Genomic DNA, 114003 nt, shown 5'->3' with positions numbered 1-114003 from the left:
CATGGCGGCGGGCGCGGTGCTGCTGGGTTTTGCCTCCGCCACGCAAGACATCTGCATCGATGCCTACCGCATCGAAATCGCCCCCGACGATTCCGCCATGCAAACGGTGATGTCGTCCACCTATGTGATGGGCTACCGCTTGGGCATGGTGGCTTCGGGCATGGGCGTGTTGTTTTTGGCGGCGAAGCTGGGTTCTGCCAAAGGACAATATCTGTATCAGGCATGGCAATACAGCTATCTGGCAATGGCACTGCTGATGGCGGTGGGCATCGCCACCACACTGCTGATGCGCGAACCGCCGCACAGCCGCGAACACCAACCGGCAGCAGCAGGCGAAAACCTGCGCTTGGTTCTGACCTTCGTGTTGGCGGTCAGCGCCTTCGTGCTGGCGTTCCGCTTGGCGGGCGCGGCACTGCCCGACATCAACAATGCGCCGCTTACGGCTTTCGCGCTGGAAACCCTGCGTTTGGCGGGCGCATTGGCGGCGGCATTGGCAACGGGCGTGTTGGCGGTCAAAGCGGGTTTGGTGTCGGCGGCAACGGCACAACGCACATGGATTACCCCCGTTACCGACTTTTTCAAACGCTACGGCGCACGCGCCGCCCTGCTGCTGGCACTGATTGGGCTGTACCGCATTTCCGACATCGTGGCGGGCGTGATTTCCAATGTGTTTTATGCCGATTTGGGCTTCAGCAAAGAAGACGTGGCGTTGGCAGTGAAAACCTTCGGCGTGGTGATGATGGTGGTCGGCGGTTTGGCGGGAGGCATACTGGCACAACGCTTCGCCATCATGAAAATGATGATGCTCGGCGCGGTGGCGGCATCGGTAACCAACCTGCTGTTTATCCTGCTGGCGCAACACGGCGGCAACACCCACTTGCTCTACTGGGTGGTGGGCTTCGACAACTTCGCCGCAGGATTGGCATCAACCGTTTTCGTTGCCTTCCTGTCTGCCCTGACCAACATCCGTTTCAGCGCGGTGCAATACGCCCTGTTCAGCTCGCTGATGACCCTGTTTCCCAAAGTATTGGGCGGCTACTCGGGCGCGATGGTGGACGCAATGGGCTACGAAGGCTTTTTCGGCTTCACCGCCGCGCTGACCTTGCCCGTTTTGCTGCTGATTTGGCTGGCGGACAAAAAAATCTTCTCGCCGCAGCACGCCAATCACTCCAACCTTTGAGCAGGCGTTCCGAACGCCCCTGCCCGCCCAGCCGTGCGGCAGGGGCGTTTTTCCGCCGCCGCAAGAGTAATAAATCAAATTAAAAATCAACTTTCTATAAAAATTTATCCCGCGCCGTACGGCACATTTGATTTACATCAATAAGCCGTTTTGCCAAGCGCCTATAATGGCATAAAAATAAAAGCACAAAAGAAACGCAAACCGCAGAATGCCCGTCATTCTGTTTCCTTAAAAAAACCATTCAATCGTTTAACATTTTTCCTCTTGATGTGTGTGTGTTTGGGTGTGGCTCGTGCCACACCTTCTTTTTTTGCCGTTTTCGCGCATCATCACACCCCCCAAAAAACCTCTGTACCGTCATGCCCGCGCAGACGGGAATCCATTTCCTGATGTTTGGCAGTTGAACTTCGACTTGGATTCCCTCATTCGCGGGAATGACGGCGCGGTGTTTTTTCGGTCAATTGATGACGCGCCCTACCCCGCTTTGCCCGCCAAACGGGCGACAATCTGCGCCGCCGTTCCCGCTTGTGCCAAAGGTGCGTTTTGTCCTGCCCAAAACGGCGAAAACCCCCATTCGTTCCGCGCTTCGGCAGCACGGCGCAGGGGCGCGAGGGCGGCGGCGGCATGGGGAAACGGCGGGGCGTGTTCGTGCCACACGCCCAGTTCGCGCATCAGCCGTCCGACCACGCCCCGCGCGCCGCCGCCACTGAACAGATTGGTAACGGCGGTGTGTCCGGCGGCGGGGCTTTGCAACACGGCACGGTGGGCGGGCGCGGTGTCGGCTTCGTCTGCCAACAAAAACGCCGTTCCCGCCTGCACCGCCGCCGCCCCCAGCGACAAGGCGGCGCGGGCAGTGGCGGCATCGGCAATGCCGCCCGCCGCAATCACGGGCAGCGACACGGCACGGACGATGTTCGGCAACAGGGCAAACGTGCCGCTTTGACCGTGCGGATTGGCGTCCAAAAACCAGCCGCGATGTCCGCCCGCTTCCCAGCCCTGCGCGATGACCGCGTCTGCGCCGCGCTGCTGCAAAAACCGCGCTTCGGCAACGGTGGTCGCGCTCGCCAGAATCCGTGCGCCTGTGGCGCGTACCGCCGCCAACAAATCGGGCGCGGGCAAGCCGAAATGAAAGCTCACCACCGGCGGGCGGAATTGTTGCAGCACCGCCAGCATTTCCGCATCAAACGGACGGCGGACGGCGGCGGGCGCGGCATCGTCTGCGGCGGCAAATTCGTCATAATACGGCTGCAACCGCGCCCGCCACGCCGCCAACACGTCTGCATGGGCAACAACGGGCGCATGGGCAAAAAAATTGACGTTGTACGGACGGCTGCCGACTGCGGCACGCACCGCTTGCAGCGATTGCGCCAATTGCGCCGGCGACAACATCGCCGCCGGCAGCGAACCGAGCGCACCCGCACGACACACGGCAACCGTCAGCCGTTGCGACTGCACCCCCGCCATCGGCGCTTGAATCACCGGATAAAGCAATTGCCCCAACAAAGAACGCATGGTTTTACCTTTTTCGATGTGCTGTTGATGCCAAAATTATAGACGGTTTCGCGGCGGCTGTTGTAAACACACACACCCGCCGCACCCGCCGTCCGCGCCGATTTTTCCCAAACAAAGCAAACTGATAATCATCTTTTCGTGCCGCGCAACGGCAAAATCTGTTAAAATCACGCCGTTATCCGTCAAAATTTTTCCGCCATGACCGCTCCCCTGCCCCCAAGCCTTGCCGAACGCGCCGCCCGCATCAAACTGCTGATTGTGGACGTGGACGGCGTACTCACGGACGGACGGCTCTACATCAACGCGCACGGCGAAGTGTCCAAAGCCTTTCACACGCTGGACGGACACGGCATCAAAATGCTCCAGCAAAGCGGCACCCCCACCGCCGTCATCACCGCCCGCAACGACCCCGCCGTCCGCGCCCGCGTGGAACAACTCGGCATCGCCCATTATCTGTGCGGCGAACACGACAAAAAAGCCGCTTACGCACGTTTGCGCGGACAAATCGGGCTGCATGAAAGCGCGTGCGCCTTTGTCGGCGACGATGTGATTGATTTGCCGGTGATGGTGCGTTGCGGACTGCCCGTTGCCGTGTCCAACGCCCACGACTTCGTCAAACGCCACGCCGCGTACACCACCCGCGCAAGCGGCGGCGCGGGCGCGGTGCGCGAAGTGTGCGAACTGATTTTGCAGGCGCAAGGGCATTTGGACGCGCTGCTGGCGGAATATGTGCGATGATGTTGCGCGGCAACTGGCTGTTTCCCACCGCTTTGGCGGTGATTTTGGGCGGCTTGTCGGCGTGGCTGGAACGGGTCAGCACCGTGCCGCTCGAGCCAACGCACCTTGACCCCGCCTTGCCCCAATACGAAATTTACGGCATGGCGGGACGGCGTTTTGACGGACACGGGCGTTTGCGCGAACAGTTGGACGCGCAACGCGCATGGCAGTTGCCCGACCGCGAAGACGTGTATTTGCAGGGCGCGGAACTGCGCGTGTCGGAAAACGGGCAGCCGCGTTACGCCGTTTCAGGCAGCCGCGCCCGCTACGGCATCAAAACGCATCTGCTGGATTTTGACGAAGGCGTGGTGCTGCGCCAATTTTCCGACCGCCAACGCCCCGAAGCCGAAGTGCAAACCGCCGCGCTGACGGTGGACACGCAGGCGCAAACCGCCCGCACCGATGCGCCCGTGTCCTTCCGTTTCGGGCAGTCGCACGGCACGGCGCAAGGACTGCATTACGACCACAAAACCGGCAAACTGGATTTGCCCGCCCAAGTGAAAGCCTTGATTTATGACTGGAAAAATCATCAATAATACCTTAACCGCGCTGCTGTGCGCCGTCTGCCTGCACGCGCACGCGCTGGAAAGCGACCGCCGCCAGCCCATCGCCATTGAAGCCGACCAAGGCTCGCTCGACCAAAAAAACCAAGTAACCGTGTTTAGCGGCAACGTCGTCATCAAACAAGGCAGCCTGAATATCCGTGCCGAGCGCGTGCGCGTGGCGCAGGACAAAAACGGCAACCAAACCATGCAGGCGGAAGGCAGTCCCGTGCGTTTCGGGCAACAGCTTGAAAACAAAGGACAGGTGGAAGGTCAGGGCAATAAAGTGGAATACGCTTCGGCAACGGGCATCGTGCGCTTGAGCGGCAACGCCAAAGTGCGGCGCGGCGGCGATGTGGCGCAGGGCGAAACCATTACCTACAATATGCGCAGCGAAGTGTATACCGTACTCGGCGGCAAAGCGGCGGGGCTGAAAAACGGCGGGCGCGTGAGCGTGATTATCCAGCCGAGCGGCAGCAAAGAATTGAAACCAAAAGATTTGAAAAAACCGAAATAAACGTTTTCAGGCAGCCTGAAAACCGCACATCATGACTTCACATTTACACGTTGCCGGTTTGCAAACAACCTTTAAAAAACGCCAAGTGGTCAAAAACTTCTCGCTGGACATTCATAGCGGCGAAGTCATCGGGCTGCTCGGCCCCAACGGTGCGGGCAAAACCACCAGCTTTTACATGATAGTGGGGCTGATTGCCGCCGATGCCGGCACGATTACGCTGGACGGCACGGAACTGCGCCACCGCCCCATTCACCAACGCGCCCGCGCCGGCATCGGCTACCTGCCGCAGGAAGCCTCGATTTTCCGCAAAATGACGGTGGAACAAAACATCCGCGCCATTTTGGAAATCCGCCTGACCAGCCGTTCGGAAATCGAACGGCAATTGGAACAACTGCTCGCCGACCTCAACATCGCCCGCCTGCGCCACAGTCCCGCGCCTGCCCTGTCGGGCGGCGAGCGGCGGCGGGTGGAAATCGCCCGCGTGTTGGCGATGCAGCCGCGTTTTATCCTGCTGGACGAACCGTTTGCGGGCGTGGACCCGATTGCCGTGATAGACATTCAAAAAATCATTGTTTTTTTGAAACAACGCGGCATCGGCGTCCTCATCACCGACCACAACGTCCGCGAAACCCTGCGTATTTGCGACCGCGCCTACATCATCAGCGACGGCACCGTGCTGGCATCGGGCAAACCGGACGACTTGGTTGCCGACCCACAGGTTAAAGCCGTGTATTTGGGCGAAAACTTCAACTACTGACACCATTATGAGCCAAAACCACCTTCACCTCAAACTCAGGCAAACCCAGCAACTGAGCCAAAACCTTCAGCACTCACTGCGCGTACTGCAGATGTCGGGGCAGGAATTGGAACGCGAAGTGGAAGACTGGCTTGCCGACAACCCCCTGCTCGAACGCGCCGCCGAGCCGGAAACCCCGCTCGAACCCACCCGCCTGTCTGCCGCCATCGGACAACGCGCACAAGGCATCGGCGGCGACGATGCCGAAAACGTTTGGGAAAACATCGCCAAAGAAGACAATCTGTACACCTACCTGCACGCCCAAGTGTGCGAACACCCGCTTGACGAACAAGAAGCGGCACACGTCCACATTCTCATCGACTTTTTGGACGAACACGGCTACCTCACCGACAGCCTCGAAGAAATCGTGGAACACACCCCGCTCGAGTGGATGCTCAGCGAAAGCGACTTGGAAACCGCCCTCGCCCACCTGCAAAACTTCGACCCGCCCGGCATCGCCACTGCCAATCTCGGCGAATCGCTGCTGCACCAGCTCTCGCGCCTGCCCGCCTCGCCCGAACGCCGTTGCGCCGCCCAAATCGTCAGCCGCCACCTCGACCGTCTCAAACACGGCGTCCACCAAAACTGTACCCACCTTGCCAAGCACCTGCCCGATTTCGATGCCGACACCATCAAAACCGCCTTGGAAATGATTGGCACACTCAACCCCTTTCCCGCCTACGGCTTCGCCGCCGACACCCCCACCGCCTACATCCAGCCCGAAGTCGTCATCAAAGAACATCAGGGCGTTTGGCATGCCGTCAGCAACGAAACCACCTGGCCGCGCGTCAAAATCAACAGCGAGCTGATGCAGGCACTGAACGAAGCGGGCAGCACCGACCCCGTTTGGAAAGAAAAAGCCGCCGAAGCACGGCAAAAAGTGGACATGCTGTGCCAACGCAAATCCACCGTCATGCGCATTGCCGAATACATCGTCGATAAGCAGCAGGATTTTTTTCATTTTGGCGAAATCGGACTCGTGCCCATGCTGCTCAAAGACTGCGCCCAATATCTGGAGCTTGCCGAAAGCACCATCTCCCGCGCCGTCAATCAAAAATATTTGTCTTGCCCGCGCGGCGTATTTCCCTTACGATACTTCTTTACGCAAACGGCGGTAACCGGCGAAGACGAAGAAGGCATCAGCCAAAGCGTCATCAAAGCACTGATGGTGCAAATCATCGACAGCGAGAACAAGCACAAGCCCTACAGCGACAGCCAATTGATGAAACTGCTGCAACAGCAGGGCATCAATATTTCCCGCCGCACCGTTGCCAAATACCGCGATTTGCTCAACATTCCCGCCGCAGGCAAACGGCGCGTGTAACTGTTTTTCCGTCCAATGTTCAAGGAGTTGAACCATGAATCTGCACATTACCGGTTTGAATGTCGATGTCGGCGACGCTTTGCGCCAGCGCATTGCCGCCAAAATGGAACGGGTAAACCGCCACAGTAGCGGCATCATCAGCGTCCAATTTACGCTTTCCGCCGACAAACACCAGCACAAAGCCGCCGCACAAATCCACTTGGCGGGCAAAGACCTGCATGTGGAAGCGGTGGAAAACGAAATGCAGGCGGCGATTGACGTCTTGATGGACAAAATCGACCGCGCCGTGTTGCAGCACAAAGAAAAAAGCCAAAACGTGCGCTAGGGCGTGTCATCAATTGCTTTGCGAAGCAGCTTTTCAAGCAAAAATTCGCAGATGCAAGGCGAAAATCCGCACAAGGTTGGGCACCTTGTAAGGATTTTTAACGCGGCAGGTGCGGATTTTAGCTGAAAATACCGCCGCATAAGTAAATGATGACACGCCCTGACCGCCCCGACAAACCCAAAACAAACAGCACCTTTTTCAAGGTGCTGTTTTTATGAACACAATCGTGGCGCAATTTAAACTTTTGACCGGGGCGTGCCATCAATTGACCGAAAAAACACCGCACCGTCATTCCCGCGAATGCGGGAATCCAAATCGAAACACAACAAACCTTAGATAAAACATTGCCCGCAAGTTATCGTACAGTGGATTCCCGCCTGCGCGGGAATGACGATGATTTTCATATTGAACTGATTTTCAGTAGGAAAATTTAGTTGATGGCACGCCCTAATCTTTCTGCGACACCATCACCGGCAAACCGCGCACGGCAGCCAGCGTTTCATCGGTTTTTTTCTGATATTTTTTCAGTGCCGCCAAATCGGGGGCATTGAGCTTGGGCGTGGGCAGTGCCGCCGTTGCCGGATTGACGTGCTGTCCGCCGATACGCACTTCATAGTGCAGATGCGGGCCGGTGGAACGCCCCGTGCTGCCCACCAAACCAATCACATCGCCCGCCCGCACCCGCGTGCCTTCGTCCACACCACTGACAAACGCACTCATGTGGGCATACAGCGTTTCCATACCGTTGCCGTGCGACACCATCACCGTATTGCCGTAGCCGCCCTTCCAGCCGCGAAACGTTACCACCCCGTCGCTGGGCGCAAGGATTTTCGTGCCTGTCGGCGCGGCGTAGTCAATGCCCGTGTGCATTTTGATGGTTTTCAATACGGGGTGCAGACGAATTCCGTAGGGTGAAGAAATGCGGCTGAAAAACTCAATCGGCTGACCGGCAAAACCTTTTTTCAAAGCATTGCCCTTTTCGTCATAAAAATTGCCGCCCGTGTCGCCGTGCTCGAAATAATAGCCGTGATAAGTGCGCCCGCCCGTGCTGACTTCCGCCGCCAACACATTGCCCGTGGCGATTTCCTGCCCGCGAAAATACAGGCTTTCATACAGCACGCGGATGCTGTCGCCCGCTTTAAGCTCGTTCAAATCAAATTTGTCGCTGAACATCTCGCGCAAAGACGTGCGGATTTCCACCGGCACGCCCGCCCGCGACAATGCGCCCGTTGCCGATGTGCTGACCACCACCGAACGCAGCGAAGGCATGGTTTCGGTATCGACCTCGCCCACATGAAGCTGCCATTTGCCGTTGATTTTTTCAATGGCAACCAAATTGCGCTCGCCGTTGTCGTCATCATTAAAAAACTGCACGTCGGTAACGTCGCCCGCCGAGTCCACCCGCGCCGAGATAATCTGCCCTGCGCGAAGCTGGAGCATTTTGGTATCGACAGGGCTGTTTTTCAGGAAATTTTGAATGCTGTTTTCGCTCACGCCCAAGCGGGTGAGAATCAGGCTCAAGTTGTCGCCCGTTTGCACTTCTTCGTCATACCAATAGCTTGTGCCTTTGCTGCCGTTGGCAGCCACAGCAGGCATGGGCAATTCCTGCACCACGCGTTCGACTTTGTACTGTTCTGCGGGCGCGGCAGTTTGGGGCTTGCCCACAGTCGCCCACGCCATGCCCGACACCGTCAGTGCCGCGATTACGGAAAAACTTCGGGAAAAATTCGGTTTTTGCATCGCCATAGATTGGTCAGTTAAACAAAAATGATGAAAACAGCCGCGTATCTTATCAGCATTCGGGCTTGTTTTGCTTTGGTTTTTACAGAAAAATACATTTTTTGCGCCGCACAAAACGCTTTTTAGCCAAATCAAGCATTTGTTTTGCAAAAATTATTGTGAAAAACGGCTTGGCTTGTGTAAATTTTTGCAAACGCGGGCAATGCTATATTATACCAATTGTTCGCCCCAGTGCAGTTTTTGGCGCAGGGTGCGATAGTATTGGTAATGCACGGGGTTGAGTACTTTCACGGCGTGGTGGTAGCGGCGCAGGGCGATTCTGTCCATGCTTTGAATGTCGGTAAAGGATTGTCCGTCATAGTGGACGCGGGCATCGCTGGCTTTGGTAACGAGTATGTCGATTTCGGCGGTGTCGGAGATGACAATCGGGCGGTTGGTCAAAGACTGCGGGCAGACGGGAACAAGGGTGAAGGCGTTCAGCCCTGCCTGCAATATCGCGCCGCCCGCCGCCAGTGCGTAAGCGGTCGAGCCTGTGGGGGTGGACACAATCAAGCCGTCCGAACGCTGGGTGTAGACGAATTGTTCGTTGATGAATACTTCAAACTCTATCATTTTCCCCGCCAATCCCCGCGACAGCACCACGTCGTTCAGGGCAAGGTTGCGGTAAACGGCTTCGTTGTTGCGGTACACTTCGGCTTGCAGCAAGATGCAGTTTTCGGTGAGGTATTGTCCGGACATGATGCGGGCGAGTTCGGCGGTCATGTTTTCGCGCGGCACTTGGGCGAGAAAGCCGAGTGTGCCGAGATTGACGCCGACAACGGGCACGCGGTAGGGGGCGACTTGGCGGGCGGCGGAAAGAAATGTGCCGTCTCCGCCCAATACGATGATGAGGTTGCACAAACGCCCCCAGTCTTCGTGGTCGGCATGAACGCTGCACGGGGCAAGCGCGGCGGAAGGCAGGTATTCGGCACAATCGCGACCGATGTGGATTTCCGCGCCGCGCCGGTGCAAAAACGCCACCAAATTGTGCAAATCGGGGGTGATGTCGGGGGTGTCGGGGCGGGTAACGATGCCGATGCGGGTGAAAACGGTCATGATGCGCTGCTCCGGTTCAGGGCTTGACCCGCGCCAAATACACGGTTGCCGCCAGCAGCAGCCAGCACAGGGCATATGCACTGTTGGCGCGGGTGCTGCGCGGCGTTTGTTTCATGCAGAAGATGCCCGCAGCGATGTAGGCGCACACCAGCACCAGTTTTCCCCCCAGCCATGCCGCCGCGCCAAAGGGCTGCCATTTGCCCAGATGCAGCAGTGCCGCGCCCGTACACAGCAGCAGGGTGTCGTTGGCATGGGGTATGATGTCCAGCCAACGCGGCACGGGGCGGTGCACACGGGCAAAGCGCAGCCAGAATTTCAGATTAAACAAAATAATGCTGATGCACACCAATAAAATATGGCTGTGTTTGAGCGGCAGGTACATGGGTGTTTCCTAGATTGGGCTGATGCTTTGTGCCGCGCCTGTCGGATTTTTTTCGATTGCCAGTAAAAACGGCGGGTAGGCGGCGCGGTTGGTGAAGCCGTAATACAGGACGTTGAAGGCGGGAAACGGCAGGGTTTTGGCATAGCGGTTGAGCAGGTCGGCTTCGGTTTTGCCCGCGTCGTGTCCGGGATAGAGTACGGCAACAAGCAATCCGCCGTCTGCCAGCAGCGACAATGCCGCGCCGACCGCCGCCAAGCTGGTGTCGGCGCGGGTGGTGATGTTTTTGTCGCCGCCGGGCAGGTAGCCGAAGTTGAATATGGCGGCGCGGATGCCCAAAGGCACGTGGCGGGTCATGTGTTCGTGTCCGGTTTGAATCAGCTCGGCGCGGTGGCGCAAACCCGCCTGATGCAGACGGTCGGCGGTGGCGGTGAGTGCGGCGCTTTGAATGTCGAAGGCAAACACGCGCCCCGCATCGCCCACGCAATGCGCCAGCATCAGGGTGTCGTGGCCGTTGCCCATGGTGCCATCCACCGCGTAATCGCCCGCGTGCAGGTGCTGCTGCACCAAGGCATGGGCAAAAGGAATTACATTTTGTAAAGTCATGTTTGTTCAGTATGTTTCAACGCACAGGGCTGCACATAAAGCACAGCCTTGTGCCTTGCCCCGATTCGGACGGGCCGATGCGCCGCCCGAACAATCAAGCTGCTTATTTTACCGCCGTAAACGGCGGGGTTTCAAAGTGGCAAACCGAATCCGCCAAACGCCGCAGTGCGTCTTGGTTGGAGGGCGATGAGGCGCGTTGTGCCGCCGCCGCCGCGTCCAGCCACGCAAACGCCGTGTGTTCGCTCAACACAAGCGGGGTATCCCGCGCCACCACTGCCGAAAACCAATGTTCGGTGTTGCGGCAGACGCCTGCGGGATAGCGGTGCCGCCAGTGCGGGTAGATTTCGTATTCCACGCTGTGCTGCCAGTCGTGCAGGCGGTGCGGCGGCAGGACGATGCCGGTTTCTTCGGCGGTTTCGCGCAAGGCGGCGGCAAACGGGGTTTCGCCCGCTTCCAAGCTGCCGGTTACCGATTGCCAAAAGCCGGCACGGTCGGCACGCTCGAGCAGCAGTGCCTGTCCTGCGCCGTCGTGCAGCACCACCAGTACCGATACGGGGCGTTTTTTTGTTTCCATCTGCATTTTTCCGCACCAAACGGCGGATTATAACGCTTTGTTCTGCGATGACAAGCGTTGCCGTGTGCAAAAGGGCGGGCAAAGCGTCCGCACCTGCCGGAAACCGTGCCGCCGCCGCGCATCATGCCGCGCCGTCTGCCGCCAACGCCCGCACCGCTTGTGCCACATCGGCGGCGGCGGCAATGGCGGAAATCACGGCGATGCCGTCCGCGCCCGCCGCACGCAGCAGGGGCGCGGTGCCGGCTGTGATGCCGCCGATTGCCACCAAAGGCGCGGCAATGCCCGCCGCGCGTACCTGCCGCACCAAGTCCACGCCCACAGGGGCTTTGGCATCGGGCTTGGATTGGGTCGGGAAAATCGGGCCTGCCGCCAGATAATCGGCGCATGCCGCCGCCGCGCTGGTTTGGGCATTGGCAAGGGAATTATTGGAAATGCCCAAGAAGATTTTGCCGCGACACAGGTTCGCCGCTTCGCGCAGGGGCATGTCTTGCTGACCGATATGCACGCCGTCCGCGCCCCATGCCAGTGCCGAACGCACGTCGTTGTTCAGCACGAACGGCACGCCGTAGCGGCGGCACAGGGCGCGGCATTCGCCTGCCAAACGGCGGATGCGGGCTTCGTCTTGCAGGGCGTGTGCGCCTTTTTCGCGCAGTTGGTAGCAGGTGATGCCGTTTTGCAGGGCGGTTTCCAATACGCCCAGCAGGTTTTGTTCGGGCGTGTGCGGCAGGTGGCGGCAGTCTTGCGTGCCGGCAACAAAGTACAGTTTTAAGGTTTCGCGGGAAAAGTTCGTCATGATGTGGTTACCAAGCGCATGGGTAAGACGGCGGTTCGGCAAACGCCCAATGATTGACCGGCCCGCAGCCCGCGCCGATGTTCGGGCTGGCGGCAATGGCGCGGTGCAACAGGGCTTTGGCGGTGCAAACGGCATCGGCAACGCTGTGTCCTTTTGCCAATTCGGCGGCGATGCAGGCGGAAAAGGTGCAGCCCGTGCCGTGTGTGTGCGCGGTGGCGATGCGCGGACGACTCAGCTCCAAGCAGCGTCCGTCTGCCAAAAATACGCGGTCGCAACACACGTCCGCACCGGCATGCCCGCCCTTTATCACCACATTTGCCGCGCCCTGCCGCATGAACAGGCGGGCGGCGCGTTCGGCATCGGCACGGGTTTGCACGCAAATTCCGCTCAAACGTTCCGTTTCGGGCAGATTGGGGGTGAACACGGTGGTGCGCGGCAGCAGTTTGGCAGTCAAGGCAAACAGGGCATCATCGGCAAGCAGCGATGCGCCGTCTTTCGCCCGCATCACGGGGTCGAGTACCAAGGGCGCACCGTGGGGCAGGTGTGCCGCCACGCAATCAATGATTTGCGCCGAACCGAGCATGCCGATTTTCACCGCGCCGATGGCAAAATCGTCCGTTACCGCACGCAGTTGCGCCGCCACCATTGCGGGGGGAACGGGGTGGACGGCATGCACGCCCAAAGTGTTTTGCGCGGTCAGGGCGGTGATGACGCTCACGCCGTACACGCCGCGCATTTGGAAGGTTTTCAAATCCGCCTGAATGCCCGCGCCGCCGCCACTGTCCGAGCCGGCAACGGTCAAAGCCTGTGCGGTCAGCCCAGCCATGCCGTCAGCCACACAATCAGAATCATCAGCAGCACCAGCCATTGCGCTGCCGAGCCGACATCTTTAGCACGCTTGGCAAGCGGGTGTTTTTCCAAAGAAATATAGTCCACCACCGTTTCGATGCCCGTGTTGAGCAGCTCCACCGCCAACGATAAAAACGATACGGCAATCAAGATGATGCGCGTGGATGTGTCAAAATCGAAACACCACACGGCAAGCAGCAGCACGCCGTGCAGGGCGAGCAGTTGGCGGAAGCCCGCTTCGTGGCGGTAGGCAGCCCGTATGCCGTCTGCCGAATAGCCGATGGCGGCAAACAGGCGTTTGCAGCCGCTTTTGCTTTTCATGTCGTTGAACCGCGCTTCGGGCGGAATTTCGCACACCACCGCAGTGGGACGCGCTTCGGGCTTGGCAAGCACATAGCCTGCGCCCAATACGGCGGTTTCCGCCGCACCGGTGGCACGGCGCAAGTCCACCGCCACACCGTGCCGCCAACACGCCGCCAACCACGCAAACGCCGCCGCCTCCACCTGCTGCGGGTGCAGATTCAAGGCATCGGTACGGCGCAAATCCGTGTTTTGGCGTGCCAAGGCTTCGCGCAGCAGGCGCATCAGTTCGGCATTTTCCACGCCGCCGCCGCAGGCATACACGCATTCGGCATCGGGCGCGTAACGGCGTATCGCCGCCACCGCCGTTTCCACCGTAAAATGCAGCAGCGTGTGCAACACGTCTTCGGGCGCTTCGCCACCGCGCAGATGGCTTTGCAGCCACGCCAGCGAAAACAATTCGCGCCCCGTGCTTTTCGGTGCGGGCTGGTCAAAATAGGGGTGGGCGCACAAACGCGCCAGCAAATCGGGCAGCAATTTGCCTTGCGCGGCTTTTTCGCCGTTCCGGTCAAACGGCTGCTGCCAAACGTGCCGCGTCCACGCATCGGCAAGCATGTTGCCCGCGCCCGTGTCGAAACCGAAGGGCGCATCATCGGGCGCAAGCACGCTGATGTTGGCGATGCCGCCGAGATTCAACACCACGCGGACGTGTTCGGCGGAAGCAAACAGGGCGTGGTGGAAGGCGGGAACGAGCGGCGCACCCTGCCCGCCCGCCGCCAAATCCGCACTGCGGAAGTCCCCCACCGTATCGATGCCGCTCAAACGCGCCAGCCATGCCCAATCCGCCAACTGCACGCTGTAGCCGTGTTCGGGGGCGTGGCGCACCGTTTGCCCGTGGCAGCCCAGCGCGGTGATGTCTTGCGGGCGCAAACCGTTTTCGCGCAGCAGTTTTTCCACCACCAGCGCATACAGCTCCGCCAATTCCCGCGCCAGCAGGCGGCTGCGGTGCAGTTCGTCTGTGCCGCGCTGTTGCAAATCCAGCAAACGCGTTTTCAAATCATCGGGATAAGGCAAAAAAGCATGGGCGCGCACGCCGCGCCATTGTGTGCCGTCCAAGCACGCCAGCACGGCATCTGCGCCGTCCATGCTGGTGCCGGACATGATGCCGATATAATATTCGCTCATGATTGGGGTTTTCCTGAAAACAGTCGGGCGACTGTGCCATCGGGGGAACAGCCGCCGTGATTTTACTTGCTTTCTGCAGAAGCCGCCGCTTTGTCGCGCCGTTGTTGGCGGCGCAAACGGCGTTTTTCCAACAATGCCTGCTTACGCGCCAGCAAACGGCTGCGTTTGCGCCACCAAAACCACACGCCGCCCGCCACCGCCAAGCCCAGCAGCACAAACAAGATGTTTTGAAAACGGTGTACCTGCATCAGCAGCCATTCGCGCTCGTTTTCGTCTGCACCCGCATAGCCCAAATACACCCAAAGCGGCACGGAAACCAGCGCCGCCAAGCCGTCCATCAGCAGCCAGCGCCAAAACGACACTTTGCCGCTCATGCCCGCCGTCATGAAAATCGGGCTGCGCAAGCCCGGCAAAAAACGGGCGACAAACAACACATAATTGCCGTATTGGTCAAATTTTTTCTGCACCTGCGCGTAACGCTTGGGCGGCATCAGCTTGCGTACCAAACGAAACTGCAAAATCCGCTCGCCGTAAAAACGGCCGAGCAAAAACATGATGCCGTCGCCGACCAGCACGCCGAGCATGCCCACGGCAAACATCAAATGCACATTGGCATAACCCAAGCCCGAAATGATGCCGCCGGCCACCAGCGTGATGTCTTCGGGAATCGGCACGCCGAAACCGCACACCACCAGCACGAAAAACACGGCGGCATAGCCGAAATTCTGAAAAAACGTTTCCAATAAAGCAAGCATACCAATTCACTGCGTTTGGCCGCGCCGCCGCCGCGACCGTTTCTGATTCAAACAACCCGTTATTGAAAACGGGCAGACAAAGCATCGGCGATTTTCCGCGCCGCGCACGCTGCCAAAGCCACATCGTCCGCTTCCGCCATCACCCGCACCACAGGCTCGGTGCCGGAAGGACGCAGCACCACGCGCCCGCGCCCCGCCAATTCGGCTTCGGCTTCCGCCACAAACGGCGCGGCCACCGCTTCCCAATCGCTGTTTTTGTCGATGTGTACATTAATCAGCGTTTGCGGATAGGGCTGCCAATCCACCGCCGCCGCCAAATCCTGTCCCAAAATTTTCAGCGCGGCAAACACCTGCAGCGCGGCAATCGTGCCGTCGCCGGTATTGTGCCGGTCCATGCACAAAATATGCCCCGAAGCCTCGCCGCCCAGCAGCCAACCGCGCTGCTGAAGCTGCTCCAGCACATAGCGGTCGCCCACCGGTGCGCGGGCAAAGGCAATGCCCTGCGCCGTCAAAGCGTGTTCCATCGCAAAATTGCTCATCACCGTGCCGACCACGCCGCCAAACGGCACGCCCTGCTTGGCGCGGGCTTTTGCCAACACATACACCAGCTTGTCGCCGTCATAGGAAATACCGTTTCTGTCCACCATCATCAGGCGGTCGCCGTCGCCGTCCAGCGCAACGCCGTAATCGGCTTTTTCTTCACACACACGTTTTTCTAAAGCCTTGACATCGGTTGCACCCACTTTTTCGTTGATATTGAAACCGTTGGGTTCATCACCCATTCTCACCACTTCCGCGCCCAGCTCGCGGAACACTTCGGGCGAGCTGTGGTAGCCCGCGCCGTTGGCAGTGTCCACCACCAGCTTGATGCCGTACAAATCCATATCGGCGGGAAAAGTGGATTTGCAAAATTCGATGTAGCGGTCTGCCGCGCCGTCAATGCGCTTGGCGCGTCCGAGCAGGTCGGACGCAACGGTGCACATGGGTTTGTCCATTTCCGCTTCAATCGCCAATTCCATTTCATCGTTGAGCTTCACCCCGCCTTCGGCGAAGAATTTGATGCCGTTGTCGTGGTAGGGATTGTGCGAAGCGGACAGCATCACGCCGCCGTCCAAGCGGAAGGCGCGGGTAAGGTAGGCGATGGCGGGCGTGGGCAAGGGGCCGGTTTGCACCACGTCCACCCCTGCGGCGGAAAAGCCCGACACCAGCGCGGTTTCCAGCATATAACCCGACACGCGCGTGTCTTTGCCGATGATGACTTTGGGTTTGTGGTTTTGGTTGGGGCGGAACAGGGTGCGCCCGAACGCGCACGCCAGCTTCATCACCACATCGGGGGTAATCGGAAATTGACCGACCGTGCCGCGCACACCGTCCGTGCCGAAATATTTTTTGGACATGGCAAGCGCCTCCAAGCAGATTGAAACAGCGCGTATTATACGGAAAACGGCGCACCCGCACGAGTGCGCCCGACACAAATTTACACAAACACAACACTTGCGCCGCCACGCAAAAACGGCACGCCGTCCGTGCGGGAGCGTGCCGTTTCCATCGGGCAAACGGTTAGTGGTCGGACGCTTCCGCCGCGCCGATACCCGTCATCGAACGCACATATTGCGCGTCAAAGCCGGCTTTGTCCAACTTCGCCTGCTCGGAATTGTCCAGCAGCGACACAATCCACGACACGACAAACGCCAAAGGAATGGTGAAAATCGCGGGGTTTTTGTAGGGGAACACCGCTTCGGCATTGTGCAGCACTTCCACCCACACGGTCGGGCCCAACACAATCAGCACCAAAGCGCCAATCAGTCCGGCAAACCCGCCCGCCACCGCGCCGCGCGTGGTCAAACCTTTCCAGAACATGCTGAGCATCAGCACGGGGAAATTGGCGGAAGCGGCAACGGCAAACGCCAAGCCCACCATAAACGCCACGTTTTGGTTTTCAAACGCCAAGCCCAACACAATCGCCAACACGCCCAAGCCCAAAGTTGCGGCTTTGGACACGCGCATTTCTTCTTCCTGCGAAGCCTGACCTTTGCGAATCACAGACGAATAAATGTCGTGGCTGACGGCAGACGCGCCCGACAGGGTCAAGCCCGCCACCACCGCCAAGATGGTCGCAAACGCCACTGCCGAAATAAAGCCCAGCAGCAAATCGCCGCCCACCGCTTTGGACAAATGCACCGCCGCCATATTCGTACCGCCCACCATCGCGGTCGAGCCGTCTTTCAAGGTTTCAAAAAACTCGGGGTTTTTGGTCAGGAAAATAATCGCACCAAAGCCGATGATGAAGGTGAGCAGGTAGAAATAGCCGATAAAGCCCGTTGCCACCACCACCGATTTACGCGCTTCGCGGGCATCGGGTACGGTGAAAAAGCGCATCAGAATGTGCGGCAAACCCGCCGTGCCGAACATCAGTGCCAAACCCAGCGACAGTGCGTCAATCGGGTTTTTCACCAAGCCTCCGGGTGCCATAATCGCTTCGCCCTTGTCGTGGACTTCCACCGCTTTTTGGAACATGGCTTCAAAGCTGAAACCGAAGTCTTTCAAAATCATGAACGACATAAATGTCGCGCCGCCCAGCAGCAGCACGGCTTTAATCATCTGCACCCAAGTGGTTGCCAGCATGCCGCCGAACAGCACATACGCCACCATCAGCGCACCGACAATCACCACCGCCGAAAAATAGCTCATGCCAAACAAAAGCTGAATCAGCTTGCCCGCGCCCACCACCTGTGCAATCAGGTAGAGCATCACCACCAGCAGCGAACCTGTGGCGGCAAACAGGCGCACGGGGGTTTGCTTCAAACGGTAGGCTGCCACGTCCGAAAAGGTGAATTTTCCCAAATTGCGCAGGCGTTCCGCCACCAAAAACAGCACAATCGGCCAGCCCACCAAAAAGCCGGTGGAATAAATCAAGCCGTCGTAGCCACTGGTAAACACCATCGCGGAAATGCCCAAAAACGAAGCGGCAGACATAAAATCACCCGCAATCGCCAAGCCGTTTTGAAAGCCGGAAATGCCCCCGCCCGCCGTGTAAAAATCTTTGGTGGATTTGTTTTGCGAAGCCGCCCACTTGGTAATCCACAGCGTTGCGCCCACAAAAATGAAAAACATGATAATCGCCGTCCAATTGGTCGGCTGCTTTTCCACCTCGCCGCTAAAAGCGTCCGCATACGCGCCGCCCGCCGCCAATGCCGACAGCGCGGCAAACATCAGCTTATTGACCATGCTGTGTCTCCTTATTTCCGTTTTTCATCACTTCATCAACCACTTGTCGGGTTGCTTGCTCAAATTTGCCGTTGGCGACCGCCACATACACCAGCGTAATCACAAACGAAAACAAAATCACAAACACCCCGGCGTAAATGCCCAGCGTGGTCACGCCGTTTTCCGCCATTTTGGCGGCGAAAAACTGCGGGTCGGTGCCGATAATCCAAATATAGCCGACATAAACGGCGAAAATCACCGCCGAAAACGTCCAGCCGACCAGCGCCTTCTGTTTTGCCATATTTTGAAACTTCGGGTGCGCCAATACCTGCGCCGCCACCCGCGCTTCTTCGCCCGCAGACGGGCTTTGGGCTTGCTCTGCCATAAAAAACCTCCTGTAGAATCGTTTTTCTGATTTTGCCGCACAAGTGGGCAAGCGCGGGAATGTACAAACAGACGACTACAGTTGCCCAATCTTATTTTTCAATGACCATTATCCAAAAATCTGATTACACGACCGAGCATTATTGATTTTTATGATGTTCGCCATCAAAAAACCGTTCCAAAAACCATCAAAATATGTTAAAAACCACCCCAAATTTCTTTACAAAAACCTGCTGCGGCCGCCCAAGCCCCCGCCCGCGCCGCAGCCGAATCACGGATTGTTCATGGACATCAACCAATTGCGTGCCTTTATCACCGTAGCGCACACCAAAAACCTCACCCAAGCCGCCGAAAAACTGTTTTTGTCGCAACCTGCCGTGTCGGCGCAAATCAAGGCCATCGAAAACGACGTCGGCACACCCCTGTTCAAACGGGTCAGCAACGGCATGTGCCTCACCCGCGCCGGCGAAGTTTTGCTGCCCGAAGCCGAAGCGCTGATGCAGCACAAACACAAACTGGAAATGTTTGTGCGCACCCTTTCCGAAGACTACGTGCAAAACGCCCAACTGGGGCTGATTCACCCCATCGACCCGCACAAAGTAACCGAACTGACCCGGCTGGTGATGCACCAGCACCCCAATGTCCAGCTTCACATCCAATACGGCATGAGCGGCGAAATCCTCACCCGCATTCTCGCCAAAAAACTGCACGGCGGCTTTTTCTTGGGCAGCATCAACCAGCGCAGCCTGCAAAGCATTTTTTTGGAAAACATCGCCTACTCGCTGATTTGCCCCAAACAGGACGCGCCGCGCCTGCTGGCGGGCTTGCCCAAAAGCCTCAACAACTTCACTTGGGTGGAAATGTCGCCCGTTTCCGGCAGCCACAAAAACCTGCAACAATTTTGGCACCGCCACAAGCTCGCCCCGAAAAAGCAAATCATCTGCGACTATCCGCAAACCATCATCGACTTGGTGGCGGCGGGAACGGGCTTGGCGATGGTGCCCAAACACAAGGCGGAAACGGCGGTGGCACAAAACCGCGCCATTGCCGTTATCGATGAATTTGAACAGCTTTTGCCTTTAAACTTTATTTACTTGGACGAATTTGAGCAAGACCCCGCGCTGATGCTGATGCGCGAAGGCGTGGAACGGCTCTGGGGCATTTGACGGGCGTGTCCCGAACATCTGCCGTCATTGTATAATCGGCACTTCTGCCACAATTTTAGGAGCGAATCATGACCGAAATCACCCGCGACAAACGCATGAACGTGGAAAGTTTCAATCTCGACCACACCAAAGTCAAAGCCCCCTATGTGCGCTTGGCATGCGTTACCGATGGCGAGCACGGTGACAAAATCTACAAATACGACCTGCGCGTGTGCCAGCCCAATCAAGAACACATGAAAATGCCCGCGCTGCATTCGCTGGAACATCTGATGGCGGAATTGTCGCGCAACCACTCGGACAAGGTGGTGGACATCAGCCCGATGGGTTGCCAAACGGGGTTTTACATCGCCCTGCTGAATCTGCCCGAATATCAGGACGCTTTGGATTTGATTGAGAAAACGCTGAATGATGTGGTGGCGGCAACCGAAGTGCCTGCCTGCAATGAGGTTCAATGCGGTTGGGCGGCGAGCCACAGCTTGGAAGGGGCGCAGGAAATCGCCCGCATGCTGCTTGCCAAGCGGGCGGAATGGACGGAGATTTTTGCATGACCGCGCCGTTTTCGCCGCAAAGTTTCGGCATCATCGGCGCGATGGAGCCGGAAATCCGTCTGCTGCATCAGGCGATGCGGCAGGTTCACACCCACAATATCGGCAAGATGACAATTTATCAGGGGGTTTTGGACGGTAAGAATGTGGCTTTGTGTTTGAGCGGCATCGGCAAGGTCAATGCGTCCATCGCCACGACTTTGCTGTGCGAGCATTTTTCGCCCGACTGCATCATCAATACCGGCAGCGCGGGGGCGGTTGGCGCGGGCTTGAAAATCGGCGACATCATCATCGGCACGGAAGTGGCGCATCATGATGTGGACGTTACCGCTTTCGGCTACGCGCACGGGCAAGTGCCGCACCTGCCCGCACGTTATGCTGGCGAACACGCGCTGATTTACGCCGCCGAAGAAGCCGCCCGCCGCCAAAAAAGCATTCATTGCCATCACGGGCTGATTGTGAGCGGCGACCAGTTCATTCACAGCAACGACACGTTGCGGCACATCCGCAGCCGTTTTCCGGGCGCGGCGGCATTGGAGATGGAAGCCGCCGCCATCGCGCAGACGTGCTGGCGTTTCGACAAACCGTTTGTGGTGATTCGCTCGATTTCCGACAGCGCCGACAACGGCTCGGAAATCAGTTTTGAAGCATTTTTGGAAACGGCAGCGGCGCATTCGGCGCAGTTGGTGCGCCACCTTTTATCGCTGTTTTAACAGGAATTTCGCCGCAACACCCATTTGATGTCCGCACCGAGCGGCGACACCGATACGGTGTGCCAAGCGGCATCGCCTGTGAGTGCGGCGGGGTTTTGCGGCAAGGCAAACGCGCCGCGTGCCGCCGCGCCCAGCAGCTTGGGCGATTGGTACAATACGATTTCGTCTGCCAAATCTGCCTGTAAAAACGCGCTGTTGAGTGTCGCGCCCGCTTCCACCATCAATTCGCCGATGCCGCGTCCTGCCAACTCCGCCAGCAGCGCGGCAAGGTCGGTTCTGCCGCTTTTCTCGGGAACAAATACAACGGCAACATGGGGATAATCGGCAAAACGCCGCGCATCGCCGCCCACTGCCGCAATCAGGGTCGGTACGCCGTCTTGCAGCAAACGGCTGTGTGCGGGCAGGCGCAAACGGCTGTCCGAAACCACGCGCAAAGGTTGGCGCAACACGGGAAAATCGCGCACGTTCAGGCGCGGATTGTCTGCCAGCACCGTGCCGATGCCGGTTAAAACAGCGCAGCTTTCCGCCCGCAAAACCTGCACGTCCGCACGCGCCGCCGCACCGGTAATCCATTGGCTGCGCCCGTCTGCCAGCGCCGTTTTGCCGTCCAAACTTGCTGCGATTTTCAGACGCACAAACGGACGCCCGCGCTCGATGCGCGACAAAAAACCGCGATTGAGTGCGCGTGCTTCCTGTTCCAAACACCCCGACACCGCATCGATGCCCGCCGCCCGCAACATCGCCAAGCCTTTGCCCGCCACCAAAGGATTGGGGTCTTCCATCGCCGCCACCACCCGCGCCACCCCCGCATCAATCAAGGCTTGGGCGCACGGCGGCGTACGCCCGTAGTGGGCGCACGGCTCCAAGCTGACATAAGCAGTCGCACCCCGCGCCGCTTCGCCCGCCTGACGCAAAGCATACACTTCCGCATGCGGCGCACCCGCCCGCACATGAAAACCCTGCCCGACCACCTGCCCGCCGCGCACCACCACACAGCCCACACGCGGATTGGGCGATGTGGAAAAACGTCCGTGCCATGCCAAATCAATGGCTTGGCGCATATATTTTTTATCTTCGTCATCAAATACCACTGTCATGCCCCACATGCCCTCACAAAAAAATCAGGCAATCCGCCCAATCGGATTGCCTTGATGTCCTGACTGACAAACTGTTTTAATTGGCAGCAGAAACTGCGCCCGAAGCAGACGCTTCAGATGCTGCGGCAGCCGAAGCCGCTTCCGCGCCCTCTTCGGCAAGCACGCGCACATTGATGTCGTTCAACACCGCCGCCAAAGCATCGGTGGAAATTTCCGGACTGGAAGCGCACACGCCGTACACCTGACCACCCGCCACCAATGCCGCACAGCTTTCGTTCAGCGCAAAATCGCCGTTGGCATCGTTTTGGCTGAAGCGGTAATCCATACGCGCTTCGGAGAGCGTTTCCACACGCAAGTCTTTCAAATCTTTATTGCTTTCCAACGCTTTTTTCAGCTTGGCAAAATAATCCGCCGCTTCGTGCTTCGCCTTGCCGAAATCGGCGGCATACACGGTAATGTTGTCGGATTCGTTGTGTTGCAGCAAAATCAACTGTTCGGGCTTGATGCCTTCGGGGCGCAAGGCTTCATCGTCTGCCTTGTCGGCAAACGCCCCTGCGGTTTTGATGGTCAAAACCCCGTCGCGGCTTTTGAGTTCCACCGTTTGCGGCTCTGCTGCGGCAGCTTGTGATGCGACTGTCTGCGAAGCGGCTTCAGACGTTTGTGCGCCCTGCCCTTCGCCGCCCGATACCGGATTATCGCATGCCGCCACCGCCAACACGCCCGCCAACAGCCAAACCGTTTTGTTTATCTTCATCGCAAAATTCCAACTTAAAAAAACATCATTGCCCGATTATAACAAATCCGCGCCGACGACACAGCTTTTCACTGCCGTTACCGTTGCGGCACAACGGAAAAGCCACAATCAAGGCTTGCGCAGCGACACCACAATCGCCGCACTCCGCGCTTTCCAAGTAATCGGAATCACAAACGAACGGTCTTTGCGCGGCAGCAGAATTTCATCGGGCGCACCGCGCAGCACAATCGGCACGGAAATTTCAAACTCCTCGCCAAATTCACTGCGGGCATTGCCGGCAATGGTGTTCGCCACTTCGCCCACCAAATCAATCATAAACGCTTCGCTGACGTCTTTTTCGCCCATCAGCACCAGCAAACGCTCCAACAGCTCTTTGGGTGCGGTGAAATACACGATGCCCTTGTTTTTGCCCGAAACGGCAATCACACCGGTAAAATCTTTGGCGGAAGGCACGCTGTTTTCCACCAAATACGGCGTACCGACAATCAGCTCCTCCGGATCCATCATCTGATGGAAGTACTTTTGCACACCATCAAGAAAAACCTGTAATTTTTCCTCTTTCATAATCAACCTTCCATCATTTCGAGTAATGCCTGTATCAGCTCCTCATCGGAAAACGGTTTGCAGATAAAGCCGCGCGCGCCAAATTCCAGTGCCTTGATGCCCGTTGCCTTGTCCGACAAAGCGGAAATCACCAAGATATTGGCTTCCTCGTCTGCCGCACAAATCTGACGGATGCACTCCAAGCCGTCCATTTTCGGCATGGTCAAATCCATCGTTACCAAATCGGGATGATGACGGCGGTACAGCTCTACCGCCTCCATGCCGTTATTGGCGGTTGCCACCACCTCAAATTCGACTTCTTTGGAACTGCGGCTGATGCGGTTGCGAATCACATTGGAATCGTCAACAATCATAATGGTTCTAACCATTGCTCATACTCCCAAGCTTTCAAACGGCTTTTTTGGGGAACGTAAAGGTAAAGCGCGTATAGGCACCCGCAGAAGTAGACACGTTGATTTTTCCGCCCAGTGCGTTCACACGGTCTTTAATCACGTCCAAGCCCACACCGCGCCCCGCATCGCCGATGGCTTTTGCCACAGTGGAAAAGCCCGAGCTGAACATCAGCATCAGCAATTCTTTGGTACTCAGGGAAGCGGCGCGTTCGGCAGAATATTTGCCCATTTCCACCGCTTTGTTGCGGATGGCATCGTAATCGATGCCGTTGCCGTCGTCTTCCAAGCGCAAAACATAGCTGTTTTCCGTTTCGCGCAGCTCCATGCGCACATGCCCTGCTTCCAGTTTGCGTTTGGATTGGCGCACGGCGGGTGCTTCGATGCCGTGCACCACCGCATTGCGCAACAGTTGCACCGCGATTTCGTGAATGGTGGTGCGCAAACCTTCGTCAGGCACTTCGCCGACGCCCGAATAGCTGAAGTCCACCACTTTGTTGTTGCGTTCGGCAACATCCGACACCAAACGCGCATAATAATCCGTCATGCGTGCTTTGCCGGCGGCAGGTGTTTGGGGCGTGCCAATCGGTTCGCCGTGTCCCAAGCGGCTGACCAAATCCTCAATGGTTTGGGTGAGGTTCATCAATTCTTCCAGATGCACCGCCAAGCCCAAGAAGTTTTCACCCGAAAGGCTGCTTTGCGCCTGCAGTTTTTTCAATTCGTTTTCGATGTTTTCGGCAATCACGGTAAAGCCGTGCAGGTTCAGCGCGTAGGCTTCGCCCTTCAGGCTGTGCGCTTCGCGGAAAATATGCTCGATTTTGCTGCGCAATTCCACCTGACGCTCGCCCGGCGTTTTCAGGGTGTTGTTGATGCTGATGTTGTGTTTGTGGGTGTTGCGGATGAAGTCGTCAATCATTTGGCGGTCGGCACGCAAAATGGTGCTGAGCATTTCCAATTGCAAATCGTTTTGCTCGCGCTCTTCTTCGATTTTGCGCTCCAGCAGCACCGCATCGGTAACGTCCGACACGTTCACCAGAATCCGCGAGATGTCGTTATCCTGATAGACGCGGTTGAATTTGAAGTCCAAATAACGCTCGACCGGATTGCCGTTGCGGTCGGTGATGTTCATGGCTTGGCGGGTGAGCGGGTTCAGGCTGCCAATCAGGCGTTCTTTCACGCGGGGATTGTACAGTTGTCCGATAAAGCCGTGGGTGGTGTTCAGGTCTTCTTGGGAAATCATGTTGCCCAGCACTTCCATCAGGTTGCGCCCCGCCAGCTCGTTTTGACCAATCAGGCTTTCGAGCTCTTTAGAATATTGCGAACCGATGTTCAGGTCTTTGTCGAGCAGGAACAAGCCCGTGCTGACGGTGTTCATGATTTCGTCCGTTTCTTTGCGGGCGGCTTCCACGCGCACGTCCGAATCGCGCAAACGGCTCAAGAAGTAGAATACGAACACCAAGAAATACGCCAGCGCAATCACCACGCCGATGGTTTGAATCCAGCCCAGCCATGCGGTGCGGGCGGTGATTTTGCCGTTGATTACGCTCAAAACGCCATTGACGTTGGCTTGCAGTTTTTCGTTGATGTTTTGCGCCCCCATTACCGACAAATCCAAGCTGGACGAATCCGCCAACGGTGAGGTGGCTTCGGCAAGGTAGGTGTCGATTTGGCGCGACAGGGGTTCCCAGTCGTTTTTAAACTGTTGCAGGCGTTGGGCATTGCCGTCTTGGGTCAGGGCGGAAATTTTGAATTTGCTGCCTTCTTGGGTTTCCACCGTGCCGCCTTCGGTCAGGGCGACAAGATTGGCGTTCAGGTGGTCTTTGCTTTGCTTGACCACGTCCAAGGCGTGGCGGATGTGGGGGCTGTTTGGGTCTTCACCGTAGCTGAGTTTGAGATTGAACAGGTTTTGGGTGATGACCTGCGTGGCACTGTTTACCTGCTCGACCGCGAGCTGCTCCATGGTGTTGTTGCGGATTTTGGCAGACAGCCAAATCGAGCTGACCATCAGCAGCGCAATCAATGTCAAAAACACTGCCACCGACCAAATCAGGCCGCGATAGCGCGAGGATATGCTTTTTTGAAACACGTGTACCGTTTTTGCAGAAGCCATCAGTCAAGTTTCCTTCGGTTCGACCAACAATCAATAAATACCGGCCACCTTTGCCGCGCAGCCCGCCATGCAGAAAATCCGGCGCAAACCGTGTGAATTTCTGCCAAATTTCGCAATGGCGAATCTTAATCCGAAACGCCGTGCTTGTAAATGTTTTCCATGCGCCCCGGCGCGGGGCGGTGCTGCAAAACGGCATGTGCGGGCATGCCGTTTTGCGCGTGTCGCGATGCATTGCTCCAAGGCGTGTCATTATTTGGATTTTTATACTCAAAAAATCAGTGCAATATAAAAACTGCCGTCATTCCCGCGCAAGCAGAAATCCACCGCCCGATTTTGGGCAAGCCATGTTTTATCAAGGTTTGCCGTGCTTCGATTTGGATTCCCGCCTGCGCGGGAATGACGGTGCAAAGGTTTTTCGGTCAGTTGATGACCCACCCTAAGCCGAAAATCCTGTTTCGGCAATGATTTGCTTCACCGCTTCGGCATCGTTGCCGATGTGGCGGACGTTTTGCGGGCGCGATTCCAAATCCGCCAGCGCCGCCGGACGCGGCACGGGCACGTTTTCCCCCACCGCTTGGGCAATGGTTTCGCCGAACTTGGCGGCCAGCGCGGTTTCCAAGCACACGACCGTTTCGCCCGCTTCGCGCAAATCCCGCGCCACTTTCACGCCGTCTGCGGTGTGCGGGTCGAGCAATTCGCCGTCGCTTGCATACACGGCGCGAATGGTGTCCAAACGGTCTTGGTGCAGGCTTTTGCCCGACACGAAGCCGTATTGTCCGCGAATTTGCGCCAATTGCGCCGACAAGTCAAAACCGCCCGTTTGCGCCAGCCCCGCCCACAAACCGCGCACCGCTTCGGCATCGCGCCCCGTCAAATCAAACACGAAGCGTTCGAAATTGGAGGCTTTGGAAATGTCCATCGACGGGCTGGAGGTAACAAAGGTTTGCGCCGTGCCGCGCGGACGGTATTCGCCCGTGCGGAAAAACTGGTCCAGCACGTCGTTTTCATTGGTGGCAACCATCAAACGATTGATGGGCAAGCCCATTTGTTTGGCAACGTGTCCGGCGCAGACATTGCCGAAGTTGCCGCTCGGCACGCAGAAGCTGACGCTTTCGCCGTTGTGTGCGGTGGCGCGGAAATAGCCGTAGAAATAATACACGACTTGGGCGACAATCCGCCCCCAATTGATGCTGTTTACCGTGCTGATAGCGTATTTTTGTTTGAATCCGGCATCGTTTTGCACGGCTTTGACGATGTCTTGGCAGTCGTCAAACGTGCCGTCCACCGCCAAATTGATGATGTTGCCGTCTTGCAGGCTGTACATCTGTGCCCGTTGGAACGCGCTCATGCGCCCTGCGGGCGAGAGCATGAACACGTTGATGCCGCGTTTGCCGCGCAAGGCGTATTCGGCAGCCGAACCCGTGTCGCCGCTCGTTGCGCCCAGAATGTTGATTTTCTGACTTTTTTTGGCAAGGACGTATTCAAAGGCATTGCCGAGAAACTGCATTGCCATGTCTTTGAACGCCAAAGTCGGGCCGTTGGAAACGGCTTGGATTTTGATGCCGTCTTGCAGGGTGCGTACGGGGGCGATGTCGGGCGTGCCGAAGGTTTCGGCACGGTAGGTGCGTTTGAGCAGGTCGTGCAAATCTTGCGCGGGAATATCGTCGGCAAACAGGCTGATGATTTCAAATGCCAAGTTGTGATAGCTTAAGTTGCGCCAATTGGCAAGCTCGCGCGCGCCGATTTGCGGGTAGTGTTCGGGCATCATCAAGCCGCCATCGGGGGCCAGCCCCATCAACAGCACTTCGCTGAAGGTTTTACGGCCGGTGTTGCCGCGCGTGCTGATGTAGTGCATAAGTCGTTCCTTTGCGCCAACAGGCAAGGCGTGCGCCCGCCCTGCCCGAACAGTCAGGCAAGGCGGTGCGCCGTATGGTTGCGGAAAAATCAGGATTTATTTTTGATACAAACGTTTGAAGCAGGCGGTAACGGTTTTGACGGTTACTTCGGCGGCCACTTTGTTGCGCCCTTCCTGCGTGAGCATTTGTCCGATGTCGGCGGCGGAAATCTGCTTGGGCGCTTCTTCGGAAGCGCAGCCGCAAATGCGGTCTTCCCATTCTTGCTGTTTTTCCGCCGACATTGCCAGTGCAATCAAGCGCCATTCGTTGCGCTTTTGCAGCTCGCCGACACACTGGTTTTGCACCCACATTTTGACCAAGCCCGAGCCGGCTGCTCCGATGTCCGCGCCGCCGACGTTGCCGAAACCCGCGCTGCCGTTGGGTGCGGCGCAGGCGGTCAGTGCCAAAGCGGTGAGTGCCGTCAATGCGATTTTGTTCATGTTATGGCGTCCTTTGTTTGGTGGTGAAACGGTTCGGCGCATTATACGGCAAGCGCCGCCCCATTGGAAAACGCTTCCACGTTGTCAATCAGGCGGGTTTGCCCCAAGCGGGCGGCGGCCAGCACCACCAGACGCGCCATGCCGACACGGGCAATGTTGAGCGTGTCTGCTTCGCGGATTTCCACATAATCCACCGTCCAGCCGTGTGCCGACAATTCGGCTGCCGCCTGCCGCTCCAACGCGGCATAGTCGCACGCGCCGCCGCGCAGGGCATCGGCAACGCGGCGCAATACGCGGTACAGGCGCGGCGCTTCGGCGCGTTCGTCAGGGGAAAGGTAGCGGTTGCGGCTGGACAATGCCAAACCGTCCGTATCCCGCCCCGTGTCCACCGGCACAATCCGCACCGCCATGTCCAAATCGCGCACCATGCCCTGCACAATCATCAATTGCTGATAATCTTTTTTGCCGAAACACGCCACATCGGGGCGCACGATGTTGAACAGCTTTGCCACCACCGTTGCCACGCCGCGAAAATGTCCGGGGCGGAACGCGCCGCACAATTCGTTTTGCAGATGGGGCGGCTCGACCTGATAATGCTGCGCCACACGCGGATAAAGCTCGGCTTCATCGGGCGCGAACAGCACCGCCACGCCCGCATCGCGCAATTTGGCGGCGTCTTCGTCCAAAGTGCGCGGATAACGGTCGAAATCCTCGCCCTGCCCGAATTGCAAACGGTTCACAAAAATGCTCGCCGCCACATCGGGCGCGTGTTGCGCCGCCGTCCGCACCAACGCCAAATGCCCCGCGTGCAGATTGCCCATGGTCGGCACAAACGCCACCGCACCCGCCGTTTCGCGCCAACGGCGAAATTCGGCAACGGTATGAATGATTTGCATGGCTTACTCGCTTTCAGAAACGCGCTCGATGCCGTTTTGGGTTTTGATTTTGCCGCTCAACGACGCGACAAACGCCTGCAAACGCGCTTCCGTTTGAAGCTGCGCCATACTGCCGCGCACCAGTACCGCAATCTGCTTGTCGGGATTGACCGCCGCAATTTTCTGCACCTGCACAATTTCCGGCACGCCCATGCGCTCAATCAGCACATAAGCGGGCTTGTCGCCGCGCGGAACGGCCTGAATCAAAGCCTGATACGCCTGCGGCGGCAACTGCACCCGCAATTCGGCGGGATTGACCGTTTGCACGGGCGACCATGCCACTTCGGGCGACTTGCCCGCCTGCAATTGCGCCAGCAGCTTTTTGCCTTCTTCGTTTGCCAAGCGCACCGATTCGGAACGCAGCCAATCTTCTTTAACCTGCTCTTTTACCTTGTCAAAGCTTTGCGCGGTTTCGGCACGGGTTTCCGACACGCGCACCACCCACGCATCGCCGTTTACATTCACCACTTCGGAATTGAGTTTTTTCTCAAACACATCGGCGGAAAACAGCGCGTCCGCCACTTGCGGGGCGATGTTTAATTCGTTGGCATTGGCGCGGGTCAGCCATTGTTCCTGCACCTGCACGGTCAAGCCGAGCTTGTCGGCAGCCGCTTTGAGTTCTTTGGGGTGGGCAAACGCCAATTCGCTCAATTCTTCGCGCAATTTGGCAAAGGCTTGTTGGGCTTTTTTCTCTTTCAGCGATTTTTCCGCCGCCGCCCGCGCCGCATCGCCGCCGTCTTCGCCGATGTCGGCAACGTGGACGATGTGGTAGCCGAAGCTGCTTTCCACCACACCGCTCACCCCGCCTTTTTCCAAGGCAAACGCCGCATCTTCAACGGCTTTGCTCTGCTCGCCCATGCCGTTACGCGCAAATTCGCCCAAATCGCCGCCCTTGTCCGCCGTGCCTTCGTCCTGCGAATATTGTTTTGCCAATTCGCCGAATTTTTTCGGGTCTTTTTTGGCTTCGGCGGCGATTTTTTCTGCCTGTTCTTTGGCTTTGGCTTTGCTTGCCGCATCGGGCGCAGCAATCAGAATGTGGGCGATGCGCCGTTTGGCTTGGTTTTGGCTTGCTGCCTGCGCCTGTGCCTGCTTCAATTCGTCTGCATCAAGTTTCTGCTTTTCCGCCAAGTCTTTGGGCGACAACACAAGGTATTGGAATTTCACCGCTTGCGGCAGCACGTAGTTTTTCTTGTTGGCATCGTAAAACTTTTTCAACGAAGCCTCATCGGTTTTCACTTTGGTGGCAAAGGCGGCAGGATTCAGCCCCGCACTGCGTAAGGTGCGTTCTGCCATTTGCGAATCAATCAGTTGGCGCACCTGCGGGTCGGCAACGGGATAATTGCCCAGCAATGTCAGCATGTTCAGCACGGTCAGGTCTTCGCGCTGGCGTGCCATGAAGATTTCTTCGTTGATGTGGTTTTGTTTCAGGTATTCTTGAAATTTGGCGGGGTCGAATTTGTTGTTGGCATCATGAAAATCGGGGGTATTGACAATCATGTGTTTGATTTGTTCGTCAGAAACGGTCAAGCCCAGCAGTTTGGCGCCTTCGAGCAGATAGGCGCGGGAGAGCAGTGTTTGGAAGCCTTGTTCGCGTGAAGGGGCTTGCCCGCCCTGCCGTTCGCTGTTTTGCAGGTGGTTGTCCAAATCGTGGCGGGTGATGACTTGGTCGCCGACACGGACGATGTATTGGTTGTTGCGGGTGGTTTCGTAGCCGTACAGCCCGAAGCCGACAAACGAAATACCGATGGCGCCGAGCAGGATTTGCGCGGGCAAGCGGTATTTGTCCATTGCTTTAAACATGATTTTGTCCGAAAAATTGGGAAAAACGGGGTATTTTAACCTGATTTTCCGCCCGCCAACAGCAAAAACCGTTGCCGCAGGGGCAACGGTTCGGGCAAACTGATTGCGCCCGTAAAGCCCCGTCCTTCAGGGCGGAGAATATAAGGCGCGGACTGCGAAGCAGTTCTAAATCAGTGTTAAAATACTACTTCGCTACCGTATTGAATACATCATGCAAATCCGTAAAGCCTTTAAATTCGAACTGATGCCGAACGGCGCACAAATCCGCAAAATGAAACAGTTTTGCGGCTGTTCCCGTTTCGTATTCAATCGGGCTTTGGCGCATCAGAACGAGCAACACGAAGCAGACAAATTGTTTAAATTCAGCTATACCAAAATGACGGCACTGCTGCCCGAATGGAAAAAGGAACTGATTTGGCTGAAAGACTGCCACAGCCAAGTTTTGCAGCAAAGTTTAAAAGATTTGGAAAGTGCGTTCAAAAACTTCTTTGCCAAACGTGCGGATTTTCCTAAATTCAAAAAGAAAGGCGAAAAAGACCGTTTCCGTTTTCCGCAGGGTTGTAAGCTGGAGCAGGGCAACGCACGCATTTGGCTGCCGAAAATCGGTTGGGTGCGCTACCGCAACAGCCGTCAGGTTATGGGTGCAGTCAAAAACGTAACCGTATCGCAGAAATGCGGAAAATGGTTTGTTTCTGTCCAAACCGAATTTGAACAAGAAATCCCACAGCCTAAAGGTGGTGAAATCGGGATTGATATGGGCATTGCCAAATTCGCCACGCTTTCCAACGGTCAGTTTTTTGCGCCGATTAACGTATTTAAAACCTTAAAAGGCAAATTGGCAAAACTGCAAAAGCAGTTCAAGCACAAAACCAAGTTTTCAAACAATTGGCAAAAATTAAAATTTAAAGTCAGCAAACTGCACCACAAAATTGCCAATGTCCGCAAAAACTTCCTGCATCAAACCACCAACACCATCAGCCAAAACCACGCGATTGTGTATGTTGAAGATTTGCAGGTGGCGAATATGGCTAAATCCGCCAAAGGCAATGCGGAACAGCACGGCAAAAATGTGAAGCAAAAATCAGGTTTAAACCGTGTGATTTTAGACCAGTCTTGGTATGAATTTAGGCGGCAATTGGATTATAAATTGTTGTGGCGCGGCGGGTATTTGCTTGCCGTTCCGCCGCAGAATACCAGCCGTTGTTGTCCTGCTTGTAACCACACGGCAAAGGAAAACCGCATCACGCAGGAAAAGTTTGAATGTGTGCAATGCGGTTACTCAAATAATGCCGATGTTGTCGGCGCAATCAATGTATTGAAGCGCGGTCAAGCGATTTTGGCAGCGCAACAGTAGTTAAAAATCAGGGCAGGACGTGTCCGCAGCGCGTGTGAAGTGAACAATGCAGTAAGGTTGTCAGCAGCACGAACCCGCCGAAGTGATTTGCGAGCAGCTTGATGCTGCCCGCAAACGCCGTAGGAATCCCCTTGCTTTGGCAAGGGGAGGATGTCACAAAAACATCAGATTGATGTACACCAGTTGCAGGATAAACACCAAAAATGCCACCATGGTCGCCACCACCCAGTTCAGCTCGGTGGCGGCGGATTGGACGGGCATTTGCACGGGCATTTGCGGCGGGGCGGCGGCGTTGTCGGGCGCGGCAAGGGTGGTGCTGCTGTTTTGTCCGTCGCCCACCAGTGTGAACACCAAGCTGCCGGTGTGGATGGTGATGTTGTTTTGCTGCTGTTCGCTGCCGTTGTTCGGGCGCAGGGCGGGCGGCGATGCGGTGCTGCCGTCTGCGGGCGGATTGACCGACACTTGCGGAATCTGCATGTTCGCGCTTTGCGGGTCGAGCAGGTTGAATGCAAAAGGCTGTTGCCCGACGTCGGCAAAATCACGCGGCGGTTTGGTTTGTGCTTTGGGCACGCGGTATTGCGGGCGTTGCGGGGCTTTTTTGCGCTTGGGCTGGGGTGCGGCGGCTTCGCGCGTGCCTTCGGGCCAGCCGTCTGTGGGCCATACGGGTTCGGCACCCGCGCCGCCGGTGCTGCCCACTTCTTCAAATACGGGGCGCGGCGGGGTTTGGGCGCGTTGTTGTTTGGCGGTTTGGTTTTTGTTTTTTTTCACCAAGCGGAAAATATGCTGGCACTCGCGGCAGACCACCCGCCCTTGCGTTTCGCGCAATTTCGGTTCGGGTATTTGCAAAGGCGATTTGCAACTGGGACAATTGACTTTGATAATGCTCATAATTTGTGTTCGCTCCTAATCGTCAGGCACGTTTGGTGCCGCTCAGGCAGACCCAGCCTTGTTCGTAAACGGGTTCGTCCATGTCGAACCAACGGGCATACAGTGCGTTCAATTCTTCGGTTTGTTCCGCCAAAATGCCCGACAGCACCACGCGCCCGCCGGTGCGGGTACGCGCTGCCAGCACGTGCGCCAATACGCGCAGCGTGTTTGCCAAGATGTTGGCAACGACGATGTCGTATCGGGCGTGGTCGGGCAGGCTGCCGCCATCGCAAAAATCGGCACAAACGTGGTTTTGGGCGGCATTGGCGCGCGCCGCTTCCACCGCTTGCGGGTCGATGTCCACACCAGTGGCGGCAGACGCGCCGAATTTCAGCGCGGCAATCGCCAAAATTCCCGAGCCGCAACCGTAATCCAACACAGTTTCGCCGCCGCGCACACGGGCATCGAGCCAGCGCAGGCACAATTGCGTAGTGGGGTGGCTGCCCGTACCGAACGCCACGCCGGGGTCGAGGCGCAAATGCACGGTACCGTCACCGGCGGGCGCGTCGTGCCAAGTCGGGGTAATCCACAGGCGTTCGCAAATGCGAATCGGCGCAAACTGCGATTGCGTCAGCCGCACCCAATCTTGGTCGGCAAGCGTCTCGACCCGCACGGCGCCGCCCGCTTCGCAGCCGGTTTCGGCACAGGCTGCCGCCACCGCCGCCGCCACATCGGCGTCTTCGGCAAACAGCGCGTTCAACACACAGTGCCGCCACACGCGCCGCGCCATGCCCGGCTCGCCGAAAATCGGCTGTTCGGCATCCGTACCCGCCCCCGCATCTTCAATTGCCACCGACAGCGCCCCCTGCGCCATCAGCGCATCCGACAAAGCGTCCGCCCAATGCTCGGCAACGGGAATGCCCGCTTGCAGATAGCCCATAAATCCTCTAAAAACGGCATAATTACAAACCTGAACAGTTTAACATTTTTCCGCGCAAGATTAAAACGGATTCTGAACGGACGGCGCAGATTGTGGCGAATACGGCGTGTTCGGGCTGAAAAAACTTGCCATTCGCCACAGTCGTGATTAAAATGGCGCGTTTTCGTCAAATTTGATTTCCCGATTAGGAGTTTGTTTTATGGCCAACAGCGCACAGGCGCGCAAACGCGCCCGCCAATCCGTTAAAAACCGTGCCCACAACGCCAGCCAGCGCACCGCTTTCCGCACAGCCGTGAAAAAAGTGCTCAAAGCCGTAGAAGCGGGCGACAAAAACGCCGCGCAGGAAGTGTACCGCCAATCGGTCAAAGTGCTTGACCGCATCGCCGACAAAGGCGTGTTCCACAAAAACAAAGCGGCGCGGCACAAAAGCCGTTTGGCTGCCAAAATCAAAGCCATGGCTTAATGTTTTTCGGATAAACAAGTGCTTGAAAGCCTGCTGTTCCCATAGAACGACAGGCTTTTCTTTATCCCTTACTCGGTCGCCCAACTGACCCAGCCGAACCAATACGTCAGCAAAATCAAGCCGCCAAAAGCAATGCGGTAATACGCGAACGGCACATAATTGTTGCCCGACACAAAGCGCAGCAAAGCACGCACCGCCAGCAAACCCGCCGCAAACGCCGCCACAAAGCCCACCGCAATCAAGCCCACGTCCGACCAAGTAAACAACTGATAATTTTTATAAATATCATAAAACGTTGCCGCCACCATCATCGGCACCGCCAAGAAAAAGGAAAACTCGGTGGCAACTTTGCGCTCCAAGCCCCACCACATGCCGCCCATAATGGTGCTGCCCGAACGCGACGTTCCCGGAATCAAGGCGCAAACCTGCGCCACCCCCACCGCCAAAGCGTCTTTTACCGTCATCGCATCGACATCGCGCACGCGCGGGGTGATGTTTTGCGCCCGTTTCTCCACCCACAGGATAATCAGCCCGCCCACCACCAGCGCCACCGCCACGCTAATCGGATTAAACAAAAACTGCTTGATTTCCTTGCGGAACAGCAAGCCCATCACCGCCGCAGGCACAAACGCCACCGCCAAGTTCAGCACAAAACGGTTTACCGCCGCATCGCGCCCGATGTGGCGCACCACATGCGAAAAACGGCTGCGGTATTCAAACACCACCGCCAGCACCGCGCCCAATTGAATCGCGATTTCAAACACTTTGCCTTTGCTGTGGAAGCCGATTAAATCGCCCGCCACAATCAGATGCCCCGTGCTGGAAATGGGCAGAAATTCGGTCAGCCCTTCAATCACGCCCATCAACAGGGCTTTGAAAATCAATGCAATATCCATATTGTTCTTTCCGATGTGCCAACACGCGGGGCTGCACATCACGCACAGCCCCATGCTTTGCCCCAAGGCGTGTCATCATTTAATTTTTTATACTGAAAATTCAGTGCAATATAAAAATCCGCCATTCCCGCGCAGACGGGAATCCACTGAGCGATGCTTGGCAAGCAATGTTTTATCAAGGTTTGTCGTGCTTCGATGTGGATTCCCGCATTCGCGGGAATGACGGTGCAGGGTTTTCTCGGTCAATTTTGGATTGTCCTACTGAAAATCAGTGCAACATAAAAGACAACGCGCCCCGAAGCATCAACGGTTTACCGAGCCGGCAATCGCCGCGCCCTTGCTTTTCGGGGCGGCGGCGCGGGGTTTGGCGGCGGGTTTTTTCATGCCGCGCTCATCGCGCACTTTTTGCACCAGTTCGTCAATGGTTTTCATGCCTTCGACAAAGTTGGACGAAAACAGCACTTTGTATTTGCCGCCGACAATCACGGTGGGGGTGCTGTTGATGCCGTATTCGGCGGTGCGCGCCGCCATTTGTTTGGCTTGCGCCTGATTGCTGAAGGAGTTGTACGCGGTCAGCAATTTGTTGCCGTCAAAGGATTTTTGCGCTTTCATCCAACGGATGGTTTCGCCGGGGTCGTTGAAATTGACTTTTTCGCTGAAGATGGCATCGTAAATGGCGGGGTTGGCTTTGTCTTTCAAACCCGCTTGATTGACAGCCGCCGCCAAGCGGGCAAAGCCCAAGTGTCCGCTTTCGTCCCAAACGACGTGGTCTGCCTGAAAATAGGTGTCGGCGGCGAAGGTTTTGACGTGTTTGCGGATGACGGGGTCGAGGTTTTTGCAGTGGATGCAGAAGTAGCCGAAAAATTCCAATACTTCGATTTTGTCTTTTTGGGTTTGCGGCATGGGCTTGGACAGGACTTCGTAGTCTTTGCCTTCGGTGAGTGCGGCGGCGTTGCCCGCCAAACCGATGCCCAGCAATACGCCAATCAGGGCTTTTTTCAACAGATTCATGTTGTTCCTTTCTCTCATAGGGTGGTGGTACGGTATTGCCGATGCGGCAATGATTCGGCAAGGCGTTTGCCCTGCCGAATCATTATACTGCCCGCACGGGCGGGATTTCAAACGGCATACGCACAATTATTGTTGTGCGGAACGTTCGTATACGTCGTTCACGCCGTTTTTGTTCAGCCTGTTTTTGGTGTTGCCGGCGCGTTCGCTGTTCATCGGGGCGGTGTGGACGCGGTAAACCGATTTGCCGTCTACTTTGGCTTCGGAGATTTTGGTTTGCACGCCCATCATCGCCAAGCGGGCGCGTTGGGCATCGGCAGCGCGGGCGCTGGAAAACGAGCCTGCCTGCAGGACGACGTTGCCGCCTTTGCTGCCGCTTGCGGCGGGTTTGCTTTCGGTTTTGGCAACGGGTTTGGCGGGTGCGGGTTTGCCTGCAGCTTGGCGTTTGGCGGCTTCACGCGCTTTGTCGATGTTGCCGGTTTCCAAAATCATTTGCGGGGTGGGTTTGGGGTCTTTTGCGGGCGCTTTGGCGGTGGCGGCGGGTTTCGGTTTGGGTGCTTCCGCCAGTTTGGGCGCGGGCTTGGGACGGTTGGCCGCCACGTTGCGTTCGGGGGCGGGGCGGGACGGGGCGGGCTGGGCGCGGCGGACGGGCTGTTCGTTGGGGCGGAACACCGATGTGCCGCGTACCGTGCTTTCGGGTCTGCGCGGTTTGACGGCAGCTTGCGGGGCGGGACGGCTGTCGCGCACTGCCGGTGCGGTTTGCGCTTTGGGCGCGGGTTTGGTTTCGGCAGGTGCGGTTTGCGCTTTGGGCGCGGGTTTGGTTTCGGCAGGTGCGGTTGGCTTGTCTTTGTTTTGCAGGGCGTTGGCTGTGGCGGCGGCGCCGGCTGCCGCGCCGGCTGCGGCGGCGGTTTGGGCGGGCGTTACCGCAGGACGGGTTTCGGAAGCGGCGGCAAGGGCGGGCGCGTCAGCCGTGCCGTGTTCGGGCGCGGGCTGGGAAACGGCGGTTTGCAAGCCGTCTTGCTGCAGGGGCGGGGCAAGCGCCGATGCGTCTGCTTGTGCGGGGGTGCTGCCGCCCAGTGTCGGGTCGTTTTTGAAATCGCGTTTGCTGTTGCCGTTGAGCATCAGCAGCACGGCGATGATAATCATGGTTGCCAAGACCAAGCCTGCCAAGAAGCCGACCAAGCCTTTGCCTTTTTGGGAAGAAGGTGTTTTTTGGGAAGACATGCTGCTTATCCAGTTCGGAAAAATAAAATTGGAAAAAAGATTAGGCGCATTCTAACACGATTTGCCCCGCCGCATTCCAGCACGGCGGGGCAAACGGGGGGTTTGGGGCGGGTGGGGGTGTAACAAATTGTCCACAAAAACATTCACAAGCCGCGCCGCAAGCCCACGGCTTTGAGTATGTGGGCGCGTGTTACCGTGTCGTCGCCCGCCAAGTCCGCCACCGTCCGCGCCACGCGCAAAATGCGGTGGTAGCTGCGTGCCGACAGCGACAGTCGTTCCAATACGGCTGCCAGTGTTTGCCGCGCTTCGCTGCCGATGCCCGCCGCTTCGCCATCCAGCTCGGCGGGCGACAGGGCGGCATTAGTTTTGCCCTGCCGTGCGTTTTGGCGTTGCCGCGCCGCCGCTACCCGTGCCGCCACCGCCGCGCTGCTTTCGCCGGCTCGGGTATGGGTCAGCTCGGCGGCGGAAAGGGCGGGGACTTCGATGGTCAGGTCGATGCGGTCGAGCAAGGGGCCGGAAATTTTGTCGCGGTAACGGCGCACGCTCTCGGGGCTGCAACGGCAGGGCTTGGACGGATGTCCCAAATAACCGCAAGGGCAGGGATTCATCGCGGCAACCAGTTGGAAGGCGGCGGGAAACACGGCGCGGCGGTTGGCACGGGCAATATGCACCACGCCGCTTTCCAAAGGCTCGCGCAGCATTTCCAACACGCGCCGTTCAAACTCGGGCAATTCGTCCAAAAACAACACGCCGCAATGCGCCAGTGAAATTTCGCCCGGACGCGGGTCGGAACCGCCGCCGACCAGCGCCGCCGCGCTGGCACTGTGGTGCGGGCTGCGGAACGGGCGTTGTTGCAGCAAGGCTTCTTCCTGCTGCTGCGTTTGCGGCAGCAGCGAACGTAAAGTCCACACCGCCACGCGCTCTTCCTCGCTCAAGGGCGGCAGAATGCCCGGCAAACGTTGCGCCAGCATCGATTTGCCCGTGCCGGGCGGCCCCACCATCAGCAGACTGTGCGCCCCCGCCGCCGCAATTTCCAATGCCAAACGCGCCGTGTGCTGCCCTTTGACATCGCCCAAATCGGGCAAAGGCACAGACGGCAACGACACCGGCGCACCGGCACGCACGCGCGGCAGCAACGCTGCTCCCGACAAATGCGCCGCCACCGCCCGCAAATCCGCCGCACCGTAAACTTCCGCACCGTCCGACACCGCCGCCTGTGCCGCATTGTCGGCGGGCAGCACGAACGCCCGCCCTGCCAACCGCCCCTGCCGCACCATCGCCAACGCCCCGCGCACCGCCCGCAACCTGCCCGACAACGCCAACTCCCCCGCAAACTCATAACGCGCCAAACCATCGGCGGCAAGCTGCCCCGAAGCCGCCAAAATTCCCAACGCCACCGGCAAATCAAACCGCCCCGACTCCTTCGGCAAATCCGCAGGTGCCAGATTCACCGTGATTTTCTTGGCGGGAAATTCAAAACCGCTCTGCACGATGGCAGCACGGACACGGTCGCGGCTTTCCTTCACCTCCGTATCGGGCAAGCCCACCAAATGAAACTGCGGCAAACCGTTGCCCAAATGCGCCTCCACCTCCACCAAAGGCGCGTCCGTACCGCACAGAGCGCGGCTGTACACCAAAGCAAACGACATCTTTTACACGCCGCCGTCCGCCCCGTTGCTGCTGCGAACCCCGTCGTGCAAAGCCTCCGGCTGCGCCACCGCCTCGGCAGACGGCGCTTCGGGCAAAGCGGCAAGCGCACCGGCTGCGGGCGTTTGCGCCGCTTCCAACGCCGCCAAACGCGCTTCCAATTCGCCCAACTTGGTACGGGTTTTAATCAGCACCTGCTGCTGGATGTCAAACTCCTCGCGGGTAACCACGTCCATTTTTGCCAACGCCCCGCCGAGCATGGCTTTGGCATTTTTTTCCAAATCCTTGGCGGGGCTGTTGGCAATCGTCTCACCCAATTTCGCGGCAAGGTCTTCAAAAAGCTGTTTGGCAATCATTGTTTATTCCAATCGGTAAAAAGATTGGCTATTGTAGCGGCAATCGCCGCAACGGTACAGCACCGCGCTCAATGACACCATTGCCGTTCGCAGGGAATGCCGTCGCCGTTACCGTCCATTTTCACATTCGGACAATTTTGCAGAAAAAATTTGGCTTCTTCGCAAGAAGTCATGTGCGAACAATGGGTTCGTCCATCACAACGAAATGGCTGCCGGAGAGCGGGCGGCGGCGTGCTCGACACATGCCGCGTTGCCACCGCGTGCATCTGCCCGTCTCCCGCCCGCTCCCCCTCCTGCCCGCGCCCGAAAACATACCAAATCAAGCCCAACGCAATCAGCACCGTCATTGTCCACTTATTCATGTCCGACCTTTCTGTTTTCCCGTTCTACGGGGAAACTTCGTTTTGAAAATCGTATTATAAAGCCTAATTTCTCTGCTTAAAACCCAAAATTCGTATTTTAAATACCTTAAACAAAGCGTGCTTCTCAACGACCATGCGCCCATTCGCACCGCAGGAATCCCGTGCATGACGCCGATTTTGGAAAACCCCGATGCCGTCAGCCGCCGCATCGGTCAAGCCATCGCCCGCCGCCGCCGCGCAAGCGGACACACGCAAGAACACATTGCCGAAATGCTCAATATCGGCAGCGAAACCGTTTCACGCATCGAACGCGGCTTGATTGTGCCGAATATTTTACGGCTGCTGGAATTTGCACAACTGTTTGATTGCACGGTATACGATTTTTTGTCGGACAGCATGCCCGCGCCACTGCCCGCGTCCGCAAACCCCGCCGCACACCGGTTGGCGCAATTGTTGGACGGCTTGGACGCAAACGATTGCGAATTGCTGTTGGACTTCGCCGCCGCCTTTGCCACACGCCTGAAACGGGCGCAAACATAAAAAAACCGCCCGCCGTTTTCGGCACGGCGGGCAGGGCGTTGGCAAACGGATTTTATTTCTGGTTGGCTTGAATCAACTGTGCCAACTGCGGCATGGGCGCGTAACCGCTTTGCACCTTGCCGTTGGGGAACACCATGGTGGGCGTGCCGTTGAAGCCGTATTCCAAGCCCAAATTCATCACGTCTTCAATCGGATTTTTACAATCGGCGACTTTCGGCGGGTTTTTGCCTTTACGCATCCAGTCCGTCCACGCTTGGGTGCGGTCGGGCTGGCACCAAATCTGCACCGATTTTTGATAGGCGCGCGGGTGCAGCGTGGGAATCGGCATCAGAAAGCTGTAAATGGTAACGTCCGTCATTTTGGCAAATTCGCCTTCCAAACGTTTGCAGAACGGGCAATCGGGGTCGGAAAACACCACCACTTTGTCTTTGCCGTTGCCGCGCACTTCTTTTACCGCTTTGTTCAAAGGCAGTTTGGAAAAATCAATCGCGCTCAATTCGGCACGGCGTTCTTCGGTCAGGCTCGTGCCGTCTTTGGTGCGAATCAAATCGCCGACAATCATGTATTCGCCCGCAGCATCGGTATAAACCACCTGACGGCTGTCGGTAACGACTTCGTACACGTCTTTCATCGGCGTGGCATGGACGCTTTTGATTTTCAAGCCTTGTTCGGCATAATTTTTTTCCAGCGTGCGGACGATGGTTTGCGCGGTGGCGGCGGCAACGCCTTCGCCTGCGGCGGCGGGCGCGCTTTTGGCGGCGGAAGCGGCTTTGGGTGCGGCCGGCACGTCGCCGCACGCCGCCATCGCCAACACGAGGGCGGGAATCAGAACACGCAGGGACGGGGTGGTTTTCAACATCGACATTCCTTTCGGTTTACGGGCATTGCCGGCATGCCCGATTTGCCGTTCACGGCAACCGCAACGCGCCGGCAAGGGCTTTTCGGATTCAAACCGCGCATTATGCCCGAAAGCGGCACGCCATTTGCCAAATTTAACACAATTTTTTATCCGCGCCTTTTCAGCGCCGCCGCCGCGTGCCACAATCGCCTTTTTGCCAACCCGCCCCCCCAAACCATGACCCCGATTCTCGCTTTCGACATCGAAACCGTTCCCGACACCCGCGCCGTGCGCCTGCTCAACGGCTTGCCCGGGCATCTGAACGACACGGAAACCGCCGAATACGCCCTACAGCAGTGCCGCGCCCGCACCGGCAAAGATTTCCTGCCCCTGCACCTGCACCGCATCGTTGCCGTTGCCTGCTGTTTGCGCTGGAACGGCAAAATCCACATCGCCGCCATCGGCAGCCCCGAAGACGATGAAGCCCAAATCATCGGCAAATTTTTCAGCCTGTTCGACAAATACACGCCGCAACTGGTCAGTTGGAACGGCGGCGGCTTCGACCTGCCCGTTTTGCACTACCGCGCCCTGATGCACGGCATCAACGCCGCCCGCTACTGGGACACCGGCGAAGGGCGCTTTGCCGACAGCCGCGATTTCAAATGGAACAACTACATCAGCCGCTACCACCACCGCCATTGCGACCTGATGGACGTGCTTTCCCTGTACAACGGACGCGCCGCCGTGCCTTTGGACGACATTGCCAAACTGTGCGGCTTTCCGGGCAAGCTGGGCATGGACGGCAGCCAAGTGCGCCAAGCCCACCAAGACGGCAAAATCCACGAAATCCGCGACTACTGCGAAACCGATGCCGCCAATACCTATCTGATGTACCTGCGTTTTTGCCTGATAAGCGGACGCTTGGACGAAACCGCCTACCACGCCGAAGTGCAGATGTTCAAACAGCACATCGGCGAACTGGCGGCAAGCAAAGCCCATTGGGCGGAATTTGCCGCCGCGTGGGACGGACAGGCATAAAACGGCAACGGCGGCGGTTCTGCCATTCGGTCAAGTACCGCCGCACAACGCCCGCCAAACTTTGAGCGCGTCTGCCGTTTCGCGCACATCGTGCACGCGCAGTACCGCCGCACCGCGTTCCGCCGCAAACAGCGCCGCCGCCACACTGCCCGAAACCCGTTCCGCCGGCACGCCGCGCCCCGTGATTTCGCCAATCATGCGTTTGCGCGACACCCCCGCCAGCACCGGCAAACCGCCGCACGCCGCCGCCAGCTCGGGCAGCGAGCGCAGCAAATCCACGTTGTGCGCCAAAGTTTTGCCGAAACCGAAACCCACGTCCAACATCAGGCGCGGCGCGGCGATGCCCGCTTCGCTACACGCCCGCACGCGGTCGTGCAAATAGCCCGCCACTTCGCCGACCACATCGTGGTAATGCGGATTGTGCTGCATGGTTTGCGGCTGCCCGCGCATGTGCATCAGGCACACGCCCGCCGCGTGCCGCGCCAGCAGGGGCAACGCGCCTTCGTCTTCCAAAGCCTGAACATCGTTGATGATGTCGGCAAAACCCGCGTCCAACGCCTGCCGCATTACCGCCGTGCGCCGCGTGTCCACGCTCACCGGCACGTTCCAGCGCGACACTTCCGCCAGCACGGGGGCGATGCGCCGCCATTCTTCATCGGGCGGCACGGGCAGCGCATCGGGGCGGGTGGATTCGCCGCCGATGTCCAGAATGTCCGCGCCGTCCTGCAGCAGTTGCTCGGCGTGGCGCAGCGCGGCGGCGGGGTCGGCGGAATACCTTCCGCCATCGGAAAACGAGTCGGGGGTGAGATTGACGATGCCCATGATTTTGGGCGCGGACAGGTCAATTTGAAAACGGGTGGTTTGCCAAAACATCATTATTTTTCGGAAAAGCTAAAAAAACGATGGTAGCGCGTTTTCTGCAGAATGAACAATCAGAACGCACTATCCGCACACCAAACAAAAACGGAACAAGCCCGAGCTCATTCCGTTTCAACATTCAAACCACCTGTAATTTAAGGTGCTTTGCTGCTCTTGCGCACACCCACATTGTAAATGCAACCGCCATTCCGAGGGTCGATGCCATCATAGGGCAGCCAACCTGTGCTTCGTACTTGACCATTGCGAACGAAAACAATATTGTATTTAACTGCACGCAATGGCAAATCCTTTTTAAATACAAAACGTGCAGGTCTGTTCTGCATTAAAGTTGCTTGGCTGTGGTAGCCTGCACTCAATCCGCCATACTGCGCATTAACATTACCGCCAGATGTATTGGTTTCTTGAGATGGGTTTTCGTAATTCATCGCATATGATTTGCGTGTTCTCAAACATTTTCCATGAAAAATCCCTGTAATGTGAATCACCGCCGAATGCACAGCACGGTCGAATTGAATACTAAATGTCCGTGCACCTGAAAACTTATTATCAAGAGAATAAGATGTAGTGTAAAAAACGTCATCAATATCATTTGCTACTGCTGGCGCCACCGTTACCGCACCCAACACGACCACTGCCAATGCTTTTGAAAAAAACTTGCGCATCATCATTTCCTTTGTTAAGATGGATTAGAGTTTGACGACAACAGATATCTCTGTTGCTGTTATCAATCATATAGATAAAATACCATGTTGAACAGGAAACGAACCACCAAAATCAAACCATTCACCCACCCGATTAAGATGTGTTTGTATCGATTCCCGCTCAACTCACTTGGAACATTATTGCCATGTTTCAACTCACAGGGCTGCACATAAAACACAGCTCTATGCCTTACCCTAATTCGGACGGGGTTACGCCCCGACCGAATAAAAAATCCATTTTACCGCCGTAAACTGCGGGGTTTCAAACCAAAAAAGGAATTTTGATGAATATTTTGGAACAAATCCGCACTGTGCGCGAATGCAAGAACCTTTCTCAAGAACAAATGGCGAAAAAATTAAACATGACAACGGGTAATTACAGCAAATTGGAGCGCGGTGAAAGCGGAATGAATGTGGATAAATTGGCAGAAATTGCCAAAGTTTTCGGTATGGATTTAAAAACTTTGTTGTCGGTGGAAGGCAAAATGCCCGTTTATCAAATCCCTGATAATCAGTCGCCCATCAGCCAATCGCCGCCGATGTTTCATTCCAGTTATTATTATGTGGCGGGCGATGCGGAAGTGGAAAAGCTGATGTCGCAAATCAAGCATCAAAATGAGCTGTTGGCAGAAAAACAAGCACAAATCCACCAACAAAACGAGCAAATTCAAACCTTGAAAAATCAAGTGGCAATGGCGCAAGAGATGATTGCACTGCTCAAATTGTCCCAAGCCAAATAGTGCGCTGTATTTTGACCGTTCTGCTCTTGCCGGCAGAACGGTTTTGTTATGCCGTTTTGCCGCGCACGATGTCGCCAATGATAAGGCGGTTGGGGTGCAGGGCGTGGCGCAGCCGTGCCGACAATACGTGCGGCAAGCCGAGTATTTGCGCGGCTGTTTCGGCGGCACACACGGGCGCGGTAATCAGTCCGCGACTGCCGTGTGCGGTGTTTGTCCACACATTCGGCACGTAGGGACAAGGGGTATGTTGGGACAGATTTTTGTCTTTTGCCAGCGCGGCATAGCTTTGGCGCATGGCAGCAGCATCGCCCACCGCGCCGACAACGGGCAGATGGTCGCGGCTGTCGCAGCGCACGGCAGCGTGTCCGCCCGTGTCGGTTGCGCCCAATTGCCGTGCCAAAAACGGATTCAATTGCGCCAACAAACGGCGGTTGTGGGCGTGTTCGCTGTCGCGCCACGCGGTATCGGCATCGTTGGGGACGAAGCTTGCGCCGTAGGTATGGGCATCGCGCCATGCGGGGGCGATGTAGCCCGCACCCGACAAAGCGGCTTTCAGTGTGCGGCTGGCGGGGGTGGCGCGTGCCGATGCGCTTTGTCCGCGTATCAGGCGCAAGGGCAAATCGCCGACAAAAGGCAGACGCACGCTGTCCGCACCGCCGCACAAAACCAGATGCGATGCCTGAAAGCTGCCGCGCGTGGTGTGCAGATGCCACATGCCGCCGACACGTTCCGCTTGGCACAAGCGCGTTTGCGTATGCGTTTCAATGCCCTTTTGCGCCAACAGCGCCGACACCAGCGCGGCGGGGTTCAGCCACACGCCCTGTTGCCAATACAGGGCATTGTGGGCAACAGGTACGCCCGCAATCTGCGCGGCTTCCGCCGCCGACACCGCACGGTACAGATGGGCATGATGAACGTGCGCCGCCAATTGGCGGTGGCGGCGGGCTTCCCGGTCGTCAAAATCCAAATGCAACACCCCTGCCCCGCCCCATGCTTCGCCATCGGGCAACAGCGTTTCCAGCAGATAACGGCTGTAACCGTAGCCCGCCAACAACAATTCCGTTTGGCAAGTGGCGTGGGCGGAAATTTTGGCATACAACAAGCCCTGACGGTTGCCCGACGCCGCCGATGCGGGCGCATTTGCCGCTTCCAACACCGTTACCGCCACGCCGTGCCGTGCCAGCTCATACGCCGTTGCCGCCCCCGCAATCCCCGCCCCGACCACCGCCACCCCTTGCACGGGCGCAACCGGCGGCACGCTCAGCCACACCTTTTCCCGCACGGGCGCGGTTTGCGCGACAGGCTCGTCCGCCCAATGCACCGGCGCACCGGCGTATTCTTGCCAACGTTCGGCACAACGGCGCGGCATCAGCCGCAGCCACACACCGTCCGCCAGCTCTGCCGGCACGGAAGCCGCCACATTTTGGGCGCAACGCGTCAGCGCGTGCAAACGCCCTTGCCACACCGGCGCACCTGCGCCCGCTTCGGAATAACGCGGCGGCGCACCGTCAAAACACAGCAGCAAATGCAGGGGACGCTGCCGCACCCGCGCCAACACCGCCGCAATCCCGTCCACAGACGGCGGCGCTGCCCAAGCCCACACAAACATCATGGCATCCTTTAAAAAAACGGCGTAAAATCATCATTGCCCATACATTGCCCCGAAGCGGACAGAATTGGGGCGCATCATCGTGTGCATTTTCATGCGGAAAATCAATATAAAACCACCGTGCCAGTTGATGACACGTCCCGCCCCGTCCGCACACAAGCCGATTTTCCCCCCGCAAACAGCAAAATTTTAAACCGAAAAGGAATTTTGATGAAAAACATCGCCATCATCAACGGCCCGAATCTCAACCTGCTCGGCACACGCGAACCGCACCTGTACGGCTCGGCAACGCTGGCAGACATTTCCGCCCGCTTGGACGGCATCGCCGGCAAACACAACGTTGCCCTGTCGCACCACCAGCACAACGGCGAAGGCGCACTCATCGACACCGTCCACGCCCTGCGCGGCAATACCGACATGATTATCTTGAACGCGGGCGCATATACCCACAGCAGCATCGCCCTGCGCGATGCCCTCGCTGCCGTGTGCATTCCCTTTGTGGAAGTGCATGTATCCAACGTTTATGCCCGCGAACCGTTCCGCCACCACTCCTATTTGTCCGACCAAGCCGTTGGCGTGATTGCCGGACTGGGCACTTTCGGCTACGAAGCGGCATTGCTGTTTTGCATCGACTATCTGCACCATTAGGGCGTGTCATCAATTGACCGAAAAAACGCTGCGCCGTCATTCCCGCGCATGCGGGAATCCAAATCGAAGCACGACAAGCCTTGATAAAACATCGCTTGCCGAGCATTGCACAGTGGATTCCCGCATGCGCGGGCATGATGGATTTTTTATATTGCACTGAATTTTCAGTATAAAAAATTAATTGATGACACGCCTTAGCCCAACCTTAAAAATCAACGGAACGAAAACCTGTCAATTTTTCACCGCAAACACCTGCCGCAAATACGCCAAAAACGTATCGTTGTCGGTAACGGTTTTGCCCGGCGTGTCGGAAATCTTCGCCACCGACTGCCCGTTGCACTCCACCAGCTTCAACACGATGTTCAGCGTTTCGTGTCCCAAATCGTTGGTGAAATTGGTGCCGATGCCGAAGCTGGTTTTGAAACGCCCTTTGAAATACTGGTGCAAATCCCACGCCTTTTCCAAAGTCAAACCGTCTGAAAAGGTGAGCATTTTGGTGCGGCTGTCGATTTTGAGCTTGCGGTAGTGCGCGTACGCCTTGTCGCCCCAAGCGTAGGGGTCGCCGCTATCGTGGCGCAAGCCGTCAAACAGTTTGGCGAAATACAGGTCAAAATCGCGCAAAAACGCGTCAATCCCCACCACATCGGTGAGCGCGATGCCCAAATCGCCGCGATACTCGCGCACCCACGCTTCCAACGCCGCTTTTTGGAAATTGCGCAAACGCACGTCCAATGCCTGAAACGCCTGCAAAAATTCGTGCGCCATCGTGCCGATGGGGGTCAAACCCAATGTTTTGGCAAGGTAAACGTTGCTGGTGCCGCGAAACAGTTCGGGGGCTGCCTGAAACAGGGTTTGCACCACATGTTGCTGCCACGCAAAGGTGTAGCGGCGGCGCGTGCCGAAGTCGGAAATCAAAAACGGCGGGTCGTCCGGATTTTGTTTGGCGGCGTAGGCGCGTAACAGTGCGGCTTTCGCCTGCAAACGCCGTTCGCCTTCTTCCAGCACTTCGGGCGTTTCCAAACGGCGGAAATACAGTTCGTTCACCATCGCCAAGATGTAGATTTCAAAAAACATCGCCTGAATCATCGGGCCTTCCACGCGGATATTCAGGCGACCGTCCGCGCCCGCCGACACTTGGACAAAACGGCGTTTGAGCTGGAACAACTCCAAATAATCGACAAAATCGCTTTTGATAAAACGCAGCGAGCGCAGATACGCCAATTCATCGGGCGCAAGACGCAGTTCGCACAGGTGGTCGAGTTCGCGTTCCAAATCGGCGCGGATGTCGGCAAGCGGATAGACGGTTTGCGCGTTGCGGCAACGGAATTCGTAAACGCTGTGGGTTTCGGGAAATTGGTGCAACACCACTTGCAGCATGGTGAATTTGTACAAATCGGTGTCGAGCAGGGAACGGATAATCGGCATGGCTGGCTGAATGGCAGGTGGAAAACGCCCATTATATAACGGATTGCGCCGCGATAATGCTTGTGTGCGCCCCCGACATCGGCAAAAAGTGAATTTGTGTTAAAATCCGCTTTCTTTTTTTGCCGCGTGCCGCAATCTGCGAAAGGAAGCGATGATGAAAGCCCCGTCCGTTTTTGCCAAACTGTTGCATCCCGATGTCTTGGCGCGTTTTGCGGTGTATGGCCGCCTGATGCGGCTCGACCGTCCCATCGGCACGCTGCTGTTGTTGTGGCCGACTTTGTGGGCGGTGTGGATTGCGGCAGACGGACGACCCGATTTTACCGTATTGGCGGCATTTGCCATCGGCACGTTTCTGATGCGCAGCGCGGGCTGCGTGGTAAACGACTGGGCAGACCGCGACATCGACCGCCACGTCGCCCGCACCGCCGACCGCCCCGCCGCACAAGACCTGGTCAGCAAAAAAGAAGTGGTGAAGCTGGTGGGCGTATTGTGCTTTCTCGCCGCCCTGTGCCTGATTCCCTTCAACGCCAAAACATGGCTGCTCGCCGTACCCGCACTGTTTTTGGCGTTCACCTACCCCTACACCAAACGCTTCTTCCCCGTGCCGCAGCTTTATCTGGGGCTGGCATTTTCCTTCGGCATACCGATGGTGTTTATGGCGACACTGGGCGAAATCCCCAAACTGGCATGGTGGCTGTTTGCCGCCAACGTCTTTTGGACACTCGCCTACGACACCATCTACGCCATCGCCGACAAAGCCGACGATGCCAAACTGCCGATTAAAACCGCCGCACTCACCTTGGGGCGCTACGATGCCGAAGGCGCCATGCTCAGCTACGCCGTATTTGATTTGCTGATGATGCAGGTGGGGCTGATGATTGGCGCCGTGTGGCTGTACTGGCTGATGCTGGTGGTGGTCGTATGCCGCCAATGGCACTTCTACATCCGCATCCAAACCCGCGACCCGAAAGCCTGTTTCGACACCTTTGTCGCCAACAACACCATCGGACTGCTGTGGTTTATCGGCATTTTGATGCACTACGCCTATATTTGACTGTTCACACAACAAGGATTCCACCATGCACCCGCAAGACCTTTGGCTCGCCATCCGCGAAGAAACCGCCCGCGCCGCCGCCGAAGAGCCGATGCTCGCCAGCTTTCTGCACCTGACCGTATTGCGCCACAAAAGTTTGGCAAACGTGCTGGCGTTCCAGCTTTCCAGCAAACTGTGCAACAGCGTGATGGACGCGCGCAGCCTGTTTGAAGTGTTTGCCGAAGTGCTGAACGGCAACGACGACATCACCGCCGCCGTACAAGCCGACATCCGCGCCTGTTACGAACGCGACCCCGCCTGCGACCAATACACGCTGCCTTTGTTGTATTTCAAAGGCTTCCACGCCATTCAGGCGCACCGCATCAACCATTGCCTGTGGCGGGACGGGCGCAAAACGCTGGCGTATTTTCTGCAAAACCGCGCTTCGGAAGTGTTCGGCGTGGACATTCACCCCGGCGCGGTGTTCGGGCGCGGCATCATGATTGACCACGGCACGGGCGTGGTGGTCGGCGAAACGGCGGTGTTGGGCAACGATATTTCGCTGCTGCACGGCGTTACGCTGGGCGGTTCGGGTAAGGAAAGCGGCGACCGCCACCCGAAAGTGGGCGACGGCGTGATGATTGGCGCGAATGCTTCGGTGCTGGGCAACATCCGCATCGGCGAGTGCGCCAAAATCGGCGCGGGCAGCGTGGTGGTGCGCGATGTGGAAGCGCACACCACTGTGGTCGGCGTTCCCGCCAAAGCGGTGGGCGTATCCAAAAACAAACCCGCCGCCGAGATGGACCAAGGCTTTGCGGGTTTGGACGATTTGCATTTTGTCATTTGATTGCGCCCGTGCTTAGGGCGCGTCATCAATTGACCGAGAAAAACACAGCGCCGTCATTCCCGCGAATGCGGAAAGCCACTGCCTGATGTTTGTGAAGCAAGCGTGGCTTGTGTTGAAACGAAGTGAAAACCCAACATTTTTCCAAAAATTTATGGATTTTGTTGGGTTTGCGCTTCGCGCCAACCCAACCTGCACCTGCGCGAGAATCCAACAATAAACTGCAACAAACATTGATAAAACATCGCTTGCCAAGCATCGGGCAGTGGCTTTCCGCATTCGCAGGAATGACGGCGTGTTTTTATATCAAACTGATTTTATGCAGAAAATTTATAGTTGATAAAAATAAAAACGAGACAAGGCGGCAACGCCCGCCGTGTACGGGTCGTACATAAGGGTGTTGGCAACCGTTGTTTTTACGGGAAATCACGATGCGCCGCCCAATTGCTCGGTTACCCGTATCGGCAAACCTTCCGCCAAACGGCGCACGTCTCGGGAAAAATTGAGAAATGCGCGGTAATCGCTGGGCGTGGCGGGAATGGCGATGCGCTGACGGTTGGGCGCAATCAGGATTTTGTGTTTTTTGCCTTTACGAACCTGCCAGCCCGCCCGCACTTTCTCTGTAACCAAATTATTGATTTTATCGTCTTTGCTAAATTGCATGGTCTTTCTCCGTAGGTGTGTGTGTTTTACATTATTGTAGTTGTGCCAGTGCCTCCTGCGCCAATTGTGCCACGGCGCGGTTGCCGCTTTGCGCTGCCGCCCGATACCAATGCCGTGCCTGTTCGGGGTTGGCGGGCGTGCCTTCGCCGTCGTGATACAGGGTGGCAACGATGTATTGCGCTTCGGCAAAGCCTTTTTGCGCCATCGCCAGCACTTGCGGAAAGGCGGAAGCGGCATCGCCCCGCGCCAAAGCCTGACCCGCAGCCGACATGGTTTGACGGTAGGCGTGGACTTCGGCTTCGCTGACGGGGCGTTGCGCTTGTGCCAATGCGGGCAGCAGCAGGCAGATGCCGGCAAGTGATGCGGTGATTTTTTGGATTGCGTACTTCATCAAAATTCCTGTTCGGTTTGAAACCCCGCCGTTCACGGCGGTAAAATCGCTTGATTATTCGGGCGGGGCGTAAGTCCGTCCAAATCACAGGGCTGCCCTTTATGTGCAGCCCTGCGCGTTGAAACATCGGAAACCGTTTTCGTTACATCTGTTACAACCGGCGGCACGTTTCAAGGTACGGAGCGGTACACCGGCACCACTCCGTGTGTTTTGCCCGCCGAAAAGGCATTTTGACAAATCAAACCTTTGTCTTTTGCACTGATTCAAGATTAGCACGCCCTTTGCACAAATGCAAGGGCGCGGCGGTCAGCCCGTGCCGTACAATGCCCGCGCTTCGGCGGCGATGGCAGCGATGCCCCGTGCCAATACGGCTTGGTCTTGGGCGATGCTGATGCGGACGCATTCGCGGGCGTGGCAAAATTGTGCGGTGTCGATGCCGACAAAAAACGGTTCGCTTGGAATGACGAGCGTGCCGCGTGCTTTCAAACGGCGGTAGAGTTCGTCGCTGCCTGCGGGCAAGCCTTCAAACCACAGCCACAGGAAAATCGCGCCTTCGGGAAGGTGGATGCGTACGGGCAAATCCGCCATTTCCTTTTGCAGCAGCGACACCGCCAAATCGGCTTGACGGCGGTAAAACGGGCGGATAACGTTGTCGGCAAGGGTTTTGAGGCGGTCGTCCTGCAAAAGCGGGGCAGCCACTGCCGCACCGAAACGGGTCGGGGCAAGGTTTACCACCGCATTGAGCGCGGTGATGGCGCGTATCACTTCGGGGCGTGCCAGCACGATGCCGCAACGCACGCCGGGCAAGCCGACTTTCGACAGGCTGAAGCACAGGATAATGTTGTCGTGCCACACCAATTCGGCATCGCGGTGGATGATGTTGGGAAAGGGCATGCCGTAGGCGTTGTCGATAATCAGGGGAACGCCGTGCCGCCGCGCCAATGCGTCCAAACGCGCCATTTCGGCATCGGTCAGCACATTGCCCGAAGGGTTGGTCGGGCGCGAGCAGCACACTGCGCCGATTTCGCCCGCCGCCCATTGCGGCAGCTTTTCCAGCGCGTCAAAATCGATGCGGTATTTGAAAAAGCCGTCCCGTCCGCCGTATTGCACGTTTTCAATCTGCGGCGGCACGGACACAAACCGCGACCCGCCCACCTGCACATCGGCATAGCCGACATATTCGGGCGCAAGCGGCAGCAGCACCGATTTTTGCACCGTATTGCCCTGATTGTCGGTAAACGCGCCGCCGAACAGGTTGAACAAATAGAAAAAAGCGTTTTGCGAGCCGTTGGTCAGCGCCAAGTTTTCGGCAGACACGCTCCAGCCGTAATGACGGCGCAAAAAGGCGGCAACGGTGTTCAAAAATGCGCGGTCTCCCTGCGGCTCGGAATAATTGCCGATGTTTTCCACCGCCGCCGCACAATCATCACCGTTGGCGATGTCGCGCAACACTTCGGCAAACAGCGCATTCACGGCGGGAATGCGGGCGGGATTGCCGCCGCCGAGCATATTCACCCCTTCTTGCGCCAAGGCTTTGCCCAAATCGTCCATCAACTGCAAAATCGCGCTTTCGCGGGTAAAATGTTGTCCGAAATCGGAAAACTGCATGGTTGTATCCTTATTGTCCTGATGATTGAAAATGGCTGCGGATTTCGGGCATACGCACCCAGCCCGTGTCACCGGGCGGCGGCGTGGTCAGAATGATGCTGTCCGGCCATGTTTTTGTGTCGCCCGCCCATGAAGAGTGGCGGTTTAAAGGACGGAACGGCTCGCGCGAAAACACAATGGCGTGTCCGGGATAATCGCCCTCGCTGTCGCGTGCCACCAGCACCGCATAATTCGGCGAACAGTAGCCGCGATAATCCGCCGCCGGCCGCCGTTCCCAATCTTTTAAGGGCAGCACGGTTTGTCCCAACCAATCCACCGCGTGCGCAAACGGCGCGGCAGACGGCGCGGGCGGACAATCGGCAAAGGCGGTTTCCTCGCCAACGGGCAGCGCGGACGGTTCGGGCGGCCAATGTTCCGCAAACTGCTTGTCCCAATGCCTGTCGTATTCATCGTTCAGCAGGGAACGAGGTTGATGCGGCACGCGCCACAGCGTTTTGCCCTGCTTGTCCGCCAAAAACCATTCGCCGTTCCGCAAGCCGTATTGATAGTCGGCCACGCTGTTTTCAGGCAGCCGCGACAGCAAGGCGACTTCTTCCAATTTAAAAATCTGCACCCGCCAACCGCGATAATCAAACCGTCCCGGCAGCTCCACCACCGTCCAAGGCTTGATGCTGCCGTCCCAATCGCCGTGCAACGCCAGCGTACTTTGCGGCGGCAGCGCGGGCGGCGGCACATAAGGTTGTCCGGACAAGGGTTTCAAGGTAAACGCCGCCCCCAAACGCAGATACACCCGCCGTTCCAATTCGTTGGCGTGCTGCCATTGCCATGCGTACACCGGCAGAATCGGCAACACCGCCACCGCCGTCATTGTCGTCAAACGCCGCCGCATTTGCTGAGCGGTTACATCATAGCCATACACCGCAAACGTCAGCGCACCAAACGACAAAAACCACAATACCGCACCCCAACCGAAAGTGGTTTGTTCGCGCATCGCAAAAAACACCGTGCCGGGAACGGCCAATATCCATGTTATCCACAACAACGCTTTGACGGAGCGCGTGCCGCCCAGCCGGAACATCAGCAAAGCCGCCCAATAAAACAGATTGGCATACACCGCCCAGCCGATAACCGGAAACATCCAGCCAAACCCCATAAACACCCATATGCCCAAGCCGAACATCATATTCCTGTCCAAGGACAAGGCAGGCAGACACAGCGATGCCAGCATCAGCAGCAAAGAATAACGCGCCGCCGTTACGGACGCTGCCGTCCGCAGCGTTGGCGAAGGTTCGGATTGTCCGTTGTGTTTCATTTTGTTTTTCCCGTGATGTTTTTTCAACGATATAAACGGTTTTCAGGCAGCCTGAAAAATGATTTTTTCCCTCCCCCGTTTACGGGGGAGGGCTGGGGAAGGGGAAACGCCATGCTCCTACCCTACGTCAATCCGCTATTTTTCAGGCAGCCTGAACGTTTGACGGCTTCGCCCGTGCCGAAAAACCACACCACACCGTCATTCCCGCGCAGGCGGGAATCCATGCTTCCGCCATAGTAAATTTTCATTTTCACAAGAACAACTTTGGATTCCCGCATTCGCGGGAATGACGGCGCGGAAAAATATTCGGGCTGCCTGAAAAACTTTTACAACAACACTTTCTCAATCCCCCCGTTTTTGGTGTGCGCCACAAACTCGTCCTGCCAATTCTCGCCGAGAATATGCTTCGCCATTTCCACCACAATGTAGTCGGCGGGCAGATTGTTGTCGTCCGTATAACGGCTCAAACCCTGCAAACACGCGGGGCAGGACGTGAGCATTTTCACATCGCCGCGCTGGTTTTCAGGCAGCATCGCCAAGTTTTTGGCGATTTCCTCCTGCTTGCGGAATTTCACCTGCGTGGCGATGTCGGGGCGTTTCACCGCAAACATGCCGCTTTCGCCGCAGCAACGGTCGCTGTTGATGACAGGCTTGCCCATCAACTCGCCCGCCAGTTTCGCCGCGTCCATCGTTTTCACGGGCGAGTGGCAGGGATTGTGGTAGAGATACTGCCGACCCTGCACGCCGTCCAGTTTCACGCCTTTTTCCAACAAAAATTCATGAATGTCAATGATGCGGCAATCGGGGAAAATGTCTTCAAAACGGTATTCCGCCAGCGAGTCGTAACACGTTCCGCAGCTCACCACCACGGTTTTGATGTCCAAATAATTCAAGGTGTTCGCCATGCGGTGAAACAATACGCGGTTGTCGGTAACGATTTGTTCGGCGCGCGCCTTGTCGCCGCCCGCGTTTTGCGGATAACCGCAACACAGATAGCCCGGAGGCAGCACGGTTTGCACGCCGGTGTGGTAGAGCATCGCCTGCGTTGCCAAACCCACTTGGCTGAACAGCCGTTCCGAGCCGCAGCCGGGGAAGTAAAACACCGCTTCGGCATCTTCAGGCAGCGCGGGATTGCGGATAATCGGCACGGTTTTCGCGTCTTCGATGTCCAGCAGGGCGCGCGCGGTTCTAATCGGCACATGGCGCGGCAGGGGGCGGTTGATAAAGTGGACGACCTGTTCGCGCACGGGGGTTTTGCGGGTGGTGGCTTTGGGGGCTTCTTTCTGCTTGTCCGCGCCGACGGGGAATTTTTGCGCCAATTCGTAGGCGAAGTTTTGCAGTTTGAAACCGCCTTTGGCAACGGCTTGGCGCAACAGCTTGATGGTGCGCGGGTCTTTGGCGTTTAAAAGTGCCATGCCTGCGGCGGCGGCGGGGCTGAACTTCGCCTTGCCCGATTGTTTCAGGAAATGACGGATGTCCACCGTTACATCGCCGAAATCAATTTTCACGGGGCAGGGTTTCACGCAACGGTGGCAGACGGTGCAGTGGTCGCCGATGTTCGCCAGTTCGTCAAAATGCTTCAGCGACACGCCGCGCCGCGTTTGTTCTTCATACAAAAACGCTTCCGCCAGCAAGCCCACGCCGAGAATTTTGTTGCGCGGGCTGTAAAGCAGATTGGCGCGGGGGACGTGGGTGGAACACACGGGTTTGCATTTGCCGCAGCGCAGGCAGTCTTTGACGGCGTGGGTGATGCCGCCCAGCGCGGACTGTTCCATAATCAGCGATTCAAAGCCCATCAGTTCAAAAGACGGGGTGTAGGCGCGGCGCAAATCCGAGCCTTTCATCAGTTTGTGGCGGTTGAAACGCCCGTGCGGGTCCACTTTGGCTTTGTATTCCCAAAACGGCTGCATTTCCGCATCGTTTAAAAATTCCAGCTTGGTGATGCCGATGCCGTGTTCGCCGGAAATCACGCCGTCCAAGCTCCGCGCCAAGTTCATGATGCGGGCAACGGCGCGGTGGGCGGTGTTGAGCATTTCGTAATCATCGGAATTGACGGGAATATTGGTGTGGACATTGCCGTCTCCCGCGTGCATGTGCAGGGCAACGAACACGCGCCCGCGCACGGTGGCGGCGTGGATTTTGCCCAATGCCGCCATAATTTTGGTATCCGCCTGACCGCTCAAAATCTCCGCCAAAGGCTTCATCACGTCTTCTTTCACCGACACGCGCAAACGGAAATCGCGAAAAGCAATAAAGCAGCTTTCTTCCGCTTTGGCGGCAGGGTCGGCAAACACCGCTTCGCCGTAACGCGCCCGATAATCGGCAAGCGGCGCGTCCATATTGTCCAGCAGCCATTGCCAACGTCCGCGCACGGCTTCCACATGCGCCAGCGCGTGTTTGGCGCGGTCGCCCAAAAGTTCGCTGTCGGGCAGCTCCGTGCCCATGCGTTCCACGGGCAGGCTGCCTGAAAGGTATTCCGCCAACGCCGCACACAGTTTCAGCTTGTTTTGAATGGACAATTCAATATTGATGCGCTCGATGCCGTCCGAATACTCGCCCAAACGTTCCAAAGGAATAACCACGTCTTCGTTGATTTTAAAGGCATTGGTGTGGCGGGCGATGGCGGCGGTGCGGCTGCGGTCCAGCCAAAAGGTTTTCCGCGCTTCGGGCGACACGGCGATAAAACCGTCCCCGTCCCGCGCCCGCGCCAGTTGCACGATGTGTTCGGCGGCGGCGGACACGGCGGCTTCGTCATCAGACACGATGTCCGCCAACAGCACCATTTTCGGACGGCCGCGCCCCGCCGCTTTGGTGGCGTAACCGACCGCGCGGACGTAACGCCAATCCAAATGCTCCAAACCCGCCAAGCGCACCGAATCGTGCCCCAACATAAAATCGCGGATTTCCACGATGGACGGCGTGGCATTCGCCACCGTGCCGAAAAATTCCAAGCACACGGTGCGGGTAAACTTCGGCATGGTGTGCAAGACAAACGCCGCACTCGTAATAATCCCGTCCGTGCCTTCTTTCTGCACGCCCGGCAAGCCGCTCAAAAATTTGTCGGTAACGTCCTTGCCCAAGCCTTCTTTGCGGAAGCTGCGGCCGGGAATGTGCAAACGCTCGGTTTTGGCAACGGTTTCGCCGTCATCGCGCAGGGTATGCACGTCAAAAACCACGTCTTCTTGGTCGTGGATTTTGCCGAAATTGTGGTTCACGCGCTCGATTTTCAGCCATTCGCCCTGCGGATTGACCATTTTCCACCACGCCAGATTGTCCAGCGCCGTCCCCCACAACACGGCTTTTTTGCCGCCCGCGTTCATGGCGATGTTGCCGCCCACGCAACTGGCATCGGCGGAAGTGGGGTCCACGGCAAACACCAGCTTGGCGGCGTGGGCGGTTTCTTCCACGCGCCGCGTTACCACGCCCGCGCCGCAACGGATAACGGGGTGCGTGCCGTCCAAGCCCGCCAAAGGCACATATTCCACGCCGTTGTGCTTGTCCAGTTTTTCGGTGTTGATGACCGCGCTCATCGCGTCAAGCGGAATCGCGCCGCCGGTGTAGCCCGTGCCGCCGCCGCGCGGGATAATGGTCAAATCCAGCTCAATCAGGGCGCGTACCAAGGGGGCGATTTCCGCTTCGCTGTCGGGATTGACGACCACAAAGGGATATTCCACGCGCCAGTCCGTGGCATCGGTAACGTGGCTCACCCGCGCCAAGCCGTCAAACATGATGTTGTGTTTGGCGGTAATTTTGCCCAAGCGGGCGAGGATTTGGCGGCGTTTGAGCGCGGTGGCGGCAAAGCCGTCTTCAAAACGGTTCACCGCACTTTCGGCGGCTTGGACGAGTTTCAAAACTTCGCTGTTGTCATCGCGGCGTTTGCGGATTTCGTTGAGGCGGTGGCGCATTTCGCGCACGAGGGCGGCTTGGCGTTTGGGGTGTTCCAGCAAATCGTCAATCAGGTAGGGGTTGCGCTGCACCGCCCAGATGTCGCCCAACACTTCAAACAGCATCCGCGCCGAGCGGCCGGTGCGCCGTTGCGAGCGCAAATTTTGTAAAATGTCCCACGCGGCATCGCCCAGCAGGCGGCAGACGATTTCGCGGTCGGAAAAAGAGGTGTAGTTGTAGGGGATTTCGCGGATGCGGGGGGTGCGGTTCATCAAGATTCCTTTTCGGTTTGAAACCCCGCCGTTTACGGCGGTAAAATCGGTTTTTATGCGGGCGGGGCGCAGGCCCTGCTTGATGTATTGTTTTGTGCCGGTGTTTCTGCCGCCGCGCCCGATGCGGCGCGGTCGCGTTGAGACGGCACGGGGCGTGTATTGTAAAAGATTTTCGCGGCTTTCAGGTTGAAAAATATTGACATCTGCCGCAAACGGTTTTTGCAAACGGCGGCGACGGTTTGCAAGGGGGGCGAAACCCGCTACAATCACACGGTTTTTTATTGGAATCCGTCCATGATGTTCCGTTTTGTCCGCCCCGCCCTGCTGTGGCTGCTCGCGTGCGGCATCGCCCACGCCGCGCCCGCCGCCGATGAAGCCGAAGTCTTCGCCGCCGAAAGCGCAGCCGAAGCCGAAAGCGAAGCCGCCGACACCGACCTGCCCGATGTCCCCGACCCCGAAGGGCGCGGCTGGTTTGAATTGTACGTTGCCCCCACCCATCGCGGCCGCCCCGAAATCCTGCTCGAAAGCATCCGCACCACAAACGGCAACACCATACGCTACATTCTCAACCGCCGCTCCGCCGCCGGCAGCCACAACGTCAGCTTGGAAGGCATGCGCTGCGAAGAAGACCTGTTCGGCTCCGAAGGCGCCCAACACCGCGTGTTTGCCTACGCCGACCTGTACAACCAAACATGGGTTGCCCCGCGCAACAGCCACTGGCAGCCGACCGGCAACAAACTCACCGGCACCGACCCCATACGCCAAGTGCTGTACGATGCCTTCTGCACCGAAGGCAGAGCCAAAAACGACCAAGAACTGCGCCGCCGCATCCGCAACGAAGCCGGACACCTGATTCAAAAAGACTACTCCAAATAATCCGCCCATGTCCGTTCACAGCCACAGCATCGTTGCCCCGCAACTGTTTGCCTTTGAGCAACCCTTTGCCCTGCAAAACGGCGACACCCTGCCCCGCTTTGATTTGGCGGTGGAAACCTACGGCACGCTCAACCCCGCCGCCGACAACGCCGTGCTGATTTGCCACGCTCTTTCCGGCGACCACCACGTTGCCGGACGCCACCACCCCGACGACAAATATCCGGGCTGGTGGGACAACATGGTCGGCGCGGGCAAACCGATTGACACCGACAAATTTTTCGTGGTCGGGCTGAACAATCTGGGCGGCTGCGCGGGCAGCACCGGCCCCTTAAGCCGCAACCCCGCCACCGGCACGCCCTACGGCGCGGATTTCCCCTTCGTTACCGTCCCCGACTGGGTACGCACCCAAGCCCTGCTCGCCGACCGTCTCGGCATCGCCCGATGGGCGGCGGTGGTGGGCGGCAGCTTGGGCGGCATGCAGGCACTGCAATGGACGCTCGCCTTTCCCGAACGCGTCCGCCACGCCCTCGTCATCGCCTCCTCACCGCGCCTGAGCGCCCAAAACATCGCCTTCAACGACGTTGCCCGCCAAGCCATCATCACCGACCCCGACTTCCACGAAGGACACTACACCCGCCGCCACACCCTGCCCCAACGCGGCTTACGCATCGCCCGCATGATGGGACACATCACCTACTTGGCAGAACACGGACTCGGACACAAATTCGGCCGCCAACGCAAACACCCCCACTACCAATACCACTACGGCAGCGAATTTGAAGTAGAAAGCTACCTGCGCCACCAAGGCGACAAATTCTCCGCCCGCTTCGATGCCAACACCTACCTGCTGATGACCAAAGCACTCGACTACTTCGACCCCGCCGCCGAACACGGACACGACCTGCAAAAAGCCCTTGCCCACGTGCGTGCCGACTTTTTCGTTGCCAGCTTCAGCAGCGACTGGCGGTTTGCCCCGTCCCGTTCGCACGAGCTGGTACGCGCACTCATCGGCGCGCGCAAAAACGTACGCTACATCGAAGTACCGTCCCAGCACGGACACGATGCCTTTCTCATGGAAGACGCGCCCTACATCAACGCCGTCCGCGCCTATATGCACAACATTACCGTTTCCCCCGCCGCACCATCATGAAACACACCCTTACCGGCATTTGCGCCCTGATTGCACTGGTGTGGGGCTACACCCTGCTGCCGGTCGAATGGCGCCGCCACAAAGACATCGATTTGGGCAACACCCTGATTGCCCGCATCGATGCCCACCTGCAACAGCACGGACACCTGCCCGAACCCAACGAAACCAATCTGCAACAACTCGGCTTCCGCCACGACAAAGACATCGGCTGGCAACCCAGTTACCGCATCATCAACGGCACGCACTACCGCATCGTCTATCAAAACGGCTACGCCCCGCCTTGGCTGGGCTGGGATTCGCAACAGCGCGTGTGGCAACTACAGGGACAACAGCCCTAACGCGTGCCATCGTTTAAGTTTTTAATTTAAAATCATCACAATAAAAACGCCATCATTCCCGCGCAGGTGCAGGTTGGGTTGGAGCGAAGCGCAAACCCAACACAATCCGTAAATTTTCGGAAAAATGTTGGGTTTTCACTTCGTTTCAACCCAAGCTACGCTTGCTAAATTTTTCCAATGAAAATCAGTGCAATATAAAAACACACCGTCATTCCCGCGCAGGCGGGAATCCACTACGCAATGCTCGGCAAGAGATGTTTTATCAAGGCTTGTCGTGCTTCGATTTGGATTCCCGCCTGCGCGGGAATGACGGCGCAGTGTTTTTTCGGTCAATTGATGACACGCTAACGCGCCGTCAGGCAGGCAAAATCAAAAGAAGAAATTGAAATTGTGGCGGTTCGTTATGTTTCAAACCGAAAAGGAATTTTGACGGACGAATGGATTGGGCGGATAGCAAATAAGAACTTTTATTTCATTTTAAGCAATTTTCCGCCCCTCCCCCCGATTTTTTGTATTTTTATTTTGATTTAAATCATATATAAACAATAAAAAACCAAAAATCAATTTGTGTGCCGAGAGAAAGATGGTATGATGCTTGGCTTTCTTAAGCAGAAAATCTTAAATTTTTAAAAATCAACAACTTAAAAACCAATAGGAGCAACCTTGATTATGGTTAATAAATTACAACGCGTCTTGACTGAAGCAACAAATTCAATCAATGAATGTGTGGCGGCCGGTTATGTGGATATTCAAACGGGCTTATTGTTGGGCGTGAATACTTTAGATTCGCACCCAAGTGCGGTTTTGGAATTGGTGGCAGCAGCAACAGCCGATTTATTTGCCGGACAAAATGTAACCGAAATTGAACGTATGTTCAAACAAGCCCGTCAATCCAGTTCCAATCGGCGTTATTTTCAGGAAATTATTGTGAATAGCGATAATCTGATTCACATTTTTATACGTGGCCAACGCGATGAGAATCATGTTGCGGTATTTGTGTGTCGTAATAAAGCCTTATTGGGCATGGTGTTGTCACAGGCACGCAAAATGATGCCCGCTTTGGAGTCTGCTGCCTAATTTAAGGTGCGTTCGAACGCGCCTTATCAATAAGGTACAAAAGAGCCTCAATGAAAAAACATTGAGGCTTTTTGTACCCTATTTAATCGGGATTTACATGCGCTCAATCATCGCTTTGCCGAAAGCGGAACAGGAAATTTCGTTCGCGCCGTCCATCAGGCGGGCGAAATCGTAAGTTACCTGTTTGTCGCCGATGGCTTTTTCCATTGATTCGATGACCAAATCGGCGGCTTCTTTCCAACCCAAATGGCGCAGCATCATCTCGGCGGACAAAATCAGCGAACCGGGGTTCACTTTGTCCTGACCGGCGTATTTGGGTGCGGTGCCGTGCGTGGCTTCAAAAATCGCGTATTGGTCGGAAATATTCGCGCCCGGCGCGATGCCGATGCCGCCCACTTGCGCCGCCAGCGCATCGGAAATGTAGTCGCCGTTCAGGTTCAGGGTGGCAATCACGCTGTATTCGGCGGGACGCAACAGGATTTGTTGCAGGAAGGCATCGGCAATCGCGTCTTTAACGATGATTTCTTTGCCGGTTTTCGGGTTTTGGAAGCTGCACCACGGGCCGCCGTCAATCGGTTTGGCGCCGAATTCGGTTTGCGCCAGCTCGTAGCCCCAGTCACGGAAACCGCCTTCGGTAAACTTCATGATGTTGCCCTTGTGTACCAGAGTTACGCTGGGCTTGTCGTTGTCAATCGCGTATTGAATCGCCGCGCGGACAAGGCGTTGCGTACCTTGTTTGGACACGGGCTTGATGCCGATGCCGGAGGTCTCGGGGAAACGGATTTTTTTCACGCCCATTTCGTTTTGCAGAAAATCCACGACTTTTTTGCAGTTGTCGCTTTCGGCTTCCCACTCGATGCCGGCATAGATGTCTTCGGTGTTTTCGCGGAAAATCACCATATCGGTTTTGCTCGGGTCTTTCAGGGGCGAGGGCACGCCGTTGAAGTAGCGCACGGGGCGCACGCATTGATACAAATCAAGCTCTTGGCGCAGGGCAACGTTGAGCGAGCGGATACCGCCGCCAACGGGCGTGGTCATCGGGCCTTTGATGGACACGGAGTATTCTTTCAGGGCTGCCAAAGTTTCTTCAGGCAACCAGACGTTGTCGCCGTAAACTTTGGTGGCTTTTTCGCCCGCATACACTTCCATCCAATGAATTTTTTTCGCGCCGCCGTAGGCTTTGGCAACGGCGGCGTCAATCACGTCTTTCATCACGGGGGTGATGTCCGCGCCGATGCCGTCGCCCTCGATGAAGGGAATGATGGGGTTGTTGGGAATGGCTTGACCGGGAACGATTTTTTGACCTTCGGCAGGTACTTTGATGTGGCTCATAGAGGCTCTCCTGAAAAGGGAAAAACAAGGACTTGATTCGGCAGGTGCGCCAAATCAAGAATAAGAACAGGAATTCGGGTGTTTGCCGTTGCGGGCGTTGCCGCCTTTGTCCGATGCACGGAAAACGTTTTGATTGTACGGCAAAACGCCGAAAAAGTGTGAATCTTTTTCCAACTGTTTGGCGGGAAACAAAATGCCCGACAGCCGCACAAGCGGTCGGGCAGGCGTGTTCAGTTTTTCAACAGGGCACGGGCGCGGCGGGCGGCGGTGCTGTTGGGGTAGCTGGAAATCAGTTTGCGCCATGTGTCGCGGGCGATGTCCTGCTGTTGCAGTCCGCGCTGGCATTCGCCGACGGTGTACAGGGCTTCGGGGGCTTCGGGGCTGTTGGCGTAGCGCGATGCCAAGCGTTGTCCGATTTGAATGACGGATTGGCAGTGGTTGAGCCGCAAGTTGGTTTGCAGCAGCAAGTACATGCTGTGCCGCGCCGCCGTGCTGCCGTTGCCGCCGCCGTCAATGCCGCGCAGGGTGTTCAATACGCCGCGATAGTCGCCGCGCTTGAATTGCTGCCGCGCCAGTTTCAGGTTGTCTTCGGTGGGGTCGGGCAGGTTGCTGCGGTAGGCACTCATGTCGGGGGTGATGTTTTCGGCGGGAATGCGTACGGCGGTCTGTTTGCGGGCAGGCGGTGTTTTTTTCTTGGGCGGACGCGGCACGGGGGCGGGCGGGGTGCTGCGGGTATGCTCCATTTGTGCCAAACGTTCGTTCAGGTAATCGACTTGTTGGCGCAATTGGATGTTTTGGGTGGTCAGCAAGTGGATTTGTTTTTGCTGCTCCAAGTACACCGCATCATTGTAGGGTGTCGCCGCCACCGAAGCGGTCAGGGGAACGGGCGGCGGCACGACGGGGCGCACCGCCGGACGCGCCACCGGTTGCAAAACAACCTGTTGTGCGGGAACGGGCGGCACCACCGCCACCACCTGCCCGCTCGGTACGGGCTGCAAACGGTAGGGTGCTTGCGCGGCATACGCCGAAGCGGCCTGCTGGGGCGTTACCGCCACCGGACGCAAAGGACGCTCGTTCAAACGCTCCGCCACAGGATTGCGGATGGGCGCAGGGTAAGACGATACGCCGATGGGGGCAACGCCGACACAGGCGGTCAGCGGCGTGGTGATGGCGCACAAAGTCAGCAGACGGGAAGATTTGTTTATCATGGTCAATCAATTCAAACGGGTTGTTGGTCAATGCAGAAGGCAATCGGTGCGTACGGGCACGTCCGTCTGCGGTGCGGATAAAACGTCCGGCACGGATGGGCAACGCTCGAAAAAACAATACAACATACTTATTGCTTCATCAGCAGGGTCAGCCCGTCGCCCAAAGGCAGTGCCAAAACATGCACGCGCCCGTCCTGCGGCAGCGCCGCGTTGAACGCGTGCAAACGGGCATGCCCCGGCGGCGCATCGGGGCGGTCGGACGACACCACGCGCCCGTGCGACAACACATTGTCGATGGCAATGATGCCGCCCGAACGCACCAAAGGCAGACAGGCTTCGTAATACTGCGGGATAAACGGCTTGTCGGCATCAATCAGCGCCATGTCGTAGCTGCCGCTTTCGCCCGCCTCCGCCAATTCGCGCAAAGTAATCAGAGCCGGTTGAAGATACAGGCTTATTTTATGTTCAACACCCGCTTTTTGCCAATTTTGCCGCGCCATTTGGGCAAAAGTGATGTTGATATCGCAACAACTCAAGCGCCCGTGTTCGGGCAAAGCCAGTGCCATTGCCGTGCTGCTGTAGCCGGCAAACACGCCGATTTCCAAATACCGTTCCGCCCCAATCAGCCGCGCCAGCCATGCCAGCAACGCCGCCTGTTCGGGCGCAACCGCCATATTGCCCGCACGGTGCGCGGCGGTTTGGGCGCGGATTTCCGCCAAAATGGGGGCTTCGGGCGCACTGATGCCGCGCAGATAAGCACGGGTCTGCGCGGAAAAACCGTCCGGGCCGGCACTCACCGCAGCCACCCGCGCAGCAAACGCCCCGCCGCAACGCGCCGGCACTCAATCGGGCTGATACGCATAAGGCTTTTTCGGCAACTTCGCGGCATCGAATCCCGCCTGTTCTTCCGCGTCCAAAGTAACGTCCCACAACAAAGCGCGGTTGTGCAGACGGCGCTCCGCTTCTGCCGGATTTTGCGCCAAATATTCGTTCAAAAACTGCGTGGTTTCAGATTGGTAATGGTACATTTTTGTTTTCCTTAAGGTTTGCTGTCGGGCTTGGGGGTTGCGCCGTCCGGCTCGACCAAATCCAGCACGTCCTCATCGGGCTTCACCTCAAAAGGCTTGCCGTTGAGTGTCGGCTTGCCCTCCTGCAGCACAATCTTGGTTTTCACCGCATTGTCTGCCAGCGTGATGTAGCCGTCATGGTGCAGATTATCCAGCATCGACCCCATAATCAGGCGCACGGTTTCGTCCACGTCCTGCTGCTCTTTGGCGGTCAAATCCGCCTGTTCCCCCGCATCATCGGGGGCATCGGTGGCAAAAAAGCTGCGCGCCTGCGTTACCGCAAACGACTCCAGCACCTTTTTGGACACGTCCAAGTCGATTTCGGCGTGCATTTTGCCCAACATCGCGGCAAAATCATTCAAATCAACGGCTTCCAAGCCGTTGAAACGCAAACCGCCGCGCACTTTAATGTGCCCCGAAGGCAGTGCCAGCTCGAATTTATTGACTTTTAAAACAGGGTCGTTGGTAAACAAACCTGCGCCTTCCTTACGCAGGGAAGCGAGCATTTGCTGCTGCCATTTGTCGGCATCAACGGCTTCCGTACTCATCTGCTGCCAACGGTTTTTCAATGCCGCCAAGCTTTTGGCATCAAGATGCTCCGCCGACACATCGATGTCCAAAGGCCCGTAGCTTTCTTCGCCGTACAGCAGTTTTTCAAACGAAAAACGCCCTTTGGCATCGATAAAGCCTTTGTTTTCGTCTGTTTGGCTTTGGTAGGCGAGGTTGTGGACGGCGAGTTTGGCGGGCGCGACCGTGCCGGTGGGATTAATGAACGCGCCGATTTGCAGGTCGGTTACGGCATTGACCAAGTCGTTCAAACGCAGATTGTAATCGATGTTTTCTTTCCACTCGATTTCAAAACGCCCGAGCTTGGTATCGGAAGCGCCGAGCGACACGCCCTCGCGCCCTTCGCGGGTTTCGCTGTTTACGGTGATGTTTTCAAGGGTGATTTGCCCCATGTCCGCCAACACCGCGCTCAAGCCCGGAATGTCGAAACGGGTGGTGTAGTTTTTAAATCCGTCCTGATAGGCGATGTCGGCACGCATGCCCTGCCAATTGAGCTTGATGCCGGAAAGTTCTTCATAATTGAAGGGGGCGATGCGCACGTCCATTTTGCCGCCGCCGCCCAAATACACGGTGTTGCGGACGGTAAACGGGTCTTGGGCGGGATTGTTGAAAAAGCGGTTCAGGATTTCCTGCACTTTGGGGTCGAAACGAAATTCGGTGCGCACGCTGGCGCGGACGGGGCGGATGCCGTCGGCAAACAGCCCGTGTTTGACGTGGTTTACCAGCGTGATTTCCTTGTCCAAAACGGTTTGAATGTTGGCGGGCAACTGTTTGGACAGGTTGGACAGCAAATTGGGGTGGAAGCGGATGACGGTGGTTTCGGTGGAGCTGAACCAGCCTTGGTCGTAGTCGTGCGACACCACGTCGAAAAAGAAGGTATCTGCCAAAACGCGGTGTTGTTCGGTCAGGGTTTCACGCGCTTTGATGCCCAGATAGTACGGTGTGCCGAGAAAAACCGCCAAAACAAGCGGTACTACTGTTGCCAGCAGGATTTTTTTCATTGTTTGTACCTTTAGTATAATGTGTTTTGCCCACGCCTGCTTGTGGAAAAAACCTGCCGCGCCGTGTGCCTGCGGCAGGCAAAACCCAATCAAAACGGCGATGATACCACAAAAAAGCCGCCCAAAGGCGGCTGCGGGCGAGCAAGTGCCGTTTTGCGGCAGTGGCGGCTCACACCGAAAAAGACGAGCCGCAACCGCAAGTGGTGGTGGCATTCGGGTTGCGGATGACAAATTGCGAACCGTGCAGGCTTTCGGTGTAGTCGATTTCCGCGCCAATCAGGTATTGGTAGCTCATCGGATCGACCAAGAATGTCAAGCCGTTTTTTTCGATTTCAAAATCGTCGTCGTTTTTGATTTCGTCAAAGGTAAAGCCGTATTGGAAGCCGGAGCAGCCGCCGCCGTTCACAAACACCCGCAGCATCAAATCGGGGTTGTTTTCTTCGGCAATCAGGTCTGCCACTTTGGCACAGCAGGCTTCGGTAAAAACAATCGGGGTTTCTTCAGACATGGTACATTCCTCACATTCGGAGCAGAAAATCGGCGTCATTATACCCGATGTGCGCCCGTTCCGCACCCGCCGCCCGAAACGGCAGACAATATGGTATCATAGCGAAATTTTGGGCAGAATTTGTTCGCGCCCGCGCCCATGCCGGAACGGTTGTGTTGCGTGCAACCGCCGCCCCTTCCCACCCACCGCAAAGGAAACGCCACCGATGCCTTATACGACCACACGCGTCTGCCGCCCGTTGGCCGCAGCTTTGTTGCTGGCACTTGCCGGAAGCCTGCACGCCTACGCCCCGCACACCGAAAAAATATTCCGCCCCTCAATCAAAAACCCGCCCGCCAGCGAAAGCGAACGCGCCGCCGACAACCTGCGCCGCCGCACCGTTTTGGAAAACACCCAACACATTTTCGCCCTGCTCGGCGCGGAAATCGCTGCCGCGCGCGGACAATCGCAACTGGCACTGAACACCTATCTGGCGGTATTGCAAAAAACCAAAGACCCCGAAGTTGCCGAACGCGCCATGGAGCTGGCGGTGGGCATCCGCGCCTACGACACCGCCGAACACATCTACGCCCAATGGCGCAAACTCGAACCCAAGCCCGGCCCCGCGCAAAGACGCATCGCGTGGACACGCGCCCTCGCCTTCGGCGACCACGACCAAGTTGCCCGCGATTTGGAAAACGTGGTCAAAGAAGCCAACGAAGAGCAGGCACAACGCATCTTCCTGCTGCTGGCACAAGTCGGCACGGAAAACCACGCCCTTGCCGCCAAAGTCCTCAAACCCCTGCACCGCGCCGCCCAACGCCACCCCGACATGACCGAAGCGTTGATTGCTTCCGCCCTGTTCGACTCCATTGCCGGCAACACCAAACAAGCGGTGCGCGATTTGCAAAAACTCGCCGACAACGACACCCAGCTCACCCCCGCCACCCGCTTGGCACTCGGGCTGATTGTCCGCGACAACCCCAAACTGCTGCCCGAATTTTTCAAACAAACCGACACCGCCAAGCTCTCCCCCATCTGGCAGGAGCTGGAAGTGGAAAGCCTGATTCAGGACAAACAATACGACCAAGCCTACGAACGCCTGCAAAAACTGCTGGCAAACAAAAACGATGCCGACCTGTACATTCAGGCAGCCGTATTGTCCTACCAGCACCAAAAAGACCTGCAAACCACACTGAACCATCTGGAAAAAGCCCATCAGCACGGCACCCAACTGCAAAAATCCCGCGCCGCCGTGCTGGCTGCCATCCGCCTGCTCGCCGACCGCCGTTTTGACGAAGCCGAAAAATGGATTGCCCGCATCCACGCCCCCGAAACCGCCTTCGACAAACTGGTTTTGCAAGTTTCGCTCGCCGCCGAACAGCACCAATGGCAACAAGCCCTGCAACTGGCAGGCAAACGCGGCAAACCCGATTCGCGGCAAGGACGCTTTTTCAACGAAGACGATTTGATTGAGCTGGAACTGTTTGCCCTGACCGAACACCACGCCCCGCCCAAACAAAAACTGGCACAACTCAACCGCCTGATAAACCGCTTCGCCCCCCAGCCCCAACACCGCAGCCATTTGGCGGCCACCCTGTACCAGCGCGGCATCGTTTATGCCGAACAAAACCGCTACCGCGAAGCCGTTGCCGACTTCCGCCACTACCTGCGCCTCAAGCCCGAAGACGCACAAGGACTCAACGCCTTGGGCTATACCCTGCTCGAAGCGGGCAACAGCCACATCGAAGAAGCCTTCGAGCTAATCAAACAGGCATACCGCCAACAGCCCGAAAGCCCCGAAATCAACGACAGCATCGGCTGGGTATACTTTAAAAAAGGCGACCCGAAAACCGCCCTGCCCTATTTGCAATACGCCTACGAAAAAGCCCCGTCCGCCGAAGTGGCGGCGCATTTGGGCGAAGTGTATTGGGCGATGGGCGAACACGCCAAAGCCCGCGACGTGTGGCACGAAAGCTGGCAGCAAAACCGCAACAACCGCTTGCTGCGGCAAACCCTGAACAAATACGGCGTACGCTTTTCCAATACCTCATCGCAAAGCACATCGCATTAGGGCGCGTTATCATTTAAATTTTTATACTGAAAATCAGTGCAATATAAAAATACACCGTCATTCCCGCGAATGCGGGAATCCACTGCCCGATGACCTGCAAGCCATGTTTTATCAAGGTTTTTCGTGATTCGACTTGGATTTCCGTCTGCGCGGGAATGACGGCACTGTGTTTTTTCGGTCAAGTGATGACACGACTTGGAACACATCATCAATTTGCCCGCACGCAAACATCAGGCGTACCGTTGTGTTACGGTACGCCTGTTTTTATGCGTCTGCCACCGCGTCAAGCTGTGCTTTGGTCAGCACGAACACGAAGCCGTCGCCGCCACTGGTTTCCAACCACGCAAAAGGCAGGTGCGGAAACGCTTGTTCCAACACATCGCGGTTGTGTCCGATTTCCACCACCAGCACGCCGTGCGGATTGAGCAAGGCGGGGGCGCGGGTGAGAATTTCGCGCACCGCGTCCAAGCCGTCTTCGCCGCTTCCGAGTGCGATTTCCGGTTCGTGCAGGTATTCGTCCGGCAGGGCGGCGACCGATTCGGCATCGACATAGGGTGGGTTGGACACAATCAGGTCGTATCCGCCTTCCAAGCCTTCAAACATGTCGCTGTGAATCAGGTTGATGCGCGTTTGCAAGCCGTAGTGTTCGACATTGACGGCAGCCACTTCCAAGGCGTCCAAGCTGATGTCCACCGCGTCAATCGAGGCATCGGGATAGTGGTGCGCCATTTGCACCGCCAGTGCCGCGCTGCCGGTACACAAATCCAAGGCGTGATGCACCAGCTCGTCATGTTCAATCCACGCGCGAAGCGGCTCGCCCAACACTTCGGCGATGAATGAGCGCGGCACGATGACGCGTTCGTCCACATAAAATTCAAATTCGCCCTGCCGCGCCCGCGTGGTCAGATAAGCGGCGGGTATGCGTTCTTTGACGCGGCGGGCGATGATGTCGAGCAGGGCGCGTTTTTCGCTGTCGAGCAAACGGGCATCGCAATACGGCTCCCACTCGTCCAAAGGCAGGTTCAGAGTGTGCAGTATCAGGTAAACGGCTTCGTCAAAAGCGTTGTCGCTACCGTGTCCGAAAAACAATTCCGCTTCGTGGAAGCGGCTGACGGCAAAACGGACAAAATCACGCGGGGTGTGCAAAACGGCGGCGGCTTCGGCAAACGGGTCGGCAGGCGGAACGGCGGCAGACGGCGCATCGGCGGCGTTGGAAAACATGATGGTGCGGCTTTCAGACAAAACAGCCATTATACGCGCAAGCACCTTGTGCGGCGACGGCAAAATAACGTTATAATGCCGATTTCATTTTTCAACACGAACACCACGAAAGCATCGACCATGATGAAACCGAACCTCACTTTTCCGCTTGCCGTATTGAGCGCCTGCATTTTGGCTGCCTGCAACCCGCCGCCCGCCGGCGAAGCCGCATCGTCCGCGCCCGCCGCATCGTCTGCGGGCTCTGCCTCCGCCCCCGCAGGCTTGGAAAACGATATCAAACAAATCAGCTATGTTTTGGGTTCGCAATTTGGCAAACAGCTTCAGGAAGTGAAAGACAACGGCGGCGAACTGGACGTGAAAGTGCTCACCGATGCCATTCAAGAACGCTTGGACGGCAAAGAGCCGAAAATCAAAGACGAAGACGTGCCTGCCGTCATGCAGAAATTTGTCAAGCTCATGGAAGAAGCCACCGCCAAAAAAGCCGAAGAAAACTTGGCAAAAGGCGAAAAATTCCTTGAAGAAAACAAAGGCAAGCCCGGCGTGGAAACCACCAAATCCGGTTTGCAGTACAAAGTCGTCAAAGAAGGCACGGGCGACGCCCCCGTGATGGGCGACGGCGTGATGGTCGAATACACCGGCAAACTGATTGACGGCAGCGAATTTGACAGCACCAAAGCACACGGCGGCGAGCCCATGCCCGTGCCCTTGGCAAAAGACAACGGACTGATTGCCGGCTGGACCGAAGCCTTGCAACTGATGAAAGAAGGCGGCGAATACACTATCTACATTCCCGCCAAACTCGCCTACGGCAAAGACTCGCCCACCCCGAAAATCCCCCCCAACTCCGTTTTGGTATTTGACATGAAAATCGTCAAAGTCGAAAAAGGCGCGGCAAAAGCAGCAGCCAAAGACGCCAAAGCCCCCGCCAAAGACGGGAAAAAAGCCGAAGAAGAAAAAGACAAGAAAAAATAAACCCACCACCCACGGCGGCGCGGCACGTCCCGCCGCCGTCTGATTTTTCCAGCAACACAAGGAACACCCGTGAACGTTTTACTTCTGGGCGCACCCGGTGCGGGCAAAGGCACGCAAGCGCAATTCATCACCCAAGCCTTCAACATTCCCCAAATTTCCACCGGCGACATGCTCCGCGCCAACATCAAAGCCGGCACACCTTTGGGCATGGAAGCCAAAGCCATCATGGACGCGGGCGCACTGGTGCGCGACGACCTGATTATCGCCATGGTCAAAGCACGCATCGCCCAAGCCGACTGCGCCAACGGCTTTTTGTTTGACGGCTTTCCGCGCACCCTCGCCCAAGCCCAAGCCCTGCAACAAGCAGGCGTAAACTTGGACGCCGTTGTCGAAATCGCCGTACCCGATGCCGCCATCATCGAACGCATTAGCGGACGGCGCGTGCATTTGGCATCAGGGCGCAGCTACCACATCGTCCACAATCCCCCCAAAGTGGCAGACAAAGACGATGAAACCGGCGAAGATTTGGTGCAGCGCGAAGACGACCGCGCCGAAACCGTACAAAAACGCCTTGCCGTGTATCACGAACAAACCGCCGTTTTGATTGATTTTTACGGCAACTTCCAAGGCGAACGCGCCCCCCGCTACATCAAAGTAAACGGCTTGCAGAGCGTGGACACCGTGAAAAACGAAATTTTAAGCCAATTGCAACAGGCAAACGCTTAAACTGCTTCCCCTCCCGCCCCGCAGCCCAACAAGGTGTAGGGGTGGGAGGTATTGACCATCGCTACACAATAAAGATTAAATCAATGTCTGCCAAAACAATATTCCTTGCCTTTATCACCACATTTTTCTTAAGTGCCTGTGGAACACTAACAGGCATTCCCGCACATGGTGGCGGCAAGCGCTTTGCCGTAGAACAAGAACTGGTTTCTGCATCTGCCCGTGCCGCCGTCAAAGACATGGATTTACACGCACTACAAGGACGTAAAGTTGCATTATATGTTTCTACCATGGGCGACCAAGGCTCAGGCACAATTTCCGGAGGGCGTTATTCTATCGATGCACTGATTCGCGGCGAATATTCAAATAATCCTGTATCTACCACAAACCATGATTATCCCCAATATACCACCAATGCCAATACCACAGCCGACGGCTTGAACAGTACAACCCAATCCACATCTATTTTAAATTCCCCCAGCACCTCCAAAACCCAAACAGGCAAAAAAACCATCCGCCGCACAATGGGTTTAACTAATAATGGTATGGGTGAATACCGAAATGAAACTTTAATGCCCAACCCCAAAGATACATCCTATCTAAACAACTTGGTACAAACTGTTTTTTTCTTACGCGGTATTGATGTCGTACCTGCCCAATATGCAGATACAGACGTATTTGTGAATGTAGATGTATTTGGCACCATCCGCAGCCGTACAGAACTGCATTTATATAATGCAGAAACATTACGGGCACAAACAAAATTAGAATATTTTGCGGTAGATAGAAACAATAAGCAACTGCTGATTAATCCCAAAGTAAATGCCTATGAAGCTGCCTACCGCGAACAATACGCCTTATGGACAGGTCCATATAAAATACATAAAAAATTACAAAAAGCAGATGGATTGATGGTGGATTTTTCAGATATTGAGCCTTACGGCAAAGGAACAAACCAGTGAAATTATCAATTTCATTGAAAAATTTATTGATAAACCTGATAATTTGTATCAGTATTTTATCAGCTACCGCCACATATGCCGCTACAGCACCCGCACCCCCACAGATTGATCAACATGGCAGATTGGTTTTACCTACCCATAATCCCTTCCCCAAACTGCCAACCAACCCTGACAAATATTTTAAAAAACATAAAGCCTATGAATATGAAGCAATATTATCCATAGATGGCGTTGGCATTGCAGATCGCAGTCAAGGCTATACATTATACAGCAACCGCGCCTATAACGAAATAGAAAGTGTACTGGCTCCCGGTCCCGAATGGGGAAACCGATGGGCTAAAAGCATTAAAGAAAGAAAAGATGCCGATGATGGTTATACTTCAATCGTAGGGCAATTAAGCACAATAGGTATTCAAAGTAAAGGAGATTATTCGGGATATGCCCTGTTTGGCGTCATTGGCAAAAACAGCCACTATTTGAGCCAACAAGCCGCTTTCAACGCAATCCTACCCGAAATCAAAGGCTATAACCGTTTTCGTGATGAAGTATCCAAGCAACATGGAACTTCACCACAAGAACGCAGCCGATTACTTGACGAATATGTCCGCCAACAATCACAGGCACAACCTTCATCAGGACGACCGCCTTATATATTTAATCCCGATTACCGCCGCAAAGTACCTGATGGAGAGTTTTGGGGGGAAGAAGCAAATCATACCGAATGCGAAAGCTATGCTTATTCTTTTTTTCCAGGACAAAAAATCTGCAGCAGTAATAAACTGTCTGCTTGGGAACAAACTCAAGGAAACATTGGAAAATATTCCCGTGAACTGGACGACCACTTTAAAGAAGTGGGCGACCAGACCCAAGATAATTTACGCGAAGCCCACAACCGCATTTGGGCAGGGGGTAACGCACCCGATGATTTTAGCCTGGCAGGAAAAATAAGCCATGTAGGCAACGGTGTATTTCAAGCAGCGGGAACCATACCCGATACTTTAATACGCGCAACAGGTATAAATAAAGCAGTAGGCTACGCTTACCAACAATATACACCGGATAATATCAAACAAACTGTTTCCAATATTGGCAATACATATAAAGAATGGGCAAAATCCCATCCCGAAGCCCATGAACACCTTAAACTGGCAGGCAATACTGCTGCCACCATACTGGGGGCGCGTGCTACAGGCGCTATCAACAAAGGTACATCAGGGAAAGCCGCAGCAGGTACAGGCAGAAATACCAGAAGCACGGCAGGTAAAACATCCAATCCACAAACCACCAGCCAAACCACAGCAAGCAGCAAAACCACTACAAATAACAATAAAAACAACAAAGCCCCTGCTAAAAACAATAACAACCAAGCCAATAGAACCACCCCGACAGGCACAGCCAACCATACTGCCAAAAGCAATCCAAGCAATGGCACACGGAGCAGCGCGTCCAATCAGCCATCCCGAACCGACAAACCTGCGGGACGTGTTCCTGTGGGTAACGATTTTGCCGAAGCGGCAGTACACAGGCACAGCAGCCAATCTACCGCAACAAAAGGTAGCAATCATTCAACCGATACCCCAACCCTGCCGCCATATAGAAAGCCCGATACCACCACCCCGCACGGCACAACTGCACACGGCAAAAGCAATACTTCATCTGGTAAAACCCAAACAACAGACAACACCAAACTGAACAAAGAATACTTTGATTCGCGCTATGGCACATCAAATGTACAGCAAGGCGGAGGCAACCGCTTGTCTGTTAATGAACGGGTACGCAACAACACCGCCAACAGCAGCCATGCTTCAAGTAAATCTAATTTTAATCAGCATGTTGATAAAAACCATAGCAATAATGAACACAATCTTGCCACAGAAAACACACCTCCACATTCCAACCAATCCAACCCTCAAGATACCTTATCTGCAAATCGGTTAACCGACCAATCCAAGCGCTTATTTAATGGAGAAACCTTGCATCCAAACTTACCTGCCCCTGCTGCAGGTTGGGACTACAAACCCGAGAAAATTTCGCCCAAAGGAAAATCCACAGAAAAGAATATTGACTCTCATATTCGCGGATATATAGCAGAAATCAAACTGGCAAATTACGTTGCTGAACAAGGTTATATTGTATTAAAATGGGGAGACAAAGTAGGTAGACACGGTAGCGATATTATTTCGATACACCCCGGAACACATGAAGTGGTGTTATGGGACAGTAAATACCGTAGTAATGGTGGGAAATTGAAAATTTCCCCCACTTTTGACAGCGATGCTAAAACCAAATCAGGCAAACAAAGTGGAGCTTTGGAGAATGCCAAGGAAGAAGCAAAAAGAGCCATTAGAGACTCTTCTTTATCAGCCGAAATTCAACGAAAAACACTCGCTAATTTACAACAAGGTAATTTTGAAACTCGAACAGTTGGTAGCGGAGCCTTAAAGGGGCAGGAAGTCATTCAAAAATATCGCAATGATAATAAATTCAATAATTAACCCAATTAGATAGGAAAAAATCGTGCAAATCATTAAAAATGATATTTTAAAAACTCTTTCAACCCATCAAAAAGATGGATTCAGTTACCAATTTAATGTTAATCAAACCAGCACAGAACAAAATATTATGCATGGCTCGCAAGCATATTATTTATTGTTGGATATTTTTTATGCCTACAGTGTCGGACAAAAAGATTTATTTGACCTGTTTCTACCCACTGCTTTGTCGTGGTTAAATACCGCCATTGCCTTAAAACAAGAAGTAGATTGGAAACCACGTCATGTTTATAGAATCTATCAGGCACTTGCGGGCGTAAAATGGTTGCAAAGCGGTCAAGACAGTGCTGAAGTAGTGGAAGCATGGCGCGAATGTTTGGCGCAAAGCAATTTATGGATATTTGAAGACCGTTACCCTAGGCAATATTCTGCTTCAAAGGGTATGACAAAAGATTTATTTTATTCCTATTTGCAGCAATGCCTGTTTGCCCGAGATTATCAGCGCGGTATTGAGGTTTATCAGCACTTTAAAGGCGATAAGCCCGTCCGTTTAACCGCTAAAACAGGATTAGTTGCGTTAATGTATGCGGTTTTACGCCATTATGCCTATGGCGAATACGAAAAAGAAAAACTCAATAAAACCATGCGGCAGGTTCTAGGCAAAGAACTGCGTGAAACCTATACACGCGGACATATGTATCGCGTTGTTCATTGGCTTAAAACCATGTGCACCATGCGCGAACGGATTTACACCCCCGAAGAAACTATTTTAACCTTTTATGAATTTTTGGAAGACGATGAAATTCCTGATGAAATTCATGTTTTATTAAAGGCAAAGAATTTGCTGACAAAAACAGATATCACCAAAGCGAATTGACCAACAGATGGATTTGCTTCGGCAATCTGTTTTTTTATTATGCAAATGTGGCACGACAAACAGGTATTTGAGAGCAGAGAACACCGCCACAAAAAGCTATGCTGTTTTGTGAACTTCTATAATACGGTGAAACCCATGGTGGTTTAAACGGTGATACGCCTTTTGAAGTGTTGCAGGCTTATTTTTCACAACCTGTTTTGCAAACAACTCGGCGATTTTCTACACATTATGAGCAATTTAATTCAAATGCTATTAAGCATTAAAAATCCTAAAAATCAATTTATTGAACGCCCTGAACTCATTCAAGGTTATACCGAAGATGAAATCAGGCAAATTGAACAAAAATATAACTTTCCTATTCATGGTCAATTGAAAGAATTATTAATGACAATGGGCAAGTGTTCTGGTGGACTGTTATTTGGGGAGGATATTTATATATAGAGATACAATAGATGCTTATTATTTTTTTAATATTTCAAACATAGAAATACAAGAAGACCCAGATTGCCAAGAGTTCATTAAAAATATGGGGAATATTAATCTGGTGGAAAAAAAATATTTTGTACTCGCTGGTATAAATGAGTATAGATTTCAATATTTTATGCTTCTTGAAAATAATAATGACATTATTTATGAATGGGATACGGATACCGATGAAGTTAAAGAATTTGGCACATTATTTGACTTTTTAAAATTTTATCGTCAAATTACTATATGTCCTATTACTGGGGAAGAAAACAATGATTTTAAAGAATTAACAACAGGTAGATTATTGTAATTTTTAAAGAAGCTATCCTAGCTAGACTATGACATGCCCCAATTTGCTTATACGGCGGTATTTTTGGCACACATTCGCGTATACAAAACAAACGAGAATACACTCTAATGAGATTACAAGTGATAGATAAATAGGATTTTCAAAATGATTAGTATCAGGAAATGAATTAAGCTATACGAATGTTGTAGCAAGATGGCTAAACTATTCCCAGCCTGTTGAATACGAATTGCACCGTTGGACAATGCTCATTCCCATTGACGAATTTTTACAGAGGTGTGAACAAGAATGTAATGAAATGATTGATGAGATTGCAACCGACACCATTGCTGAAAATCTAAAATACGAACGCGAATTAGCAGAAGTGGCATTGGAATTGGGCTATTATCCTGATATACGCACTGTTTGTCTGTATTATCCTGAAGCACTTGTCATGTTAATTAAAGACTATTTCTATGATGATATTTACGAGGCGTTTTTAAATGCCAAAGACGAAGATTGGCTCTTTATTATCAATAGCCATGATTATGTAGATATTAAAGATGGTGTGATTACCCTGTCGGGGCTGGGCTGGCACTATCCTAAATCATAAAACCATTTCTCTTGCTTATCCAAATCCATATAAACACGGTTTTTATTATATACATGATTGCGTCCACACAGGCAAAGCAGTCTGTATAGGGGAAACGTGCTACAATTCACGCTATTATGTATCATTGATTTTTTGCAACACCATGATTTCCACCAACAACATCACCATGCAGTTCGGCGCAAAGCCCTTGTTTGAAAACGTATCCGTCAAATTCGGCGAAGGCAACCGCTACGGCTTAATCGGCGCCAACGGTTCGGGCAAATCCACCTTTATGAAAATTCTCGGCGGCGATTTGGAGCAAACTTCCGGCGAAGTCGCCATCGAGCACGGCGTGCGTTTGGGCAAGCTGCGCCAAGACCAGTTCGCCTACGAAGACAAGCGCGTGTTGGACGTGGTATTGATGGGGCATACCGAAATGTGGGCGGCGATGACCGAGCGCGATGCCATCTATGCCAATTTGGAAGCCACCGAAGACGACTATATGCATGCCGCCGAATTGGAAGCCAAATTCGCCGAATATGACGGCTACACCGCCGAAGCGCGTGCTGCCGAACTGTTGAGCGGCGTGGGCATCGATGAAGCCCTGCACAACGCAACGATGGCGGAAGTCGCGCCCGGTTTCAAACTGCGCGTGTTGCTGGCGCAAGCCCTGTTTTCCAAGCCCGATGTTCTGCTGCTGGACGAGCCGACCAATAACTTGGACATCAATACCATCCGTTGGCTGGAAGGCGTGTTGAACCAATATGATTCCACCATGATTATCATCTCGCACGACCGCCACTTTTTGAACGAAGTCTGCACCCATATGGCGGATTTGGACTACAACACCATCACCATTTATCCCGGCAATTATGACGATTATATGCTCGCGTCCGCGCAAGCCCGCGAGCGCACGCTGAAAGATAATGCCAAAGCCAAAGAAAAACTGCAAGAATTGCAAGAATTTGTGGCGCGTTTCTCGGCAAACAAATCCAAAGCCCGCCAAGCCACCAGCCGTCTGAAACAGGCGGACAAAATCAAGGCGGAAATGGTGGAAGTGAAACCGTCCACCCGTCAAAATCCCTATATCCGTTTTGAAATGGACGAAAAATCCAAGCTGCACCGTCAGGCGGTGGAAGTGGACGGTTTGGCAAAATCTTTTGAAAACAAATTGTTTGAAAAACTGGGCTTTATTTTGGAAGCGGGCGAGCGTTTGGCGGTCATCGGCCCCAACGGTGCGGGCAAATCCACTTTGTTGAAACTGCTGGCGGGCGCGTTTGACGAAAAATTGTCGGACGTGCAAGCCGATTCAGGCAGCATCAAATGGGCGGAAAAAGCGACCATCGGCTATTATCCGCAAGACCACGAAAACGATTTTGACGTATCCATGGATTTGACCGAATGGATGCGCCAATGGGGGCAGGAAGGCGATGACGAGCAAGTTATTCGCGGCACTTTGGGGCGTTTGCTGTTCGGCAGCAATGATGTGGTGAAGCAGGTAAAAGTGTTGTCGGGCGGCGAAAAAGGGCGCATGCTGTACGGCAAATTATTGTTGTTGAAGCCGAATGTGCTGATTATGGACGAGCCGACCAACCATATGGACATGGAAAGCATCGAGTCGCTGAACATGGCTTTGGAAAAATACAAAGGCACGCTGATTTTTGTGTCGCACGACCGTCAGTTTGTGTCGTCTTTGGCAACGCAGGTGATTGAATTGGACGGAAAAGGCGGTTTTGAACATTATTTGGGCGATTACGAAAGCTATTTGGCGAAAAAAGGTTTGGCGTAATTGGATTAGGGCGTGTCATTATTTAAATTTTTCTATTGAAAATCAGTTCAATAAAAAAATACGCCGTCATTCCCGCGAATGCGGGCATCTACTGCCTGATTTTTGGCAAGCGATGTTTTATCAAGGTTTCTAGGGAACAATATCATGCAATTTATCCGACACAGTTTTGCATTGGCTGCCGCTTTGTTGTTGGCAAGTTGTGGCAATCATTCCTTGCCACCGTCTGCACAGCAAGCCAATCACAGCCCTGCCGCACAGGGCGCGGACGCTTTCGCCCCCGAACGCGGCACGGGCTTGACCGAACAAAAAGCCTTTTATGCACAAAAATTTATGGCGGCTTCCGCCAACCCGCTCGCCACCGAAGCGGGCTACGAAGTGCTCAAACGCGGCGGCAGCGCGGTGGACGCGATGATTGCCGTGCAAACCACGCTGGGCTTGGTGGAGCCGCAATCTTCGGGCTTGGGCGGCGGCGCGTTTGTCGTTTATTGGGACAATCAGGCGAAAAAACTCACCACTTTTGACGCGCGGGAAACCGCCCCCGCCGCCGCCACGCCGCAGCTTTTTTTGGACAAAGACGGCAAGCCTTTGAAATTTATGGACGCGGTGGTGGGCGGACGCTCGGTCGGTACGCCGGGCGTTCCCAAATTGATGGAACATTTGCACAAACGCTACGGAAAATTGGCGTGGAAAGAACTGTTTGCAAAACCGATTATGTTGGCGGAACAAGGCTTTAAAGTATCGCCGCGCATGGCCAAATCCATTGAGCAAAACGCGGACGCGCTCAAGCGTTATCCGCAAACCGCCGCTTATTTTCTTCCCAACGGACAGCCGCTTCAGGCAGGCAGCCTGTTGAAAAACCAAGCTTTTGCCGACAGCGTGAAAACTTTGGCGGCGAAAGGCTCCGCACCGTTTTACGATGGCGAATACGCGCAAAATATTGTCAATGCGGTGAAAAATGCCCAAGATAATCCGGGCGTGCTGGCGATGCGCGATTTTAAAAATTACAAAATCATCGAGCGCGAAGCGGTGTGCGCCGATTACCGCCAATATCAGGTGTGCGGCATGGGTGCGCCCAGCTCCGGCGCGATTGCGGTGGGACAGATTCTCGGCATCTTGAACCAATTTGACGGCAAGGCTTCCGCGCCCGACCAAGCGGATTCGTGGCGTTTGCTCGGCGATGCTTCGCGTTTGGCGTTTGCCGACCGCGATGTGTATGTTGCCGACCCCGATTTTGTCCACGTTCCAACCAAGCAGTTGTTATCCAAAGAATATTTAAACAAACGCGCCGAGCTGTTGCGTCAAAGCGGCAACGCGCTGCCTGAAGTGTCGGCGGGCGACGTGTCCGCCAAACATGCCGCCGCGCCCGCGATTGAACTGCCGTCCACCAGCCACATTTCCATCGTGGACGCGCAGGGCAATGTGCTGTCGATGACGACCTCCATTGAAAACGCTTTCGGTTCAACCTTGATGGCAAACGGTTATTTGCTCAACAACGAATTGACCGATTTCGCCTTTGAACCGGAGAAAAACGGCAAACCCGTTGCCAACCGCGTAGAAGGCGGCAAACGGCCGCGCTCGTCTATGGCGCCGACCATTGTGATGGAAAACGGTCGTCCGTATATGGCGGTGGGTTCGCCGGGCGGCAGCCGCATCATCGGCTACGTTGCCAAAACGCTGGTGGCGCACACCGATTGGGGCATGGACATTCAGCAGGCGGTGTCGCTGCCGAATATGCTCAACCGCTTCGGCACTTACGAGCTGGAGGAAAACACCGCCGCCGCCAAATGGGAACAGCCTTTGCAGCAACTGGGCTACAAAACCCAAGTGCGCGATTTGAATTCGGGCGTGCAGGCGATTGTTATCGGCAAACAAGGCTTGATTGGTGCCGCCGACCCGCGCCGCGAAGGGAAAGTGATGGGCGACTGAACCGCACCACGCCAATCGCTTTTCCCGCTCGGGCGATTGGCGATATAATCCCCACTCTCCCAACCCCAAAAAGGCACACACCATGCAAAGCCAAGCCGTACTCACCACCGCGATGAACCACCGTTCCATCCGCAAATTTACCGGCGAAGCCATCGCCCCCGAAATGCTCGAAGCCGTGCTTGCCGCAGGGCAAATGGCGTCCACCTCCAGCTTTTTGCAAAGCGTGAGCGTCATTCGCGTTACCGACCCCGAAAAGCGCAAACAAATCCGCGAAGTGGCGGCGGGCGGCATTCCCAAAGGCCATCACTATGTGGAAAGCTGCGCCGAATTTCTGGTGTTCTGCATCGATGCCAAACGCCACCACCACTTTGCCGCCCAAGCGCAAACCGATTGGATTGAAGTGTTGATGGTGGGCGCGGTGGACGTGGGTTTGTTCGCGCAAAACGTGCTGCTGAGTGCCGAATCACTCGGCTTGGGCGGCGTGTACATCGGCGGCGTGCGCAACGACATCAACCGCGTTTCCGCCATTCTCAACACACCCGAACACGTGATTCCCTTGGTGGGCATGTGCTTGGGACACCCCGCCCACGAGCCGGCACAGCGTCCGCGCCTGCCTTTGGCGGCGGTGCTGTCGGAAAACGAATACCGCCCCGCCGACCCCGCCGTGCTGGAAGCCTACAACCAAACCGTTGCCGACTACTATCAAAACCTGCGCAATTTGGATTTGGACTGGCGCAAACAAATCAACGACACCCTGAACGGCGAAATCCGCCCCGAAATGCTGGCGTATCTCAACAAACAGGGCTTTGCCAAACGCTAAACGGGCGTGTCGTCAATTAGCCGAAAAAACACCACGCCGTCATTCCCGCGAATGCGGGAATCCATTGCACGATGTTTGGCAAGCAATGTTTTATCAAGGTTTGTTTGAACTTGTTTTGGATTCCCGCATTCGCGGGAATGACGGTATAGAAGTTTTTTGGTAAATTGACAACACACCCTGACGGCAAAAGCCATCGTGCCAACGCTTATCCCTACGGATAAGCGTTTTGCTTACGCAGGAACGCGCGCCAAAATATCAATCATTTCATCGGGCAGCCGCCGCAGCGTTTCCAACACCATCTGCTTGGGCAAGGCGCGGTAATAGGCTTCGGCAACACTGCCCGCAATCGCCGCCACCGTATCGCTGTCGCCGCCGAGCGATACCGCCAAACGCACCGCATCTTCAAAACCTTCGCTTTCCAAAAACGCCGTCAATGCCTGCGGCACCGTGCCTTGACAACTTTCGTCAAATTGATAATGCGGACGGATTTGTCCGCAGCTTTGCGACAAATCATAATCAAAAAAATCGGTAATGTTTTGGCGGATAAAACTTTTGCTTTCGCCGCTACGCGCCCAAAAAATCGCTGCCGCCACCGCCTGCGCCCCCTTGATGCCTTCGGGGTGGTTGTGGGTAACGGCGGCGGAATCGTGCGCGGCATTGAGCGTGTCGGTGAGCGAGTCAAACAGCCACCCCACCGCCGACACCCGCATCGCCGCACCGTTGCCCCAGCTTTGGTACGGCTCGGGCGACGCCGACCACAGCCACGCCCCGAAACGTGCGCCGTAGCTGCCGCTCACCTGCGGATAACGCTGACACCAGCGTTGCAGCATCACCGCCAAATCGCCGCGACACCCGCCCAACGCCCATTCCGCCACCGCCACCGTGCAAACCGTATCATCGGTAAAGCCCGATTTGTCGGTAAACAGGGCAAAATCCGTTGCCCGATAATTGGCAAACTCAAACCGCGAACCGACCACATCGCCGATTGCCGCACCCAACATCATGTTTTGCTCCTTTCCAAATTGGCAATCTGCCACAGCCGCGCATTATAAAGCCGATTGCCCCGATAAACGCAACAGCCCCCGCAAAAGGCGTATAATCGCGCCACAACAAAAACATCATTCAGGACTCAGGAATACGCCATGACGGACGCAAACAAAACACCAAAAAGCCGGAAAGTCATCGAAATCCACCCCGAAGGACAACGCATCCACCCCAAAAAAGCCGAAGGGCGTTTTGCCAAGCTGCGTTTGGCGGTGCTGGCTGCCACGCAATTGTTTTTCTACGGCATGCCGTGGCTGATGTGGCACGGACGACAAGCGGTGTGGTTCGACATTCCCGGACGGCATTTTTATATTTTCGACATGGTGCTCGTGCCGAACGATTTGCTGTTTTTAAGCGGCTTGCTGATGGTGTGCGCCTTCGGGCTGTTTTGGTGGACGACCATTGCCGGACGTTTGTGGTGCGGCTACGCCTGCCCGCAAACGGTGTACACCGAAATCATGCTGTGGATTGACCATCTGGTCGAAGGCGACCGCAACCAACGCCTGAAGCTGGAAAAATCGCCGTGGAATCTGCACAAAATCCGCGTCAAGCTGACCAAATACCTGCTGATTGCCGCAGTGGCGGGCTGGACGGGCATCACCTTTGCCGGCTGGTTCGTGCCGATTCGCGAATTTGTGCCCGCGCTGTTTGCCGGCACGGCGGGCTTCGGCGCGGTGCTGACGGCGGCGATTTATGCGGGCTTCACATGGCTTTTGGGACACATCATGCGCGAAAAAGTGTGTTTGCACATGTGTCCGTATGCGCGTTTCCAAAGCGCGATGTTCGACCACGATACTTTGATTATTTCGTATGACGAAGCACGCGGCGAACCGCGCGGGGCGCGGAAAAAAACCGCACAACGCGGCGAAACGGGTTTGGGCGACTGCATCAACTGCAATATGTGCGTGCAGGTGTGCCCTGTCGGCATCGACATCCGCGAAGGTTTGCAATACCAGTGCATCGGCTGCGCGGCGTGCATCGATGCCTGTGATGAGATTATGGACAAGATGGCTTATCCGCGCGGTTTGATTCGCTATACCACCGAAGCGGTACTCAAACACGAATACACTGATGCAGACATCAAAAAACGGCTGTTGCGCCCGAAAGTGGCGTTGTACGGCGGTTTTTTGGGCATTGCCGCCATCGGTTTGGTGGTGGGGCTGTTCACGCGCCAAACCATGCACATCGACATCATCAAAGACCGTGGCGTGATGGTGCGCGAAAACAAATTGGGCATGTTGGAAAACGCCTACCGTTTGAACATCAACAATGCCAGCGAACAGCCGCAAATCGTGTCGGCGGTGGTGCGTGGTTTTGAAGACATCCGTTTGAACGGACTGCCCGAACAGGGCTTGGAAATTCCGGGCGGGGAGTTGGTGTCGGTGCCGGTGCAGGTGTCCACCCAGCCCGAATACGCCGACAGGGGCAGCCACCCGATTGAGTTCGAGTTCCGCTACCGCCCCGCCGGCGCACCCGAAAACCAAGCCCGCACCATTCGCGAAAAAGCCAGCTTTATCGGAGAGTAAGCATGACCCAATCCCCTTCCCCCAACCGCGATGCCCTGCCTTGGTACAGGCAAAAGGTGTTTTGGCTGCTGATGTCAGGCCCGATGATTGTGGTGGTTGCCGCGTTTGCCAGTTTTTATTTTGCCAGCTCGACTGCGGACGATATGGTCAGCGATGATTATTATAAAGACGGCAAGCACATCAATTTGCAAATCGAGCGCGACAGCGAAGCCGCCAAGCGCAAGATTACCGCGCAGGTGTTGTTCAATCCGCAAGCCGATGCCGCCAAAGTGTTCGTGTCGGGCGATTTTCCCCGCGAGCAGCCCTTGCAGTTGGTGCTGATGCACCCCGCCAAGCAGGCGTTTGACCAAACCGTGCCGCTCAAGGCGGGCGGTACTTCGGGCGACAAGGCGGAATATCAGGCGACGTTTGCGCCTTTGGCGGCGGCGGCGCATTGGTATGTGCGGGTGGAAGATGCCAACGGGCAATGGCGGGTACAGTCCAAGTGGCTGCCCAATCAGGGCGGTGCGGTGGAATTGAAACCCAAGCCCGCCGCGCCGTGAGCCGCGACCGCATCAACGGTCAGCCCGTATTTTTGCTGCACAGCAAGGCTTGGCGCGAAAACAGTTTGCGTTTGGAGGTGTTCAGCCGCGATTACGGGCGCGTTGCCCTGCTTGCCCGCAGTGCGCGGACGCGCGGTTCGGAATTGCGCGGGGTGGTGGTGCCGTTTGTGCCGTTTTCGGCTTCGTGGTACGGCAGGGAAGAATTGAAAACGCTGCACCGTGCCGAATGGTTGGGCGGGTGGGCGCAGCCGCAGGGGCAAAGCCTGTTCAGCAGCCTGTATGTGAACGAGTTGGTGTGCAGGCTCACCGCGCCCGAAGACCCGAATCCGCCGCTTTATGATGCGCTGGCGCAGGCTTTGCGCGATATTTGCTGCCACCGCCGCCATACCGCCGCGTTGCGCCGTTTTGAATGGGCGTTGCTGCACGCGCTCGGTTTGTGCGCCGATTGGCAGCAGGACGCGGACGGCAACGCGGTGTCCGCACAGGCGCGTTACCGCATTTGCCCCGAGTCGCCACCGCAACGCTTGCCGGACGGTGCGCCCGCGCCCGATGCGGGCATCACGGTGTACGGCAGGGTGCTGGCGGGCATACGCAACGGTATTTTGGACGATGACGGCGATGTGCGCGCTGCCGCCGCGCTGATGAAAATGCTGGTCGGTTTCCGCCTGCCCGAGCCGCAAACGCGCACGGTGCTACAGCAGCTTAAGGCATTCAAAAGCCGTTTGCCGCCCGCACCACCAGAGCGTGTCATCATTTGAATTTTTCCAATTAAATCAGTATCATATAAAAATACGCCGTCATTCCCGCGCCGGCGGGAATCCACTGCCTGATGTTTGTGAAGCGAAGTTTTATCAATGATTTTTACAATTTGTTTTGGATTCCCGCCTGCGCGGAAATGACGGCGCGGTGCTTTTGCAGTTGATTGATGACGCGCCCTACCGCGTATTTGCAGCTTTGCCGGCACGCCGCGCCAACGCCACCGCCATTTCGCCGCCAAACACGCGCCCGTCCGCCCAATCCGTTTGCAGCCGCATGCCCGCCTGCCGCTTTCTCAATACCACGCCGTACACCGCCGCCCCGTGCGGCCACCAACGGTTGCCCGCCAACTCCAAAAAACGCCAACGCCGAATCCACACCCGCCGCGACACCGGCGGCAGATAATGGATAAAACGCCCGCGCACCACCTGCCAGCCCGTTTGCGCCACGCATTGTTTGAACCGCGCAAACGGCAGCGAATGCGCCACTTGCGGCACTTTACCGCCGATGCGCCACAACGAATGCGGGTTAAAACCCGTCAGCACCACATGGCCGTAGGGGCGCACCACACGGTACAGCTCCGCCAGCACCGCGTGCGCGTCCGCACCGAAATCGGCGGGGTGCATGGCAAGCACGGTGTCGAAACATTCGCCGCGCCAAGGCAGCGCCGCCGCGTCCGCCAACACGTCCGCCGGAAGTGTGCCGCATTGCAACACCATGCCGCATAAGCCGAAATCGGATTTTGCATCTGCGGCAAACGCCCCCGCCAGCAGCGCGCGCCGTCCGCCGCATTCTTGCGCCGCCGCACGGAAAAAATCACGCTCCTGTGCATAAACATATTGACCCAATTCGCTTTTTTCCCACCAGCCGCGCAATGCGCCCAATCCGTCAATCATCTTGTTTTCCTTGTCAAAACACCGCGCGTTTGCCGCGCCGCCGCCGCGTGCCGCCCGCCCGAATCCGCCGCAAGGCATTATTTTACTTGCCCGACCATTGACACATCAACTTGAAAACCTTACGATAGGTTCTGTCTGACCTTCGTCCCAACCCCTCAACCAAGCGATTGAGTCATCATATAAAGAAAACGTTATGAAACCACTAAAATCTCTGGCCGTTGCCGTTGGCGGTTTGTGCGCTGCCGCACACGGCAAAGAAGTCCACAATCCCGAAGCTTCCGGCATGGCGATGATGCGCTTGAACGCATCGGTTTTAAGCGACAATGCCCAGCTTGCCAAAGCCGGCAAAGCCGATACCGGCGCACAGCGCATTTTCGGCGGCAGCGTGTGGAAACAGCTTGCCCACGATTTCCGCTTGGGCGAGGTACACCCCAATCTGGTACGCAGCCACGAAAACAAATTCGCCAACAACAGCGCCTACTTCAAACGCACGCTCGACCGCAGCAAGCCCTATATGTTCCACATCACCAACGAGGTGAAAAAGCGCGGCATGCCCGCCGAAATCGCACTGCTGCCCTTTATCGAAAGCGCGTATGTCACCAAAGCCCGCTCGCACGTGGGCGCATCGGGGCTGTGGCAGTTCATGCCCGCCACCGGCCGCCATTACGGCTTGGAGCAAACCCCGCTTTATGACGGCCGCCACGACGTGTACGCCTCCACCAACGCCGCACTCAACTACCTGCAATACCTGCACGGGCTGTTTGGCGACTGGTCGTTGGCACTGGCCGCCTACAACTGGGGCGAAGGCAACCTCACCCGCGCCATCCGCCGCGCCCAAGCATCGGGGCTGCCGCCCACCTACGAAAACCTGCGCATGCCCGGCGAAACGCGCAACTACGTTCCCAAGCTGCTGGCGGTACGCAATCTGGTACGCAATCCGCACAGCTTCGGGCTGCAACTGCCCGACATCCAACACAGCCCCTATTTCCAAGCGGTCAGCGTGGACACCCCGATGGACGTGATGGCGGCGGCGCATCTGGCAAACATTCCCGAAAGCGAGTTTCTCGCGCTCAATCCGGGCTTCAAAACCCCCGTGTTCATTCCGAAAAACGGGCGCAAAATGCTGCTGCCGGTGGCTGCGGTCAAAACCTTTGAAAACAACTACCGCAACACCGATGCCCGCGCCCTGCTTTCGTGGGACGTATACACCCCCGATTACACCATGACCCTGAGCGACATCGCCGCCAAAACCAATACGCCCGTAGGCGAATTGCGCCGCCTGAACGGCATCAACGGCAACCGCGTGTCGGCAGGCAAAAGCATCTTGGTCAGCCGCAACAACAGCCTGAACACCAACCAAAACATCTCGCTGAACTTTGCCAAAGCCGACAACGACCCCGTTCCCGACACCTATGTGGAGCAAGCGCCCGTGCTGACTGCCGCCGACACCGCCGCACCCGCCTCCGCCCTTGCCCAAAACACCCCCGCGCAAAAACAGGCGAATTTCATCAACTTTGTTGAAAACGGCGCCGTGAACGACCCGATTGTCGAAGCGGCGGCACGCGGTGCGGCGGCAGCAGCAGCGTCCGCTCCCGCAGTCGAAACGGCACCAACCGCCGCCAAAGCCGCCGTCAGCTTTAATTTCACCGAAGCCGCCAAAGCGGATAAAGCTGCTGCCGCCAAAACCGAAACCGTTGCCAAAAGCGTTACCGAAAAACACGCCGACAAAGCCGTACAAGTGGCAAGCGAACACTTTGCCTTTGCCGATGTAACCAACGGTGCGGCTTCCGCCCCTGCTGCCGATACGGCTGTTGCCGAAACCTTTGCAGACGAAAGCGTCCGCGCCGCTTCCGAACCGGCAGCAGCAAACACGTTTGCAGACGACCCCCTGATGGCATTGGCAAAACAACGCAGCCAAGCCCTGCAAGCGGCACGCTCCACCGTTGCCCAAGCCAACGCACAGGCAGAACGCGCCGAAGCCGCCCGTTTGGCAAAAGAAGCCGCACGCGCCAAAGCCCGTGCCGCCGCCGAACGTGCCGCCCGCATTGCCGAAGCCAAAGAAGCCAAACGCCGCGAGCAAGAGCGTCTGCGTGCCGAAAAACTCAAACAAGCACAACAGCTTGCCAGCATCCGCCAAGCGCGTGAAGCGGGCGACCCCGTGGCACAGGCCATCCGCGCTTCCGCCAACATTCAGCAGCACAACGGCACGCACAAAGTCCGCGAAGGCGACACACTCTACAACATCGCCCAACGCTACAACATCAACGTTGCCGATTTGATTCACGCCAACGGCATCCGCAACAACCACATCCGCATCGGGCAGGTTTTGCGCATCGGCGGCGGCAAAAAAGCGGCATCGCGCAACCCGCTCAGCAAAGTTTCCGGCAACGCGGCAACCGCAGCACGCAGCACCACGCCTGCGTCCTACACCGTGCGCAAAGGCGACACCCTGCACAGCATCGCCACCCGCTACAACCTGAACATCAACGAAATCAAACGCCTGAACAACGGCACGTCCAACCTGAAAACCGGACAAACCATTCGTCTGATTTCCAGCTAAAACAGCGTTGCCGCACAAAAATCCTTGCAAAACCAATTGCAAGGATTTTTTTGACCCAAACACCATGCCGCAAAAAATCCCGTTTGCCGCCACAAACGGGATTCGGATTACTTCGCGTCTTCGCTGTCCAAAAAGCTCTTCAAACGGTCGCTGCGGGTGGGGTGGCGCAGTTTGCGCAAGGCTTTCGCCTCGATTTGGCGGATACGCTCGCGGGTAACGTCAAACTGCTTGCCCACTTCTTCCAGCGTGTGGTCGGTGTTCATATCAATGCCGAAACGCATTCTCAACACCTTCGCCTCGCGCGGGGTCAGGCTTTCCAACACGTCTTTGGTTACCTCGCGCAAACTGGAATACATCGCCGCATCGGCAGGAGCGACATTATTGATGTCTTCAATGAAATCACCCAGATGCGAATCATCGTCATCGCCGATGGGGGTTTCCATCGAAATCGGCTCTTTGGCGATTTTCATGATTTTGCGGATTTTGTCTTCCGGCATTTCCATCAGCTCCGCCAGCTTCGCCGAATCGGGTTCTTCGCCGTTTTCCTGCAGGTATTGGCGTGAGATGCGGTTCATTTTATTAATGGTTTCAATCATATGCACGGGAATGCGAATCGTGCGTGCTTGGTCGGCGATGGAGCGGGTGATGGCTTGGCGAATCCACCATGTGGCGTAAGTGGAAAATTTGTAACCGCGCCGGTATTCGAATTTGTCCACCGCCTTCATCAGCCCGATATTGCCTTCCTGAATCAAATCAAGAAACTGCAAACCGCGATTGGTGTATTTTTTGGCAATGGAAATCACCAAACGCAAATTTGCCTGAATCATCTCCTGCTTGGCGGCGGCGGTTTCTTTTTCGCTCAACACCATATTTTTGCTGATTTCTTTCAGCTCGGCAATGGAAATGCAGGCATTTTGTTCCAATTGCGCCATTTCCGTTTGCTTTTCCAAAATGGCGTGCTGGAAACGCTCCAATGCGCCGCTCCACACCCGTTCTTTGGCGATTTCTTCTGCCAGCCAATTCAGGTTGGTGGCGTTGGGCAGGAAGCTTTGCAGGAAATATTCGCGCTCCATTTGCACGCGCTCCAAGCAGATGTCGCGGATTTCGCGCTCCAGTTTGCGGATGCGCTCCACTTTGCCGCGCAGGTTTTCGCTCAGGCTTTCAATTTGGCGGGTGGCAAAGCGCACTTCCAGCAGTTTGGCGGCAATCGCGCTGCGGTGCTCCAGATATTTGCTGTGTTTGCTGTCGTATTTTGCCAGTGCTGCCAGCATTTTGTCGTAGCTTTTTTGGATGTGTTTGAAATGCTCCAGTACCTGTGCTTTGAGTTCTTCCACATTGGTTTCCATGCCGCCGTTGACATCGCCGTCGTCGTCGTCGCCGTCTTCATCGGCATCGCCGTCTTCTTCGGTGTTGGTATCATTGTTGTTGGCGGCGGGGGTGGGGGCGTTTTCCAAATGCCCCAAGCCCAACTCGTTGAGCAAAACTTCGTTCGGGTCGATGATGGCTTCCACCACTTCGTCCACGCGGATTTCGTTTTTCTTGATTTTGTCAATCAGTGCCAAAATTTCGCCCACCGAGCCCGGACAGGCGGAAATCGCCTGAATCATGTTTTTCAGGGCGTTTTCAATTTTTTTGGCAATGATGATTTCGTCTTCGCGGGTGAGCAAATCCACTTGCCCCATTTCGCGCATGTACATGCGTACGGGGTCGGTGGTGCGCCCGAATTCGGAATCGGCTTGCGAAAGCGCGGCTTCGGCTTCCGCCACTGCGTCTTCATCGGTGATGGCGGCGCTGTTGTCGCTCATCAGCAGGGTTTCGGCATCGGGTGCTTCTTCGGTAACCTGAATGCCCAAGCCTTGAATCATATTGACGATGTTGTCGATTTGTTCGGCATCGGACATGTCGTCCGGCAGCGCGTCGTTGATTTCGGCGTAGGTGATGTAGCCGCGCTCCTTGCCGAAGATAATCAGGCGGCGCAAACGCTCGCGCTGCTCTTCGGGCGTGAGCGGACGGTTGTCATCGGTGTTTTGTTCTTCGTTGTCGTTGTGGTAGGCATGTTGGGACATGGTTTTGCTGCTTTCGTAAATCGGTATTGCGGACGTTTTCCCCAATATTATGGCTTGTTTATCAATTTCAAGGGACAAACCGGCGCAAATTATATCAAAAATACGGGCGGGGCAATGTCTGCCATTGGGCAAACGGCGGCAGGCAAACGCCCGAAAGCGCGTTTTCGCGGGTATAATCGTGCGTTTCAACCCGATGGAAAAACCGTGATGACCGCCCTGAAAAACGACACCTTTTTACGCGCCCTGCTGCGCCAACCCGTTGAATACACGCCGGTGTGGATGATGCGCCAAGCGGGTCGCTACCTGCCCGAATACCGCGCCAGCCGCGCCGAAGCGGGCAGTTTTTTGGATTTGTGCAAAAACACCGAGTTGGCAACGGAAGTAACCTTACAGCCTTTGGAACGCTTTGATTTGGATGCGGCGATTTTGTTTTCCGACATTCTCACCGTGCCCGATGCGATGGGTTTGGAGCTGTATTTTGCGGCGGGCGAGGGCCCCAAATTCGGCAAGCCCGTACAAAACGAAAACGATGTCGCCGCGCTCGCCGTGCCCGATATGGAAAAATTGCGCTATGTGTTTGATGCCGTTGCCTCTATCCGCAAGGCCTTGGACGGGTGCGTGCCTTTGATTGGTTTTTCGGGCAGCCCGTTCACCTTGGCGTGTTATATGGTGGAAGGCGGCGGCAGCAAGGATTTCCGCAATATCAAAACCATGATGTACGCCCGTCCCGACCTGCTGCACCGCATTTTGGACGTGAACGCCCGCGCCGTTACCGAATATCTGAACACGCAAATCGCTCACGGCGCACAGGCGGTGCAGATTTTTGACACTTGGGGCGGCGTGTTGTCGCACGGCGCGTTCCGCGAGTTTAGTTTGGCGTATATCACGCAGATTATCCATGGCTTGACCCGCGAACACGAGGGGCGGCGCGTGCCCGTTATCGTGTTTGCCAAAGGCGGCGGTTTGTGGCTGGAAGCGATGGCGGATTGCGGCGCGGACGCGCTGGGCTTGGATTGGACCTGCCATATCGGACAGGCGCGGGCGCGGGTGGGCGGCAAAGTGGCGTTGCAGGGCAATCTCGACCCGTTTACGCTGTTCGGCACGCCGGAGCGCATTCGCGCCGAAACCGCGCAAATTCTCGCCGATTACGGCGCGGGAAGCGGTCATGTGTTTAATTTGGGACACGGCATCAATCAGTTTACCCCGCCCGAACACGCGGAAATTTTGGTGGAAGCCGTACACGAACTGTCGCGCCCGTATCACGCGCTTTAAGGAAGCATCATGAGTACGCTGGATTGGATTGCTTTCGGCTATGTGGCGGGCATTCCCCTGATTGGCTTGGCGGCGCTGTGGCAAATGTATGTGGTGCTGAACGAAAGCCACACGCTCAACCGTTTTGCGGGCAGCCGCAAAATGCTGTGGGTGGCGGTGTCGCTGTTTTTCAGCTTCAGCCTGTCGCTGTATTGGTTTTGCCCGAATGCGCGGAAAAAAGGCATCGTGTTTGCCCTGCTCGGCGGCGCGGGCGTGCTGCTGTACGGCATGGCGACTTGGTTTAAAATGCGGCTTTTGGCGCAACAATAAAGGAAGCACACCATGCAACTGGACGTAACCGGACTGAAATGCCCCCTACCCATTTTGCGGGCAAAAAAAGCCTTGGCGGGCATGGCGGCGGGCGAGGTTTTGACCGTGCTTGCCACCGATGCGGGCGCACCCGATGATTTCGCCGCGTTTTGCCGCCACACGGGACACGAACTGCTGCGCTCGGAAAGCAGCGCGGACGGCGTGTTTACGCTGGTCATACGCCATAAATAATTATTCCGACACGCTTTAAGGCGTGTCATCAATTGACTGAAAAAACACGGCATCGTCATTCCCGCGTAGGCGGGAATCCAAATCGAAGCACAAAAAGCTTTGATAAAACATCGCTTGCCAAGTATCAGGCAGTGGATTCCCGCATTCGCGGGAATGACGGATTTTTGATATCACACTGAATTTTCAGTATAAAAGTTTAAATAATGATACGCCTAGGCTTAGACTTCATGAAAACTTTTCCCCTTTTCCACAAGGACTTCCGCCATGCAAACCCTCACCATTATCCAACCCGATGATTTCCACGTGCACGTCCGCGACGGCGACGGTCTGCGCTCGGTGGTGCCACACACTGCCCGCCAAATGGGGCGTGCGCTGATGATGCCGAACCTGAAACCGCCCGTTACCACCGTTGCACAAGCATTGGATTACAAACAAAAAATCCTTGCCACCGTGCCTGCGGGCAATCCGTTCCAACCCCTGATGTCGCTGTATCTCACCGACCACACCACGCCCGACACCGTGCGCGAAGCCAAAGCCGCCGGCATTGTCGCGTTCAAACTGTATCCCGCCGGCGCGACCACCAATTCCGATTCGGGCGTAACCGATTTGTTTAAGTTATTGCCGGTATTGGAAGAAATCGCCAAACAGGATTTGCGCCTGCTGGTACACGGCGAAGTAACCGACCCCGAAATCGACATTTTCGACCGCGAAGCGGTGTTTATCGAGCGCGTGTTGCAGCCCGTTTTGGCAAAAGTGCCTGATTTGAAAGTGGTGTTTGAACACATCACCACCGCCGATGCCGCCGCTTTGGTGTGCGCGGCGGGCGACAATATCGCCGCCACCGTTACCCCGCAACATCTGATGTTCAACCGCAATCATCTGCTGGTGGGCGGCGTGCGCCCGCATTTTTACTGCCTGCCGATTTTGAAACGCGAACGCCACCGCCGCGCTTTGGTGGAAGCGGTAACGGGCGGGAAGGCGCACAAATTCTTTCTCGGCACCGATTCCGCGCCGCACCCGCGCCACGCCAAAGAAAACGCCTGCGGCTGTGCGGGCGTGTTCAGCGCGGCGACTGCGATTGAACTTTACGCGCAAGTTTTTGAACAGGCAGGTGCATTGAACAAATTGCAAGCCTTTGCCTCGCAAAACGGCGCGCGTTTTTACGGGCTGCCGGAAAACCCGCGTACCATCACGCTGGTGAAACAGCCGCAGCGTGTGCCGGAAAGTTTCGCATTCGGCAACGATACGGTTATTCCGATGTGTGCGGGCGAAGAATTGGCTTGGCAGGTACAATCCGTTGATTGAACAGACCGTTTCCGATAAAGCCGTTTTGCGCCGACAATTGCGCCGCGCCCGTGCCGCACTTGCCCCCGCACAACGCCGCCGCGCCGAACGCCTAGCCAACAACGCGCTCAAACCACTGATTAAACGCGGGAAACGCATCGGCGTATATTGGGCGGCGGGCAGCGAACTGCGCCTTGATGCTTTTGTCCGCACCGCGCAACAACGCGGCGCACGGCTGTATCTGCCCTATATCGCCCGTACGGGCAAACGGCTGTGGTTCACGCCCTACCCCGCGCCGTCGCTGCGCCCCGAACGCCGCCGCGCCGCCGCGCCCGACATTCCGCAGTTTGGCGGACGCAAAATCCGTGCCGAACGGTTGCAGATGCTGATTGTGCCGTTGGTGGGCATTGACGGGTGCGGACGGCGCATCGGACAGGGCGGCGGATTTTACGATGCCACGCTCGCCGCCGCCGGTTCGCGCCGTCCTTTGGCGGTGGGCGCGGGCTTTGCCTGCCAACGCTGCCCCGCCGTTCCCGTCCAAGCGCACGACATGCGTGTCGATGCCTTTGCCTGCGAAACGGGTTTGGTAAAATTTCCTAAATAATCAAAGAATAAAGAAATCAACCGGCGCATCGTTTTTTAATATTTCCAAATAAAATCAGCTCAATACAACAAGTGCCGTCATTTCCGCAAATACGGGAATCCATCTCCCGATGCTTGGCAAGCCATGTTTTATCAAGGTTTCTCGTGCTTTGACTTGGATTCCCACACAGGTGTAGCTTGGGTTGGCGCGAAGCGCAAACCCAACAAAATCCATAAATTTTCGGAAAAATGTTGGGTTTTCACTTCGTTCCAACCCAAGCTGTGCTTGCTTCACAAACATCAGGCAGTGGATTCCCGCATTCGCGGGAATGACGGCGTTTTGGTATTATGCTGATTTATATTAGAAAATTTTAATTGATGACACGTCCTAGTTTGTTGCGCTTCGACTTGGCTTTCTGTTTGTGCGGGCATGATGGTGTGGTATTTGTCGGTCAAATGATGGTGCGGTTTTGATATTTGATTGATTATCAGTCAAATAGCGGCAAACCGAAACCCAACCGCCGCACGGTGCGGCAAAAACGCAACGCCCCGCCGTGCTTTCGTGCGCCGTTTTTGTTAAAATCGCGTCTGATTGCCCCCATCAAATATTCCAAACCGTTGTCGGGCGCGACCGTCTGTCTTTGCCACGACTGTCCCGATGCGGTAGAAACACGCACCAGCAATGAAATTTCCAGAACTTTTTCCGAAAGCCAAACCGTTTACGCGCCCAAGCATGCCCGGTTACCGCCAAATGCAGATGCGGCAGGGGCATTACGACAAAACCCTGATGTGGGTGCTGCTGTGTCTGCTCGGATTCGGGCTGATTATGGTGTATTCGGCTTCGGTGGCGCAGGCGGGTTTGCACAATTATGCCAACCGCGCCGTGTTTTTCATCAAGCAATGCCAGTTTGCCGTTATCGGGATTTTGCTGGCGGCTTTGTTGTGCCGCGTGCCGATGTGGCGGTGGCTGCGCTGGACGAAGCTGCTGCTGCCGTTTGCGCTGATTTTTCTTGCCATCGTGCCTTTGGTGGGCGAGGAAATCAACGGTGCGAAGCGTTGGCTGCCGATGCCGGGCGGTTTGAAAATCCAGCCCAGCGAGATTTTCAAGCTGATGACGATTTTGTATATGGCGAGTTTTTTCAAGCGGCGCTTGGAGATTTTGCACGATTTCGGCAAGGTCAAATGGGTGGCCGTTCCCATCGGTTTGGGCATCGGTTTTATTTTGCTGACCCGCGATTTGGGTTCGGCGATGGTGGTGTTTGCGATTGCGCTGGTGATGCTGTTTCTCGCGAATCTGCCCGCACGTTGGTTTGCGATGGTGGTGGGCATCGGCATTTCGGTGGCGGCAACGGTGATTGCCACTTCGGATTTCCGTATGCGCCGCATGAGTGTGATGTGGCAGCCGTGGAAAGACCCCACCGGCACGGGCTATCAAAGCATGGGTTCGCTGATGTCGATGGAACGCGGCGGCTGGTTTGGCGAAGGCTTGGGCAACGGCGTGTTCAAGCGCGGTTTTCTGCCTGAAGCGCACACCGATTTTATTTTGGCGGTGATTGCCGAAGAGTTGGGCTTGGTTACGGTTACGCTGCTGATTTTCTGCTATGCGTGGATTGTGTGGCGGGCGTTTTCCATCGGGCGCAATGCGCGGGATTTGGATTTGCATTTCAATTCTTTTGTCGCCATCGGCATCGGCGTGTGGGTGGCGGTGCAGAGCTTTATCAACATCGGGGTGAACATCAGCCTGTTGCCGAACAAGGGTTTGACGCTGCCCCTGATTTCCTACGGCGGTTCGTCTTTGGTCATCATTATTGTCGGGCTGACGATTCTGCTGCGCGTGGATTATGAAAACAAGATGAAAATCAAAGGCATCACTTTCACCGACCCGCACGAGGCGGAAGCGGAGCGCAAACGGGCGCAGGCAGAAGCCGCCGAAGCGGGAGACGATGACCCCGACAATACGGAGCGGCAAACATCATGAATCGCAAAAATTTCCTGCTGATGGCGGGCGGCACGGGCGGGCATATTTTTCCCGCGCTGGCGGTGGCGGAGAAGCTGCGCGAACGCGGACACACGGTGGTGTGGCTGGGCAGCCGCGACAGCATGGAAGCGCAACTCGTTCCCAAGCACGGCATCGAATTGGAAACGGTTGCCATGAAGGGGGTGCGCGGCAACGGTTGGCAGCGCAAGCTGGTGCTGCCGTTTACCCTGCTCAACACCATTCGTGCCGCCCGCCGCATTCTGCGCAAACACCGCATCGATGCGGTGGTCGGCTTTGGCGGCTTTGTTACCTTTCCGGGCGGCGTGGCGGCGAAATTGGCGGGCATTCCCCTGATTATCCACGAGCAAAACGCCGTTGCCGGATTGTCGAACAAGAAATTGGCACGGCATGCCGCAGCCGTGTTGTCGGCGTTTCCGCAAGCGTTTCCGCGCCACCCCGAAGGCTTGGTGGGCAACCCCGTCCGCGCCGACATCGCCGCCCTGCCCGCACCCGCACAACGTTTCGCCACGCGCACGGGCAAACTCAGGCTGTGCGTGGTCGGCGGCAGCTTGGGGGCGCAAATGCTGAACGAAATCCTGCCCGCCGCGCTGGCGCAATTGCCCGCAGACGCACGCCCCCATGTGTTGCACCAAGCCGGACGCGGCAAACTGCCCGCCCTGCAAGCCGCCTACGCGCAACACGGCGTGGCGGCGGAATGCGTTGAATTTATTGACGACATGACCACCCTATACCGCGATGCCGACGTGCTGGTCTGCCGTGCGGGCGCACTCACCATTGCCGAACTCACCGCCGCCGGCGTCGGCGCGCTGCTCGTGCCCTACCCCCATGCCGTAGACGACCACCAAACCGCCAACGCCCGCTTTATGGTCGCGGCGGAAGCGGGTTTGCTGCTGCCGCAGGCACAGCTCACCGCCGCCGCGCTCGCCGAAACGCTGGCGGGACTCGACCGCGCCACCTGCTTGCGTTGGGCGGAAAACGCCCGCACTTTGGCAATGCCCGACAGTGCCGTTGCCGTTGCCGACATTGCCGAACGGGCGGCGGGCGCAACATCATAAAAAAAGACGGTTTGGTGATTTTGCCAAACCGTCTTCCCAACCGTCATACACACCAATCCGCCACCGCTTGTGCAAACACCTCTCCGCGATGAACATAGCTGCGGAACATGTCCAAGCTGGCACAAGCAGGACTCAACAACACGGTGTCGCCCGCTTGCGCCAAGCCCGCCGCTTGCGCCACCGCATCGGGCAAGGTCGCGCAAAAATGCACGGGCACGCCACAACCGCTCAAATCATCGGCAATTTTCTGCGCGTCTGCGCCCATCAGCAGCACCGCCCGCGCCTTGTCGCGCACGACATCGCGCAAGGGACGGAAATCCTGCCCCTTGCCCTGCCCGCCCGCAATCAGCACGATTTTTTCCGGCAAACCCGCCATCGCCGCCACCGTTGCGCCCACATTCGTGCCTTTGCTGTCGTCAATAAAGGTGATGCCCCGCTTTTCGGCGATTTTCTGCACGCGGTGCGGCAAGCCGGCAAAATTTTTCACCGCTTCAAGCAACTGCTTGCGCGGCAAGCCCGCCGCTTCGCACAATGCCAATGCTGCCAATACGTTGGCGGCGTTGTGTTCGCCTTGCAGGGGAATCCGCTCCCGCGCCAGCAAAGCGCCGCCCCGATGCATCAAATGCGTTTTATCGATACTCAAGCCGTAGCCGTCCGCCAAAGGGTGCAGGGAAAACCAACGCACTTCGCGTTCCGCCCGTTTCATGGCGCGGCAAAAGGCATCATCGGCATTCAGCACCTGCACGCCCGTGCCGTTGAACACCGCGTCTTTGGCACGCGCGTAATCGAGCAGGTCGTCATAACGGTCGAGGTGGTCTTCGGACACGTTCAGGCACACGGCGGCGGCAGCGTTCAGGTGCGGGGTGGTTTCCAGTTGGAAGCTGGACAGCTCCAGCACCCACACGTCCGCGCTTTTGCCGCCACGCGCCAGCCACGCGTCCAGCACGGGTGTGCCGATGTTGCCCGCCACGACGGTGTCGCAGCCGCAGGCGCGGCACAGATGCCCGACCAATGAGGTAACGGTGGTTTTGCCGTTGCTGCCGGTGATGGCGATGATTCGGTCGGAACGGTCGCGCAGCAAATGCGCCAAAATGTCCACATCGCCGCTTACCGTGCCGCCGATGCGTTCAAATTCGGTGATTTCGGGCAAGCGGCGGCTGATGCCCGGACTGATGAGCAGCACGTCGCGCCCCGCCAACGCATCGCGCAAGCTGCCCGACAGCAGTTCCACGCCGTCAAAACGCGCCCGCAAGGCGGCGGCGGTGTCGTCATTCAGTTTGGCATCGTAGCCCGCCGCGTCCATGCCGTTGGCGCGACACCACGCCAGCAGCGACTGCCCCGTGCCGCCCAGCCCCGCCACCAAAATTTTTTTGTTGTGCCAGTTCATTATGGTTGTTCCTTGATGATTGGTTCTGCATCTGCCGTTGCGCCGTCTTCTTCGGCTTCGGAAGCGGCGTCCCATGCTTGCTGTGCGGGTGCGCCGCCCCAGTCTTCGCCAACCTGTTTCAAATACACGCCCGCGCCCGTTTGCGGATAGTCGATGTTGTCACGGTCGGCATCATTGACGAACACCACTTGTGCCAACACGCGCCGTTGTGCCGCGCTGCGGACGGCTTCGTCCAGCCATGTTTCGTCCTCAACGGCAAGGTCGGCAATCAAGCTTTCGCCGGGCAGCAGCACGCGTCCGTCAAAGGGAATGTCCAAAGCCTCCGCCCGCGCAAACGGGCTTTCCTCCCCGTCCAGCAGCAGCGACAGGCTGATTTTGGCGGCACTGATGGCAAATCCGCCCTGATTGTACAGGGCAAGCCGCACCACAGGACGGCCGTCCCGATACAGAAATTCGCCTTTTTGCACCGCCAAATCCGTGCCACTGCTGACATTTTCGGCAACGTGCCAATCGGGCGGGGGCAATGCGCCCGAAACCTGCGACAAGGTTTCCGTGTTCACATCGGGCATGGGTTTTGCCTGTTTGACTTGACTGCTGATGTTTGCCGCGCCTTCGCCCAAGGCGTCCACCAAGCGCCATGCCGCAAACGCTGCCGCCCCCAAAAGCAGCAGCAGCAACACCAGCCACAGCCCCACCCGTCCGCCCGCATTTCCGTCTGTTTCGCGCACAGCCTGTTCCTTATCGTGTCAGCGCAGTTTCAGCGAACTCAAGCCCACCAAAACCAGCACGATGGTGATAATCCAAAAACGCACCACCACTTGCGTTTCTTTCCAGCCTTTTTGTTCGTAATGATGGTGAATCGGCGCCATCAGGAAAATGCGTTTTTTGGTTTTTTTGTACCACGCCACCTGAATCATCACCGACAGGGCTTCCACCACAAACAGCCCGCCCATAATCACCAGCACCAGCTCCTGACGGATAATCACCGCCACCGTGCCGAGTGCCGCACCGAGTGCCAACGCGCCCACGTCGCCCATAAACACTTGCGCGGGATAGGCGTTGAACCACAAAAAGCCCAAACACGCGCCGCACATCGCCGCGCAGAACACCACCACTTCGTTTGCGCCCGGAACGTAGGGCAATACCAGATAACGGGCAAATTCGCTGTGTCCGCCCGCGTAGGCAAACACCGCCAAACCCGCCGCCACCAATACCACGGGAAACGCCGCCAAGCCGTCCAAACCGTCCGTCAGATTGACCGCGTTGGAGGTGCCGACAATGGTCAGATACGACAGCACCACAAAACCCGCCGCGCCCAAAGGCAGCAGCAGCATTTTCAAATAGGGAATAATCAAAATGCGGTTGGCGGATACGGCGGCATCGGGGATTTTCGGGTCGGCAACGTAGCTGCCGTCCGCCAGCAGGTAAAACAGGGCGATGCCCGCCGCCAACGCAACCGCCGATTGCCACACCATTTTAAACCGCGCCGACACGCCTTTGGGGTCTTTGAACACCACTTTGCGCCAGTCGTCATAAAAGCCCAAGGCACCCGTTGCCAGCAGCACGCCGAGCAAAATCCAGATGTAGCGGTTTTCCAAGTTCGCCCACAGCAGGGTGGACACGCTGATGGCGGTCAAGATGAGTGCGCCGCCCATGGTGGGCGTACCGTTTTTGACCAAGTGGGTTTGCGGGCCGTCCGTGCGCACGGCTTGCCCGACTTTCAGGGCGGTGAGTTTGCGTATTGTCCAAGGGCCCAGCAGCAGGCTGAACGCGAGCGCGGTCAGTGCCGCCATCACCGCGCGGAAGGTGGTGTATTGAAAGACGTTGAACGCTTTAATCCAATCGTCAAGAACGTGTGCCAGCCATAAAAACATGGGTACTTCCTTTTACTGCAAAATGTTTGAAAAACGCGTTCAGGCAGCCTGAACGTCTGCCAACGCGCCCGCAATCCGCTCCATTTTCATAAAACGCGAACCTTTTACCAACACGCTTGCGCCGTTTGGCAAATCGTGGGTCAGCACTTGAATAAGCGGGTCGGCATCGGCAAACCACAAGCCCGCCGCGCCGAAGGCTTCCGCCGCCGCCGCGCTGTGGTGTCCGAGAAAATACGCCGCTTCAATGCCTTGACTGCGGGCATACGCGCCCACTTCGGCGTGCATGGCGGCGGCTTCGGCTTCGCCCAATTCGCCCATATCGCCCATTACCAGCACGCGCGGCGCGGGCTGTGCCGCCAACACGTCTACCGCCGCTTTCATGCTGTCGGGATTGGCATTGTAACTGTCGTCAATCACGCTGGCGCCGCGAATACCGTTTTTAAACTGCAAACGCCCGCCGATGGTGGCAAAGTGTTGCAATCCCGCCGCACATTGCGCCAAAGACACGCCCGCACACCGCGCCAACGCCGCCGCCGCCGCCGCGTTGCGGACGTTGTGCAGACCCGGTGCGGGCAGGCGCACCGCCGCCCGTTCCGCGCCGCACGCCAAATCAAATTCGCTGCCGTTTGCCAGCAGGCGCAGGTTTTCGGCGTGAACGTCGCCCGCTTCTGCGCCGAAGCTGATTTGCGCAAACGCGGACGCGGCTGCCTGAAACAGGGGCAAACGCGCATCTTCGGCAGGCAGCACCGCCGTGCCGCTCAAGCCTTGATAAATCTCGCTTTTGGCGCGGGCGATGTCGTCCACGCCGTCAAAACCGCAGCCGATGTGCGCGCGCATGGCGTTGTTTACCAGCGCGGCATCGGGGCGGGCGATGCGCGTGAGTTGCGCCAATTCGCCCGCGTGGTTCATGCCCATTTCAATCACGGCGTAGCGGTGGTTTTCGCGCAAATTCAACAGGGTAAGCGGCAAACCGATGTGGTTGTTGAAATTGCCCGCCGTTGCCAGCACCGCGTCCGCGCCGAAAGTGTGGCGCAATATGGTTGCCAACATTTCTTTGACGGTGGTTTTGCCGCTTGAGCCGGTGATGCCGAACACAAAGGGCTTGATGCGCTGCCGCCACGCCGCCGCCAAGGTTTGCAGCGCGTGCAGGGTGTCGTCCGTTTTCAGGCAGCCCGCGAGCGCGGCGCAATCGGGGCGCGACACCAGCGCGAACGCGCCTTTTGCCAACACATCGGGTACAAAATCGTGGGCATCGTGTTTTTCGCCCACCAGCGCGACAAACAAATCGCCCGCGCGGGCTTGGCGGCTGTCGGTGGTGATGTGGCCGATGGGGGCATCGGCGGCGGGGGCGGGAATGCCGAGTGTTTGGGTGATAAAGGATAGGGTTAGGTTTTTCATGGTTTTTTGTTTCAGGCAGCCTGAAAAATCAAATCTCAAATTCTAAAATAAAACAACATCGTCATTCCCGCAAATGCGGGAATCCACTACCCGATGTTTGGCAAGCGATGTTTTATCACCGTTTTTTTAAATTTGTTTTGGATTCCCACCTACGCGGGAATGACGGTGCAAAGGTTTTTCGGTTAATTGATGACCGTACTTCAACTACCGAATTTCCCATAATATTGGCGTTCGTTAAACAGCCACACGCCCACCGTTTTGCCGTTTACCTGATGCGGGTAAAACAATTCGTAGTTGCCCTTGTGGTCGTCAAAACGGATTTGGCGGCTGTTTTCGGCAAACACTTTTTGCAAATAGGCGCGTTGTTCCGCGCCGCCGCGATAGAGCAGTTCGCTTTTCCGCAAATGTGTGCGCTCTTTTTGCTGCGGCTGATACAGCGAGATTTCGTCTGCGGTTTCATGCAGTTGCACGTCCGTGCCGTCTGAAAAACCATCTACTGAACGGATTTCCAAAAACACGTTTTCCTGCCCGATGCGGTCGGGCACGAGCAGCGACACATTGCCTTTGAACAAACGGTTCAAATCCGCCAAGTCTTGATTGGATTTTCGGAAATAGTTGTATTGAAAACGGTAAGCGGCAAGACGGGCGGCGGCGGGCGCGTGGACGCGCAAGGTTTCGGCGGCTTGGGCGAGCATCACTTCGCGTTTTTTCGCGGCACTCAAACGGTCGCCGCCCAGCAGCAAGCCCGCCAACAGGGGAAACAGGGCGGCAAACAGCCACAACCGTTTTCTGCCCTGCGGCGCGGCTGCCTGAACATTTGCGGCGGACAAACCTTCGCTGCGGTCGGCGATGCGGCTTAAGTTAAACATGATGTTCAACATCAGCGCCGCCGCCATCAGCGCGAGTATGCCAAACACGCTCATGCCGAAAATGCCGGTTAATTTTTCGGCAAACACGCGCAAGTCCAACGCCACCACCAACACAAAGGCAAACACCCAATAAATCAGGATAATGGCGGCGGTCATACCGATGATGTTGGCGGTTTTGACCCATTTTTTCAGATTCATTTTGATTTCCTTTTTTTCAGGCAGCCTGAAAATTTAACGTCCGCTACATTCGGGCAAACGCCGCGCCAGCGCCGCCCGCGCTTCTTCAAAATCGGAAAAATGTTGTTTTTCGCCTTGAACGTCCTGATAGGTTTCGTGTCCTTTGCCCGCAATCAGTACGATGTCGTCCGGCGCGGCCTGCAACACGGCTTGGGCGATGGCGCGGCGGCGGTCGGCTTCCACCAGCGCGGGTTGCGGCACGGCGGGGAGAATGTCGGCGATGATGGTGTCGGGGGCTTCCATGCGCGGATTGTCGCTGGTAACGACGGGATAATCGCTGTGCGCCGCCGCCGCCGCGCCCATCAGGGGGCGTTTGCCACGGTCGCGGTTGCCGCCGCAGCCGAACACGCACCACAGTTTGCCGTGCGCGGGCAGGATTTCGCGCAGGGTGGACAGGGCTTTTTCCAAGGCATCGGGGGTGTGCGCGTAGTCCACCACCACAAGCGGTTTGCCCGCTTCGGCGATGCAGTCCATGCGTCCGGTGGCGGGACGGATTTGCGCCAGCGCGTCCGCCACGTCCGCAAGCGCGTAGCCTTGGGCGCACAACACGCCCACACACGCCGCCAAGTTTTGCGCGTTAAACCGTCCGAGCAGGCGCGTGGCGATGTCGCATTCGCCCCAAGGCGTGTGCAGGGACACTTCCATGCCGTGCGGGGCTGCCTGAAAACGGGTAATGCGGACATCGGCGTTTTCGGCAAAACCGTAACCGTAGGCGGCGGTGCCGGGGCGGTCGCGGCGCACGCGGGCGAGCAATTCCGCGCCGAAAGGGTCGTCCACATTGATAAAGGCGTGGCGCAAACCCTGCCAGTAAAACAGGCGGGCTTTGGTGTTGCCATATTCCGCCATCGAGCCGTGATAATCCAGATGGTCGCGGGTGAGGTTGGTGAACACGGCGGCGGCAAACGGTACGCCGTTGACACGACATTGGTGCAGTCCGTGGCTGGACACTTCCATCGCCACATGGCTGGCACCCTCGCGCACAAAGCCGCGCAGCAGGGTTTGTACCGACACGGGGTCGGGCGTGGTGTGGGTGGCCTCGCGCAAGCCGCCCCAAAAGCCGTTGCCCACCGTTCCCATAATCGCGCAGGCTTGGCGTTGTTCCAGAATATCAACAGCTTGGGCAAGCCATTGCGTAATAGACGTTTTGCCGTTGGTGCCGGTTACGCCGACAATGTTCAGGCTGCCTGAAACACCGCCGTACATCTGTGCCGCCAAAATCCCCGCCCGCTCGCGCAGGTTTTTCACGCCCGCATTCGGCACGCGCCATTCATCGCGCCATTTGAAACGGCCGTCGTCGTCCCAAAACACAAACGCCGCACCTTGCGCGATGGCGGCGGCGATGTAGTCGCGCCCGTCCACATACTCGCCCTGACACGCCACAAACACGTCGCCCGCACGGATTTTGCGGCTGTCGGCGTGCAAAAACGCGCTGTCGGGCAGGGGCGCGGGCAGGTTGGCGAACTCGGTTTCCAGAGCGGGGGCGTTCAGGCTGGTGTACATGATTTTTTCCTTTTCAAAACAAAAACCGCCCGAACACACACACTTCGGCGGCGCATCGGGCGGCGGCACTCACGGTTCGGAAGGTTCGGCAACGGCTTCCTGCGAAACGGGTGCATCGTCTTCCACCGCACGGGTCGGTTTCACGCCCAAAGCCCGCAAACCGCCCGCCATCACGTTGCGGAACACCGGCCCCGCCACCGCGCCGCCGTAATAGCCCTTGCCGCGCGGATCGTCAATCGTTACCGCCACAATCAGGCGCGGGTTTTGCGCGGGCGCGAAGCCGACAAAGCTGGCGCGGTAACGGTCTTCGTAGCCGCCGCTTTCGCTGACTTTCTTCGCCGTGCCGGTTTTGCCCGCCACATCGTAGCCCGGTACCGCGCCGTTGATGCCGCTTCCGCCCTCGCGGGTTACGCTAATCATCATGTCGCGCATCACCGCCGCCGTAGCCGGACGGATAACGGGCGTGCCTGCCGGCGCATGGTCGCGCTTGTAAATGGTGGCGGGCAGCAGCTTGCCGTCATTGGTAAAAATGGTGTACGCCTGCGCCATCTGCAGCATATTCGCCGTCATCGCATAGCCGTAGGACATCACCGCCTTGTCAAGCTGACCCCAACGCTCGGGCGGTTTCAAGGGCGTGTTCTGCTCGCCACTCACGCCCGAATTGGTTTTGCGCCCGAAACCGATGGCAGTGAAATAATCGTACAAAGTTTGGTTCTGATACATCGCCGCGATGTGGCTGGTGCCGACATTGGACGACTTTTGCAAAATGCCTTCCGATGTTAGGCTCGCATATTCGTGGGTATCGCGAATCATCTTGCGCCCGATGGGAAAAGGGCGCGTGTCAAAGCGGGTATGACGGCCGATTTTGCCGTCATCGATGGCTTTGGCAACGATAAACGGCTTCATCACCGAACCGGGCTCCATCGTTACCCCCACCGCATAATTGCGGAAGCTGTCTTCGGGAAACTGGGTGTAGAAATTGGCATCGTAATCGGGCATGCTGGTCATCGCCAGAATCTCGCCCGTTTTTGCGTCCAGCACCACCACGCCGCCCGCTTTGGCATTGAACTGGCGCAGTGCCTTGCCCAGCTCGTCCCGCGCCAAGCGCTGGATTTCCTGATTCACCGACAACACCAGCGTCTGACCGGAACGGGCGGGTGTGTTTTCGGGCGAATCAATCAGTTCCACGATGTTGCCGTGGCGGTCGCGAATCACGATTTGCTTGCCGTCTTCGCCTTTGAGGTTGTCGTTTTCGGTGCGCTCGATGCCTTCCAAGCCCACGCCCTTGCTGTTGGCAAAGCCGACAATGTGCGAAAACAGATTGCCCGTAGGATAGCTGCGCTCGCTGCGCTCTTCAAAACGCAAAGACGGGATTTTCAATGCCTTGAGTTCGTCCGCTTCGGCAAGCGAGAGTTCTTTTTTCAGGTTCAGGTATTTGACCGAAGTGTCTTGCAGCTTGCCTTTCAGCTCGTTTTCGGGCATTTTCAGAATTTCCGCCATTTTGGCAAACTGCTCGTCGCTGATGGTTTGCCAATTGACGGGGTCGCCTTTGCGTTTGGGCTCGTAAATCGCCTGCGGGTTGAACGTGGGCACGCGCAGGTGGCGGCTGACCGCCAGCACCGTGCCGTCGCGGTCGGTAATCATGCCGCGCAGGGCAGGCTCTCTGATGCTGCGAATCAGGCGGTTTTCGCCGAAGCGGTTCAGCTCGGTGCGGTGGCTGACGTGAATAAACACGCTGTACACCGCCAAGCACACAAACGCCATGCAAATCACAATCAGCACCATCATCAGGCGCGAATTGCTGGTTACGGGTGAAACGTCTTTTATTGTTTTGGGTGGTTCGGCAGCCATTTTGGGCTTTGCATTCTCGGGAAAACGGGTTAATGTTTCAACGCACAGGGCGGCACATCGGGCACCGCCCTGCGCCTTGCCCTGATTCGGACGGGGTTACGGCTTATTTTACCGCCGCAAACGGCGGGGTTTCAAACCAAATTCAACCAATCAGCGAAACTGCAAAATCACGGTTTCCTGCGGCGAAGGGGCGTGCATGCGCATTTTGCCGGCGGCGGTATGCACCAGCTTCAAATCCACCGCTTGGCTGTGTTCGTACTGCAGCTCGGCATAATCCTGATTGAGGCGGATTTCGGCTTCCTGACCTTTGCCGTAAAGCTGGGTTTGGTGTTTGATGCTGTTGTTCAAATCCACCACATAATACGCCGAAGCCAGCACGGCCGCCAACAGCACGGCATTGAGTTTGGTAAACATAAATGATTTATCTTCAATTAAAAACATCGCGGGCAAACGGCGCGGCGGTACGCTCCGCCACGCGCAGCACCGCCGAACGCGCCCGCGCATTGGCGGCGGTTTCGGCTGCGGAAGGTTTGACGGCACGCCCCACCGCACGAAGCGGCGGCGGCGGCAAATCGGCATCGCGCACCAATGCCCATTTGGGAACGGGCGGCGGCGTGCTGTGGGTTTTGACAAACTGCTTGACGATGCGGTCTTCCAGCGAATGAAAGGCGATTACCGCCAAACGCCCGCCCGTGTGCAGCCGCGCCGCCGCCTGCGGCAAAAGCGCGCGGATTTCGTCAAGCTCGCGGTTGATGAAAATCCGCACCGCTTGAAACGTGCGCGTGGCGGGGTCTTGCCCGCGCTCGCGAGTACGGACGCACCGCGCCGCGACTTGCGCCAGCTTGCCGGTTGTATCGATGGGACACCCGTCCTGCCGCGCCGCAACAATCGCACGCGCAATCGGGCGGGCAAACCGCTCTTCACCATAATCTCTGATGACCTCGTAAATCTGTTGTTCTTCGGCTTGGGCGAGCCATTCTGCCGCAGATTGCCCGCGCGTGGTGTCCATACGCATGTCCAAAGGCGCGTCAAAACGGAAACTGAAGCCCCGCGAAGCATCGTCAAGCTGCGGCGACGACACGCCCAAATCGCACAAAATCCCGTCTGCCCTGCCCATGCCCAAGCCGTCCAAAGCCTGCGACAGCGTGGCAAAACCGTCATGCACCACACTGATGCGCGCATCGCCTTGCGCCCATTCGCGGGCAAGCGCAACGGCCTGCGGGTCTTTGTCGAACACCACCAAACGCCCCGCCGCCCCCAAGCGCGACAAAATCAGCCGCGAATGCCCGCCGCGCCCGAACGTGCCGTCCACATAAACGCCGTCCGCACGGACATTGAGCGCATCAACGGCTTCGTGCAGCAAAACGGTGGTGTGAGCGTGTTCGGTCATGGCAATCAAGGGAAAATCCGTACGGCAGGGCATTTGTATGCCCCGTGCGCGTCTCGGTTGGGGACGGAGCGGGGCGGGCGTGATGCGGGCAAAAACGGTATGCAACACGCCCGTTTGCCCCAAAACCGCACTATACAAAAAAATCGGCGGCACGGTCAAACACCTGCCGCCGCCGCGCACCCCCGCCCGCACGCGCCCGCACCGGCGGCAAATCCGCACCCGCACGCGCCCAATCACGGAATCCGGCACCGGTCAAACCAAAATCGCCATAAAAAACAGAACGGACAAATAATCCGACCACCCTGCGCAAAACAGTTATAATACGCCCGCCCACCGTGTGTTTTACACAATTTAACCTTTCAAACACGGTATTTCACGCCACAAAACGGCACGCCACACACCACCCCTGTTCGGCATAACCCGCCCACAAAAGGAATTTTGATGACAACCGCCTCCCTGCCCCCGCCCGATGCCGGTGCCCAAGCCGCTTGCGATGCCCTGTGCGCCCTGATTCGCGCCGAAGCCGCAACACAAGGCATCTTGCCGTTTTCGCGCTTTATGGCATTGGCACTCTACCACCCGCAACACGGCTACTACACCGGCGGCGCACACAAAATCGGCGCGGGCGGAGACTTCGTTACCGCGCCCGAACTCACCCCACTGTTTGCCCGCACACTGGCGGTGCAGTTGGCGCAACTGCTGCCGCAAACGGACGGCAACGTTTACGAATTTGGTGCGGGAACGGGCGCATTGGCGGCGCAACTGCTCCACGCCCTGCCCGAAATCCGCCAATACGTGATTGTGGAAGTTTCGCCCGATTTGGCGGAGCGGCAACGCGCCCACATCGCCGCACACGCGCCCGAACACGCGGAAAAAGTGGTGCATTTGTCGCGGCTGCCCGAACATTTTGACGGCATCATTATCGGCAACGAAGTGTTGGACGCAATGCCTGTGGAGCGTGTCAAACGCACGGCGGACGGCGGCTTCCGGCGCATCGGCGTGGCGTGGCGCGGCGGGAAATTTGTTTTTGAAGAACAAAATCTTGACGATGAAAACCTGCTTCAGGCAGCCGCGCACTATTTTCCGCCCGTTCCCGATTACGTTTCCGAACTGCACCCCGAACAACACGCTTTCGTGCGCACGCTGGCGGAAAAACTGCGGCGCGGCGGCATGATTTTTCTGGACTACGGCTTTGATGCCGCACAATATTACCACCCGCAACGCGCGGACGGCACGCTGATGGGACACCACCGCCACCACAGCATTCACGACCCGTTTTTCCGCATCGGGCTGACCGACCTGACCGCCCACGTCAATTTTACCGACATCGCGCAAGCGGGTTGCGATAGCGGTTTGGATTTAATCGGTTACACCACGCAGGCGCGTTTTCTGCTGAATTTGGGCATTGCCGGCATCATGGCGCAGGCGCACCCCGACCCGCGCAGCCCCGACTACATTCAGGCAGCCGCCGCCGTGCAAGTGCTGACCGCGCCGCAGGAAATGGGCGAATTGTTTAAAGTCATCGCCTTTGGGAAAAACGTGGACGCGGATTGGCTCGGTTTCACGCACGGCGATTTGTGCCACAAACTTTAAACCACACCGCCATTCCCGCGCAGGCGGGAATCCAATTCAGCACAAAGAATATTGATAAAACAAATTGTTGCCAAAGTAGCAAAATGGATTCCCGCCTGCGCGGGAATGACGGCAATATCCGCTTGCCGCTCAAAACCATAACGCACGCCAGGGCGTATCATCAATTGCTTTGCGAAGCGGTTTTTCAAGCCAAAATGGGCTGAAAATACCGCCGCATAAGTAAATGATGACACGCCCTAACCCCATTTAACCGCACTTTGTGCCATCATCACGCCTTTTGCCATGTCCGCCAAAATCGCCCTGTTATGCACCCTTGCCGCGCTCAACCAAAGCGGTTGCGCCCCGTTTAAAGACAAACCGCAACTGGCATCGTTCGCCCTGCGCCACCCGCTTGCCGCGCTCGCCATCGGCGACAAACACGCCCTTGCCCCCAACATCACCAGCAACGCCGTGCGCCTGTCCGAGCGCGTGGGCTTGGACAACCGCGCCAACGGAGACGGGCGCGGCACGCAAGTCAATGCCCTGCGCCATTCCTTGTGGCAAGCGGCGATTGCCGCCCGTTTCGGCAGCGACATCGCGCAAAAAGCGGGCAATGCCTACGAAAAAAGCGCGGTGCTGCACGACAGCGCCGATTATCCCGACCGTTACCGCGCCGATGAAGCCGCCGACCTGCGTAACAACGCCATCGGACGGCGCATCGGCAGCGCACGCGGCGGGCGCGATATGAACGCCCTTGCCGCCGCGTTGTTGGACGAATACCGCCGCAACGGTTTGTGGACGATTGCGCCCGTGAAAACGCATGGCAAAACGGTGTGGCGCATCAGCCAAACCCGTTTGGACGAAAACGCCTACCGCAACGCCTTGTCCAAATTGGCAAAGCTGGACGAAAACGGCATGACTGCGCAAGAGCGGCAAAAGCTGGCGGCGCAACAGGCGCGGGAACATTCAAAACACTGACCACGTCATTCCCGCGCAAGCGGGAATCCAACAACGCATTCAAACAAACCTTGATAAAACATCGCTTGCCAAGCATCGGGCAGTGGATTCCCGCATTCGCGGGAATGACGGCGTGTTTTTACCGTTTCGGGCAAACATCAAATCTCAAGCTGCCTGAAAACCTATCCCCCTCACCCGCTTGCGGGGGAGGGCTGGGGTGGGGGCAAAACGCCCGCATTTTCAACAAATTTTCTTGGGAAACAAACGTTCATTCCCCCTCCCTTACCCTCCCCCGTAAACGGGGGAGGGAATATTGTCGTAGGGTGTGTCCTGCACACCGTTGTTTTGTTTCAAAAACGGTGCGCGGGGCGCACCTTGCTTATTCTTCTTATTTTACAAACCATTATTTTCCCGCAAGGCATTCCGCACTGCCTGCGCCGCCGTTTCCGCATTATCGGGCGGCGTGTTTTTATCGCCGAAATGCGCCGTTTTCGGTAAACCGCGCAAAAAACCGTCCACATCGTCCGCCGTCAAAAACCGCCCGTGCAAATCCCAGCCCACGTTCAACACCCGCCCGCGCAACTTGGCGGTGCGGTCGTGGATATGCCCGTGCAAATGATACCAACCCTTGTGGCAACCGTCCCATTCCTGTATCGGATAATGAAACAACACCATTTTTTGTTTGATTTCAGGCACGTCCAGCAGCAGATAATCCTGTGCCGAAGCCAACACGGGCAAACCGTCCCACTTGCATTCCGCCAACAGGCGCGGCGCGTGTTGGCGCAACAGCCCGTCATGATTGCCGAAAATCAAATGATGTGTGCCGTTCAGCCGCCGCAACACCGCTTCAATCCGCCCGATGTCGCGGGCAAACGACACATCGCCCAAATTGTAAACCGTGTCTTGCGGCGACACCGTTTCATTCCATTTGCGGATTAAATATTCGTCCATTTCAGCAACATCTTGCGGACGGAAAGTCGGGCAGAATTTAATGATGTTGGCATGGGAAAAATGCAGGTCGGACGTGAAAAAAATCTTGCTCATGCTGCCTGTTCCCCGTTAATGCTGTTATTTAAAAAATCCTGAATAAACTTGATTTTACCCAATTCGTCCAAAGCGTCAAATTCGGCACGGCGGGCGTGGACGGCATCAATCAGGGGATAAAATTCTTCATCGGCACGGCGTTTGTCCAGCTTGCGCGACAAAGACGCTTCCGTACCGCGCCCGAAAAATTTGGACGTGAGATAAAACGGCGATTTCAGCTTGAACAACAGTTCTTCCGTTGCCGCGTCAAACACCATAAAACCTTCATGTTTCACCGTTTTCAGGCGTTCCAGCAGCTCGCCGAAGGCGATGTTTTCCAAACGCTCGGGACGGTGCAGGCACGTTTGCGGGTGTGCGGCGTTGAAACGCGCCGCCAAGTCGTCCAATTCGCGTTCGCCCGCCATGTTGCCCGTTGCCACGTCCACCGCGCCAATCAGGGTTTCGCCCAAACGCTCGCGGATAATGTGGACATCGTTTTCGTCTGTAATTTCAAACAGAAAGGTGCGGTTCGGGTGCTGCCTGAACAGGGCTTCGTATTGGCGGCAATGTTGTTCGGTCATGCGGGCGAAATCGCTGTCCAGCGAACCGGTGGTGGAATACAGCACTTGTCCGTCAAACGCCGCGCCCGCGCTGGGGTGGTCGGGAGGCAGTTGCACAAAGGTGCAGCAGCCGAGAAAGCCGTTAATTTTAATGACGGCGTTTACGC

At 56.5% G+C, this 114003-nt stretch carries 109 protein-coding genes and 3 pseudogenes (2 of these 112 running past the window's edge); 48 read left to right on the top strand and 64 right to left on the bottom strand.

What is annotated here, in order from left to right:
- Positions 1-1180, top strand: the 3' portion of a protein-coding gene (locus G392_RS0103070; RefSeq protein ID WP_051255543.1) for an AmpG family muropeptide MFS transporter. Its footprint begins 362 nt before the window's first position; the window shows 1180 of its 1542 coding nt (coding positions 363-1542); the start codon falls outside the window, past its left edge; it ends in the stop codon at positions 1178-1180.
- Positions 1181-1654: 474 nt separating this feature from the next.
- Here the strand turns inward: G392_RS0103070 and G392_RS0103060 are convergent, their stop codons facing one another.
- Positions 1655-2692, bottom strand: a complete 1038-nt coding sequence (locus tag G392_RS0103060; protein WP_027009033.1) for an NAD(P)H-dependent flavin oxidoreductase — start codon at positions 2690-2692, stop codon at positions 1655-1657.
- 198 nt (positions 2693-2890) lie between these two features.
- On the opposite strand from G392_RS0103060, the gene G392_RS0103055 reads away from it, so the two are divergent.
- The 6 genes from G392_RS0103055 to hpf are packed head-to-tail and all read left to right on the top strand — an operon-like array spanning position 2891 to position 6973.
- On the top strand, positions 2891-3430 hold the full coding sequence (locus tag G392_RS0103055; protein ID WP_027009032.1) for a KdsC family phosphatase: 540 nt from the start codon (positions 2891-2893) through the stop codon (positions 3428-3430).
- Positions 3427-4005 carry an LPS export ABC transporter periplasmic protein LptC gene (lptC, locus tag G392_RS0103050; RefSeq protein WP_027009031.1) on the top strand — a complete coding sequence of 193 codons (579 nt, stop codon included), beginning with the start codon at positions 3427-3429 and terminating at the stop codon, positions 4003-4005. Before G392_RS0103055 ends, lptC begins: the two co-directional genes overlap by 4 nt.
- Positions 3983-4528, top strand: coding sequence for a lipopolysaccharide transport periplasmic protein LptA (gene lptA, locus G392_RS11980; RefSeq protein ID WP_051255542.1), 546 nt, complete (start codon positions 3983-3985; stop codon positions 4526-4528). Before lptC ends, lptA begins: the two co-directional genes overlap by 23 nt.
- A gap of 31 nt (positions 4529-4559) precedes the next feature.
- A complete protein-coding gene (lptB, locus tag G392_RS0103040) occupies positions 4560-5285 on the top strand; it encodes an LPS export ABC transporter ATP-binding protein (protein ID WP_027009030.1) in 726 nt (241 codons plus the stop codon).
- A gap of 7 nt (positions 5286-5292) precedes the next feature.
- Entirely contained in the window at positions 5293-6648 is a 1356-nt protein-coding gene (rpoN, locus tag G392_RS0103035; RefSeq protein WP_027009029.1) for an RNA polymerase factor sigma-54, read from the top strand.
- 34 nt (positions 6649-6682) lie between these two features.
- Entirely contained in the window at positions 6683-6973 is a 291-nt protein-coding gene (hpf, locus tag G392_RS0103030; RefSeq protein WP_027009028.1) for a ribosome hibernation-promoting factor, HPF/YfiA family, read from the top strand.
- Between the two features lie 447 nt (positions 6974-7420).
- On the opposite strand, the gene G392_RS0103020 is transcribed toward hpf, so the two are convergent.
- The 13 genes and pseudogenes from G392_RS0103020 to G392_RS0102960 form a co-directional block, all read right to left on the bottom strand.
- Entirely contained in the window at positions 7421-8719 is a 1299-nt protein-coding gene (locus G392_RS0103020) for a peptidoglycan DD-metalloendopeptidase family protein (protein WP_034334279.1), read from the bottom strand.
- Between the two features lie 204 nt (positions 8720-8923).
- On the bottom strand, positions 8924-9811 hold the full coding sequence (locus G392_RS0103010; RefSeq protein ID WP_027009026.1) for an NAD(+)/NADH kinase: 888 nt from the start codon (positions 9809-9811) through the stop codon (positions 8924-8926).
- Between the two features lie 13 nt (positions 9812-9824).
- Complete coding sequence (locus tag G392_RS0103005) at positions 9825-10190, bottom strand: SirB2 family protein (RefSeq protein WP_027009025.1); 366 nt, start codon at positions 10188-10190, stop codon at positions 9825-9827.
- Positions 10191-10199: 9 nt separating this feature from the next.
- Positions 10200-10793 carry a tRNA 5-(aminomethyl)-2-thiouridylate-methyltransferase MnmM gene (gene mnmM / locus G392_RS0103000; protein WP_027009024.1) on the bottom strand — a complete coding sequence of 198 codons (594 nt, stop codon included), beginning with the start codon at positions 10791-10793 and terminating at the stop codon, positions 10200-10202.
- A gap of 103 nt (positions 10794-10896) precedes the next feature.
- Entirely contained in the window at positions 10897-11367 is a 471-nt protein-coding gene (gene nudB / locus G392_RS11975) for a dihydroneopterin triphosphate diphosphatase (RefSeq protein WP_376986650.1), read from the bottom strand.
- Positions 11368-11488: 121 nt separating this feature from the next.
- Complete coding sequence (thiE, locus tag G392_RS0102990; RefSeq protein ID WP_034334277.1) at positions 11489-12160, bottom strand: thiamine phosphate synthase; 672 nt, start codon at positions 12158-12160, stop codon at positions 11489-11491.
- 7 nt (positions 12161-12167) lie between these two features.
- Positions 12168-12986 (bottom strand): bifunctional hydroxymethylpyrimidine kinase/phosphomethylpyrimidine kinase, encoded by an 819-nt coding sequence (gene thiD, locus G392_RS0102985; protein WP_027009022.1) that lies wholly within the window; start codon positions 12984-12986, stop codon positions 12168-12170.
- Positions 12974-13330, bottom strand: a complete 357-nt coding sequence (locus tag G392_RS13900) for a diacylglycerol kinase (protein ID WP_169718738.1) — start codon at positions 13328-13330, stop codon at positions 12974-12976. Before G392_RS13900 ends, thiD begins: the two co-directional genes overlap by 13 nt.
- A 72-nt stretch (positions 13331-13402) precedes the next feature.
- Positions 13403-14494, bottom strand: a pseudogene (locus G392_RS11970) (anhydro-N-acetylmuramic acid kinase); the annotation flags it as partial.
- A gap of 62 nt (positions 14495-14556) precedes the next feature.
- Positions 14557-15249, bottom strand: a complete 693-nt coding sequence (locus G392_RS0102975; protein WP_027009021.1) for a DedA family protein — start codon at positions 15247-15249, stop codon at positions 14557-14559.
- A 59-nt stretch (positions 15250-15308) separates the two neighbouring features.
- Positions 15309-16646, bottom strand: a complete 1338-nt coding sequence (gene glmM, locus G392_RS0102970; protein WP_027009020.1) for a phosphoglucosamine mutase — start codon at positions 16644-16646, stop codon at positions 15309-15311.
- A 163-nt stretch (positions 16647-16809) separates the two neighbouring features.
- A complete protein-coding gene (locus G392_RS0102965) occupies positions 16810-18477 on the bottom strand; it encodes a cation acetate symporter (protein ID WP_027009019.1) in 1668 nt (555 codons plus the stop codon).
- Complete coding sequence (locus G392_RS0102960; RefSeq protein ID WP_051255540.1) at positions 18467-18841, bottom strand: DUF485 domain-containing protein; 375 nt, start codon at positions 18839-18841, stop codon at positions 18467-18469. The genes G392_RS0102965 and G392_RS0102960 overlap by 11 nt, the downstream gene beginning before the upstream one ends.
- A gap of 283 nt (positions 18842-19124) precedes the next feature.
- On the opposite strand from G392_RS0102960, the gene G392_RS0102955 reads away from it, so the two are divergent.
- The 3 genes from G392_RS0102955 to G392_RS0102945 all read left to right on the top strand — a co-directional run bounded on the left by G392_RS0102955 (position 19125) and on the right by G392_RS0102945 (position 21264).
- Complete coding sequence (locus tag G392_RS0102955) at positions 19125-20006, top strand: LysR family transcriptional regulator (protein ID WP_027009017.1); 882 nt, start codon at positions 19125-19127, stop codon at positions 20004-20006.
- A 68-nt stretch (positions 20007-20074) separates the two neighbouring features.
- Positions 20075-20554 (top strand): S-ribosylhomocysteine lyase, encoded by a 480-nt coding sequence (locus tag G392_RS0102950; protein ID WP_027009016.1) that lies wholly within the window; start codon positions 20075-20077, stop codon positions 20552-20554.
- The gene (locus G392_RS0102945) at positions 20551-21264 is read left to right on the top strand and encodes a 5'-methylthioadenosine/adenosylhomocysteine nucleosidase (RefSeq protein ID WP_027009015.1); all 714 of its coding nucleotides are present in this window, start codon (positions 20551-20553) and stop codon (positions 21262-21264) included. The genes G392_RS0102950 and G392_RS0102945 overlap by 4 nt, the downstream gene beginning before the upstream one ends.
- Here G392_RS0102945 and ribD read toward each other — a convergent pair.
- The 9 genes from ribD to G392_RS0102895 form a co-directional block, all read right to left on the bottom strand.
- Positions 21261-22361: a bifunctional diaminohydroxyphosphoribosylaminopyrimidine deaminase/5-amino-6-(5-phosphoribosylamino)uracil reductase RibD gene (ribD, locus tag G392_RS0102940; RefSeq protein ID WP_034334274.1), complete on the bottom strand. Its 1101-nt coding sequence runs from the start codon at positions 22359-22361 to the stop codon at positions 21261-21263. The genes G392_RS0102945 and ribD overlap by 4 nt on opposite strands.
- A gap of 76 nt (positions 22362-22437) precedes the next feature.
- A complete protein-coding gene (locus G392_RS11965) occupies positions 22438-23115 on the bottom strand; it encodes a hypothetical protein (RefSeq protein WP_051255539.1) in 678 nt (225 codons plus the stop codon).
- Between the two features lie 108 nt (positions 23116-23223).
- On the bottom strand, positions 23224-23679 hold the full coding sequence (locus tag G392_RS0102930) for a chemotaxis protein CheX (protein WP_027009013.1): 456 nt from the start codon (positions 23677-23679) through the stop codon (positions 23224-23226).
- A gap of 2 nt (positions 23680-23681) precedes the next feature.
- Positions 23682-24047 (bottom strand): response regulator, encoded by a 366-nt coding sequence (locus G392_RS0102925; RefSeq protein ID WP_027009012.1) that lies wholly within the window; start codon positions 24045-24047, stop codon positions 23682-23684.
- A gap of 19 nt (positions 24048-24066) precedes the next feature.
- Entirely contained in the window at positions 24067-26178 is a 2112-nt protein-coding gene (locus tag G392_RS0102920) for an ATP-binding protein (RefSeq protein ID WP_027009011.1), read from the bottom strand.
- A 436-nt stretch (positions 26179-26614) separates the two neighbouring features.
- Positions 26615-28033, bottom strand: coding sequence for a threonine synthase (thrC, locus tag G392_RS0102910; protein ID WP_027009010.1), 1419 nt, complete (start codon positions 28031-28033; stop codon positions 26615-26617).
- Positions 28034-28129: 96 nt separating this feature from the next.
- The gene (locus G392_RS0102905) at positions 28130-28513 is read right to left on the bottom strand and encodes a hypothetical protein (RefSeq protein ID WP_027009009.1); all 384 of its coding nucleotides are present in this window, start codon (positions 28511-28513) and stop codon (positions 28130-28132) included.
- Positions 28514-28554: 41 nt separating this feature from the next.
- Positions 28555-29409, bottom strand: a complete 855-nt coding sequence (panC, locus tag G392_RS0102900) for a pantoate--beta-alanine ligase (protein WP_027009008.1) — start codon at positions 29407-29409, stop codon at positions 28555-28557.
- 3 nt (positions 29410-29412) lie between these two features.
- Entirely contained in the window at positions 29413-31248 is a 1836-nt protein-coding gene (locus tag G392_RS0102895) for a SurA N-terminal domain-containing protein (protein ID WP_027009007.1), read from the bottom strand.
- A 211-nt stretch (positions 31249-31459) separates the two neighbouring features.
- Here G392_RS0102895 and G392_RS0102885 point away from each other — a divergent pair, with 211 nt between their 5' ends.
- Complete coding sequence (locus G392_RS0102885) at positions 31460-32602, top strand: RNA-guided endonuclease InsQ/TnpB family protein (protein ID WP_027009006.1); 1143 nt, start codon at positions 31460-31462, stop codon at positions 32600-32602.
- A 153-nt stretch (positions 32603-32755) separates the two neighbouring features.
- On the opposite strand, the gene G392_RS12980 is transcribed toward G392_RS0102885, so the two are convergent.
- Both G392_RS12980 and prmA read right to left on the bottom strand, forming a co-directional pair.
- Positions 32756-33490 (bottom strand): zinc ribbon domain-containing protein, encoded by a 735-nt coding sequence (locus tag G392_RS12980; protein WP_051255538.1) that lies wholly within the window; start codon positions 33488-33490, stop codon positions 32756-32758.
- Positions 33491-33512: 22 nt separating this feature from the next.
- Complete coding sequence (gene prmA / locus G392_RS0102865; protein ID WP_027009003.1) at positions 33513-34409, bottom strand: 50S ribosomal protein L11 methyltransferase; 897 nt, start codon at positions 34407-34409, stop codon at positions 33513-33515.
- Positions 34410-34608: 199 nt separating this feature from the next.
- Between prmA and rpsT the strand changes: the two genes are divergently transcribed.
- Positions 34609-34872, top strand: coding sequence for a 30S ribosomal protein S20 (gene rpsT, locus G392_RS0102860; protein ID WP_027009002.1), 264 nt, complete (start codon positions 34609-34611; stop codon positions 34870-34872).
- Between the two features lie 68 nt (positions 34873-34940).
- On the opposite strand, the gene G392_RS0102855 is transcribed toward rpsT, so the two are convergent.
- The 6 genes from G392_RS0102855 to G392_RS14360 all read right to left on the bottom strand — a co-directional run bounded on the left by G392_RS0102855 (position 34941) and on the right by G392_RS14360 (position 40365).
- The gene (locus G392_RS0102855) at positions 34941-35768 is read right to left on the bottom strand and encodes an undecaprenyl-diphosphate phosphatase (RefSeq protein ID WP_027009001.1); all 828 of its coding nucleotides are present in this window, start codon (positions 35766-35768) and stop codon (positions 34941-34943) included.
- Between the two features lie 303 nt (positions 35769-36071).
- Positions 36072-36779, bottom strand: a complete 708-nt coding sequence (locus tag G392_RS0102840) for a thiol:disulfide interchange protein DsbA/DsbL (protein WP_034334271.1) — start codon at positions 36777-36779, stop codon at positions 36072-36074.
- A 126-nt stretch (positions 36780-36905) separates the two neighbouring features.
- Positions 36906-38000, bottom strand: a complete 1095-nt coding sequence (locus G392_RS12975) for an SPOR domain-containing protein (RefSeq protein WP_027008999.1) — start codon at positions 37998-38000, stop codon at positions 36906-36908.
- A gap of 143 nt (positions 38001-38143) precedes the next feature.
- Positions 38144-39649, bottom strand: a complete 1506-nt coding sequence (locus tag G392_RS0102830; RefSeq protein ID WP_027008998.1) for a YifB family Mg chelatase-like AAA ATPase — start codon at positions 39647-39649, stop codon at positions 38144-38146.
- Between the two features lie 3 nt (positions 39650-39652).
- Positions 39653-40003, bottom strand: a complete 351-nt coding sequence (locus G392_RS11955; protein WP_051255537.1) for an accessory factor UbiK family protein — start codon at positions 40001-40003, stop codon at positions 39653-39655.
- A gap of 68 nt (positions 40004-40071) precedes the next feature.
- Positions 40072-40365 carry an excalibur calcium-binding domain-containing protein gene (locus G392_RS14360; protein ID WP_027008997.1) on the bottom strand — a complete coding sequence of 98 codons (294 nt, stop codon included), beginning with the start codon at positions 40363-40365 and terminating at the stop codon, positions 40072-40074.
- Positions 40366-40530: 165 nt separating this feature from the next.
- On the opposite strand from G392_RS14360, the gene G392_RS0102815 reads away from it, so the two are divergent.
- Positions 40531-40905 (top strand): helix-turn-helix domain-containing protein, encoded by a 375-nt coding sequence (locus G392_RS0102815; RefSeq protein ID WP_027008996.1) that lies wholly within the window; start codon positions 40531-40533, stop codon positions 40903-40905.
- A gap of 52 nt (positions 40906-40957) precedes the next feature.
- Here the strand turns inward: G392_RS0102815 and G392_RS0102810 are convergent, their stop codons facing one another.
- Positions 40958-41764: a DsbC family protein gene (locus tag G392_RS0102810; protein WP_034334337.1), complete on the bottom strand. Its 807-nt coding sequence runs from the start codon at positions 41762-41764 to the stop codon at positions 40958-40960.
- Positions 41765-41980: 216 nt separating this feature from the next.
- Here G392_RS0102810 and G392_RS0102805 point away from each other — a divergent pair, with 216 nt between their 5' ends.
- Positions 41981-42781, top strand: coding sequence for a 3'-5' exonuclease (locus G392_RS0102805; protein WP_027008994.1), 801 nt, complete (start codon positions 41981-41983; stop codon positions 42779-42781).
- A 30-nt stretch (positions 42782-42811) separates the two neighbouring features.
- On the opposite strand, the gene folP is transcribed toward G392_RS0102805, so the two are convergent.
- Complete coding sequence (folP, locus tag G392_RS0102800; RefSeq protein ID WP_376986838.1) at positions 42812-43654, bottom strand: dihydropteroate synthase; 843 nt, start codon at positions 43652-43654, stop codon at positions 42812-42814.
- A 140-nt stretch (positions 43655-43794) separates the two neighbouring features.
- Entirely contained in the window at positions 43795-44328 is a 534-nt protein-coding gene (locus G392_RS13510; RefSeq protein ID WP_156900774.1) for a hypothetical protein, read from the bottom strand.
- 317 nt (positions 44329-44645) lie between these two features.
- Between G392_RS13510 and G392_RS11950 the strand changes: the two genes are divergently transcribed.
- Complete coding sequence (locus G392_RS11950) at positions 44646-45101, top strand: helix-turn-helix domain-containing protein (RefSeq protein ID WP_051255535.1); 456 nt, start codon at positions 44646-44648, stop codon at positions 45099-45101.
- A gap of 46 nt (positions 45102-45147) precedes the next feature.
- Here G392_RS11950 and mnmC1 read toward each other — a convergent pair whose 3' ends face one another.
- Positions 45148-46713: an FAD-dependent 5-carboxymethylaminomethyl-2-thiouridine(34) oxidoreductase MnmC1 gene (gene mnmC1 / locus G392_RS0102785; RefSeq protein ID WP_245571910.1), complete on the bottom strand. Its 1566-nt coding sequence runs from the start codon at positions 46711-46713 to the stop codon at positions 45148-45150.
- 207 nt (positions 46714-46920) lie between these two features.
- Between mnmC1 and aroQ the strand changes: the two genes are divergently transcribed.
- Entirely contained in the window at positions 46921-47358 is a 438-nt protein-coding gene (aroQ, locus tag G392_RS0102780) for a type II 3-dehydroquinate dehydratase (RefSeq protein ID WP_034334331.1), read from the top strand.
- 231 nt (positions 47359-47589) lie between these two features.
- On the opposite strand, the gene pncB is transcribed toward aroQ, so the two are convergent.
- Positions 47590-48783, bottom strand: a complete 1194-nt coding sequence (pncB, locus tag G392_RS0102775; RefSeq protein WP_027008990.1) for a nicotinate phosphoribosyltransferase — start codon at positions 48781-48783, stop codon at positions 47590-47592.
- Positions 48784-48937: 154 nt separating this feature from the next.
- On the opposite strand from pncB, the gene ubiA reads away from it, so the two are divergent.
- Both ubiA and cysE read left to right on the top strand, forming a co-directional pair.
- Entirely contained in the window at positions 48938-49837 is a 900-nt protein-coding gene (gene ubiA, locus G392_RS0102770; RefSeq protein WP_051255558.1) for a 4-hydroxybenzoate octaprenyltransferase, read from the top strand.
- Between the two features lie 25 nt (positions 49838-49862).
- A complete protein-coding gene (gene cysE, locus G392_RS0102765; RefSeq protein WP_027008988.1) occupies positions 49863-50663 on the top strand; it encodes a serine O-acetyltransferase in 801 nt (266 codons plus the stop codon).
- Positions 50664-51086: 423 nt separating this feature from the next.
- Here the strand turns inward: cysE and G392_RS11945 are convergent, their stop codons facing one another.
- From G392_RS11945 to G392_RS0102730, 5 genes are all read right to left on the bottom strand, one after another.
- Positions 51087-51323, bottom strand: a complete 237-nt coding sequence (locus G392_RS11945) for a hypothetical protein (RefSeq protein ID WP_034334269.1) — start codon at positions 51321-51323, stop codon at positions 51087-51089.
- Positions 51324-51354: 31 nt separating this feature from the next.
- Positions 51355-51714 (bottom strand): SEL1-like repeat protein, encoded by a 360-nt coding sequence (locus G392_RS0102750; protein ID WP_245571909.1) that lies wholly within the window; start codon positions 51712-51714, stop codon positions 51355-51357.
- 306 nt (positions 51715-52020) lie between these two features.
- Positions 52021-53322, bottom strand: a complete 1302-nt coding sequence (locus G392_RS0102745) for a valine--pyruvate transaminase (RefSeq protein WP_027008985.1) — start codon at positions 53320-53322, stop codon at positions 52021-52023.
- Between the two features lie 10 nt (positions 53323-53332).
- Positions 53333-54634, bottom strand: a complete 1302-nt coding sequence (locus tag G392_RS0102740; RefSeq protein WP_156900773.1) for a hypothetical protein — start codon at positions 54632-54634, stop codon at positions 53333-53335.
- 326 nt (positions 54635-54960) lie between these two features.
- Positions 54961-58791: a DUF3683 domain-containing protein gene (locus G392_RS0102730; RefSeq protein WP_027008983.1), complete on the bottom strand. Its 3831-nt coding sequence runs from the start codon at positions 58789-58791 to the stop codon at positions 54961-54963.
- A 294-nt stretch (positions 58792-59085) separates the two neighbouring features.
- Here G392_RS0102730 and G392_RS11940 point away from each other — a divergent pair, with 294 nt between their 5' ends.
- From G392_RS11940 to G392_RS0102710, 4 genes are all read left to right on the top strand, one after another.
- Entirely contained in the window at positions 59086-59667 is a 582-nt protein-coding gene (locus G392_RS11940; protein WP_051255534.1) for a CNP1-like family protein, read from the top strand.
- Between the two features lie 7 nt (positions 59668-59674).
- On the top strand, positions 59675-60817 hold the full coding sequence (gene metX / locus G392_RS0102720; protein WP_027008982.1) for a homoserine O-succinyltransferase MetX: 1143 nt from the start codon (positions 59675-59677) through the stop codon (positions 60815-60817).
- Positions 60814-61155 (top strand): hypothetical protein, encoded by a 342-nt coding sequence (locus G392_RS0102715; RefSeq protein ID WP_027008981.1) that lies wholly within the window; start codon positions 60814-60816, stop codon positions 61153-61155. The genes metX and G392_RS0102715 overlap by 4 nt, the downstream gene beginning before the upstream one ends.
- Positions 61156-61818: 663 nt before the next feature.
- A complete protein-coding gene (locus tag G392_RS0102710) occupies positions 61819-62232 on the top strand; it encodes a hypothetical protein (protein WP_211224340.1) in 414 nt (137 codons plus the stop codon).
- A 93-nt stretch (positions 62233-62325) separates the two neighbouring features.
- Here the strand turns inward: G392_RS0102710 and icd are convergent, their stop codons facing one another.
- From icd to erpA, 6 genes are all read right to left on the bottom strand, one after another.
- Positions 62326-63564, bottom strand: a complete 1239-nt coding sequence (gene icd, locus G392_RS0102705; RefSeq protein WP_027008979.1) for an NADP-dependent isocitrate dehydrogenase — start codon at positions 63562-63564, stop codon at positions 62326-62328.
- 230 nt (positions 63565-63794) lie between these two features.
- Entirely contained in the window at positions 63795-64772 is a 978-nt protein-coding gene (locus G392_RS0102695) for a tetratricopeptide repeat protein (protein ID WP_051255533.1), read from the bottom strand.
- A 128-nt stretch (positions 64773-64900) separates the two neighbouring features.
- Complete coding sequence (locus tag G392_RS0102690; RefSeq protein ID WP_034334325.1) at positions 64901-65569, bottom strand: class I SAM-dependent methyltransferase; 669 nt, start codon at positions 65567-65569, stop codon at positions 64901-64903.
- A gap of 45 nt (positions 65570-65614) precedes the next feature.
- Entirely contained in the window at positions 65615-65800 is a 186-nt protein-coding gene (locus G392_RS0102685; protein WP_027008976.1) for a DUF3460 family protein, read from the bottom strand.
- An 11-nt stretch (positions 65801-65811) separates the two neighbouring features.
- Positions 65812-67407, bottom strand: coding sequence for a YdgA family protein (locus G392_RS0102680; protein ID WP_034334323.1), 1596 nt, complete (start codon positions 67405-67407; stop codon positions 65812-65814).
- Positions 67408-67576: 169 nt separating this feature from the next.
- Positions 67577-67915 (bottom strand): iron-sulfur cluster insertion protein ErpA, encoded by a 339-nt coding sequence (gene erpA / locus G392_RS0102675; RefSeq protein WP_027008974.1) that lies wholly within the window; start codon positions 67913-67915, stop codon positions 67577-67579.
- Between the two features lie 205 nt (positions 67916-68120).
- Here erpA and G392_RS11935 point away from each other — a divergent pair, with 205 nt between their 5' ends.
- Complete coding sequence (locus G392_RS11935; RefSeq protein ID WP_169718731.1) at positions 68121-69968, top strand: tetratricopeptide repeat protein; 1848 nt, start codon at positions 68121-68123, stop codon at positions 69966-69968.
- A 264-nt stretch (positions 69969-70232) separates the two neighbouring features.
- On the opposite strand, the gene prmB is transcribed toward G392_RS11935, so the two are convergent.
- On the bottom strand, positions 70233-71189 hold the full coding sequence (gene prmB / locus G392_RS0102665) for a 50S ribosomal protein L3 N(5)-glutamine methyltransferase (protein ID WP_051255557.1): 957 nt from the start codon (positions 71187-71189) through the stop codon (positions 70233-70235).
- A 120-nt stretch (positions 71190-71309) separates the two neighbouring features.
- On the opposite strand from prmB, the gene G392_RS0102660 reads away from it, so the two are divergent.
- The 12 genes and pseudogenes from G392_RS0102660 (at position 71310) to nfsA (ending at position 83096) form a co-directional block, all read left to right on the top strand.
- Complete coding sequence (locus G392_RS0102660) at positions 71310-72161, top strand: FKBP-type peptidyl-prolyl cis-trans isomerase (RefSeq protein ID WP_245571908.1); 852 nt, start codon at positions 71310-71312, stop codon at positions 72159-72161.
- Positions 72162-72230: 69 nt separating this feature from the next.
- The gene (gene adk, locus G392_RS0102655; protein WP_027008971.1) at positions 72231-72887 is read left to right on the top strand and encodes an adenylate kinase; all 657 of its coding nucleotides are present in this window, start codon (positions 72231-72233) and stop codon (positions 72885-72887) included.
- 83 nt (positions 72888-72970) lie between these two features.
- Positions 72971-73843 (top strand): annotated as a pseudogene (locus tag G392_RS13220) (adhesin); the annotation flags it as partial.
- A complete protein-coding gene (locus G392_RS13500) occupies positions 73843-76341 on the top strand; it encodes a hypothetical protein (protein WP_156900770.1) in 2499 nt (832 codons plus the stop codon). The pseudogene G392_RS13220 and the gene G392_RS13500, both read left to right, overlap by 1 nt.
- A 22-nt stretch (positions 76342-76363) precedes the next feature.
- The gene (locus G392_RS13495; protein WP_156900769.1) at positions 76364-77215 is read left to right on the top strand and encodes a hypothetical protein; all 852 of its coding nucleotides are present in this window, start codon (positions 76364-76366) and stop codon (positions 77213-77215) included.
- A gap of 39 nt (positions 77216-77254) precedes the next feature.
- A pseudogene (locus tag G392_RS14355) lies at positions 77255-77415 on the top strand (IS481 family transposase); the annotation flags it as partial.
- Positions 77416-77443: 28 nt separating this feature from the next.
- On the top strand, positions 77444-77656 hold the full coding sequence (locus G392_RS11930) for an SMI1/KNR4 family protein (protein ID WP_034334320.1): 213 nt from the start codon (positions 77444-77446) through the stop codon (positions 77654-77656).
- On the top strand, positions 77622-77993 hold the full coding sequence (locus G392_RS11925) for a hypothetical protein (protein ID WP_169718730.1): 372 nt from the start codon (positions 77622-77624) through the stop codon (positions 77991-77993). The genes G392_RS11930 and G392_RS11925 overlap by 35 nt, the downstream gene beginning before the upstream one ends.
- A 295-nt stretch (positions 77994-78288) precedes the next feature.
- Positions 78289-78582, top strand: a complete 294-nt coding sequence (locus G392_RS0102605) for a hypothetical protein (protein ID WP_027008967.1) — start codon at positions 78289-78291, stop codon at positions 78580-78582.
- A gap of 142 nt (positions 78583-78724) precedes the next feature.
- The gene (locus tag G392_RS0102600) at positions 78725-80350 is read left to right on the top strand and encodes an ABC-F family ATPase (protein WP_027008966.1); all 1626 of its coding nucleotides are present in this window, start codon (positions 78725-78727) and stop codon (positions 80348-80350) included.
- Between the two features lie 144 nt (positions 80351-80494).
- Positions 80495-82276: a gamma-glutamyltransferase gene (gene ggt / locus G392_RS0102595; protein WP_027008965.1), complete on the top strand. Its 1782-nt coding sequence runs from the start codon at positions 80495-80497 to the stop codon at positions 82274-82276.
- An 82-nt stretch (positions 82277-82358) separates the two neighbouring features.
- Complete coding sequence (gene nfsA / locus G392_RS0102590) at positions 82359-83096, top strand: oxygen-insensitive NADPH nitroreductase (protein WP_027008964.1); 738 nt, start codon at positions 82359-82361, stop codon at positions 83094-83096.
- Positions 83097-83326: 230 nt separating this feature from the next.
- On the opposite strand, the gene G392_RS0102585 is transcribed toward nfsA, so the two are convergent.
- The gene (locus G392_RS0102585; protein ID WP_027008963.1) at positions 83327-84097 is read right to left on the bottom strand and encodes an ADP-ribosylglycohydrolase family protein; all 771 of its coding nucleotides are present in this window, start codon (positions 84095-84097) and stop codon (positions 83327-83329) included.
- 141 nt (positions 84098-84238) lie between these two features.
- Between G392_RS0102585 and ccoG the strand changes: the two genes are divergently transcribed.
- The 3 genes from ccoG to recO are packed head-to-tail and all read left to right on the top strand — an operon-like array spanning position 84239 to position 86966.
- Positions 84239-85666 (top strand): cytochrome c oxidase accessory protein CcoG, encoded by a 1428-nt coding sequence (gene ccoG / locus G392_RS0102580; protein WP_027008962.1) that lies wholly within the window; start codon positions 84239-84241, stop codon positions 85664-85666.
- A 2-nt stretch (positions 85667-85668) separates the two neighbouring features.
- A complete protein-coding gene (locus G392_RS0102575) occupies positions 85669-86208 on the top strand; it encodes a FixH family protein (protein ID WP_034334262.1) in 540 nt (179 codons plus the stop codon).
- Entirely contained in the window at positions 86205-86966 is a 762-nt protein-coding gene (gene recO, locus G392_RS0102570; RefSeq protein WP_027008960.1) for a DNA repair protein RecO, read from the top strand. The genes G392_RS0102575 and recO overlap by 4 nt, the downstream gene beginning before the upstream one ends.
- Positions 86967-87143: 177 nt before the next feature.
- On the opposite strand, the gene G392_RS12970 is transcribed toward recO, so the two are convergent.
- A complete protein-coding gene (locus G392_RS12970; RefSeq protein ID WP_169718729.1) occupies positions 87144-87860 on the bottom strand; it encodes a class I SAM-dependent methyltransferase in 717 nt (238 codons plus the stop codon).
- A gap of 193 nt (positions 87861-88053) precedes the next feature.
- Here G392_RS12970 and G392_RS0102560 point away from each other — a divergent pair, with 193 nt between their 5' ends.
- Positions 88054-90420 carry a LysM peptidoglycan-binding domain-containing protein gene (locus G392_RS0102560; protein WP_027008959.1) on the top strand — a complete coding sequence of 789 codons (2367 nt, stop codon included), beginning with the start codon at positions 88054-88056 and terminating at the stop codon, positions 90418-90420.
- Positions 90421-90527: 107 nt separating this feature from the next.
- Here the strand turns inward: G392_RS0102560 and rpoD are convergent, their stop codons facing one another.
- Complete coding sequence (gene rpoD, locus G392_RS0102550; protein WP_027008958.1) at positions 90528-92486, bottom strand: RNA polymerase sigma factor RpoD; 1959 nt, start codon at positions 92484-92486, stop codon at positions 90528-90530.
- Between the two features lie 207 nt (positions 92487-92693).
- Between rpoD and hemE the strand changes: the two genes are divergently transcribed.
- The 5 genes from hemE to G392_RS0102525 all read left to right on the top strand — a co-directional run bounded on the left by hemE (position 92694) and on the right by G392_RS0102525 (position 96186).
- Entirely contained in the window at positions 92694-93758 is a 1065-nt protein-coding gene (gene hemE / locus G392_RS0102545) for a uroporphyrinogen decarboxylase (protein ID WP_027008957.1), read from the top strand.
- Between the two features lie 9 nt (positions 93759-93767).
- On the top strand, positions 93768-94067 hold the full coding sequence (locus G392_RS11915; protein ID WP_051255530.1) for a hypothetical protein: 300 nt from the start codon (positions 93768-93770) through the stop codon (positions 94065-94067).
- Positions 94068-94079: 12 nt separating this feature from the next.
- Positions 94080-94298 carry a sulfurtransferase TusA family protein gene (locus tag G392_RS0102535; protein WP_027008956.1) on the top strand — a complete coding sequence of 73 codons (219 nt, stop codon included), beginning with the start codon at positions 94080-94082 and terminating at the stop codon, positions 94296-94298.
- Positions 94299-94562: 264 nt separating this feature from the next.
- Positions 94563-95603, top strand: a complete 1041-nt coding sequence (gene pyrC, locus G392_RS0102530) for a dihydroorotase (protein ID WP_027008955.1) — start codon at positions 94563-94565, stop codon at positions 95601-95603.
- Positions 95596-96186, top strand: coding sequence for a 5-formyltetrahydrofolate cyclo-ligase (locus G392_RS0102525; protein WP_027008954.1), 591 nt, complete (start codon positions 95596-95598; stop codon positions 96184-96186). Before pyrC ends, G392_RS0102525 begins: the two co-directional genes overlap by 8 nt.
- A 54-nt stretch (positions 96187-96240) precedes the next feature.
- Here the strand turns inward: G392_RS0102525 and G392_RS13490 are convergent, their stop codons facing one another.
- The gene (locus G392_RS13490) at positions 96241-96465 is read right to left on the bottom strand and encodes a hypothetical protein (protein WP_156900767.1); all 225 of its coding nucleotides are present in this window, start codon (positions 96463-96465) and stop codon (positions 96241-96243) included.
- Between the two features lie 432 nt (positions 96466-96897).
- On the opposite strand from G392_RS13490, the gene ftsW reads away from it, so the two are divergent.
- Positions 96898-98142: a putative lipid II flippase FtsW gene (gene ftsW / locus G392_RS11910; protein WP_211224345.1), complete on the top strand. Its 1245-nt coding sequence runs from the start codon at positions 96898-96900 to the stop codon at positions 98140-98142.
- Positions 98139-99218 (top strand): undecaprenyldiphospho-muramoylpentapeptide beta-N-acetylglucosaminyltransferase, encoded by a 1080-nt coding sequence (gene murG / locus G392_RS0102510; protein WP_027008952.1) that lies wholly within the window; start codon positions 98139-98141, stop codon positions 99216-99218. Before ftsW ends, murG begins: the two co-directional genes overlap by 4 nt.
- Before the next feature lie 43 nt (positions 99219-99261).
- On the opposite strand, the gene murD is transcribed toward murG, so the two are convergent.
- The 9 genes from murD to rsmH all read right to left on the bottom strand — a co-directional run bounded on the left by murD (position 99262) and on the right by rsmH (position 109724).
- A complete protein-coding gene (murD, locus tag G392_RS0102505) occupies positions 99262-100605 on the bottom strand; it encodes a UDP-N-acetylmuramoyl-L-alanine--D-glutamate ligase (protein WP_027008951.1) in 1344 nt (447 codons plus the stop codon).
- Positions 100605-101333, bottom strand: a complete 729-nt coding sequence (locus G392_RS0102500) for a hypothetical protein (RefSeq protein WP_027008950.1) — start codon at positions 101331-101333, stop codon at positions 100605-100607. Before G392_RS0102500 ends, murD begins: the two co-directional genes overlap by 1 nt.
- Before the next feature lie 18 nt (positions 101334-101351).
- Positions 101352-102479 (bottom strand): phospho-N-acetylmuramoyl-pentapeptide-transferase, encoded by a 1128-nt coding sequence (gene mraY, locus G392_RS0102495; protein WP_027008949.1) that lies wholly within the window; start codon positions 102477-102479, stop codon positions 101352-101354.
- A 39-nt stretch (positions 102480-102518) separates the two neighbouring features.
- Positions 102519-103877 (bottom strand): UDP-N-acetylmuramoyl-tripeptide--D-alanyl-D-alanine ligase, encoded by a 1359-nt coding sequence (locus G392_RS0102490; protein WP_027008948.1) that lies wholly within the window; start codon positions 103875-103877, stop codon positions 102519-102521.
- 200 nt (positions 103878-104077) lie between these two features.
- Entirely contained in the window at positions 104078-104944 is an 867-nt protein-coding gene (locus G392_RS0102485) for a hypothetical protein (RefSeq protein WP_027008947.1), read from the bottom strand.
- Between the two features lie 33 nt (positions 104945-104977).
- Positions 104978-106483 (bottom strand): UDP-N-acetylmuramoyl-L-alanyl-D-glutamate--2,6-diaminopimelate ligase, encoded by a 1506-nt coding sequence (locus tag G392_RS0102480; protein WP_027008946.1) that lies wholly within the window; start codon positions 106481-106483, stop codon positions 104978-104980.
- Between the two features lie 69 nt (positions 106484-106552).
- On the bottom strand, positions 106553-108334 hold the full coding sequence (locus tag G392_RS11905; protein WP_034334259.1) for a peptidoglycan D,D-transpeptidase FtsI family protein: 1782 nt from the start codon (positions 108332-108334) through the stop codon (positions 106553-106555).
- 150 nt (positions 108335-108484) lie between these two features.
- Positions 108485-108748, bottom strand: coding sequence for a cell division protein FtsL (locus G392_RS0102470; RefSeq protein WP_027008945.1), 264 nt, complete (start codon positions 108746-108748; stop codon positions 108485-108487).
- Positions 108749-108761: 13 nt separating this feature from the next.
- Positions 108762-109724: a 16S rRNA (cytosine(1402)-N(4))-methyltransferase RsmH gene (gene rsmH / locus G392_RS0102465; RefSeq protein ID WP_084165899.1), complete on the bottom strand. Its 963-nt coding sequence runs from the start codon at positions 109722-109724 to the stop codon at positions 108762-108764.
- A gap of 441 nt (positions 109725-110165) precedes the next feature.
- Here rsmH and G392_RS0102455 point away from each other — a divergent pair, with 441 nt between their 5' ends.
- Positions 110166-111317 carry a class I SAM-dependent methyltransferase gene (locus G392_RS0102455; protein ID WP_027008942.1) on the top strand — a complete coding sequence of 384 codons (1152 nt, stop codon included), beginning with the start codon at positions 110166-110168 and terminating at the stop codon, positions 111315-111317.
- On the opposite strand, the gene G392_RS13485 is transcribed toward G392_RS0102455, so the two are convergent.
- Complete coding sequence (locus G392_RS13485) at positions 111314-111550, bottom strand: hypothetical protein (RefSeq protein ID WP_156900766.1); 237 nt, start codon at positions 111548-111550, stop codon at positions 111314-111316. The two genes, G392_RS0102455 and G392_RS13485, sit on opposite strands and share 4 nt — an antisense overlap.
- A 49-nt stretch (positions 111551-111599) precedes the next feature.
- Here G392_RS13485 and G392_RS0102445 point away from each other — a divergent pair, with 49 nt between their 5' ends.
- Positions 111600-112274, top strand: a complete 675-nt coding sequence (locus G392_RS0102445) for a DUF6973 domain-containing protein (protein WP_027008941.1) — start codon at positions 111600-111602, stop codon at positions 112272-112274.
- A 372-nt stretch (positions 112275-112646) separates the two neighbouring features.
- On the opposite strand, the gene G392_RS0102435 is transcribed toward G392_RS0102445, so the two are convergent.
- Together G392_RS0102435 and G392_RS0102430 are read right to left on the bottom strand one after the other, a co-directional pair.
- Positions 112647-113297, bottom strand: a complete 651-nt coding sequence (locus G392_RS0102435; protein WP_027008940.1) for a phosphoesterase — start codon at positions 113295-113297, stop codon at positions 112647-112649.
- Positions 113294-114003, bottom strand: the final stretch of a protein-coding gene (locus tag G392_RS0102430; protein ID WP_027008939.1) for an RNA ligase. It continues 811 nt past the right edge of the window; the window shows 710 of its 1521 coding nt (coding positions 812-1521); its start codon lies off the right edge, out of view; the stop codon is at positions 113294-113296. Before G392_RS0102430 ends, G392_RS0102435 begins: the two co-directional genes overlap by 4 nt.

The organism is Conchiformibius kuhniae DSM 17694 (genome assembly GCF_000428785.1).
GTDB lineage: Bacteria > Pseudomonadota > Gammaproteobacteria > Burkholderiales > Neisseriaceae > Conchiformibius > Conchiformibius kuhniae.
This window is presented reverse-complemented; position numbering and strand designations above follow the sequence as displayed.

Excerpts from the sequence above, each read along its gene's own strand:
- lptA (WP_051255542.1), top strand. The coding sequence starts at position 3,983 with ATGACTGGAAAAATCATCAATAATACCTTAACCGCGCTGCTGTGCGCC.
- folP (WP_376986838.1), bottom strand. The coding sequence starts at position 43,654 with ATGTTTTGGCAAACCACCCGTTTTCAAATTGACCTGTCCGCGCCCAAA.
- G392_RS11965 (WP_051255539.1), bottom strand. The coding sequence starts at position 23,115 with ATGAAGATAAACAAAACGGTTTGGCTGTTGGCGGGCGTGTTGGCGGTG.
- G392_RS0103005 (WP_027009025.1), bottom strand. The coding sequence starts at position 10,190 with ATGTACCTGCCGCTCAAACACAGCCATATTTTATTGGTGTGCATCAGC.
- ftsW (WP_211224345.1), top strand. The coding sequence starts at position 96,898 with ATGCCCGGTTACCGCCAAATGCAGATGCGGCAGGGGCATTACGACAAA.
- G392_RS0102605 (WP_027008967.1), top strand. The coding sequence starts at position 78,289 with ATGATTGATGAGATTGCAACCGACACCATTGCTGAAAATCTAAAATAC.
- rpoD (WP_027008958.1), bottom strand. The coding sequence starts at position 92,486 with ATGTCCCAACATGCCTACCACAACGACAACGAAGAACAAAACACCGAT.
- G392_RS0102535 (WP_027008956.1), top strand. The coding sequence starts at position 94,080 with ATGCAACTGGACGTAACCGGACTGAAATGCCCCCTACCCATTTTGCGG.
- lptB (WP_027009030.1), top strand. The coding sequence starts at position 4,560 with ATGACTTCACATTTACACGTTGCCGGTTTGCAAACAACCTTTAAAAAA.
- G392_RS0102830 (WP_027008998.1), bottom strand. The coding sequence starts at position 39,649 with ATGTCGTTTGCTTTGGTGTACAGCCGCGCTCTGTGCGGTACGGACGCG.
- hpf (WP_027009028.1), top strand. The coding sequence starts at position 6,683 with ATGAATCTGCACATTACCGGTTTGAATGTCGATGTCGGCGACGCTTTG.
- murD (WP_027008951.1), bottom strand. The coding sequence starts at position 100,605 with ATGAACTGGCACAACAAAAAAATTTTGGTGGCGGGGCTGGGCGGCACG.
- G392_RS11955 (WP_051255537.1), bottom strand. The coding sequence starts at position 40,003 with ATGATTGCCAAACAGCTTTTTGAAGACCTTGCCGCGAAATTGGGTGAG.
- ribD (WP_034334274.1), bottom strand. The coding sequence starts at position 22,361 with ATGACAGTGGTATTTGATGACGAAGATAAAAAATATATGCGCCAAGCC.
- aroQ (WP_034334331.1), top strand. The coding sequence starts at position 46,921 with ATGAAAAACATCGCCATCATCAACGGCCCGAATCTCAACCTGCTCGGC.
- G392_RS11940 (WP_051255534.1), top strand. The coding sequence starts at position 59,086 with ATGATGTTCCGTTTTGTCCGCCCCGCCCTGCTGTGGCTGCTCGCGTGC.
- G392_RS0102745 (WP_027008985.1), bottom strand. The coding sequence starts at position 53,322 with ATGCAGTTTTCCGATTTCGGACAACATTTTACCCGCGAAAGCGCGATT.
- mnmC1 (WP_245571910.1), bottom strand. The coding sequence starts at position 46,713 with ATGATGTTTGTGTGGGCTTGGGCAGCGCCGCCGTCTGTGGACGGGATT.
- G392_RS0103055 (WP_027009032.1), top strand. The coding sequence starts at position 2,891 with ATGACCGCTCCCCTGCCCCCAAGCCTTGCCGAACGCGCCGCCCGCATC.
- G392_RS0102960 (WP_051255540.1), bottom strand. The coding sequence starts at position 18,841 with ATGGCAGAGCAAGCCCAAAGCCCGTCTGCGGGCGAAGAAGCGCGGGTG.
- thiD (WP_027009022.1), bottom strand. The coding sequence starts at position 12,986 with ATGGCTGGGCTGACCGCACAGGCTTTGACCGTTGCCGGCTCGGACAGT.
- thrC (WP_027009010.1), bottom strand. The coding sequence starts at position 28,033 with ATGCACTACATCAGCACGCGCGGCAACACCGGCCGTAAAACCTTCAGC.
- nfsA (WP_027008964.1), top strand. The coding sequence starts at position 82,359 with ATGCAAAGCCAAGCCGTACTCACCACCGCGATGAACCACCGTTCCATC.
- G392_RS0102685 (WP_027008976.1), bottom strand. The coding sequence starts at position 65,800 with ATGTACCATTACCAATCTGAAACCACGCAGTTTTTGAACGAATATTTG.
- G392_RS0102470 (WP_027008945.1), bottom strand. The coding sequence starts at position 108,748 with ATGTTTACCAAACTCAATGCCGTGCTGTTGGCGGCCGTGCTGGCTTCG.
- cysE (WP_027008988.1), top strand. The coding sequence starts at position 49,863 with ATGCACCCGCAAGACCTTTGGCTCGCCATCCGCGAAGAAACCGCCCGC.
- G392_RS13900 (WP_169718738.1), bottom strand. The coding sequence starts at position 13,330 with ATGAAAAGCAAAAGCGGCTGCAAACGCCTGTTTGCCGCCATCGGCTAT.
- nudB (WP_376986650.1), bottom strand. The coding sequence starts at position 11,367 with ATGGAAACAAAAAAACGCCCCGTATCGGTACTGGTGGTGCTGCACGAC.
- G392_RS0102855 (WP_027009001.1), bottom strand. The coding sequence starts at position 35,768 with ATGGATATTGCATTGATTTTCAAAGCCCTGTTGATGGGCGTGATTGAA.
- G392_RS0102750 (WP_245571909.1), bottom strand. The coding sequence starts at position 51,714 with ATGAAGTACGCAATCCAAAAAATCACCGCATCACTTGCCGGCATCTGC.
- murG (WP_027008952.1), top strand. The coding sequence starts at position 98,139 with ATGAATCGCAAAAATTTCCTGCTGATGGCGGGCGGCACGGGCGGGCAT.
- G392_RS0102680 (WP_034334323.1), bottom strand. The coding sequence starts at position 67,407 with ATGAAAAAAATCCTGCTGGCAACAGTAGTACCGCTTGTTTTGGCGGTT.
- G392_RS0102920 (WP_027009011.1), bottom strand. The coding sequence starts at position 26,178 with ATGGCTTCTGCAAAAACGGTACACGTGTTTCAAAAAAGCATATCCTCG.
- G392_RS14360 (WP_027008997.1), bottom strand. The coding sequence starts at position 40,365 with ATGAATAAGTGGACAATGACGGTGCTGATTGCGTTGGGCTTGATTTGG.
- G392_RS0102730 (WP_027008983.1), bottom strand. The coding sequence starts at position 58,791 with ATGAACCGCACCCCCCGCATCCGCGAAATCCCCTACAACTACACCTCT.
- G392_RS0102905 (WP_027009009.1), bottom strand. The coding sequence starts at position 28,513 with ATGAACAAAATCGCATTGACGGCACTCACCGCTTTGGCACTGACCGCC.
- pyrC (WP_027008955.1), top strand. The coding sequence starts at position 94,563 with ATGCAAACCCTCACCATTATCCAACCCGATGATTTCCACGTGCACGTC.
- G392_RS11950 (WP_051255535.1), top strand. The coding sequence starts at position 44,646 with ATGAATATTTTGGAACAAATCCGCACTGTGCGCGAATGCAAGAACCTT.
- G392_RS11905 (WP_034334259.1), bottom strand. The coding sequence starts at position 108,334 with ATGGCTGCCGAACCACCCAAAACAATAAAAGACGTTTCACCCGTAACC.
- G392_RS0102715 (WP_027008981.1), top strand. The coding sequence starts at position 60,814 with ATGAAACACACCCTTACCGGCATTTGCGCCCTGATTGCACTGGTGTGG.
- G392_RS0102740 (WP_156900773.1), bottom strand. The coding sequence starts at position 54,634 with ATGAAACACAACGGACAATCCGAACCTTCGCCAACGCTGCGGACGGCA.
- icd (WP_027008979.1), bottom strand. The coding sequence starts at position 63,564 with ATGAGCCACATCAAAGTACCTGCCGAAGGTCAAAAAATCGTTCCCGGT.
- pncB (WP_027008990.1), bottom strand. The coding sequence starts at position 48,783 with ATGCCGATTATCCGTTCCCTGCTCGACACCGATTTGTACAAATTCACC.
- G392_RS11935 (WP_169718731.1), top strand. The coding sequence starts at position 68,121 with ATGCCTTATACGACCACACGCGTCTGCCGCCCGTTGGCCGCAGCTTTG.
- G392_RS0102840 (WP_034334271.1), bottom strand. The coding sequence starts at position 36,779 with ATGAATCTGTTGAAAAAAGCCCTGATTGGCGTATTGCTGGGCATCGGT.
- G392_RS13510 (WP_156900774.1), bottom strand. The coding sequence starts at position 44,328 with ATGATGATGCGCAAGTTTTTTTCAAAAGCATTGGCAGTGGTCGTGTTG.
- G392_RS0102945 (WP_027009015.1), top strand. The coding sequence starts at position 20,551 with ATGACCGCGCCGTTTTCGCCGCAAAGTTTCGGCATCATCGGCGCGATG.
- ccoG (WP_027008962.1), top strand. The coding sequence starts at position 84,239 with ATGACGGACGCAAACAAAACACCAAAAAGCCGGAAAGTCATCGAAATC.
- G392_RS0103060 (WP_027009033.1), bottom strand. The coding sequence starts at position 2,692 with ATGCGTTCTTTGTTGGGGCAATTGCTTTATCCGGTGATTCAAGCGCCG.
- rpoN (WP_027009029.1), top strand. The coding sequence starts at position 5,293 with ATGAGCCAAAACCACCTTCACCTCAAACTCAGGCAAACCCAGCAACTG.
- erpA (WP_027008974.1), bottom strand. The coding sequence starts at position 67,915 with ATGTCTGAAGAAACCCCGATTGTTTTTACCGAAGCCTGCTGTGCCAAA.
- G392_RS11945 (WP_034334269.1), bottom strand. The coding sequence starts at position 51,323 with ATGCAATTTAGCAAAGACGATAAAATCAATAATTTGGTTACAGAGAAA.
- G392_RS0102975 (WP_027009021.1), bottom strand. The coding sequence starts at position 15,249 with ATGCTTGCTTTATTGGAAACGTTTTTTCAGAATTTCGGCTATGCCGCC.
- G392_RS0102805 (WP_027008994.1), top strand. The coding sequence starts at position 41,981 with ATGACCCCGATTCTCGCTTTCGACATCGAAACCGTTCCCGACACCCGC.
- glmM (WP_027009020.1), bottom strand. The coding sequence starts at position 16,646 with ATGTCCAAAAAATATTTCGGCACGGACGGTGTGCGCGGCACGGTCGGT.
- prmA (WP_027009003.1), bottom strand. The coding sequence starts at position 34,409 with ATGGGCTATCTGCAAGCGGGCATTCCCGTTGCCGAGCATTGGGCGGAC.
- G392_RS0102895 (WP_027009007.1), bottom strand. The coding sequence starts at position 31,248 with ATGTTTAAAGCAATGGACAAATACCGCTTGCCCGCGCAAATCCTGCTC.
- G392_RS11915 (WP_051255530.1), top strand. The coding sequence starts at position 93,768 with ATGAGTACGCTGGATTGGATTGCTTTCGGCTATGTGGCGGGCATTCCC.
- rsmH (WP_084165899.1), bottom strand. The coding sequence starts at position 109,724 with ATGACCGAACACGCTCACACCACCGTTTTGCTGCACGAAGCCGTTGAT.
- G392_RS12970 (WP_169718729.1), bottom strand. The coding sequence starts at position 87,860 with ATGATTGACGGATTGGGCGCATTGCGCGGCTGGTGGGAAAAAAGCGAA.
- G392_RS0102815 (WP_027008996.1), top strand. The coding sequence starts at position 40,531 with ATGACGCCGATTTTGGAAAACCCCGATGCCGTCAGCCGCCGCATCGGT.
- G392_RS0102585 (WP_027008963.1), bottom strand. The coding sequence starts at position 84,097 with ATGTTGGGTGCGGCAATCGGCGATGTGGTCGGTTCGCGGTTTGAGTTT.
- lptC (WP_027009031.1), top strand. The coding sequence starts at position 3,427 with ATGATGTTGCGCGGCAACTGGCTGTTTCCCACCGCTTTGGCGGTGATT.
- mraY (WP_027008949.1), bottom strand. The coding sequence starts at position 102,479 with ATGTTTTTATGGCTGGCACACGTTCTTGACGATTGGATTAAAGCGTTC.
- G392_RS0102695 (WP_051255533.1), bottom strand. The coding sequence starts at position 64,772 with ATGATAAACAAATCTTCCCGTCTGCTGACTTTGTGCGCCATCACCACG.
- mnmM (WP_027009024.1), bottom strand. The coding sequence starts at position 10,793 with ATGACTTTACAAAATGTAATTCCTTTTGCCCATGCCTTGGTGCAGCAG.
- hemE (WP_027008957.1), top strand. The coding sequence starts at position 92,694 with ATGACCGCCCTGAAAAACGACACCTTTTTACGCGCCCTGCTGCGCCAA.
- G392_RS11930 (WP_034334320.1), top strand. The coding sequence starts at position 77,444 with ATGAGCAATTTAATTCAAATGCTATTAAGCATTAAAAATCCTAAAAAT.
- G392_RS0102955 (WP_027009017.1), top strand. The coding sequence starts at position 19,125 with ATGGACATCAACCAATTGCGTGCCTTTATCACCGTAGCGCACACCAAA.
- G392_RS0102435 (WP_027008940.1), bottom strand. The coding sequence starts at position 113,297 with ATGAGCAAGATTTTTTTCACGTCCGACCTGCATTTTTCCCATGCCAAC.
- G392_RS0102885 (WP_027009006.1), top strand. The coding sequence starts at position 31,460 with ATGCAAATCCGTAAAGCCTTTAAATTCGAACTGATGCCGAACGGCGCA.
- G392_RS13490 (WP_156900767.1), bottom strand. The coding sequence starts at position 96,465 with ATGTTTGTGAAGCAAGCACAGCTTGGGTTGGAACGAAGTGAAAACCCA.
- ggt (WP_027008965.1), top strand. The coding sequence starts at position 80,495 with ATGCAATTTATCCGACACAGTTTTGCATTGGCTGCCGCTTTGTTGTTG.
- G392_RS0102480 (WP_027008946.1), bottom strand. The coding sequence starts at position 106,483 with ATGTACACCAGCCTGAACGCCCCCGCTCTGGAAACCGAGTTCGCCAAC.
- G392_RS0102600 (WP_027008966.1), top strand. The coding sequence starts at position 78,725 with ATGATTTCCACCAACAACATCACCATGCAGTTCGGCGCAAAGCCCTTG.
- G392_RS0102810 (WP_034334337.1), bottom strand. The coding sequence starts at position 41,764 with ATGTTGAAAACCACCCCGTCCCTGCGTGTTCTGATTCCCGCCCTCGTG.
- rpsT (WP_027009002.1), top strand. The coding sequence starts at position 34,609 with ATGGCCAACAGCGCACAGGCGCGCAAACGCGCCCGCCAATCCGTTAAA.
- G392_RS0103020 (WP_034334279.1), bottom strand. The coding sequence starts at position 8,719 with ATGGCGATGCAAAAACCGAATTTTTCCCGAAGTTTTTCCGTAATCGCG.
- prmB (WP_051255557.1), bottom strand. The coding sequence starts at position 71,189 with ATGTTTTCCAACGCCGCCGATGCGCCGTCTGCCGCCGTTCCGCCTGCC.
- panC (WP_027009008.1), bottom strand. The coding sequence starts at position 29,409 with ATGCAAATCATTCATACCGTTGCCGAATTTCGCCGTTGGCGCGAAACG.
- G392_RS0102455 (WP_027008942.1), top strand. The coding sequence starts at position 110,166 with ATGACAACCGCCTCCCTGCCCCCGCCCGATGCCGGTGCCCAAGCCGCT.
- G392_RS12975 (WP_027008999.1), bottom strand. The coding sequence starts at position 38,000 with ATGTCTTCCCAAAAAACACCTTCTTCCCAAAAAGGCAAAGGCTTGGTC.
- G392_RS0102930 (WP_027009013.1), bottom strand. The coding sequence starts at position 23,679 with ATGAAAGAGGAAAAATTACAGGTTTTTCTTGATGGTGTGCAAAAGTAC.
- thiE (WP_034334277.1), bottom strand. The coding sequence starts at position 12,160 with ATGACGAACTTTTCCCGCGAAACCTTAAAACTGTACTTTGTTGCCGGC.
- G392_RS0102485 (WP_027008947.1), bottom strand. The coding sequence starts at position 104,944 with ATGAATCTGAAAAAATGGGTCAAAACCGCCAACATCATCGGTATGACC.
- G392_RS0102950 (WP_027009016.1), top strand. The coding sequence starts at position 20,075 with ATGACCGAAATCACCCGCGACAAACGCATGAACGTGGAAAGTTTCAAT.
- G392_RS0102925 (WP_027009012.1), bottom strand. The coding sequence starts at position 24,047 with ATGGTTAGAACCATTATGATTGTTGACGATTCCAATGTGATTCGCAAC.
- G392_RS0102560 (WP_027008959.1), top strand. The coding sequence starts at position 88,054 with ATGAAACCACTAAAATCTCTGGCCGTTGCCGTTGGCGGTTTGTGCGCT.
- G392_RS0102660 (WP_245571908.1), top strand. The coding sequence starts at position 71,310 with ATGATGAAACCGAACCTCACTTTTCCGCTTGCCGTATTGAGCGCCTGC.
- ubiA (WP_051255558.1), top strand. The coding sequence starts at position 48,938 with ATGAAAGCCCCGTCCGTTTTTGCCAAACTGTTGCATCCCGATGTCTTG.
- metX (WP_027008982.1), top strand. The coding sequence starts at position 59,675 with ATGTCCGTTCACAGCCACAGCATCGTTGCCCCGCAACTGTTTGCCTTT.
- G392_RS12980 (WP_051255538.1), bottom strand. The coding sequence starts at position 33,490 with ATGAGCATTATCAAAGTCAATTGTCCCAGTTGCAAATCGCCTTTGCAA.
- G392_RS0102575 (WP_034334262.1), top strand. The coding sequence starts at position 85,669 with ATGACCCAATCCCCTTCCCCCAACCGCGATGCCCTGCCTTGGTACAGG.
- G392_RS0102445 (WP_027008941.1), top strand. The coding sequence starts at position 111,600 with ATGTCCGCCAAAATCGCCCTGTTATGCACCCTTGCCGCGCTCAACCAA.
- G392_RS0102965 (WP_027009019.1), bottom strand. The coding sequence starts at position 18,477 with ATGGTCAATAAGCTGATGTTTGCCGCGCTGTCGGCATTGGCGGCGGGC.
- G392_RS0102490 (WP_027008948.1), bottom strand. The coding sequence starts at position 103,877 with ATGAAAAACCTAACCCTATCCTTTATCACCCAAACACTCGGCATTCCC.